This is a genomic window from Derxia gummosa DSM 723, assembly GCF_000482785.1.
GTDB lineage: Bacteria > Pseudomonadota > Gammaproteobacteria > Burkholderiales > Burkholderiaceae_E > Derxia > Derxia gummosa.
Map to the genome: position 1 here is coordinate 286282 of NZ_AXWS01000014.1, position 115343 is coordinate 401624.

At 68.4% G+C, this 115343-nt stretch carries 97 protein-coding genes and 1 pseudogene (2 of these 98 only partly in view); 34 read left to right on the plus strand and 64 right to left on the minus strand.

Features of this window, described 5'->3' with window-relative positions; translation table 11 throughout:
- Positions 1-11 carry the 3' end of a 2Fe-2S iron-sulfur cluster-binding protein gene (locus tag H566_RS0114680; protein ID WP_028312023.1) on the plus strand. The gene continues 1183 nt to the left of window position 1, outside the view, so the window shows 11 of its 1194 coding nt (coding positions 1184-1194); its start codon lies beyond the left edge, outside the window; its stop codon occupies positions 9-11.
- Between the two features lie 95 nt (positions 12-106).
- Here the strand turns inward: H566_RS0114680 and H566_RS0114685 are convergent, their stop codons facing one another.
- On the minus strand, positions 107-472 hold the full coding sequence (locus tag H566_RS0114685) for a hypothetical protein (RefSeq protein WP_028312024.1): 366 nt from the start codon (positions 470-472) through the stop codon (positions 107-109).
- 202 nt (positions 473-674) lie between these two features.
- Between H566_RS0114685 and ilvD the strand changes: the two genes are divergently transcribed.
- Together ilvD and H566_RS25390 are read left to right on the plus strand one after the other, a co-directional pair.
- The gene (gene ilvD, locus H566_RS0114690; RefSeq protein WP_028312025.1) at positions 675-2528 is read left to right on the plus strand and encodes a dihydroxy-acid dehydratase; all 1854 of its coding nucleotides are present in this window, start codon (positions 675-677) and stop codon (positions 2526-2528) included.
- A 206-nt stretch (positions 2529-2734) separates the two neighbouring features.
- Positions 2735-4966, plus strand: coding sequence for a putative bifunctional diguanylate cyclase/phosphodiesterase (locus H566_RS25390; protein WP_051378801.1), 2232 nt, complete (start codon positions 2735-2737; stop codon positions 4964-4966).
- A gap of 75 nt (positions 4967-5041) precedes the next feature.
- On the opposite strand, the gene H566_RS0114700 is transcribed toward H566_RS25390, so the two are convergent.
- Positions 5042-5905: a CPBP family intramembrane glutamic endopeptidase gene (locus tag H566_RS0114700; RefSeq protein WP_051378802.1), complete on the minus strand. Its 864-nt coding sequence runs from the start codon at positions 5903-5905 to the stop codon at positions 5042-5044.
- Between the two features lie 215 nt (positions 5906-6120).
- On the opposite strand from H566_RS0114700, the gene H566_RS0114705 reads away from it, so the two are divergent.
- Entirely contained in the window at positions 6121-6864 is a 744-nt protein-coding gene (locus H566_RS0114705) for a WecB/TagA/CpsF family glycosyltransferase (RefSeq protein ID WP_028312027.1), read from the plus strand.
- Positions 6865-6989: 125 nt separating this feature from the next.
- On the opposite strand, the gene H566_RS0114710 is transcribed toward H566_RS0114705, so the two are convergent.
- The 4 genes from H566_RS0114710 to H566_RS0114725 all read right to left on the minus strand — a co-directional run bounded on the left by H566_RS0114710 (position 6990) and on the right by H566_RS0114725 (position 10867).
- On the minus strand, positions 6990-7349 hold the full coding sequence (locus H566_RS0114710; protein WP_028312028.1) for a copper-binding protein: 360 nt from the start codon (positions 7347-7349) through the stop codon (positions 6990-6992).
- Positions 7350-7374: 25 nt separating this feature from the next.
- A complete protein-coding gene (locus tag H566_RS0114715) occupies positions 7375-8757 on the minus strand; it encodes a multicopper oxidase family protein (RefSeq protein WP_028312029.1) in 1383 nt (460 codons plus the stop codon).
- Positions 8747-10354 carry a TolC family protein gene (locus tag H566_RS25395; protein WP_051378803.1) on the minus strand — a complete coding sequence of 536 codons (1608 nt, stop codon included), beginning with the start codon at positions 10352-10354 and terminating at the stop codon, positions 8747-8749. Before H566_RS25395 ends, H566_RS0114715 begins: the two co-directional genes overlap by 11 nt.
- 63 nt (positions 10355-10417) lie before the next feature.
- A complete protein-coding gene (locus tag H566_RS0114725; RefSeq protein ID WP_028312030.1) occupies positions 10418-10867 on the minus strand; it encodes a hypothetical protein in 450 nt (149 codons plus the stop codon).
- Positions 10868-11048: 181 nt separating this feature from the next.
- On the opposite strand from H566_RS0114725, the gene egtD reads away from it, so the two are divergent.
- The 3 genes from egtD (at position 11049) to H566_RS0114740 (ending at position 16411) form a co-directional block, all read left to right on the plus strand.
- Positions 11049-12101, plus strand: a complete 1053-nt coding sequence (gene egtD / locus H566_RS0114730; RefSeq protein ID WP_245591366.1) for an L-histidine N(alpha)-methyltransferase — start codon at positions 11049-11051, stop codon at positions 12099-12101.
- Between the two features lie 22 nt (positions 12102-12123).
- Positions 12124-13503 (plus strand): ergothioneine biosynthesis protein EgtB, encoded by a 1380-nt coding sequence (gene egtB, locus H566_RS0114735; protein WP_084545135.1) that lies wholly within the window; start codon positions 12124-12126, stop codon positions 13501-13503.
- Positions 13504-14005: 502 nt separating this feature from the next.
- On the plus strand, positions 14006-16411 hold the full coding sequence (locus H566_RS0114740) for a hypothetical protein (RefSeq protein ID WP_028312033.1): 2406 nt from the start codon (positions 14006-14008) through the stop codon (positions 16409-16411).
- A gap of 442 nt (positions 16412-16853) precedes the next feature.
- Here H566_RS0114740 and H566_RS0114745 read toward each other — a convergent pair whose 3' ends face one another.
- The 12 genes from H566_RS0114745 to H566_RS25420 all read right to left on the minus strand — a co-directional run bounded on the left by H566_RS0114745 (position 16854) and on the right by H566_RS25420 (position 31934).
- Entirely contained in the window at positions 16854-18308 is a 1455-nt protein-coding gene (locus tag H566_RS0114745; RefSeq protein ID WP_028312034.1) for a lipopolysaccharide biosynthesis protein, read from the minus strand.
- 225 nt (positions 18309-18533) lie between these two features.
- Positions 18534-19550, minus strand: coding sequence for an NAD-dependent epimerase (locus H566_RS0114750; RefSeq protein ID WP_028312035.1), 1017 nt, complete (start codon positions 19548-19550; stop codon positions 18534-18536).
- Complete coding sequence (locus tag H566_RS25400) at positions 19547-20929, minus strand: UDP-glucose dehydrogenase family protein (protein ID WP_051378804.1); 1383 nt, start codon at positions 20927-20929, stop codon at positions 19547-19549. The genes H566_RS0114750 and H566_RS25400 overlap by 4 nt, the downstream gene beginning before the upstream one ends.
- Positions 20930-20991: 62 nt before the next feature.
- Positions 20992-22200, minus strand: a complete 1209-nt coding sequence (locus H566_RS0114760) for a glycosyltransferase family 4 protein (RefSeq protein WP_034411853.1) — start codon at positions 22198-22200, stop codon at positions 20992-20994.
- Positions 22201-22244: 44 nt separating this feature from the next.
- Complete coding sequence (locus H566_RS27585) at positions 22245-23141, minus strand: nitroreductase family protein (protein WP_051378805.1); 897 nt, start codon at positions 23139-23141, stop codon at positions 22245-22247.
- Between the two features lie 146 nt (positions 23142-23287).
- Positions 23288-24349 carry a polysaccharide pyruvyl transferase family protein gene (locus H566_RS0114770; RefSeq protein WP_028312037.1) on the minus strand — a complete coding sequence of 354 codons (1062 nt, stop codon included), beginning with the start codon at positions 24347-24349 and terminating at the stop codon, positions 23288-23290.
- Positions 24333-25514, minus strand: a complete 1182-nt coding sequence (locus tag H566_RS25410; protein ID WP_084545138.1) for a glycosyltransferase family 4 protein — start codon at positions 25512-25514, stop codon at positions 24333-24335. Before H566_RS25410 ends, H566_RS0114770 begins: the two co-directional genes overlap by 17 nt.
- On the minus strand, positions 25511-27130 hold the full coding sequence (locus H566_RS0114780; protein ID WP_034411855.1) for a hypothetical protein: 1620 nt from the start codon (positions 27128-27130) through the stop codon (positions 25511-25513). Before H566_RS0114780 ends, H566_RS25410 begins: the two co-directional genes overlap by 4 nt.
- Positions 27131-27226: 96 nt before the next feature.
- Entirely contained in the window at positions 27227-28174 is a 948-nt protein-coding gene (locus H566_RS0114785; protein WP_245591367.1) for a polysaccharide biosynthesis tyrosine autokinase, read from the minus strand.
- A gap of 30 nt (positions 28175-28204) precedes the next feature.
- Positions 28205-29632 (minus strand): chain length determinant protein EpsF, encoded by a 1428-nt coding sequence (gene epsF, locus H566_RS25415; protein ID WP_051378807.1) that lies wholly within the window; start codon positions 29630-29632, stop codon positions 28205-28207.
- A gap of 14 nt (positions 29633-29646) precedes the next feature.
- The gene (epsE, locus tag H566_RS0114795) at positions 29647-30471 is read right to left on the minus strand and encodes a polysaccharide export protein EpsE (protein WP_034411862.1); all 825 of its coding nucleotides are present in this window, start codon (positions 30469-30471) and stop codon (positions 29647-29649) included.
- Positions 30450-31934 (minus strand): sugar transferase, encoded by a 1485-nt coding sequence (locus H566_RS25420; RefSeq protein WP_425387957.1) that lies wholly within the window; start codon positions 31932-31934, stop codon positions 30450-30452. Before H566_RS25420 ends, epsE begins: the two co-directional genes overlap by 22 nt.
- Before the next feature lie 275 nt (positions 31935-32209).
- Here H566_RS25420 and H566_RS0114805 point away from each other — a divergent pair, with 275 nt between their 5' ends.
- Positions 32210-33538, plus strand: coding sequence for a hypothetical protein (locus tag H566_RS0114805; protein WP_156924448.1), 1329 nt, complete (start codon positions 32210-32212; stop codon positions 33536-33538).
- Positions 33539-33613: 75 nt separating this feature from the next.
- Here the strand turns inward: H566_RS0114805 and H566_RS0114810 are convergent, their stop codons facing one another.
- From H566_RS0114810 to H566_RS0114940, 27 genes are all read right to left on the minus strand, one after another.
- Positions 33614-34714, minus strand: a complete 1101-nt coding sequence (locus tag H566_RS0114810) for an SLC13 family permease (RefSeq protein WP_028312042.1) — start codon at positions 34712-34714, stop codon at positions 33614-33616.
- A gap of 32 nt (positions 34715-34746) precedes the next feature.
- Positions 34747-36789: a UvrD-helicase domain-containing protein gene (locus H566_RS0114815; protein WP_028312043.1), complete on the minus strand. Its 2043-nt coding sequence runs from the start codon at positions 36787-36789 to the stop codon at positions 34747-34749.
- A gap of 92 nt (positions 36790-36881) precedes the next feature.
- Positions 36882-37952 carry an alginate O-acetyltransferase AlgX-related protein gene (locus H566_RS0114820; protein ID WP_028312044.1) on the minus strand — a complete coding sequence of 357 codons (1071 nt, stop codon included), beginning with the start codon at positions 37950-37952 and terminating at the stop codon, positions 36882-36884.
- A 3-nt stretch (positions 37953-37955) separates the two neighbouring features.
- Entirely contained in the window at positions 37956-39554 is a 1599-nt protein-coding gene (locus H566_RS0114825) for an MBOAT family O-acyltransferase (protein WP_245591368.1), read from the minus strand.
- Between the two features lie 209 nt (positions 39555-39763).
- Positions 39764-42121 (minus strand): replication restart helicase PriA, encoded by a 2358-nt coding sequence (priA, locus tag H566_RS0114830; RefSeq protein ID WP_034411866.1) that lies wholly within the window; start codon positions 42119-42121, stop codon positions 39764-39766.
- Between the two features lie 709 nt (positions 42122-42830).
- The gene (hemE, locus tag H566_RS0114835) at positions 42831-43910 is read right to left on the minus strand and encodes a uroporphyrinogen decarboxylase (protein WP_028312047.1); all 1080 of its coding nucleotides are present in this window, start codon (positions 43908-43910) and stop codon (positions 42831-42833) included.
- A 71-nt stretch (positions 43911-43981) separates the two neighbouring features.
- Positions 43982-44656 (minus strand): opioid growth factor receptor-related protein, encoded by a 675-nt coding sequence (locus tag H566_RS25425; RefSeq protein WP_211238097.1) that lies wholly within the window; start codon positions 44654-44656, stop codon positions 43982-43984.
- A 25-nt stretch (positions 44657-44681) separates the two neighbouring features.
- Positions 44682-45104: a F0F1 ATP synthase subunit epsilon gene (locus H566_RS0114845; protein ID WP_028312048.1), complete on the minus strand. Its 423-nt coding sequence runs from the start codon at positions 45102-45104 to the stop codon at positions 44682-44684.
- Positions 45105-45130: 26 nt separating this feature from the next.
- The gene (gene atpD, locus H566_RS0114850) at positions 45131-46531 is read right to left on the minus strand and encodes a F0F1 ATP synthase subunit beta (protein ID WP_028312049.1); all 1401 of its coding nucleotides are present in this window, start codon (positions 46529-46531) and stop codon (positions 45131-45133) included.
- Positions 46532-46582: 51 nt separating this feature from the next.
- On the minus strand, positions 46583-47464 hold the full coding sequence (gene atpG, locus H566_RS0114855) for a F0F1 ATP synthase subunit gamma (protein WP_028312050.1): 882 nt from the start codon (positions 47462-47464) through the stop codon (positions 46583-46585).
- An 81-nt stretch (positions 47465-47545) separates the two neighbouring features.
- The gene (atpA, locus tag H566_RS0114860) at positions 47546-49093 is read right to left on the minus strand and encodes a F0F1 ATP synthase subunit alpha (protein ID WP_028312051.1); all 1548 of its coding nucleotides are present in this window, start codon (positions 49091-49093) and stop codon (positions 47546-47548) included.
- Positions 49094-49136: 43 nt separating this feature from the next.
- Positions 49137-49670 carry a F0F1 ATP synthase subunit delta gene (locus tag H566_RS0114865; protein ID WP_028312052.1) on the minus strand — a complete coding sequence of 178 codons (534 nt, stop codon included), beginning with the start codon at positions 49668-49670 and terminating at the stop codon, positions 49137-49139.
- A gap of 36 nt (positions 49671-49706) precedes the next feature.
- The gene (locus tag H566_RS0114870) at positions 49707-50177 is read right to left on the minus strand and encodes a F0F1 ATP synthase subunit B (RefSeq protein WP_028312053.1); all 471 of its coding nucleotides are present in this window, start codon (positions 50175-50177) and stop codon (positions 49707-49709) included.
- 118 nt (positions 50178-50295) lie between these two features.
- The gene (gene atpE / locus H566_RS0114875; RefSeq protein ID WP_028312054.1) at positions 50296-50538 is read right to left on the minus strand and encodes a F0F1 ATP synthase subunit C; all 243 of its coding nucleotides are present in this window, start codon (positions 50536-50538) and stop codon (positions 50296-50298) included.
- Between the two features lie 65 nt (positions 50539-50603).
- On the minus strand, positions 50604-51425 hold the full coding sequence (gene atpB / locus H566_RS0114880) for a F0F1 ATP synthase subunit A (protein ID WP_028312055.1): 822 nt from the start codon (positions 51423-51425) through the stop codon (positions 50604-50606).
- A 3-nt stretch (positions 51426-51428) separates the two neighbouring features.
- On the minus strand, positions 51429-51773 hold the full coding sequence (locus H566_RS0114885) for an ATP synthase subunit I (RefSeq protein WP_245591369.1): 345 nt from the start codon (positions 51771-51773) through the stop codon (positions 51429-51431).
- Between the two features lie 437 nt (positions 51774-52210).
- Complete coding sequence (locus H566_RS0114890) at positions 52211-53098, minus strand: ParB/RepB/Spo0J family partition protein (protein ID WP_028312057.1); 888 nt, start codon at positions 53096-53098, stop codon at positions 52211-52213.
- 20 nt (positions 53099-53118) lie between these two features.
- A complete protein-coding gene (locus H566_RS0114895; RefSeq protein ID WP_028312058.1) occupies positions 53119-53670 on the minus strand; it encodes an RBBP9/YdeN family alpha/beta hydrolase in 552 nt (183 codons plus the stop codon).
- Between the two features lie 17 nt (positions 53671-53687).
- Positions 53688-54458, minus strand: a complete 771-nt coding sequence (locus tag H566_RS0114900) for a ParA family protein (RefSeq protein ID WP_028312059.1) — start codon at positions 54456-54458, stop codon at positions 53688-53690.
- A gap of 75 nt (positions 54459-54533) precedes the next feature.
- Positions 54534-55286 (minus strand): 16S rRNA (guanine(527)-N(7))-methyltransferase RsmG, encoded by a 753-nt coding sequence (gene rsmG / locus H566_RS25430; RefSeq protein ID WP_051378842.1) that lies wholly within the window; start codon positions 55284-55286, stop codon positions 54534-54536.
- 65 nt (positions 55287-55351) lie between these two features.
- Positions 55352-57301, minus strand: a complete 1950-nt coding sequence (mnmG, locus tag H566_RS0114910) for a tRNA uridine-5-carboxymethylaminomethyl(34) synthesis enzyme MnmG (RefSeq protein ID WP_028312060.1) — start codon at positions 57299-57301, stop codon at positions 55352-55354.
- Between the two features lie 95 nt (positions 57302-57396).
- Positions 57397-58194: a hypothetical protein gene (locus H566_RS0114915; protein WP_028312061.1), complete on the minus strand. Its 798-nt coding sequence runs from the start codon at positions 58192-58194 to the stop codon at positions 57397-57399.
- A 262-nt stretch (positions 58195-58456) separates the two neighbouring features.
- Entirely contained in the window at positions 58457-59446 is a 990-nt protein-coding gene (locus H566_RS0114920; protein ID WP_034411870.1) for a branched-chain amino acid ABC transporter permease, read from the minus strand.
- Position 59447: 1 nt separating this feature from the next.
- On the minus strand, positions 59448-60335 hold the full coding sequence (locus H566_RS0114925) for a branched-chain amino acid ABC transporter permease (RefSeq protein ID WP_028312063.1): 888 nt from the start codon (positions 60333-60335) through the stop codon (positions 59448-59450).
- A 114-nt stretch (positions 60336-60449) separates the two neighbouring features.
- Complete coding sequence (locus H566_RS0114930) at positions 60450-61655, minus strand: ABC transporter substrate-binding protein (protein WP_028312064.1); 1206 nt, start codon at positions 61653-61655, stop codon at positions 60450-60452.
- A 29-nt stretch (positions 61656-61684) separates the two neighbouring features.
- Positions 61685-62440 carry an ABC transporter ATP-binding protein gene (locus H566_RS0114935; protein ID WP_051378810.1) on the minus strand — a complete coding sequence of 252 codons (756 nt, stop codon included), beginning with the start codon at positions 62438-62440 and terminating at the stop codon, positions 61685-61687.
- Positions 62440-63225 (minus strand): ABC transporter ATP-binding protein, encoded by a 786-nt coding sequence (locus tag H566_RS0114940; RefSeq protein ID WP_028312066.1) that lies wholly within the window; start codon positions 63223-63225, stop codon positions 62440-62442. Before H566_RS0114940 ends, H566_RS0114935 begins: the two co-directional genes overlap by 1 nt.
- Before the next feature lie 318 nt (positions 63226-63543).
- Between H566_RS0114940 and H566_RS25435 the strand changes: the two genes are divergently transcribed.
- Positions 63544-64332 (plus strand): IclR family transcriptional regulator, encoded by a 789-nt coding sequence (locus H566_RS25435; RefSeq protein ID WP_051378811.1) that lies wholly within the window; start codon positions 63544-63546, stop codon positions 64330-64332.
- Positions 64333-64432: 100 nt separating this feature from the next.
- Here H566_RS25435 and H566_RS0114950 read toward each other — a convergent pair whose 3' ends face one another.
- A complete protein-coding gene (locus H566_RS0114950) occupies positions 64433-66958 on the minus strand; it encodes a PAS domain S-box protein (RefSeq protein WP_028312067.1) in 2526 nt (841 codons plus the stop codon).
- 7 nt (positions 66959-66965) lie between these two features.
- The gene (locus H566_RS0114955) at positions 66966-68003 is read right to left on the minus strand and encodes a D-2-hydroxyacid dehydrogenase family protein (protein WP_028312068.1); all 1038 of its coding nucleotides are present in this window, start codon (positions 68001-68003) and stop codon (positions 66966-66968) included.
- Between the two features lie 342 nt (positions 68004-68345).
- Here H566_RS0114955 and H566_RS0114960 point away from each other — a divergent pair, with 342 nt between their 5' ends.
- On the plus strand, positions 68346-70211 hold the full coding sequence (locus tag H566_RS0114960; protein WP_028312069.1) for a phosphoenolpyruvate carboxykinase (GTP): 1866 nt from the start codon (positions 68346-68348) through the stop codon (positions 70209-70211).
- Between the two features lie 234 nt (positions 70212-70445).
- Positions 70446-71075: an MOSC domain-containing protein gene (locus tag H566_RS25440; RefSeq protein ID WP_034411872.1), complete on the plus strand. Its 630-nt coding sequence runs from the start codon at positions 70446-70448 to the stop codon at positions 71073-71075.
- A gap of 100 nt (positions 71076-71175) precedes the next feature.
- Here H566_RS25440 and H566_RS0114970 read toward each other — a convergent pair whose 3' ends face one another.
- Positions 71176-71811 carry a TetR/AcrR family transcriptional regulator gene (locus H566_RS0114970; RefSeq protein WP_034411874.1) on the minus strand — a complete coding sequence of 212 codons (636 nt, stop codon included), beginning with the start codon at positions 71809-71811 and terminating at the stop codon, positions 71176-71178.
- A gap of 124 nt (positions 71812-71935) precedes the next feature.
- On the opposite strand from H566_RS0114970, the gene H566_RS0114975 reads away from it, so the two are divergent.
- The 8 genes from H566_RS0114975 to H566_RS0115010 all read left to right on the plus strand — a co-directional run bounded on the left by H566_RS0114975 (position 71936) and on the right by H566_RS0115010 (position 79305).
- Complete coding sequence (locus tag H566_RS0114975; RefSeq protein WP_028312071.1) at positions 71936-73255, plus strand: NAD(P)/FAD-dependent oxidoreductase; 1320 nt, start codon at positions 71936-71938, stop codon at positions 73253-73255.
- Positions 73252-74028, plus strand: a complete 777-nt coding sequence (locus H566_RS0114980; RefSeq protein WP_028312072.1) for a DUF1365 domain-containing protein — start codon at positions 73252-73254, stop codon at positions 74026-74028. The genes H566_RS0114975 and H566_RS0114980 overlap by 4 nt, the downstream gene beginning before the upstream one ends.
- A complete protein-coding gene (locus H566_RS0114985; RefSeq protein WP_028312073.1) occupies positions 74025-75344 on the plus strand; it encodes an SAM-dependent methyltransferase in 1320 nt (439 codons plus the stop codon). The genes H566_RS0114980 and H566_RS0114985 overlap by 4 nt, the downstream gene beginning before the upstream one ends.
- Positions 75345-75512: 168 nt before the next feature.
- The gene (locus H566_RS0114990) at positions 75513-76022 is read left to right on the plus strand and encodes a chalcone isomerase family protein (RefSeq protein ID WP_051378812.1); all 510 of its coding nucleotides are present in this window, start codon (positions 75513-75515) and stop codon (positions 76020-76022) included.
- Between the two features lie 16 nt (positions 76023-76038).
- On the plus strand, positions 76039-77391 hold the full coding sequence (locus H566_RS0114995) for an MFS transporter (protein WP_028312075.1): 1353 nt from the start codon (positions 76039-76041) through the stop codon (positions 77389-77391).
- A 59-nt stretch (positions 77392-77450) separates the two neighbouring features.
- The gene (locus tag H566_RS0115000; protein ID WP_028312076.1) at positions 77451-78002 is read left to right on the plus strand and encodes a DUF3833 domain-containing protein; all 552 of its coding nucleotides are present in this window, start codon (positions 77451-77453) and stop codon (positions 78000-78002) included.
- A 4-nt stretch (positions 78003-78006) separates the two neighbouring features.
- On the plus strand, positions 78007-78783 hold the full coding sequence (locus H566_RS0115005) for an SDR family NAD(P)-dependent oxidoreductase (protein WP_028312077.1): 777 nt from the start codon (positions 78007-78009) through the stop codon (positions 78781-78783).
- A 3-nt stretch (positions 78784-78786) separates the two neighbouring features.
- A complete protein-coding gene (locus tag H566_RS0115010) occupies positions 78787-79305 on the plus strand; it encodes a nuclear transport factor 2 family protein (protein ID WP_084545139.1) in 519 nt (172 codons plus the stop codon).
- A gap of 66 nt (positions 79306-79371) precedes the next feature.
- On the opposite strand, the gene mnmE is transcribed toward H566_RS0115010, so the two are convergent.
- The 5 genes from mnmE to rpmH all read right to left on the minus strand — a co-directional run bounded on the left by mnmE (position 79372) and on the right by rpmH (position 83706).
- On the minus strand, positions 79372-80871 hold the full coding sequence (mnmE, locus tag H566_RS0115015; RefSeq protein WP_028312079.1) for a tRNA uridine-5-carboxymethylaminomethyl(34) synthesis GTPase MnmE: 1500 nt from the start codon (positions 80869-80871) through the stop codon (positions 79372-79374).
- Positions 80872-81020: 149 nt separating this feature from the next.
- Positions 81021-82685: a membrane protein insertase YidC gene (gene yidC / locus H566_RS0115020; protein ID WP_028312080.1), complete on the minus strand. Its 1665-nt coding sequence runs from the start codon at positions 82683-82685 to the stop codon at positions 81021-81023.
- Between the two features lie 102 nt (positions 82686-82787).
- The gene (gene yidD, locus H566_RS25445) at positions 82788-83048 is read right to left on the minus strand and encodes a membrane protein insertion efficiency factor YidD (RefSeq protein ID WP_211238106.1); all 261 of its coding nucleotides are present in this window, start codon (positions 83046-83048) and stop codon (positions 82788-82790) included.
- 28 nt (positions 83049-83076) lie between these two features.
- Positions 83077-83505: a ribonuclease P protein component gene (locus H566_RS27590; RefSeq protein WP_051378814.1), complete on the minus strand. Its 429-nt coding sequence runs from the start codon at positions 83503-83505 to the stop codon at positions 83077-83079.
- A gap of 66 nt (positions 83506-83571) precedes the next feature.
- On the minus strand, positions 83572-83706 hold the full coding sequence (gene rpmH, locus H566_RS0115035) for a 50S ribosomal protein L34 (protein WP_028312082.1): 135 nt from the start codon (positions 83704-83706) through the stop codon (positions 83572-83574).
- Between the two features lie 398 nt (positions 83707-84104).
- On the opposite strand from rpmH, the gene dnaA reads away from it, so the two are divergent.
- From dnaA to H566_RS29465, 5 genes are all read left to right on the plus strand, one after another.
- Positions 84105-85598 carry a chromosomal replication initiator protein DnaA gene (dnaA, locus tag H566_RS0115040; protein WP_028312083.1) on the plus strand — a complete coding sequence of 498 codons (1494 nt, stop codon included), beginning with the start codon at positions 84105-84107 and terminating at the stop codon, positions 85596-85598.
- Positions 85599-86132: 534 nt separating this feature from the next.
- On the plus strand, positions 86133-87236 hold the full coding sequence (gene dnaN, locus H566_RS0115045) for a DNA polymerase III subunit beta (protein WP_028312084.1): 1104 nt from the start codon (positions 86133-86135) through the stop codon (positions 87234-87236).
- Between the two features lie 80 nt (positions 87237-87316).
- Positions 87317-89848: a DNA topoisomerase (ATP-hydrolyzing) subunit B gene (gyrB, locus tag H566_RS0115050; protein ID WP_028312085.1), complete on the plus strand. Its 2532-nt coding sequence runs from the start codon at positions 87317-87319 to the stop codon at positions 89846-89848.
- 91 nt (positions 89849-89939) lie between these two features.
- The gene (locus H566_RS29115; RefSeq protein ID WP_156924449.1) at positions 89940-91220 is read left to right on the plus strand and encodes an AAA family ATPase; all 1281 of its coding nucleotides are present in this window, start codon (positions 89940-89942) and stop codon (positions 91218-91220) included.
- Between the two features lie 20 nt (positions 91221-91240).
- Complete coding sequence (locus H566_RS29465) at positions 91241-91381, plus strand: hypothetical protein (protein WP_169732539.1); 141 nt, start codon at positions 91241-91243, stop codon at positions 91379-91381.
- A gap of 19 nt (positions 91382-91400) precedes the next feature.
- Here the strand turns inward: H566_RS29465 and rtcR are convergent, their stop codons facing one another.
- Entirely contained in the window at positions 91401-93134 is a 1734-nt protein-coding gene (rtcR, locus tag H566_RS0115055; RefSeq protein WP_028312086.1) for an RNA repair transcriptional activator RtcR, read from the minus strand.
- Between the two features lie 285 nt (positions 93135-93419).
- On the opposite strand from rtcR, the gene H566_RS0115060 reads away from it, so the two are divergent.
- A complete protein-coding gene (locus H566_RS0115060) occupies positions 93420-94643 on the plus strand; it encodes an RtcB family protein (RefSeq protein ID WP_028312087.1) in 1224 nt (407 codons plus the stop codon).
- 4 nt (positions 94644-94647) lie between these two features.
- Positions 94648-95703 carry an RNA 3'-terminal phosphate cyclase gene (gene rtcA / locus H566_RS0115065; RefSeq protein WP_028312088.1) on the plus strand — a complete coding sequence of 352 codons (1056 nt, stop codon included), beginning with the start codon at positions 94648-94650 and terminating at the stop codon, positions 95701-95703.
- A gap of 477 nt (positions 95704-96180) precedes the next feature.
- On the opposite strand, the gene H566_RS25455 is transcribed toward rtcA, so the two are convergent.
- The gene (locus H566_RS25455) at positions 96181-96789 is read right to left on the minus strand and encodes a hypothetical protein (RefSeq protein WP_034411878.1); all 609 of its coding nucleotides are present in this window, start codon (positions 96787-96789) and stop codon (positions 96181-96183) included.
- A 38-nt stretch (positions 96790-96827) separates the two neighbouring features.
- Here H566_RS25455 and H566_RS0115075 point away from each other — a divergent pair, with 38 nt between their 5' ends.
- Positions 96828-97157, plus strand: a complete 330-nt coding sequence (locus H566_RS0115075; protein WP_034411879.1) for a hypothetical protein — start codon at positions 96828-96830, stop codon at positions 97155-97157.
- A gap of 168 nt (positions 97158-97325) precedes the next feature.
- Entirely contained in the window at positions 97326-97631 is a 306-nt protein-coding gene (locus tag H566_RS0115080) for a hypothetical protein (protein WP_028312090.1), read from the plus strand.
- A gap of 284 nt (positions 97632-97915) precedes the next feature.
- Here the strand turns inward: H566_RS0115080 and H566_RS25460 are convergent, their stop codons facing one another.
- Complete coding sequence (locus H566_RS25460) at positions 97916-98977, minus strand: alpha/beta hydrolase family protein (protein WP_245591371.1); 1062 nt, start codon at positions 98975-98977, stop codon at positions 97916-97918.
- A gap of 162 nt (positions 98978-99139) precedes the next feature.
- Here H566_RS25460 and H566_RS30120 point away from each other — a divergent pair, with 162 nt between their 5' ends.
- Positions 99140-99349 (plus strand): DUF2788 domain-containing protein, encoded by a 210-nt coding sequence (locus H566_RS30120; protein ID WP_028312091.1) that lies wholly within the window; start codon positions 99140-99142, stop codon positions 99347-99349.
- Between the two features lie 40 nt (positions 99350-99389).
- Positions 99390-102152, plus strand: a complete 2763-nt coding sequence (locus tag H566_RS27595) for an MASE1 domain-containing protein (RefSeq protein ID WP_051378816.1) — start codon at positions 99390-99392, stop codon at positions 102150-102152.
- An 81-nt stretch (positions 102153-102233) separates the two neighbouring features.
- Here the strand turns inward: H566_RS27595 and H566_RS25470 are convergent, their stop codons facing one another.
- The 4 genes and pseudogenes from H566_RS25470 to H566_RS30585 form a co-directional block, all read right to left on the minus strand.
- Positions 102234-103091 (minus strand): metallophosphoesterase family protein, encoded by an 858-nt coding sequence (locus H566_RS25470; RefSeq protein ID WP_051378817.1) that lies wholly within the window; start codon positions 103089-103091, stop codon positions 102234-102236.
- Positions 103088-104170 (minus strand): diacylglycerol/lipid kinase family protein, encoded by a 1083-nt coding sequence (locus H566_RS25475; RefSeq protein WP_084545141.1) that lies wholly within the window; start codon positions 104168-104170, stop codon positions 103088-103090. Before H566_RS25475 ends, H566_RS25470 begins: the two co-directional genes overlap by 4 nt.
- Positions 104163-104780, minus strand: a complete 618-nt coding sequence (locus tag H566_RS30125) for a hypothetical protein (protein WP_028312092.1) — start codon at positions 104778-104780, stop codon at positions 104163-104165. The genes H566_RS25475 and H566_RS30125 overlap by 8 nt, the downstream gene beginning before the upstream one ends.
- 301 nt (positions 104781-105081) lie before the next feature.
- Positions 105082-106266: pseudogene (locus tag H566_RS30585) on the minus strand (acyltransferase family protein); the annotation flags it as partial.
- Between H566_RS30585 and H566_RS0115115 the strand changes: the two are divergent.
- Both H566_RS0115115 and H566_RS25480 read left to right on the plus strand, forming a co-directional pair.
- Positions 106265-108007, plus strand: coding sequence for a hypothetical protein (locus H566_RS0115115; RefSeq protein WP_156924450.1), 1743 nt, complete (start codon positions 106265-106267; stop codon positions 108005-108007). The pseudogene H566_RS30585 and the gene H566_RS0115115 sit on opposite strands and share 2 nt — an antisense overlap.
- Before the next feature lie 111 nt (positions 108008-108118).
- Positions 108119-109987 carry a monovalent cation:proton antiporter-2 (CPA2) family protein gene (locus tag H566_RS25480; RefSeq protein WP_084545142.1) on the plus strand — a complete coding sequence of 623 codons (1869 nt, stop codon included), beginning with the start codon at positions 108119-108121 and terminating at the stop codon, positions 109985-109987.
- A 30-nt stretch (positions 109988-110017) separates the two neighbouring features.
- Here H566_RS25480 and H566_RS0115125 read toward each other — a convergent pair whose 3' ends face one another.
- Both H566_RS0115125 and nhaR read right to left on the minus strand, forming a co-directional pair.
- Positions 110018-110944, minus strand: a complete 927-nt coding sequence (locus tag H566_RS0115125) for a nucleoside recognition domain-containing protein (RefSeq protein ID WP_245591373.1) — start codon at positions 110942-110944, stop codon at positions 110018-110020.
- 88 nt (positions 110945-111032) lie between these two features.
- Complete coding sequence (nhaR, locus tag H566_RS0115130) at positions 111033-111935, minus strand: transcriptional activator NhaR (RefSeq protein ID WP_028312095.1); 903 nt, start codon at positions 111933-111935, stop codon at positions 111033-111035.
- A 152-nt stretch (positions 111936-112087) separates the two neighbouring features.
- On the opposite strand from nhaR, the gene H566_RS0115135 reads away from it, so the two are divergent.
- Positions 112088-112783 carry a Bax inhibitor-1/YccA family protein gene (locus tag H566_RS0115135; protein WP_028312096.1) on the plus strand — a complete coding sequence of 232 codons (696 nt, stop codon included), beginning with the start codon at positions 112088-112090 and terminating at the stop codon, positions 112781-112783.
- Positions 112784-112815: 32 nt separating this feature from the next.
- On the plus strand, positions 112816-113850 hold the full coding sequence (locus H566_RS25485) for a TerC family protein (RefSeq protein WP_051378818.1): 1035 nt from the start codon (positions 112816-112818) through the stop codon (positions 113848-113850).
- Positions 113851-114154: 304 nt separating this feature from the next.
- On the opposite strand, the gene H566_RS29710 is transcribed toward H566_RS25485, so the two are convergent.
- Both H566_RS29710 and H566_RS0115155 read right to left on the minus strand, forming a co-directional pair.
- Positions 114155-114673: an RcnB family protein gene (locus H566_RS29710; protein ID WP_211238098.1), complete on the minus strand. Its 519-nt coding sequence runs from the start codon at positions 114671-114673 to the stop codon at positions 114155-114157.
- Positions 114674-114739: 66 nt separating this feature from the next.
- Positions 114740-115343 carry the 3' portion of an NAD-dependent protein deacetylase gene (locus tag H566_RS0115155; RefSeq protein WP_245591381.1) on the minus strand. It continues 161 nt past the right edge of the window, so only the last 604 of its 765 coding nucleotides appear in the window; its start codon lies off the right edge, out of view; it ends in the stop codon at positions 114740-114742.

Here is a 115343-nt window from a genome sequence, read left to right on the forward strand (position 1 = left end):
AGGCGGCGTGAGGCAGGCGGCACGGCGGTCATGCGCCGAAGGCAGCGTGGAACCGGCAAGGCTGCCGAGTCGGCGGCCGGCAAGCCGCCACCGACGCGGCAGCGCCTCAGCCCGCGAAGGGCTTCATCTCGAACAGCTCCGGATGAATCTTCGGATACACGCGCAACCAGGTGAGCGTGGCCGGGCCGAGCAGGCGGATGGCTTCCCACACGACGGCGCTCTGCTCGTCGCCGTCGCCCGCGTCGAGCGCCGCGAGCACGCGCGCCCAGCCGGGCCAGTCGATCTTGGCGAGGGCGGTGCGCACCTCGGGCTCCAGGTTGCGCGCGGTCTCGGCCACGGTGCGGTAGTGCTTGCGGACCTCGGCGCGCGTGAGGCGCGAGCGGCGGAACTCGGCCTCCTCGACGTTCTCGACGAGGATGAGGGCGTTCATGCAGCTATCGCGCATGAGCGACAGCATGGCGGCGGTGATCATCTGAGGCTTCCGGTCGGGTTTTGCGGACGGGCCGAAGAATAGGCCCACGCCGCGTGGGGGCAAGCGCCGCATGCGGGCTGCGCGATACTCGCGGATTCCCCGCGCGCGATCCCGCGCGCGACCGGGCCGCCCGCCAGCCACCGCCGCGCCGCGCGCGGCGCCTGCCACGGCCGGCCCGCCCTGCTCTTACGGGACCCAGACCATGCCCCAATACCGCTCACGCACCTCGACCGCCGGCCGCAACATGGCCGGCGCCCGCGCGCTCTGGCGCGCCACCGGCATGAAGGATGACGACTTCAGCAAGCCGATCATCGCCATCGCCAACAGCTTCACGCAGTTCGTGCCGGGCCATGTCCACCTCAAGGACCTCGGCCAGCTCGTCGCGCGCGAGATCGAGGCGGCGGGCGGCGTGGCCAAGGAGTTCAACACCATCGCCGTCGATGACGGCATCGCGATGGGCCACAGCGGCATGCTGTATTCGCTGCCCTCGCGCGACCTGATCGCCGACTCGGTCGAGTACATGGTCAACGCGCACTGCGCCGACGCGCTCGTCTGCATCAGCAACTGCGACAAGATCACCCCCGGGATGCTGATGGCCGCGATGCGCCTCAACATCCCCGCCGTGTTCGTGTCGGGCGGCCCGATGGAAGCCGGCAAGGTGAAGTGGGAAGCCAAGATCATCCCCGTCGATCTGATCGACGCGATGATCAAGGCCGGCGACGACAAGGTAAGCGACGCCGAAGTGGCCGAGTACGAACGCTCGGCCTGCCCGACCTGCGGCTCGTGCTCGGGCATGTTCACCGCCAACTCGATGAACTGCCTGACCGAGGCGCTCGGCCTGTCGCTGCCCGGCAATGGCTCGATCGTCGCGACGCATGCCGACCGCAAGCAGCTCTTTCTCGAAGCCGGCCGCAAGGCGGTCGAGATCGCGCGCCGCTACTACGAGCAGGGCGACGAATCGGTGCTGCCGCGCTCCATCGCCACCTTCGCCGCCTTCGAGAACGCGATGAGCCTTGACGTTGCGATGGGCGGCTCGACCAACACCGTGCTGCACCTGCTCGCCGCCGCGCGCGAAGCCGGCGTGGACTTCACGATGAAGGACATCGACCGCCTCTCGCGCCGCGTGCCCTGTCTGAGCAAGGTGGCGCCGGCCAAGAACGACGTGCACATGGAAGACGTGCACCGCGCCGGCGGGATCATGGCCATCCTCGGCGAGCTGGACCGCGCGGGCCTCATCAACCGCGACGTGCCGACGATCCATTCGCCGACGCTCGGCGCGGCGATCGCGAAGTACGACGTGACGGTCACGGCCGACGAGGCGGTGAAGGACTTCTTCCGGGCCGCGCCCGGCGGCGTGCCGACCCAGGTCGCGTTCAGCCAGGACCGCCGCTATCCCTCGCTCGACACCGATCGCGCGAAGGGCGTCATCCGCAACAAGGAAAACGCCTTCAGCCAGGACGGCGGCCTCGCCGTGCTGTACGGCAACATCGCGCGCAACGGCTGCATCGTGAAGACGGCGGGCGTCGATGAATCCATCCTCAAGTTCACCGGCCGCGCGCGCGTGTTCGAGAGCCAGGACGACGCGGTCGAGGCCATCCTCGGCGACAAGATCGTCGCGGGCGACATCGTCGTCATCCGCTACGAAGGCCCCAAAGGTGGACCCGGAATGCAGGAAATGCTCTACCCGACGAGCTATCTGAAGTCGAAGGGTCTGGGCAAGGCCTGCGCGCTGCTGACCGACGGCCGCTTCTCGGGCGGCACGTCGGGTCTGTCGATCGGCCATGCCTCGCCCGAGGCGGCGATGGGCGGCGACATCGCGCTGGTGGAGAACGGCGACACCATCGTCATCGACATCCCGAACCGCACTATCCATCTCGACGTGGGCGAGTCGCTGATCGCGCAACGCCGCTCGGCCGAACTGGCGCGCGGCGACCGCGCCTTCAAGCCGCGCACCCGCGAACGTCATGTGAGCGCGGCGCTGCAAGCCTATGCAGCCCTCACCACCAGCGCCGACACCGGCGCGGTGCGCGACGTGACGCAGATCCTGCGCGGCTGATGCCACCGGGGCGCGGCCGGCGATCCGGCCCGCGCCCGATCCACGCGGACCGGCGCAATGCCGGGCCGAAGTCGAAGCCCGCCATCATCCGCAAGCCCCCGCCATCCGTCGGCGCCCCGGGCATGCCCGCATCAAGCTGACCTTGCATCGCGCCGTAACGCCTTTGTCCGCGTGCGTCCCGCGCGGCCGTCCGTCCGGTTCCCCCGATGCAAGGCAGTCACCAGCCCCTCCTCGTCCTGCTGTCACTGGTTGTCGCGACCGGCGCCTCGTACACGGCGCTGCTGCTCGCGGACCGGCTGGCGGGCGCGCGGCCGGCGCGGCGGCTGGCCTGGCTGGGCGCGGGCGCGCTGGCGCTCGGCACCGGCATCTGGTCGATGCATTTCATCGGCATGCTCGCCTTCGAGCTGCCGATCGCCGTCGGCTATGACCGCTGGCTCACATTCCTGTCCTGGCTGCTCGCGCTCAAGGCCTCGTTCATCGCGCTCTACCTGACGCTGCGCGATCCGCTGCCGCCGTGGCGCGGCACGCTCGGCGCGATCGTGATCGGCGGCGGCATCAGCGAGATGCATTACGAGGGCATGGCCGCGCTGCGCATGCTGCCGGCCATCGAGTACCGAGACGACCTGTTCGCCGCGTCGATCGGGATCGCCATCGCCACCTCGGGCGCGGCCATCGTGATCCTGCGCGCCTTGCAACGCCGGCATGCGGGCAGTCGTCTGGCGCCGGCCGCCGCCGCGCTGGTCATGGGCATCGCGATCACCGGCATGCACTACACGGCGATGGCGGCGGCCCGCTTCGCGCCCGGCACGGTGTGCGGCGCGCTGGCCGACGGCCTCGGGCCGGACAACCTCGTCGCCACGGTCACCGTCGGCGCGCTGGGTCTGCTCACGCTCGGCGCGCTGCTGGCCGAATTCGATCGCCAGTCGCATCACCGCCGCGCCGCGCATGCGCGCTCGATGGCGCGGGCCCAGGCCGAGATCCATCGCCTGAGCGCGCGTGACCCGCTCACCGGCCTGCCCAACCGGCGCCGGCTCGAACGGCGGCTGCGCCTCGCGAGCCTGCGCGCGCGCCGCGAGCAGGGCCGGCTCGCGCTGCTGCACCTCAATCTCGACGGCTTCCACGCGGTCAACGACGGCCTCGGCCATGCCGTCGGCGACGCGCTGCTGCGCGACGTCGCGGCCGACCTCGCGGCGCAATGCGGCGCGGGCCGGCGCGATTCCCGCGCCGACGCGCCCGGGCGTGAGCCGGTCCGGCCCGCTGGCGGTTGCGAGCTGGCCCGGCCGGACGGCGACGACTTCCTGCTGCTGTGGCGCGACCCGCCGGGCGCCGACGCCGTCATCGCGCTGGCCGGCGCCCTGCTCGGGGCGGTGCGCCGACCGCGCGTCGTGGCCGGCCATGAACTGCGCGTGACCGCGTCGATCGGCATCGCGCTGCAGCCCGACCACGCCGACGCCGACCACGAGCTTCGCGTGCGCGCCGATGCCGCGATGCAGGCCGCCAAGCGCGCCGGGCGCGACTGCCATGTGGTGTACGACGCCTCGCTCACGCCCGTCAGTGCCGACATGCTGCGGCTCCAGGGCGAGCTGCTGCGCGCCCTCGCCGCGAACGAGCTGGAGCTGTTCCTGCAACCCAAGATCGGCACGCGCGACGCCCGCGTCACCAGCGCCGAGGCGCTGCTGCGCTGGCGCCATCCGCGCCGCGGCCTGCTCGGGCCGGGCGACTTCCTGCCCGTGGCCGAATGCTTCGGCCTCGTCAACGCGATCGGCGACTGGGTGATCGAGGCCGGCTGCGCGCTCGCGTCGCGCCTGGCCGACCGCGGCCGCGTCATCAGCGTCGCCGTCAACCTGTCGGCCACGCAGTTCCGCCAGCCCGACCTCGCGCGGCGCATCGGCGAGGCGATGCGCCGCCACCGCATCGATGGCAGCGCGCTGGTCATCGAGATCACCGAAAGCTCGGCCATCGCCGATCCGGTCAGCTTCGTCGCGCGTCTCGGCGAACTGCGCGCGCTCGGCGTGGACGTGGCGCTCGACGACTTCGGCACCGGCTATTCGAGCCTGTCCTATCTGCGGCTGGTGCGCGCGCGCCAGCTCAAGCTCGACCGCGCCTTCGTGCAGGACATCGCCAGCTGCGACGAGAGCCGCCTCATCGTCGAGGCCATCCTGCGGCTGGCCGGCGCGATCGGCATGAAGACCGTGGCCGAGGGCATCGAGACCGAGGCCCAGGCGCGCGCGCTGACCGAACTCGGCTGCGACGAATTGCAGGGCTATCTGTACTCGGTGCCGCTGGCCGAGGCCGACTTCCTCGCCTGGCTCGACGCGCGCGAACACCTGCCCGACAGCCTCGCCGCGCCGCCCCGGCTGCGCTCGGCCGCCCGGCCCGAGGCCGACACGCTGCGCGCGCTCAACCGCCTGAGCACGCTCGACGCCGGCTCGCGCTGACCGGGCCGCCCAGGCAGCCGGCGCCACGATTGCCGCTGGCCGGTCCGTGGCCCGCGCGGGCGCCGCCCGCCACGTTCAGGCCCGCGCCGGATAGGTCAGCAGACCGAAGTGCAGCAGGTTGAGCAGCAGGTGCGCGAGCATCGCCGCCGCCAGTCCGCCGCGCTGCCAGGCCAGCCCGTAGCCCAGGCCGGCCAGCGCCGCGAGCACCACCAGCAGCGGCCCGCCCGCCGCATGGACCAGACCGAAGACCAGCGCCGCCAGCAGCAGCCCGCGCATCGGCCCGAGCCGCCGCGCCAGCGCCGCCTGCAGGCCGCCGCGAAACAGCGTCTCCTCGACGAACACCGTGCCGCCGATCTGCGCCACCAGCCAGGCCGGGCCGAAGGCCGGCCATTTCGGCGCCGCGCCGAGCGCGCCGGCCGCCACGCCCGCCCCAAGGCAGAGCGCCGCCGTCAGCGCGCCCCAGCCCAGCCCCGCCGCCAGCCAGCCGGGCCGCGCCGCCGCCGCGCGCAGCGGCGCCCAGCCCGCGAACAAGGTCAGCGCCAGCAACGGCGTGTCGAGGTTGAAGTGGAAGGAAAAGGGCAGCGCATCGGGCGTCAGCCGCGTCGGCGCGAGCACGCGCGCATTGTCGAAACCCGGCCAGCGATGCAGCAGCAGCACCGGTGCCATCAGGCCGAAGGCCAGCGGCGGCAGCCAGACGCGCCCGGCCGGCCCTGCGACCGCCAACCGGCGCCATCCGAACGTGATCAGCCCGGCGAGCGCGAGCGCCGCCAGCGCCGGCGCGCCCAGTCGGCCGTCGAGCGCCGCGACGCCGTAACCGGCGCCCGCCAGCCCCCAGCCGACCCGCCGCGCGCGCGGCCACAGAAGCGCCGGTACCGCCAGCGCGAGCAGCAGCGAGGGCAGCCAGAGGCGGGCCGGCAGGCCGGAAAAGGACATCTCCATGAAGCGATCCGGAAGATTCAACGGCAGCCGATCGGCGGGCGAACGGCGCTTTTTCGAGGGCAAGCGGCGGTTTGCGCCGTCGGTCGGGCGAGTCTGCGCCGCGTGGCTGAGGCTGCCCGAAAATCCGCGCAACAACGATGGCGCGACACCTCCCAATCGCGCCGCGCCAAGAAGTTCAGCAGCCCCACTCTCCACCGCCCCGACGGACGCCAGCGATGCCGACCCCCGCCGAGTTCCCGACCCGCCCGCTTGGCGGCTTCCGTATCCTCAACTGCCGGTCGGCCGAGCTGATCGGCCTGCTTACCGCACGCATGACGGCGGGCATCAAGACGGCGCTGGTGTTCGCGAACACCAACTTCGTCGTGCAATGCCAGGACCTGCGCGATGCGATGCAGGAGCCCGACGTGCTGATCGCCAACGACGGCATCGGCCTCGACCTTGCCTCGCTCGCCATCCACGGCGAGAAGTTCGTCGACAACCTCAACGGCACCGACCTGACGCCGGCCCTGCTCCAGAGCCTGCCCAAGCCGACGCGCGTGTATCTGTACGGCGCGGCGCCCGAGTCGGTGGCCGGCGCGGTGCGGCGCATCTCGGCGCTGCCCAACGTGGTGGTGTGCGGCTATGCCGACGGCTACGGCCGGCGCATCCCGCATGACCAGATCATCGACGACATCTCGCAATGCCAGCCCGACCTGCTGCTGGTGGCGCTCGGCAATCCGCGCCAGGAGCGCTGGATGATCGAGAACCGCGACCGGCTCGAGGTGCCGCTCACGATCGGCGTGGGCGCGCTGTTCGACTTCCTCTCGGGCAGCAAGGCACGCGCACCGGCCTTCGTGCAGAAGCTGCATCTCGAATGGGCCTTCCGGCTGATGCTGGAGCCGCGCCGTCTGCTCAAGCGATACACCTACGACATCGGCGTGTTCTTCGCGCTGTGCATGCGCATCGGCAAGCGCGTGTGAGGCCGGCGCGGCAGCGGGCGCGCGATTGCGGCGCGCCGCACCGCAGCTGCCCGTGTGCCCGGCACGTCGCCCACCGAAGCTGACCGGCCAGCGCGCCTGCGGCGTGCCGGCCGGTCCGGGCATGTTCAACGCTCGATCGCCGTCACCACCAGTTCGCTGTCGGCCATGGCAGCGGTGAAACGCAGCTTGTCGCCGGGTTTGAGGCCGTCGAGCAGCGCCGGCGGCTTCGCCTTGAACACCATCGTCATCGCGTCCATGTCGAGATTGGGGATGCGCTCGTGCCGGATCGTGACCGTGCCGGCCCGCGCATCCACCTTGCGCACCTCGCCGGCGACCCAGATCGGCTGAGCAGCCGCCTGACCGGCGGCCTGAGCCGTCGCGCCATGCGCAGCATGGTCATGCGCGGCCTGCTGGGCATGCAGCGGCGCGGCGACGAAGGCAAGCGCGGCCACGACGGGCAGCGCGCGGAAGAAGCTGGATTTCATGTTCGGGTTTCCTTTGCGGGAGAAGTCAGTGCTGATGGCCGCCGTGGCCGCTGCCGCCGGGCTTGACCGCGTCCAGCGTGGCGGGCATTGACGGCGCGGGTGCCTCGACGCTCGCGGGCAGCGGGCCGGTCCATTCGCGCGCCACGGTGCCGGGCGGGTGGCGATACCAGCCGGGATCGGCGTGGCTGCCGCGCGGGAGGTCGTCGCGCACCTTGAGCACGGTGAACATGCCGCCCATCTCGATCGGGCCGTAGGGGCCCTGGCCGGTCATCATCGGCAGGGTGTTGTCGGGCAGGGGCATGCTCATGCGCGGATCGCCCATCTCGGCCATGCCGGCGCCGCCCATGGGCATGTAGTCGGGCATGAGGCGGCGCAGCTTGCCGAGCATGTCGCGCTGATCGACGCCGACGGGCAGGTTCACGCCGTGGCCCATCGCATTCATCGTGTGATGCGACTTGTGGCAGTGGAAGGCCCAGTCGCCGGGCAAGTCGGCGTTGAACTCGATGGCGCGGATCGCGCCGACGGGCAGGTCGGTGGTGACCTCGGGCCAGCGCGCGCTTTTCGGCACCCAGCCGCCGTCGGTGCCGGCCACCTCGAACACCGCGCCGTGCAGATGCATCGGATGGTTGGTCATCGTGAGGTTGCCCATGCGGATGCGCAGCCGCTCACCGGTGCGCGCGACCAGCGGGTCGATGCCCGGGAAGACGCGCGAGTTCCAGGTCCAGAGGCTGAAATCGGTCATCGTCATGACGCGCGGCGTGGCGCTGCCGGGGTCGATGTCGTAGGCGGCGACGAGAAAGCACCAGTCGCGGTCAACCTTCATTTTCCGTGCATCTTTTGGATGGACGACGATGAAGCCCATCATGCCCATCGCCATCTGCACCATCTCGTCGGCATGCGGGTGGTACATGAAGCTGCCCGAGCGCGTCATCGTGAACTCGTACACGAAGGTCTTGCCGGGCGGGATCTGCGGCTGCGTGAGGCCGCCGACGCCGTCCATGCCGTTGGGCAGCAGCAGGCCGTGCCAGTGCACCGTGGTGTGCTCGGGCAGCTTGTTGGTGACGAAGATGCGCACGCGGTCGCCCTCGACGCATTCGATCGTCGGGCCGGGCGACTGACCGTTGTAGCCCCAGAGGTTGGCGACCATGCCGGGCGCGATCTCGCGCGCGACGGGTTCGGCGACGAGGTGGAATTCCTTCACGCCGTTGTTCATGCGGAAGGGCAGCGTCCAGCCGTTGAGCGTGACGACCGGGTTGTAGGGCCGGCCGGCCGAGGGTTCGAGCGGCGGCTGGGTGAGCGGCGAGGCTTGCGTGGGCGCCTCGGGCACGGCGGCCTGGGCGGCGCGGCTGACGGCGCCGGCGCCCAGCAGCGCGGCGGCGCCGAGGAAACTACGGCGGTCAGTGGGCATGGTCGTGCTCCGGAGCGGGTTGCGGGTGCGCGTGATCGTGGGCCGGCACGGGCGGTGGCGGGGCCTCGCCGGACGCGGATCGTGGGGCGGTGGCGACCGGGGGCGCGGCGGGCAGCGGCCGGCCGATCGCGGCTTGGAGGTCGGCCTCGGCGAGCCAGAAGTCACGCTCGGTTTCGATCGCGCCGGTGACGGCCTCGATCTGCTCGCGCGCATCGACGAGCAACGTGAACACGTCGACGAACATCGCGTTGTAGCGCAGCAGGTTCTCCTCGGCGATCTGCTGGCGCAGCGGGAGCAGTTCGTCGCGGTAGCGAGCGGCGAGCTGCCAGCCGGCGCGGTAGCGCGCATGCGCCTCGCGCACCTGGGAGCGCGCGTCGACCGCGAGTTGCGCCGTGCGTTGCAAGCGCTGCCAGTACAGCGCCTCGGCGCGCGAGCGGCGGGCGTCACCCTGGTCGAAAAGCGGCAGTTCGAGGCTGATTTCGTAGCCGTCGGCGCGCGGTTCGCCGGGCTTGCTGCGGTTGATGTAGCCGACCTCGGCGACGTTGATGAAGCGCGTCGCGCGGGCGAGGCCGAGGTCGCGCGCGGCGGCTTCGGCGTCGAGCCGCGCGGCCTGCACGTCAAGGCGGTTGTCGAGCGCGGTCTGCTCGGCATGGGGCAGGTCGAGCGCGGCGACGGGCAGCGGCGGCAGGCGGTCGGGCAGGCGGGGGAACGGCTCGGCGGCCTGCGGGCCGGCACCGGCGGCAAGCGCGGCGGTACCTGGCGCCTCGCCTCGCGCGGGCATGCCGGCGGGACGCACATCCTCCAGCCCAATCAGCCGCGCGAGCCGTTCGCGCGTGGCGGTGGCGGCGAGTTCGGCGCGTTGCAGGCGGGCGCGGGTGTCGGCGAGGAAGGCCTGCTCGCGCAGCAGCGAGAGCCTGGGCCAGTTGCCGGCGGCGACCATGCGCCGGCCCAGCTCGGCCGAGGCTTCGGCGGCTTCGACGGCCTGACGCGCGTAGACGAGCGCCTGGCGCGCGGCGACGGCCTCGATCCAGGCGCGCCGGGTGTCGAGCGCGAGCCGCACGGCGGCGTCGGCGGCGACGAGACGGGCGCGGTCGAAGCGACGCTGTTCGATGTCGCGGCGCAGGCCGCGCGTGAGCAGGCCGACGAGGTCGAACATGACGCTGCGGTCGATGTCGACGCCTTCGCTGTTGACGAGCCGGCTGAAGCCGAACTGCGGATTGCGCAGCCGGCTGGCCTGGGCGAGATCGGCATCGGCGACGAGTAGCTCGGCCAGATCGGCGCGCAGGCCGGGGTTGCGCGCGAGGGCGAGGGCGATGGCGGTGTCGACGTCGAGCGGCGAGTCGCCGATGACGGCGGCGGCAGGCATGGCGCCCGCTGCGGCGGCAGGCGCAACGGCGGCGGATGCCCGGAGGGCGGACGCGTCAGCCGGCACCGCGAGACTGGCGGGCGTGGCGCCGAGGTCATGGCCGGTGCGCAGGCGCACGTCGGCATCGAGGTCGTACAGGGCGGCGTCGGGGCGCGGGGCGGCGCAGCCTGCGAGGGCGCAGGCAACGACCACCACCGTCGCGCGCAGGCGCCGGGGCGGGATGGGGAACAAGGGGAATCCTCAGCGAGATCGGTCGGTGCCGCGGGAGCGAGGCCGGCGGCGCGTGGGGCGCGATCAGGCGATGAGGCGGGGCGGCTTGCGGGGCGTCGCAAGCCAGGGGTCGAGATAGGCGGCCGGCAGCCCCGGCGCGGCGGCGCGCGAGCGCGGCAGCGGCTGGGGCGTGACGAAGCCGGCGGGCAGCACGGCGGTCGCGCAGCAGGGCGCGTTGCCGCGCGCCGCGTCGGGCGCGGGCTTGCCGGACGCGGGGGTGTCGGGGGCGCCGCCGGCGGTGTCGGACGCGGCGGCGGGCTTGCCGTGGGCATGCGGGTGCGCCGTCGGCGCCGTCGCCTCGACCATGCCGACGTCACTTGCAAGCGCATGCAAGGCATGCGGCGCCAGCGTGACGCCGGACGCCGCCGCGGCGCGCCAGGCGACCGCGCAATGCCAGCCGGCCGCCGCCAGCACCGACTGGGCAGGCAGGGCGACGAGCAGCAACAGCAGCAGGCAGCGGCGCAGGAGGTTCATGCGCCCGAGTATAGGCGGGCAGAACCGTCCGCTGCGTCGCACCGGAAAATGCTTGTCCTGCGTCGGATTCCGTCCGAAGCGGCACGGCCGGTCGTCCTACAGGCAGGCGCCGCCGCGCCGCCTAGTCTGCGTCCGTGGCACTCCCGCGCCACTCCAAGCCCAACGAAGAGACGAGGCCCCGATGCAGCCGACCGCACTTTCCCAGCGCGATGCCCTGCCCGCCTTCCCACCCGCGCCGCCCGGCGCCGAGCCGCCCCGGCTGCGCTCGGTACGGTCGCCGTCGCGCCCCCGGCTCATGAGCCTCGCCACGCTCGATCCGGCCCGCCTGGCCGACGAACTCGACGCCGGCCTCAGCTCCCGGCCGGCCTGCGTCTCACCGAAATTTCTCTACGACGAACTTGGCTCGCGCCTGTTCGACGCCATCACCGCCCTGCCCGAGTACTACCCGACGCGTGTCGAGGGCCGCATCCTCGCCGCCCACCGCGACGAGATCTGCCGTGCCCTCGGCGCTGGCCGCAGCCTCATCGACCTCGGTGCCGGCGACTGCCGAAAGGCTGAGGCGCTGTTCGGCTGCCTCGCGCCGCGCCAGTACGTCGCGCTCGACATCTCGCTCGGCTATCTGGCCGGCGCGCTGCGCCGGCTCGCGCGTGACTGGCCTGCCATCGACGTGATCGGCCTTGGCGTCGACCTCGCCGCCGACTTCCGGCTGCCCGCCGACATCGCGCCCGAGCGCCGGCTGTTTTTCTATCCCGGCTCGTCGATCGGCAACTTCACGCCCGAGGCCGCCGTCACCCTGCTCGCCCGGCTGCGTGACCAGGCCGGCGACGACGGCCGGCTGCTGCTCGGCGCCGATCTCGTCAAGCCCGCGCCGCGCCTCGAAGCCGCCTACGACGATCCGCTCGGCGTCACCGCCGCCTTCAACCGCAACCTGCTGCTGCATGCCAACCGGCTGCTCGGCGCCGATTTCGACGCCAGCGACTGGCGCCATCTCGCGCGCTGGAATCCGCAGCAATCGCGCATCGACATGTACCTGGAAGCGCGCCGCGACCAGGAAGTGAGCTGGCGCGGCCGGTCGCACTTCTATCCGCTCGGCACCCGCATCCACACCGAGTCGAGCCACAAGTACCGGCCCGATGATCTCGATCGCCTGCTCGCCGCCGCCGGCTGGCATCTGGCCGATGCCTGGTTCGACGAAGCGCGCCAGTTCGCCGTGGTGCACGCACGCGCCGCCTGAGCGGCCTTCCTCACGTCGCCCGATGCCAGCCTGTCAGACGCCCGCCGATCCGTCCGCGCCGACGGGCACCCTCCACACCGACACCCGCCCGGCCGTGACCGGCGATCTCGCCGCCCGCCTGCGTGCCGTGCGCGCCGCCACGGTCGCGCTCGTGGCCGACCTCACGCCCGAGGACTGCGGCGCCCAATCCATGCCCGACGCCAGCCCGGCCAAGTGGCATCTCGCGCATACGACCTGGTTCTTCGAGACCTTCGTGCTCGACGGCCCGCGCCCGCCCTTCCACGCGCTGTTCAACTCCTACTATCAGGCGCTCGGCCGCCCCTTCGCGCGCGACCGGCGCGGCCTGCTCACGCGCCCCGCGCTGGCGGAAGTGCTCGACTGGCGCACCAGCGTCGATGCGCGCCTCGACCGCCTGCTCGCCGACGCCGCGGCGCCCGCCATCGCCTCGCCGGGCACCGCGCCACGCCACGCCGGCCCCGACGCAACGCTCCCCCGCCCGCCGGCCACCCCCGAGGTTGCCAACCGCCTCGCTCTGGTCGAACTCGGTCTACGCCACGAAGAGCAGCATCAGGAACTGATCGTCACCGACGTGAAGCACCTGCTGTTCCAGAACCCGCTGCTGCCAGCCTGGAAGCCCGCGCCGCCCTGGGCCGCGAACCGCTCCGCGCTGCCCGCCCGCCCGCCGCGCCGCTGGATCGCCCGCCCCGCCGGCCTCGCGCGCATCGGCCATGACGGCCACGGCTTCGCCTTCGACAACGAAGGCCCGAGCCATCGCGTCTTTCTCGAGGCGCACGAGCTTGCAAGCCATTGCACGACCGCTGGCGAGTTTCTCGCCTTCGTCGAGGCCGGCGGCTACGACGACCCGCGCTGGTGGCTCGCCGAAGGCTGGGATCTGGCGCGCCGTGCCGACTGGCGCCATCCGCTCTACTGGCTGCCGCCCGGCATGCAGACCGAGACCGGCTGCGCCAATTCCGTCGGCCGCCCCCATGCCGGCTGGCGCGAATTCACGCTGCACGGTGCCCGCCCGCTTGATCTCGACGCCCCGGTCTGCCACCTGTCCTATTACGAGGCCGATGCCTATGCGCGCTGGGCCGGCGCCCGCCTGCCGACCGAAGCCGAATGGGAAGCCGCTGCGCGCGCCGATCCGGCAGCCTTCGCCGATCTGGAGGGCGCGGTCTGGCAATGGACCGCCTCGGCCTATGCGCCCTATCCCGGCTATCAGCCCGCGGCCGGCGCGGTCGGCGAATACAACGGCAAGTTCATGGTCGGCCAGCAGGTGCTGCGCGGCGGATCCGTCGTCACCCCGCCGGGGCATGTCAATTCCAGCTATCGGAATTTCTTTCCAGCGAGCGCTCGCTGGCAATTCAGCGGACTGCGCCTCGCCCGAAACTCCGCCAATTGAAAGGAAGCGAGCATTTGCAATTCAAACGAAAACTTCGGAATTGCCGTTCATCCTCGATCACGCACCGCTCACCGGAAACAACCTATCCGGGTGAAGAAATACTCGAGACGCACTGACAAGGCCGCGTCTCTATAGGGTTAACCCTAGTTTGTGGCAAAAAATTATTTTGCGATACGGAAATACCCGTTTTTTTGCTGTTGTTTGGTTGCTGTTAATGATTGCTTTGCGCCGAGCCGACAGACGATTGCCATTGCACCCGAGTCGCGTTTCCGTGCCTTTTTATTAATCACGACAATAACTCCTAATCCCTTCTAATCCTGATTCCTAATTTCCGTGGGCTGATCAATTCAGGCCCCAATTCCCCGTCAATCGAGCTTCAACGTCCGCGCCGTATAACTGCGCCCTGTCGCGATTCGCTCCCGGCCGAATTCAAGGCCGCGCTGTTCACCAGATGGAACCGGGCAGTCGCAATTCCATCCCACAGGCAAAAGGACTCCCCCTCATGTTCGAGAACGCATTCCGGTTGACGGCGGTTGCAGCCGCCTCCCTGTGTCTCCTGGCCCTCAGCGCGTGCAGTGGCTCGGGCGGCGACACGTCGGTCAGCAGCTCCAATCTCAGCTCGGTCGCGAGCGCCCAGGCCGTGGGCCGCACCGTCGATCCCGCCATCAATGACGTCGAAGTGAGCGACGCGGGTCCGATGCTCGACCCGAAGGTGAAGGCCGCCTCGGCCGCCGCCACCACCGTCGACTCGACCTTCGCCGCCTACGGCGAACAGTGGTATCCGCTGCGCACGCAGAGCCTGGCCGTCGTGCCGGGCAGCGCGCTCGACTTTTCGACCGCCCTGGCCAACTACAACAGCAAGTCGATGTGCGCGGCCTGGATGCTGCCGACCGCGCCGATGCCCAGCACCGCCGCCAGCGCCAGCGCCACCGTCGATGAACTCCAGCGTCGCGGCTTCAACTTCGTGCGCCTGCATCTGGTCGAAGCCGGCCTCATGACGGTCAACGCGACCTCGAACGTGCAGATCGACGCCGACAAGCTCGATCGCCTGTGGCGCATGGTGGCCGAGCTGAGCAAGCGCAACATGGGCTACAGCATCGACATCATCTCGAGCGCCAACGGCTACATGGCCGGCGGCGGCACCGACAACGAATCGGCCACCTCGCAAGGCGACGCCAAGACGCTCATCAACACGAGCGATGCCTTCCGTACCAACTGGAAGACGGCGGTCAACAAGATCCTCGGCACGACCAACCCCTACCTGGGCAAGCCGATGATCAAGGACACGAACCTGAAGATGATCGTCGGCGTCAACGAGAACCCGATGGCCTTCATCGCCGGCTTCTCGGGCGTGTTCCCGTCCGCCTACAAGCCGCTGTGGAACAACTGGCTCAAGACCAAGTACGGCACCGACACTGCCTGGCGCACCGCGTGGGCCAAGGTGTCGATCGGCTCGACCGAGAGCCTGAGCAACGCCACCATCAACATGCCGTCCTACTCGTCGTCGAAGACGCAGCGCGAAGCCGACTTCGCAGCCTTCATCGCCGCGACCGAGAAGGCCACGACCACCTGGCAGATGAACTATCTGGCCAGCCTCGGCTACACCGGCACCTACAGCCAGTACAACGTGCGCAACAGCTGGATGGAAGCTGAATCGCGGATGCCTCTTAGCGCCATCAGCTTCAACACGTACAACGACCATCCGAGCGCCTACGGCATCGGCGGCTCGATCAAGCACACCAGCCTGTTCGACAGCATGTTCGGCTACATGACCAAGGCCGCGATGCTCAACCAGTACGGCAAGCCGCTGTACCTGACCGAGACCTCGGACGTGTACTGGAACAAGTACCGCCACGAAGCCGGCGCGGTGGTGGGCGCGATCGCCGCGCACCAGGACTGGCAGGGCCTGTGCTCGTTCGCCTACCTGACCGACGCGACCAGCTACGACACCAACGCCTACTACGAGCATCTGCGCTCGATGAAGAGCTTCATGGTCTGGGGCGACCCGATCAACGTCGCCAACGACCGCATCGCGACGATGCTGTTCCGCCGCGGCGACGTGTCGAAGGCGCGCTACAAGGTGGCCTACACCCTGCGCCCGGACGAGATGAACAACTACAAGTACGGCGCCACCTGGATGATGTCGTACAGCGGTCACTTCCTGAAGCGCGCCCTCGTCAACGGCGTCGAGCTGATCGATCCGAGCCTGACCGACGGCAACAAGAACTGGCTCGGCGCCGCGGCCGACAAGCCGGCCGAGATCCGCGAACCGCACCGCGTCGCCGATGACCTCACCCCGACCGTCCGCGCCGCCTACCAGGGCACGAGCGATCCGACCTGGTACGAGATGGCCGCGCGCATCCGCGAGACCGGCAAGATCGATTCGTCCAACAAGACCGATGCGCCGAACGGGATCATCCAGAGCGATACCAACCAGATCTACTACGACATCCCGAACCAGCTGATCGACATTGCGACGCCGCGTTCGGAAGTGATCGTGATGGGCGAGCGCAGCATCGCGAAGCAGGACTTCATGAACGTGAGCCGCTCGACGCCGCGCGTGACCATCGCCGCGATGTCGCTCGACGGTGCCGACCTGGTGAATTCGAAGCGCATCCTGCTGGTCCACCTGTCGAACGTGAAGGGCACGAACATGAAGTTCGCCGATTCGGCCGAGACGACCATCAGCGACTGGGGCACGTTCCCGATGCTGGTGCGCGGCGCCAAGTCGGACATCCAGCTCAAGCTGAGTCCGACCGCGGGCTGGAAGCTTTACGCACTCGACCTGTCGGGCAAGCGCATCGGCCAGATGTGGACCGGCAGCGTGAGCGGTCGCCTGGGCGTCTCGCTCGAAACCAACAACCAGTGGATCGGCCCGGTGTTCTATTACGAGCTGGTGCGCGAGTGATCCCGTGACGCGCCGGGGGCCTGGCCTCCGGCGCGTCGGCGCCGCGCGGCAGTTCAGGCAGCAAGGCGCATCCATCGGCCCCGCCCTCCCGGCGGGGCTTTTTCATGGGCGCGCGAAACGGGGTGGACCCCAGCGGGGATGGACACCGGCGCGGCAAAGGGCTGGCAGGGCTGGCACGGCCTGCCCGACCGCGACACGGGCCGGCGAGGCCCGACTGCCGCGTGCGGCTCCGCAGGCGATCACGAGTGCGCGGGCAAGCAGCGGCGCGGCAGACCATCCACGGCGAAGCGGGCTGCTTGCAAACGATTGCAGCGCTGCTTCCGTGATCGACTCCGGCAGTTGATCCGGCGATCGACCTGGCGGGTGGCGGGTAGCGGGCGGGCGGTCGCCGCTCGATCGGTCAGGTGCGCGGCAGACCGGCCCGACCGCGCACCGAAGCGGATCAGGCGGTCGTCGCCACGCCGCTGCGCAGGTCGCGCCACAGCGCGAGCAGCCGGCGCCGGAACATGCCGGCGCCCATGAGCAGGCCGACGCCGAAGGCGACACCGAGCGTCGGCAGCTGCCAGGCCGTCGGCAGGCCCAGTTCCGGACGCGCGAGCGGCAGCGCCACCAGCAAGCCGAGCAGGCTGCTGCCGAGTCCCGGCAGCGCCAGCACCAGCAGATCACCGCGCCGGGCCTTGAGGATGTAGGCAGCCGTCGGCAGCGAGACGAACACCGCCACCAGCCACGGCCGCAGCGCGAAGCCCACCGCCACGCCGATCACGCCCCAGTGCGCCCCCGTGAACAGCAGCACCAGGCCGGCCAGCGTGCCGAGCAGGCTGTTGCGCATCAGGCGATGGCCATCGCCCATGACCACCGGCGTCACGTACATGAAGTGCTGGAGGCCGAAGGGCGCGCCGGCGAGCGCGAGGATCGACAGGATCACCGCCGACTCGCCCCACTTCTCGCCGAACAGCAGCGGCACCAGCACCGGCGCCAGCAGCGCGAGCGCGAAGAAGACCGGGAAGGTGATGACGCAGCTCAGTTCGGTAAGCTGGTTGAACATGCGTCGCAGTCGCGCCGGATCATGCTTGACGCGCGAGAGGTAGGGCACCGAGATCTGCTGGAGCGAGCCGCCGATCAGGTCGTTGGCAACGATGAACAGCCGCTGCCCGATCGAATAGATCCCGAGCGCCGTCGGCCCCATGAGCTGGCCGACGATGATCGCGTCGGCGCGCACGTATGCAGCCTCCATCAGTCGCGCGAACACGATGCCGCGCGCGAAGACCAGCGGCTCGCGCAGCGACTCGCGATCGAAGCGCACGAAGGGGTTCCAGCGCGCGACCGCGAAGGTGACGGCCGCATCCAAAGCGGCCTCGACCAGGGTCTTGATCACCAGCGCCCAGCCGCCCCAGCCCGCCCAGGCCAGCGCCACGCCCACCGCGCCGCCGATGAACATCGTGAGCATCGAGCGCAGCGCGACGGCCTGGAAGTCGAGCCGGCGGCGCAGCATCGCCTCGGGCACCTTGGCCAGGATGCCGAGCGGCAGCACCAGCGACATGACCGCGACCATGCCGGCCGCGTCGTCCGTGCCCGGCAGCAGCGCGGCGCCGATCGGCCGCGCCAGCGCGAGGATGACCAGCCCGAGCAGCAGCGCCACGCCGAACTGGCCCCAGAACACCGCCGACTGCTGGCGCGGCGTGCTGTCGCGCGCCTGCACGAGGTAGTCGCTGACGCCGAGGTCGCAGACCATCTGCAGCACCATGAGCCAGGACGCGATGAGCGTGACCTCGCCGATCTGCTCGGGCGTGAGCAGGCGCGCAAGCACCGCGAACACCGCGAACGAGGTGACGCGGGTGCCCCAGGTACGCATGGCGGCCCAGAAGGCTCCGTTGAGCAGCGAGCGGGAGGCGGTCATGGTCAGGCCCGGCGGATGGCAGAGGACGTACCCCGGCGGTATCCACCCGGGCGCAATTGCCTTGAGCCTAGACTCAAACATCCGTGAAAAACGTCGCGCACCGTTTCGGCCGGACGGGCGGATGACTTCGGGTGCCTGCTTGCGGAGCGGCCTTCGCTGAGCGGTCGCCGGATCGCGCGGGGCGATGCTGCGCGCACCGCCCCGCCGCCCGGCCACGTGGATCGTTCAGACCGCGTAGTACCCGCGATACCAAGCGGCGAAGCGCTTCACGCCCTCGGCCAGGCTCACGCGCGGCTGCACGCCGGTCCAGGCTTCGAGCGCCGAGGTGTCGGCGAAGGTGGCTTCCACGTCGCCGGGCTGCATCGGCATGAGCTGGCGCACGGCCTTGCAGCCCAGCTCGGATTCGAGCGCGTCGATGAAGTCCATCAGCTCGACCGGCTCGCTACGGCCGATGTTGAAGATGCGGTACGGCGCCCAGGACGCGGCCGAGCTGGCCCGCGTGCGGTCATAGCCCGGATCGGGCTGGGGAATGCGGTCGAGCGCGCCGATCACGCCGGCCACGATGTCGTCGATGAAGGTGAAGTCGCGGCGCATCTTTCCGTGGTTGAACACCTTGATCGGTTCGCCCGCAAGGATGGCGCGCGCGAAGATGAACGGCGCCATGTCGGGCCGGCCCCAGGGGCCGTACACCGTGAAGAAGCGCAGCCCCGTGGTCGGCAGGCCGTACAGATGGCTGTAGGTGTGGGCCATCAGCTCGTTGGCCTTCTTGCTCGCGGCGTAGAGGCTGACCGGATGATCGACCGCGTCGGTCTCGACGAAGGGCATCTTGGCGTTGCCGCCATAGACGCTGGAGCTGCTCGCGTACACGAGGTGCTCGACGCCGTGGTGGCGACAGCCTTCGAGCGTGTTGACGAAGCCGAGCAGGTTGCTGCTCGCATAGGCGCCGGCGTTCTGGAGCGAGTAGCGCACGCCGGCCTGGGCCGCGAGATGCACGACGCGGTCGAAGCGCTCGGCGGCGAACAGCGTGCTGAGCGCCGCGCCGTTGGCGATGTCGAGCTTGCGGAAGCGGAAGCGCGCCGCGCCCGCCGAGGCGGCGATGGCGTCGAGCCGCGCCGTCTTGAGCGTCGGATCGTAGTAGTCGTTGAGGTTGTCGATGCCGACGACTTCATCGCCGCGCGCGAGCAGCGCCAGCGCGACCTGCATCCCGATGAAGCCGGCGGCGCCGGTGACCAGCACCTTCATGCGCCGGCTCCGGGCTGGCCGGCATCCGCGCCGGCATTGCCGCCCGCCTCGCCGGCCGGCGCGCGGCCGATGCCTTCGTAGTCGAAGCCGAAGGCGCGCACGAACTCCGGATCGAAGATGTTGCGGCCGTCGAGGATGACGGGCTGGCGCAGCTTCGCCTTTAGCTCGGTGAAGTCGGGGCTGCGGAATTCCATCCACTCGGTCACGACCAGCAGCGCGTCGGCGCCGTCGGCGGCGGCGAGCGGCGTGTCGGCATAGCTCAGGCCGGGCCGGTCGCCGAAGATGCGCTTCGCCTCGGTGATGGCCACCGGGTCGTAGGCGCAGACGGTCGCGCCGCGCGACAGCAGATCGTCGATGACGACGCGGCTGGTCGCCTCGCGCATGTCGTCGGTGTTGGGCTTGAAGGCCAAGCCCCAGAGCGCGAAGTGCTTGCCGGCGAGGTCGTCGCCGAAGCGGCGCAGCACCTTCTGGCCGAGCACGCGCTTCTGCGCGTCGTTGGCGCGCTCGACCGCGCCGAGCACTTCGAGCTGCTGGCCTTCGCCGGCGGCGGTATGGATCAGCGCCTTCACATCCTTGGGGAAGCACGAGCCGCCGTAACCGGCGCCCGCGTACAGGAAGTGCGTGCCGATGCGCGGATCGCTGCCGATGCCCAGGCGTACGCGCTCGATGTCGGCGCCCATGCGCTCGGCCAGCAGCGCAAGTTCGTTCATGAACGAGATGCGCGTGGCGAGCATGGCGTTGGCGGCGTACTTGGTGAGTTCTGCGCTGCGCACGTCCATCGTGATGAGGCGCTCGTGATTGCGCTGGAACGGCGCGTACAGCGCGCGCATGAGCAGGATGGCGCGCTCGTCGTCGGCGCCGATCACGATGCGGTCGGGCCGCATGAAGTCGTCCACCGCCGCGCCTTCCTTGAGGAACTCGGGGTTGGAGACGACCGCGAAATCGACCGGATTGCCACGCTTGCCCAGCTCCTCGGCCAGCACCGCGCGCACCTTGTCGGCGGTGCCGACGGGCACGGTGCTCTTGTCCACCACGACCTTGTAGTCGGTCATGAGTCGGCCGATGTTGCGCGCGGCCGCGAGCACGTATTGCAGGTCGGCCGAGCCGTCTTCGTCGGGCGGCGTGCCGACCGCGATGAATTGCAGCGTGCCGTGCGCGACCGAACGCGCGATGTCGCTCGTGAAGCGCAGCCGGCCGGCCTTGACGTTGCGCGCCACGACGGCGTCAAGGCCCGGTTCGTGGATGGGGATGCCGCCGCTTTCGAGAATGCGGATCTTGTTCTCGTCAACATCGAGGCAGAGGACGTCGTTGCCCATCTCGGCGAGGCAGGCGCCGGTCACGAGGCCGACGTAGCCGGTGCCGATCATCGAAACTTTCACGGTTCACTCCCGAACGGTTTGGATTGCGCGTGGCGGCGCGACGGCCAGGACGCTCTGCCCGGTCAGTCGCCCAGCGGCGCCACGGTGGGCGGCCCCGCAATCTCGGCCCGATCGGCCGGAACGCGATAGAGCCGCTGGATCTGCTGCAGGAAATGCGGTGCGACGCGGTCCCAGCGGTAACGCTCGCCGACCGCGATGCAGTGCGCGCGCATCGCGTCGAGCGCGGCGCGGTCGGCCGCGGCGCGGGTGATCGCTCTCGCGACACCGGCCGAAGAGTAGTCGCAATGGAAGCCGGTGCGGCCGTCTTCCACATAGTGCGTGAGCGTGCGGATGCGGTTGCAGATGACCGGCAACCCGAGCACGAGGTACTCGAAGAGCTTGGTCGGCGGGTTGAACTGGAAGTGCGCGTTGGGTTCGAGCAGGGTGACGCCCAGGTCGGCGCGCGCGTAGGCAGCATAGACCTCGGCAGTCGAGACAAGGCCATGCATTTCGAGCGCGCGCGGATAGCCGGCATTGCCGAACGCGGCGCGCAGTTCGACCTGGTCCACGTCGGGCACGCCCACGAGCAGCAATTTCACGTCGATGCCCTCGACCAGTGCCGCGAGCACGCCACCGACAATCTGGTCACGGCCACGCTCGCCGGTAAGCGTGCCGGCGTAGCAGACGGTGAGCGGCCCGGGGCGGCGCGCGGCGCGCAGGCCGAGCGCCATGTCCGACACGCTCACGCCCATGTCCACCACCGGCACGCGCTGAGCCGGCAGGCCACGCGCGACGAGGTCGTCGGCCATGAAGCGGCTGATCGGCATCACCACCCGCGCGCTGCGCGCGCCGAAGTAGGTCAGTCGCCGCAACGCCGCCGTGAACCAGCCCTTGGCCGTGCGCTTGCCGTGGCGCGTGAAGTAGTGCGACGGCATCTCGTTCCAGTAGATGGCGACGGGCCGGTCGCGCAGGCCGAGCGCCACCATTGACAGGTGCGAGGTGAACAGGAACACCGGCGCCTCGGGCAGCCGCGCGAGCTGCCGCGCCACACGCAGGCAGTAACGCACCAGGCTGAGCGAACTGCCGCCGGTCTCGGGCAGCACATGGACGCGGGCCGCATCCTTGAAGCCGAGGCGCCAGGCATGCGCCGGATTGCGCACCAGCAGATGCAGCTCGTAATGCTCGGCCAGCAGCTCGAGCCGCTGGCGGTAGATCGCGAGGCCAGGCTGGTAGTCGTAGAACCAGGTGACGACGTACAACACCGGATGGGGCGATGGCGTGGCGAGACTCATGCCGTCACCTCGGGCGCGCGACCGTGCCGGAGCCGGAGGCCGGCTCAGGCATGCACCTTGAGGAAGCTGTCGATGCCACGGCGGGCCGAGCGCGGCACGACCGCCTCCGCCTCGGGGTAGCCGACCGCCAGATACATGATGATCTTCTCGCTCTCGGGAATCTGGCCCCGGCGATGCGCCTCGCGGTCGGTGTCGGGTTCGACACACCAGTTGAGACAGCAGCTCGACAGGCCGCGCGCCTGGAGCGCGAGCAGCAGCGACATCGTGAACAGGCCGGCATCCACATAGGGCTCGTTGCGCTCCGAGCCGTCGAAGAAGGCGCGTGCCTCGACGCAGATGACGAGCAGCAGCGGGATCGTCTTGCCGAAGCCGCCGTTGCCGTTCTGGAGTTCGAGCATCGAGTCGATCTTCTCGCGCTGCTGGTAGGCGTGGACGATCCAAGGCTGGCGGTTGCAGGCGCTCGGGCTGAGCTGGGCCAGGGCCAGCGCCTCGCGCACGTCGGCGAGGTTGACCCGCCGGTCGGCATAGGCGCGCACGCTGCGGCGCGCATGGCAGAGGTCGGTCAGCGCAGGCAGCGCGTCGGGCTTCTGCCCGGTGAAGGGCATGGGCGTGGCGAGCGCGGTGGCCGGCTCATGACCCGAAAGCACGCGGTCGAGCGCCGGAAAGATGCGCGCGGCGGTTTCCTCCAGCTTGGGCGGCGTGCGCCTGATGCGCTCGCGGTAGCCGCGCAGTCCCTCCATCGCGCCCAGATAGACCGGATCGGTGAGCGGAAAGCCGGCTGCGCGCCAGCGTTCGACCAGCGCGATCGTGTCGAGCGCCGGCTGCTCGCCGAAGAAGCGCGGCTTGCCCGGCATGCACATGCCCTTTTCGAGCTTGTGATACTGGAAGATCAATTCGGAACTGAGCTGCCAGTAATTCGGCTCGGGCTGGTCCCAGCGCATATAGCGAAGGGTATTGCGGGCATCACTCACGTGAAACATGGCGCGGCGCACGAGTCGGCCCCGGCGACGCCATTTGCGCAATGCCATCGCGACTCCGGGCAGATGCCTCTGCACCTGGAGATGGACCGATTTGATGATTCCCTGGCTCATGTTTGTGAATTCAGCACCGTGGTCGGCGTCATTGTCGGGTCTATCGGGGAGGAGACAGCGGCTGGCGCAGCACCACGCCAGCGGGCACAACGGCATTCGCCGGTCCAGGCATCGAACAGGGCATGCACCTTGCCCGTCGAGTTGTCGCCGATCGAATTCGGAATGCCGAGCAGCACCGACAGCACATGGGCATGCAGGCGATCGGTCACGACCGATTCGCCGCGCGAAAGCAAGGCGATTCCGCGCCGCAGACGCGCGCGACTCAATTGCTCCCAGAGCCAGCCGAGCACGCGATGGTTGCCGTCGAAAGCTTCCAGAGATTTGCCACCAGACGATATAAGCCTCTGCCAGAACCTTTCCTGGAGCCCTTCCTCCAGCCAATCGACAACCGGCACTTCAGGCCCGACGGAAAGCGTCTGGCCGATCCGCTTTTCCTTGTCGGAGCGCAGCAGGGCAATCACCGGATGACGCGCCGGCTTGCGTTCGAGCGCGCCGATCATGAAAGCCAGATCGGGCACGAGGGAAGCGCTGACTCCGAAATGACGCTGAAACTGCTCGACCGAAGGCTGATCGCGCACGAGCAGATGCACATTCGGCCGGCGCGCCAGCACATCGCGGGTGCGGCGCGCCAATTCACCGTCGAGATCATCGAAATGCGTGCTGACGGGCAATTGGATGATCGTATTGTCGGGAAAGGACTCGAATACCTTGAGCCGGAACAGCTGATGATGCAGCCAGAGGCTGCCGAAATTGCCGCCGCCATTGAGCAGCAATGCCAGCCGATGTTTGCAGGCCAATCGGCGCAGGCGCTCGAAATCGGTGTTGTGGCAATCCGAGATGTAATGCACGCGCAATCCGAGGCGGCGCACCAGTTGCAACGCACCGAGCCAGATCAGCGAATCACCGACATTCGAATTGTTGGGATAGTCGATGAGCGCGACATCGCGCGTGCCGTCGAGCAGTTCGCTCACGCGGGCGAGCAGGCGCTCTTGCAGGCGACCGAGCAGCGCGATGTCCGCCGCACGGTCGGCCGGGGTGAATTCAGGAAAGTTCGCCATGCTTCGCCGCCGGACTGTCGGTCACTTCGGTGCCGACCTGGGTCGGCAGGCTGCCGGCCGCGCTGCTGACCGAGTTCTCGAATCGGGGCCGCACGCCAGCCCAGCGGTACTGGGTCGATTCGGCGAGGGCATTGCGGCTCATCTGCCGGAAGCCGGCGCGATTGCGCCAGAGCCGGGCGACGGCATCGGCGAGACCGTCGGCGCCGTACGGGAAGATGGCGCCCGAATGGCCTTCGCGCAGATAGTCGGTATGGGTGCGGATTTCGCTGGCGATGACCGGCAATCCGGCCGCGAGATATTCGAACAGCTTGGTCGGCGGATTGAATTGCCAGTGCGGGCGGTTTTCCCACAGGCAAAGGCCGGCATCGGCGCGATCGAGCCAGTCGGGTACTTCGCGGCCGAGAATGCGGCCCTCGACATGCACAACATCGGCAATGTCGAGTTCGGCCACGCGCTGGCGGCAATAGTCGAGCTGCTCGGGCGAGGCGCCGACGATCGTGAGATGGGCCGGAATGCCGTCGCGCTTGAGTCTGGCGAATGCATCGAGCATCACGTCGCGGCCACGCGCCGGTGCGACCGTACCGACGTAGATCACGCGCAATTGCGCGCCGATTTCGCGTTCGCGCGCATGCGAATAGAAGGTTTCATCGACGCCCATCCATTCGACGCGGGTGTGGGCCGGATCGACGCCATGCGCGATGAGGTCGTCGCGCAGGGTATGGCTGATCGGCAGCACCACGCTGGCGCGATCGGCGGCGCGATACCAGAGCTTGATGAGCAGCGTGTAAAGCTGGCGCTTGAGGCCGCGCTTGAGATCACGCGGCACGATTTGCAGCGGATGCTCGTTCCAGTAGAGCACGGTGCGATCGAGCGCCGCCGCGAGAAAGCCGAAATGCGAGCCGAGCAATACCGCCGCGAAATAATCGAGCCGGCGCACGCGCTGCCACAGGCGCCACTGATAGCGCAGCAGGCCGGGCAGATCAGCCTTTTCCTCGAGCAGGATCTGGTCGAATTCGACGCCGTCGAAATCGAGCGGATCAAGCGGCCGCCGGGTGAAAACCATCAGCCTATAGTTTTCACTCAGGGCACGCATCCGGTATTTGAAGTCGAGCATGCCCTGGCTCTCGTAGAACCAGGTCGCAACGACGCATAACGGACGACTCATTTGCGAATCGGAGCAACAACGGGGAAATGGGCATCGGCATGCGCGGCGACAACGCCGCGCATGCTCGTGGCGGCCTGCATCGAATAGCGGCGACGCACTTCAACATCCGGCAGGGTACGTGCCAGATGAATCACGTAGCCGATGCAGAAGTAATAGAGCCATTGCGTCGGCGGATGCAGATAAACGTAGTTCTGATAGAAATGGAACGGCAGGCCGATGAGCAGCACGGCGAATGCCACATGCACCTGGGCACGGGCTTCGGGAGGCAGGGCGGGATGCCGGCTGATCTTGAGGATCAGGAAGATCGTGGCGATCTGTAGCGCGAAGAAGGTACTCAGCCCGAGCAGCCCGAAGTCCCACAGCAGCGCGGCGGCAGTGGTCCAGTTGAGGTTGAGCGGGTAGTACTTGGCGGCGACCTCGCCCATCGCGAAGGTGGTCGAACTGCGGCTGGAGAACATGCCGTAGCCGAGCCAGCGCTTGGGCAGGTCGCCCGACACGTCCTCGTTCCACAGCGAGATGACGGCCGCGCGCGAGAGTTCGCCGGTGGTGACCGACACTTGGTTCGAGTCGAAGGCGTAGGTGAGCGACTTGACGATGTTCTCGTCCTGGCTCGCGCCGGTGAGCTCCTGGTTCTTCGACCAGTACATGACCTGGTAGGCCACGGTCACGAGCATCGCGAAGCCGCCGGCGATGAAGATCATGTAGACGAAGCGGATCGGCTTCTTGCGCAGTGCGTCCCAGTAGGTGGCGGTCAGGCCGATGGGCAGGAAGGCAATGACCGCCTTCACCTCGCCCGCGAAGATGCAGGCCAGCGCGATGACGCTCATCACGGCCACGATCAGGGGCCGGCGCAGCCCGACGCGCAGGTAGTTGAGGCCGAGATAGAAGGTGACGAGGCAGTACAGCACCAGTGTCGCGTTCGAGCCGCCGCCGAAGGGATCGCCGCCCATGGTGCCGACGATGGAGTCGAACTCCGAGGCGCCCTGCAGGCGCTGCGGCATGATGAAGATGCGCTGGAAGGCCACGAAGGGAACCTGCACGACGGCGGCCCAGAACAGCACCTTCCAGGCCCAGGCGATGAACTTCTCGCTCGTGAGGCCGAGCGCCATCACGTACATGAGCGGCCAGTAGCCGAAATAGGCCTTGACGCCCAGGAGGGTCTGGTCGATCGGGTTGTGGTTGGCCAGCGTCGAGACGATGACGGTGAGCGGGAAACCCAGCGCGATCGCGAGCACGAAGGTTGACGCGGTACGCAGGCTGCCACCGCCGCGCACCTGCACCACCTCATCGCCGGCACGCCGCCGGCTCAGCAGATCGATGGGGATACGCACCGCGAGCACCGCCGCAAGGCCGACCGCCATCCAGTAGGCGTTGTTGCCCAGCGGCGTGAAGTAGTGGAGCACGCCCGAGATGAACACGCTCACCAGCAGCAGCGCGCGCATGAGCAGTTCGATCGGCAGCGCGAAGGCAAACAGGCCGAGCACGGCCGCCAGCGCCATGAAGGCGATCTTGTAGCCGCCGATGGCCACCACCAGCGCGAAGGCCACGCCGAACAGCAGCGCGACTGAAGTGATGACGACAGTCGTCGCCTGGGTACCGGTTGCTTGAAGTTTCATCGTCGGGCCGTCCGTGGCGGGGCCTTGAGTGGTGGGGCGGGCAGGCCCGCCGGCGAGCGGTCGTCGCGGGCGGCCGGTCCCCGACGACTCCGGCGCTCAGAACTCGTTCAGCACCACGCCGACGATCTTGCAGCCGGTCTCGCGCAGGCTGGCGCTGAAATCGCGCAACTGCGAGGCGCCCGTGCGGTCCTTGCGCGTGACCACGATGGCGTGGCCGCAGCGGGCGGCGATCGCGCGCGCATCCGAACCGTAGGAGCCGGGCGGCGTGTCGAGCAGGACATAGGAGAACTTGCTGCTGAACTCGCGCAGCAGCAGCGAGAAGGCCGGACGCTCGATGAGTTCGAGCGGGTTCGGCGGCGTCACGCCCACGGGCAGTAGCGCGAGACTCGGGAAGCCCCGCACCTTGTGGATCACGTCGGCCTGGGTGCGACCCGACAGCACGCCGGCAAGGCCGATGCTCTTGGGGCTGGCGAACATCTCGTGCTGGCGCGGCTTGCGGAAGTCGGCATCGACGAGGATGGTGCGGCGGCCCAGCTGGGCGAAGGCGATCGCCAGGTTGCCGGCCACGTAGCTGCGGCCTTCGCCGCTGTTGGGGCTGACGATGGCGATCGGGATCTGCGTTTGCGCCGGATCGGAGAGCGGACCCGACAGCAGGTGCGAACGCACGCCGCGGATGGCTTCGGCGGCCGCCGTGAACGGCGCGGTCGCGCACACCAGCTCGGGCGCGAGGCCCGAGTCGGCGCTGCTGTCGTAGGGATAGTGGAACTGGCGCGCAAGCGCGAAGCGCACGAGATCGGCCGAGGCATAGCCCAGCTCGATCGCGGCCTCGCCGAAGCGGATGCCACGGTTGCGCTGGTGGGCCAGGATCTCGTTGATCTGGTCGGTACTGAGCGCGGCGACTTCCTTGAGGATCTCGCCAAGGGGGCGGTCGCGCAGTTCGGCATCGGCCGCGAGCGTCTGATCGACAGCGGCGTCGCGGGCGACGATGGTCTCGACGCCTTGCGGATGGATCTCGGCCGACGCGGGACGGGTATGCATGTTCATGACTCAGGAATCCTTCGAGCGGTTCACGCTTCAGCGGCCAAGCAGACCCTTGGGATTACCACCGCCCGGCAGGGCAACGGCAGGCGAGCCCTGCAACCGGGCGCTGGCCGGCGGCAGTACGCCGAGGATCGGCGCATCGACGAAATCGGCGGCGTCGTAGACGGTGCGCACTCGGCGGTCGGCCAGCTCGACGAGGATGGCCACGCACAGCGCGAGCAATGCGCCGCCCACCATCGAGACGAGGATGTTCAGGAAGACCTTGGGCTTGGACGCGATCGCCGGCACGGTGGCGGCGTTGAGTACGGTGGCATCGGTGACGCTGGCCTGGCTCTGGATGTTGCTTTCGGCGAAGCGCTGGAGCGCGAGGTCGAACACCTTCTGCGCGCTGTCGACTTCACGCGAGAGCACCGACAGATCGTCGCGCTGGCGACCGAATTCGAGCACCTTCTGGCGCTGGTTCTCGACGGCGCGACGCAGCTCGGCCTCGCGCTGTTCGCTGGCTTGGCTGGCGCTGCCCATGCTGCCCGACAGCGAGCGCAGTTCGCGGTCGAGGCTGGCCTGGGCGGTCTGGAGCTGGGCCGCGCGCTGCTGGTAGGACGGATGGTTCGGGCCGTAGGCCTTGGCGGCCTGATCGAGTTCGCTCTGGGCGCGGGCGACCTCGGAGCGCAGCTGCGTGATGATCCCCGAGGTGGCGATCTCGGGAATGGCGGAGCCTGCGCGGCCGCCCTGGAGCGCGCGGGCGCGGGCATCGGCCGAGGCGCCCTGGGCCTGCGACAGCTGCGACGACAGCTCGGCGAGACGGGCGCTCTCGATGTCCATGCGCGCGTCCGATACGGCGATCTTGTTCTCCTGCTGGTAGGCGGAGAGCTTGGCCTGGGCACGTTCGAGGTCGGAGCGCAGCGTCTTGAGCTGCTCGTTGAAGAACTCGGCGCTCTGACGCGCCGGCTGGGTGCGCATCTGCGTGGTGAAGCCGCGATAGGCGTCGGCGAAGCCGTTGGCGATGGCGGCGGCGGTCTCGGGGTTGGGCCAGGTCACGCTGATGGTGAGCAGCTGGCTGTCCTTGGCGGCGGCGACGTCGATGCGCTTGCCGAGCACCTCGGAGGCAAACTCCTCCGGCGAGCGCACATCGGTGGCCTCGGCCAGCTCACGCTTGATGAGCGGCTCTTCCAGCAGGTTGAGCTTGCGCACGACCTGGGTGGCGATGCGCTTGCTCTGGAGGATCTGCGCCTGCGTGGCCATGTAGGTGGCGGCGAGCTGGGGCGTCATCATCGCGATGGAGCCGCCGCTGTTGCCGAGCACGTCACCGCCCTTGGGATCGATGACGAAGTTGACCGAGGCCGTGTACTGCTTCGGCAGGATCAGCGACAGCACGGTGGTCACGCCGACCACGGTCGCGAACACGGCGACCGCGATGGTCCAGCGGGCGCGGACGACGGTGAGGAGTTGGAGGAAGTTCATGACCCGGGCTCTTCTTAGAAGACGCTTTCGCGCACGTAGATCACGTCATCGGGCTGGATGACGGTCGTCGGACCGACCTGCGGCACATCGGTCGTCCTGCCTTCGGCATCGCGGCGCGCGACACGCACGCCACGCTCCGTGCCGCGCAGCGAGATGCCGCCGCCAGCCGAGACCGCCTGCTGCACGGTCATGTTGCGTTCGAGGCGGTAGGCGCCCGGGCGATTCACTTCGCCGTAGATGTAGAACACGGGCGCGCGGCGCACGTACAGCACGTCGCCGGCCTGGAGCTTCACGTCCGGCGCCGGTGTCGCGCCGGCGGCGTAGCGGGCTTCGAGGTCGTAGCCGATGTTCTTGGTGACACCACCTTCGCTGCGGCTGAGGACCACCACGTCGGCGCCGGTGGCTGCCACGCCGCCCGCCATCGCGATCATGTCGGTCAGGCCATAGTCGAGATCGAGCGGAAAGCGGCCCGGACGATTCACATTTCCGAGCACCGACACGAGATGCGAGCGGTAGTCGGTGACATTCACGAGCACCTGCGGCGCCTTCACGAACTGGCCGTCCTGGAGCTTCTTGGCGATGAGTTGCTCGACCTGGCGGGGGGTGAGGTCGCGCACGCTGAACTCGCCGATGAGCGGAAAGTTGACCGTGTCGCTGCCGCTCACGCGGGTCTCGATCGACAGGTCGGCGTTCTGGAACACGACGATGCGCAGCAGGTCGCCGGCACCGAGCAGATAGCGCTCGTCACGCGTCTGGGCCTTGGCGGACACGGCGGTGCCGAAGGCGATGGCGAAGAAAAGCAGTCCGAGCAGCCTGCTCAGGAAGGCGCGGTTACGCATGTGGATTCGCATGGGAGGGAGAGAAGGGTTGGGTTGCGCGCGGACCGGCCCGGTCCGCAGCGGGACGCAAGGTTCAGTACGCGTTGGTTCGGTTGGTGAACACCGCGAGTGTCTTCCAGACGATGTACAGGTCGAGGCCGAGGGACCAGCGGCGCAGGTATTCGAGGTCGTATTCGATCCGCGCCTGCATCTTGTCGAGGGTCTCGGTCTCGCCGCGAAAGCCGTTCACCTGCGCCCAGCCGGTGATGCCCGGCTTGACCTTGTGGCGAATCATGTAGCCCTTGATGAGCTTGCGGTACTGCTCGTTGTGCGCGACCGCGTGCGGCCGGGGGCCGACGATGCTCATCGTGCCGATGAGCACATTGAAGAACTGCGGCAGTTCGTCGAGCGAGGTCTTGCGCAGGAAGCCTGCCGAACGGGGTGATGCGCTTGTCGTTGCGCTGGGCCTGCTTCACCTCGCCGCCGTTTTCCGTCACGGTCATGCTGCGGAACTTGAAGACCATGATCTCGCGCCCGTCCAGGCCGTAACGGCGCTGGCGGAAGATGATCGGACCCGGGCTGCTGAGCTTCACGCCCAGGGCCACGACCGCGAGGATGGGACTGATCATGAGGATGATCAGGCTGGCGAGAATGACGTCGCTGATGCGCTTGACGAGGCCGTTGATGCCCACGAATGGCGTCTCGCACACGGCCAGCACCGGCACGCCGTTGATGTCGTCGATGCGCGCCTGGATCAGGTCGAACATGAAGATGTCGGGCACGAAGTAGATCGAGGCCGTCGTGTCCTTCATCTCGTCGAGCAGTGCGAGCAGGCGCGGCTGGTGCGCCATCGGCAGTGCGATGAACACCGCCTCGACCGCGTTCTTCTTGACGTACTCGGCCACCGTATCGATGGAGCCGAGCAGCGGGCCCTCTTCGAGCGGAGGCTGGCGGTCGCCGGTGCGGTCATCGAAGAAGCCGACGAACTGGAAGCCGAGCGCGGGCTCCTCGCGCAGGTTGCGCGCGAGCTTGCGGCCGGCGTCGTTGGCCGCCACCACCACCGTCTTGCGGAAGCCGTCGATCGCGAGCAACTGCGGCGTGAGGCGCGGAATGATGCGGTGCGCCGCGTAAAGCGCCACCGGCGTGATCGCGAACCACACCGCGAGCATCAGCGGATCGAAATGCCAGATGAAGCGCGTGGCCCAGCCGAAGAACAGCATGAGGCCGAAAGTGAGGAACCAGCCCGCGCATACCGAGACCAGCAGTCCGCGCTTGATCTTGCGGATCGATACCTCGCCGGGAAAGGTGAGCGAGAACGCGATCATCGCGAGCACCAGTTCGGCGCCGCCGAAAGGATGCCCGGCGAGCAATGCCGCGACGAGCAAGCTCAGCACGACGATCGTGGGCTCGACCGACATCCGGACGAGGCCGATGAAGGACGCTCGACCGCGCGAGAACGCGACTTGTGGGGTCTGAAGGATCATGGGTGCGGGAGGGGTAGGAGTTGATCACCTTACCGGAAGGGCTTTTGGCCTACGGGCGAGGATGCACGACTAGTGCCATGCAGTTCAAACGTTCGGGGCCGATCGTTTCAAGTGCCGCGCCGGGAGGGGAACGACCATCAGCCCGCAAGCATCCACCGCGCGACGGCAGGCGTTCATTTCAACGCGTGGTTGGCGCGACAGGCGTGTAAATTCGGGCGCCGAAAAGCCGCCCATCCCTCCCTGCGAGCACTTACGGTCAAGGAAAGCAAAGCACGATGAAATCCCGTGGACAGCTGTTGAACACCTGCTTCGCGCCGCGCCGGCCGTCCCGCATCGCGCTTGCCATCGCGGCCACGGGTTCGCTGTGGTACTCGACCGCCGGCGCCCAGTTGCTGCCCTTCGACGCGACGCCCGAGCGCACCGGTTTCAGCTTTTCGACCGGCCTTTCCGTTTCCTCCGACAGCAACATCCTGCGCCTGCCCGACGGCGTGACGCCGCAGGACCGTTCCCCCACGCTCGGCACCCAGCGCAGCGACGTGACGATCGCGCCCTTCATCGACGGCAAGGCGCGGGTCCAGTTGAGCCGGCAGGTGTTCATCGCCGACGCCAACGTCCGCTACAACACCTTCCGCACCTACGACCGCTTCGACAGCACGCTGCGCAACGGCAGCCTCAGCTGGCTCTGGCAGCTCGGCAACGAGTTCGACGGCACCATGAACGCGGCACGCACCGAGACGCAGACCGCGATCGCCAACCAGTCGCAAGCGCTTTCATCGCTGGCGGCGGGTCTCAACAAGCTTTCGACCAACCGGCTCGAATTCACCGGCAACTACCGCCCGCGCCCCGACCGCCGGCTCACCTTCAATGCGTCGCGCAGCGAGTCGTCCAACTCGTCGAACTTCCTGCGCACGAGCGACAACCGCATCAGTACCGTCGGTCTCCAGGCCGGCTACCGCAATGGTCGCGACGATGATGTCTATCTGTACGGCTCGCTGACCGACGGTTACTACCCGAATCGGGTCATCGACTCCAGCCGGCCGATCGACAACAGCTATCGCCAGCGCGAAGGCGGCGTCGGCTTCATCTACCGGCCGGGCGGTTTCACCGACGTGCAGGGCCGCATCGGCTGGGCGCGCCGTCATCACGACCAAGTGCCTGAGCGCGATTTCTGGGGCCCGGTCGCCTCGCTCACGCTCCGCTACCAGCTCAGCGGCAAGTGGCGCGCCGAGTTCAGCGGCGCGCGCACCGCGAGCGGCACCGATGCCTACGACCGCGTGTACACGCTGGCCTCGTCGCTCGACGGGAAGCTCAGCTACAGCATCACGCCCAAGCTGACGGCGAGCATCGAACAGATGTGGCGGCGCGACGATTACCGCGGCGATCCGAACAGCATCGCGTCGCAGCTCTCGACGCGCCCGGCGCGCCTCGACAACTCGCTCGAAAGCACGCTGTCCTTCGACTGGCTGCCCTATGACCGCTGGAGCGTGGGCCTGCAGTTCCAGCGCGTCTCGCGCGATTCGAACCAGACCAATTCCGACGGCACGCCGCTGTACGACTACAAGGCGAACGTCGTGATGCTGACCACGCAGTACCGCTTCCGCTGACCGCTCCGGAGTCACCCGCGACTCCGGGCCGCCGGATTCGCGCGTGCGCTGGCTGCCGCCGGGTCGCGCCTCGCGTCAGCCCGGCGGCAGCCAGCGCACCAGCAGCGCGAGCAGCAGCAGGAAGGGCAGCGACCAGAGGTGGAACAGCAGCATCCGCCCTTCCCTGCCCGCGAGCCGCAGCGCGATCAGGTTGGCGAGCGAGCCGACCACGCAGCCGAAGCCGCCCACGCTCACCGCCACGGCGAGCGTGTGCCAGTCGTCCGACAGCCGGGCCAGCAGGATGGCTGCCGGCACGTTGCTGATGAGCTGTGACAGCCCGATGCCGATCCAGTACAGCCGCGCCGGCTGATCGACGCCCAGCCCCGCGACCGCCGCGCGCACCGGCGCCAGTCCGGCCAGCAGGCCCAGGTCGACGAACATCAGCGCGAACACCAGGATCAGCCCCCAGTCCATGCGCGCCAGCAGCCGGGGCCGCCACCACGCGAACAGCCCGAGCACCAGCGCGCAGGCCAGCGGCGCCCGATGCAGGTGCATGAGCACCAGGAAGGGCGCATACAGTGCAAGCGCGTGCAGCATCAGCGGTCGGTCGAGCGCCGGCTGCTCGGCGGGCGGCAGCAGCGTAAGCGCCCGGCCCCTGAAGCCGCACACCGCGAACGCCACCAGCAGGCCGCACGCAAGCGCCACCACCGGCAGCATCGCGAGCATGAAATCGCCGAAACCGACGCCGCTGCGATGCCAGAGGAACAGGTTCTGCGGATTGCCGATCGGCGTGAGCGCCGAACCTGCATTGACCGCGAGCGCCTCGAACACCACCAGCCGCGCGACCGGCAGTTGCGCCAGCCGCCCGAGCGACAGCGTGAACGGCAGCAGCACGAACAGCGCGACATCGTTGGTGAGCACCATCGACAGCAGCGCCGCCGCGATCACCAGCCCCACAGCCAGCGAACGCTCGCCGGGCACGCGCCGCACCAGCCGCATCCCTGCCAGATGCAACGCATGACTCTGCTCGACCGCCTTGGTCAGCACCAGCAGGCCGGCGAGCGCGGCCAGCGTGTCGAAGTCGATCAGCGCGGGCCAGCGCGCGAGCGGCAGTGTCGTGGCCCAGGCCAGCGGCGGCAGCGCGAGCAGCAGGACCAGCAGTACGCGATCGCCCAGCAGCGCGCGCAGCCAGCGCACGAACGGTCGTGCGGGTTGAAGCGGCGGCGCTGTCACTTGCCGAGCATCGCCTTGAGATTCGCAAACATGGCTCGCGAATCCGGCTTTTCCTCGGGCTTGCGCTGCTGCTGCGGCGCGTCCAGCCCCATCTCGTTGATGAAGCGGCTCGGCTCGCAGTTGATGGCCTGGCTCTGCTTGCCGCGACCGCGCTTGCGGCGCCGGCACAGGCTCACATGCAGCGAACGCTGGGCGCGCGTGATGCCCACGTACATGAGGCGGCGCTCTTCCTCGATGCGCGCGACGCCCTCGGCCTCGTCCTCGCCCGCATCATCGGGGCGGGTGTGCGGCAGCAGCCCTTCCTCCACGCCGACCAGGAAGACGTGCGGGTACTCCAGCCCCTTCGACGCATGCAGCGTCGAGAGCCGGACCGCGTCGGCCTCGGAATCCTTGTTGTCCATCATCGAGATGAGCGCGACCGTCTGCGCCACCTCGATGAGGGTGCGCGGCTTGTGGAACTCGTCTTCCGCCGCGCGCTTCTTTATCCACTCGACGAATTCCAGCACGTTGCTCCACTTGTTCTGCGCGGCGCGCTGGTCGTGCTGGTCGTAGAGCCAGGCTTCGTACTCGATGGCCTTGAGCAACTCCAGCACCAGCGCGCCGACGGCTTCCTCGCCGGTCTCGCGCTCGGCGCGGTAGGTCACGCGGTTGATGAATTCGCCGAAGTCGCGGATGTCGTCGAGCTTGCGGCCGAGCCGGTCGTGGGCGCCGGGCAGGAAGGCGGCCTCGAACATCGACACCTTGCGTTCGCCCGCATAGGCGCCGAGCGCTTCGAGCGTGGTCGGGCCGATTCCGCGCTTGGGCGTGGTGATGGCGCGGATGAAGGCCGGGTCGTCATCGCCGTTGGCCATGAGGCGCAGGTAGGACGTGAGGTCCTTGATTTCGGCGCGCTCGAAGAAGCTCTGGCCGCCCGAGAGCACGTACGGAATCTTCTCGTTGCGCAGCGCCTGCTCGATCACGCGCGCCTGGTGGTTGGAGCGGTAGAGCACGGCGTAGTCGCGGAAGGTCGCGCGGCGCTCGAACTTGTGGCCGATGAGGCGCAGCGCGATCTCCTTGGCCTCGTCCTCGTCGGTCTCGTACACCTTGAGGCTGATCGGGTCGCCGAGACCGTGATCGCTCCAGAGCTTCTTCTCGTACACCTTGGGGTTGTGCGAGATGACCGAGTTGGCCGCCGCGAGGATGCGCTGGCTGGAGCGGTAGTTCTGTTCCAGCTTGATGACCTTGAGCTGGGGCCAGTCCTTTTCGAGCTGGGTGATGTTCTCGATCGAGGCGCCGCGCCAGGCGTAGATGGACTGGTCGTCGTCACCCACGGCCGTGAAGGCACCCGCCGAGCCGGGCCGACGCGCAAGCAACTTCATCAGCGCGTACTGGCAGGCGTTGGTGTCCTGATACTCATCCACCAGCAGGTAGCGCAGCCGGCCCTGCCAGTGCACGAGCCGGTCGTGGTGCTCGGTGAAGAGGCGCACCGGCAGGCGGATGAGGTCGTCGAAATCGACGGCCTGGTAGGCGCGCAGCGTGGCGTCGTAGGAGCGGAAGGCACGCGCCGCGATGATTTCTTCCTCGCTGCGGGCGGCGTCGTTGGCGGCGTCAGGATCGACGAGGCCGTTCTTCCACAGCGAGATCTGGTTCTGCACCGCCTTGATCTGCTTCTTGTCGGTGGTGGCGAGGGCTTCCTGGAGGATGCCGTAGGCGTCGCTCGAATCAAGGATCGAGAAGCTCGGCTTGAGGCCGATGTGCTCGCCCTCGGCGCGCAGCAGCCGCACGCCCAGCGAGTGGAAGGTGCTCACCACCAGGCCGCGCGCCGACTTGCCTTCGGTCTTGAGCAGACCATCGGCCCGCTCCTTCATCTCGCTTGCGGCTTTGTTGGTGAAGGTGAGCGCGGCGATCTGGCGGGCTTCATAGCCGCTGCCGATCAGGTGGGCGATCTTGGCGGTGATGACGCGCGTCTTGCCCGAGCCCGCGCCCGCGAGCACGAGGCAGGGGCGGTCGATGGTATTGACGGCGTCTTGCTGGGGAGCGTTGAGCGGGAAGGAGGACATGGCGGCGCGCTTCTTGGACACCTGCGGCGGATTCGCCCCGGCGGGGCGGCGACAGGCCGGGCGAGTCTAGCAAGGCGACCCGGGCGCGCCGCTCAGTGCCAGATGCCCCGGTCGCGCAGTTCGCGCTCGATCTCGCGGGCGACGATGCGATGGCCTTCGGCATTCCAGTGCACGTCGCGCGGCCAATAGTCGAAGCGGCGTGGCGCGCTGGCGTATTCGGCGCGGAACACAGGCTCTAGATCGACCACGCCGAAGCCGGCCGCGCGCGCCGCCGCCGCGAACTCGGGCAGACAGGCGGTATCCGCCGCCGGCGACGGCTTGCCCGTCGGATAGAGCAGCGAACGCTGACCGTCGAACACCAGCACCACGCGCTCGGGCGGGAGGCCGGCCGCGCCGGGAAAGGTCTCGAGGAAATGCTCGTAGATCGGCCGGCATTCGGCCGAGGTCATCGGCGCATAGGCGCCCGTGACCGGCGCATCCGCGCCATCGCCCGGTCGGCCACCCTTGAAGACTGGCGTCTGGCCGAACTTGAGATTGCCGCGGAAGTAATTGAGCAGCGAGGAATGCATCGCCACCTGCTTGGTCACCGAGCGCCGCGAATCGGGCGGCAGGTATTGCGGCGGCAGCCAGTCATCGCCCTCGCGCCGGTAGTTGTAGAAACCGGTGACGGGCAGCATCGATTCGTAGATGTCGTTGCGCGAGATGAGCACCACCGCGCCCTGCGGCGAATAGCGGCGTTTCGCCTCGGCGGCCTGACCGGTGTAGGTGGGCAATTGGGCACCGCTGCTGCCGAGGTTGTAGATCTGGGTATTGTCGGCACGGCGAGCATTCAGCAGACCGTCGATGGTCTGGCTGTCCGGAATCATCATCGCCTGAATATAGCTGTCGCCGAGCAGGGCGATCATCGGCGCGCCGTCGGTGTATTCGAGCGTCGAATGGAAGCCGAGCTTGTTGATGGTCGGCCGGTTGGCCTCGCTCATGTCCCAGTCAGTCGAATAGGTGGTGGTATTCGGCTCCAGGCGCGGACCGCGCCATTCATTCGAAGCCAGCGCGCCCCAGGCGGCGCGATTGACCGGCATGGCCGACAGCACAATTTCGCCGCACAGCAGCGCGGCGGCAATGCCGACGCCGATCGCGATCGCATTCTTGATCAGGGAAGGCATGGCTCAGAAATTGAAGTAGATGAATTCCGAAACGCCGCGCGCGCTGGTGAGGAGCACGGCAAACACGCAGATGGGCACCGAAGCGCCCACCAGCGCCGCGGCGCGCCAGGACATCGCATCGCGCACGCCGGCAAAACGCTCGCTCACGTATTTCGAGATGGTGATGCTGTTGGGCAGGGCCACGGCGATGAAGCCGAGCAGCAGCGTGATGCCGATCTGGCGCAGGCCACCCACCGCAGGCGCGTCGACGCAGGCCTGGAGGTAGTCGCAGCGACCGTAGTCAGCCAGGCTGCCGAGGCCGTTGGCGCCGGCCATGCCCCTCACGATGCCGAGTGCGATCTCGACGCTGGTGGCGCGGAAGAACACCCAGGCGACGATCACCGCCGCCATCGTTACGAGCCAGGCCAGCACCGCGTAACCGCGCGTCGCGAACAGCGGCGCCAGCGGCTTGAGCACGCCGTCCTTGGCGGCCTTCCAGGCGTGGTTGACCATCAGGTAGGCGCCGTGCAGCGCGCCCCAGACCACGAAGGTCCAGGCAGCGCCGTGCCACAGGCCGCCCAGCACCATCGTGAGCACAAGATTGAAATAGCGCCGTGCCTTGCCGCGCCTGTTGCCGCCAAGAGCGATGTAGAGGTAGTCGCGCAGAAAGCTAGACAGCGAGATATGCCAGCGCCGCCAGAATTCGACGATATTCACCGACTTGTACGGCGAATTGAAATTGAACGGCAGCCGGACGCCGAACAGCAGCGAAATGCCAACCGCCATGTCGGAATAGCCCGAGAAATCGAAATAGAGCTGGAGCGAATAGGCAATGGCCCCCATCCACGACACGATGGCATTGGGCGCGGCATATTCGTGATCGAACAGCAGCGCCGCATAGGGCTGGATGCCGTCGGACAGCACCACTTTCTTGAGCAGGCCCATCGCCACCAGCGCGGCACCAGCGGCAATCACCTCGCCGCGTACCCTGTAGGTTTCGGGCGTGGCGAATTGCGGCATCATTTCACCGTGATGCAGGATCGGGCCGGCAATCAGATGCGGGAAATAGGTAACGAACAGCAGGTATTCAAGGAAATGGCAATTCTTCACCTTGCCAGCGGCGGCATCGACCAGGAACGCAATCTGGGTAAAGGTGAAGAATGAAATACCGATCGGCAGAAAGATGTGCGGCACCGGAATGCCGAGGCCGAAGACATCATTGACCGATTGCGCGAAGAAGCCGGCGTACTTGAATACCGACAGCAACGCCAGATCGCCGATCACGCCGAGTGCGACCCAGCCGCGCGCCGAATTGCCGGCCTGTGTCGCCGCTAGGATGCGCAGGCCGCAGAAGTAATTGAACAGGATCGAGCCGAGCAGCAGGATCAATGCGCTCGGCATCCAGTAGGCATAGAAGGCGAGCGAGGCTCCGACCAGCAGACTGTTGACCATCCAGGTACGCTTGAATCGCGCGAGGAATCGGAACAGCAGATAAACCGCCGGGAAGAACACAAAGGCAAATTCAGGCGAATTGAATAGCATTCGAATTGCGTGGTGAAAGCACACATACGAACGGCCAAATCCGAGGACCGGCGTTCGCCCCAATTGCGAAAATTCTTGCACAGGGATTTGCGACGACTCCTGTCACGGCATGAGCGGGCGGACAGCCGGCAGGCAGGAGGCGACATGCCGCCGGTCGGGCAAATCGCGCCGCAGCATGGGCAAGCGGCTCGACGACCGGCCAGCGCGCGAGCGAAGCCGGCGCCGACCTGACACGGTCGGCGGTCGGCGGTCGGCGGTCGGCGGTCGGCGGATCGTTTGTGGAATCGCGCTCAGATGTCGATCGGATCGACTTCGAGATGCCAGCGCACCGATGGCGTGCCGCTGCGCGATTGCCGGCCCACCAGACGCTCCCCTCCGAAGGCGGCGATCCAGCGCGGCAGGAAAGCCTGGAGCCGCGCGCGCGAACCGGCCTCGACCAGCAGCTGGGCGCGCTCGATGTTGGCGACGCGCACGATGCTCATCGGTACCGGGTCGAACACGCCGATGCTGTCATCGTCGCCGAGCATGGCGCGGGCGTGGTCGCGCGCGTCGGCGAGGAAGCCGACGGCATCGGCGAGGTTGCGGGCCTCGGCGCGCAGCACGGCGTGATGGCTGTAGGGCGGCAGGCCGGCGGCCTGACGCTCGGCGAGCTGCTCGTGCGCGAAGGCGGAGTAGTCGTGTGCGACGAGCGCCGCGTAGAGGGGATGCGCGGGCACGCCGGTCTGCACCAGCACGCGCGCGGCAGGCGCGTCCGGATCGGCACCGGCGCGGCCTGCTCGCCCGGCCACCTGCATGAGCTGCTGGAACAGGCGCTCGGGCGCACGGAAATCGTGGCTGTAGAGGGCAGCGTCGGCCCCGAGCGCCACCACCAGCGCGACGTTCTGGAAGTCGTGCCCCTTGGCGACCATCTGCGTGCCTACCAGCACGTCGGCCTCGCCCGCGTGCACCTGGTCGAACAGCGCCTCGGCACTGCCCTTGCGGCGGGTGGAATCGGCATCGATGCGCACGATGCGCGCCGTGGGCAGCAGTTCGGCCAGCGCTTCCTCCACTCGCTGGGTACCGCGACCGAAGGGGCGCACGTCCTGGTTGCCGCAGGTGGGGCAGGCGCGCGGCACGCGGTGTTCGAGACCGCAGAGGTGGCAGTGCAGGCGTCGGTCGGACTTGTGCCACACGAGATGCGCGCTGCAACGCGGGCAGCTCGCGCCCCAGCCGCAGGACGGACAGGACAGCACCGGCGCATAGCCGCGCCGGTTGAGGAAGACGAGGCTCTGGCGGCCAGCCGCCAGACATTCGACGAGGGCACGCTGGACCTCGGCGCCGAGGCCGGTCATGGCTTCGTCGAGCAGGCGGAAGGCGGGCGGCGAGCCGACGACTGGGAAGGCGGCGGGCTTGATGCCGGAGGCGGCGGGTGCGTCGTGAAGCGCGGGCGGAGTGTCGACATCGGCCGGCGCGAGGTGGGGGGCGGTCATGCCTGCGCCTGCGGCGACAACTGACGCGGCTTCGGCGGCGTCCGGCATTGCGCCCTCAAGGCGCGGCACCGCGACTCGCGCAGCCGGCGCGCCCGACACAGCACCCGAGGCGACGATGCGGATCTCCGGCAGCGCGGCACCGGCGCGCGCTCGACCGGGCAGGTCGAGCCGCCGGTAGCGTCCGTTCTCGACATTCGCCCAGGACTCGAAGGACGGCGTGGCCGAGCCGAGTACCACCGGCACGCCAAGCTGATGCGCGCGCCACACCGCGAGGTCACGGGCCGAGTAGCGCAGGCCGTCCTGCTGCTTGTAGGAAGCGTCGTGCTCCTCGTCGACCACGATCAGGCCGAGGCGCGGCATGGGCGTGAAGATCGCCAGTCGCGTGCCGAGCACGATGTCGGCGGCGCCGCTCGCGGCCGCGAGCCAGCCGCGCAGGCGCTCCAGCTCGGCTAGACCGCTGTGCAGCGCGACGATGCGCCGGCCCGGAAACGCCGCCTCGACACGCGCAAGCAGCTGGGGCGTGAGGTTGATCTCGGGCACGAGCAGCAGCGCCTGCCGGCCACGGTCGAGCGCCTGCCGCGCGCCCGACAGGTACACCTCGGTCTTGCCGCTGCCAGTGATGCCGTGCAGCAGCAGCGGCGCGCCAGACGTGTCCAGGCCAGCGCCGATCGCATCAACGGCGGCCTGCTGGTCGGCATTCAGTCGCGGTCCATCGACGAACTCCCCAATGTTGCAAGCGCTTGCAAGACTGCTCAGCTCCTGCCTTGGCCGGGCCCGTCCGCGTCTGGGCTCTCGCGGTGCGAGCAGGCGATCAAGGCGCGGATTGGACCAGCGTCCGTCATCATCCTGCCGGTACTGGGCGATCGCGCGCAGCGACTGTGGCAGCGCTTGCAAGGCCGCTTCGCCCTCGCCGCGCTGGTAGTAGCGAGCTGCGAAGCCGATGAGTACGAGCCAGTCCTCGGGCAATGGCGGGAGCGCGCCGATGACCGCCACGCAATCACGCAGTCGGGTTGGATCCACCGTCGGCGTCTCGGTGAGTTCGAACACGATGCCCGTGACCGTGCTCCGCCCGAAGGGCACGAGCACGAGCGATCCACGTGAAACATTCAAGCCGGGCGGCAGCCGATACTCGAAATGCTCGCGGCTCGGCAGGTCGAGGCCGACACGGATCACGGCCATGACGTCATCCTCCGGGATCGACCGCTCATCCTGTGGACAAGTCTGTGGAACCAAGGCATTGCGCAGAATCGAAGCAACCGAAAATCATGGGCTTGCATCACCGACTTCGCGTAAGTCGGCGAATAAACCCAAAGCAAAACAATGGGTTGCGAGTCAAGTCGGCTTACATGCGAGAGCGCCGGCACTGCGTCCGGCAAGATTGCCGCTTGTGCATAAGTCGAGCCTGCGAGCACGCGGACAAGCCCCGGAAAGCAAGCGATGACCAGATGATCTCGGTGGCCGATCTTCCTTGACAGACGCGGGAGTCCGGCTGCGCCGGCGGCGCCGGCATCGAGGAAAGACCGGCGCCGCGCCAATGCCTCGACAAGGCGCCCTGCCCTCCGTGCAAGACACGGAAACCGGCCGTCCTGATCACACACGCGGTAGGCCGACGAGCCTGTCGGCCTCCTTCGGACAGACGGGAGGCACCGCACTTCGAGCTCCGGCTCGAGTTCTGTGGATAACTTTGTGGAAACGGCCAGAGCAACTGACGAAATCGTCGTCAAATCAGGAGCTTGCGTCACCGCTGCCATTTCACACCTTTTGACTAGCCCAATTAAATCAACGACTTGCGTCAGATAATTGAAGCCTGCAAAAGCGCTGCCGTCATCCAGGTTCGGAGCTTTGGCAGTGTGAATAAGTCAAGCCCGGGATTTCGCATCAGACAAAATCAGGCTCGAGGCAAACGCATGCGCCGACCGTACTCGTGCACAGCATCGACCAGCACCGACACCGACTCCGGCGGCGTGAACTGTGAGATGCCATGGCCGAGGTTGAACACATGCCCAACGCCCGCATCGACTGGACCGAAGCTCTCCAGCACCTTGGCGACTTCGGCGCGGATCTGGGCTTCGCCGGCGAACAGCGCGTTCGGATCGAGGTTGCCCTGGAGGGCGCAACGCCCGCCGACACGAGCACGGGCCTGACCGAGATTGACGGTCCAGTCGAGCCCCACCGCATCGCAACCGATGGCGGCGATCTGTTCGAGCCAGAGGCCGCCCCCCTTGGTAAAGACGATCGACGGGATGCGCCGGTCGTCATGTTCCACGTGGAGCTTTTCGATCACTCGCTTCATGTAGGCAAGCGAAAAGCGCTGGTAGGCGCCATCGGCAAGCGTGCCGCCCCAGGTGTCGAAGATCATGACCGCCTGGGCACCTGCCTCGATCTGCGCATTGAGATAGGCCGCGACCGACTCGGCATTGACTTCAAGGATGCGATGCAGCAGATCGGGCCGCGAATACAGCATCGTCTTGATGGTGCGGAAATCGTCCGAACCGCCGCCCTCGACCATGTAGCAGGCCAGCGTGAACGGACTGCCCGAGAAGCCGATGAGCGGGACGGTCTTGTCGCCCCGCAACGCGAGCGCTCCGCGGATTTCCTCCACCGCGTCGAACACGTATTGCAGCTTCGCCATGTCGGGCACCTCCAGCGCCGCCACAGCCTTCTCGTCACGCAACGGATGCGCGAAACGCGGGCCTTCGCCTTCGGCGAAGGACAGACCCAGCCCCATCGCGTCGGGAACGGTGAGGATGTCGGAAAACAGGATCGCGGCATCGAGCGCATAGCGGTCGAGCGGCTGCATGGTGACTTCGCAGGCCATTGCCGGCGATTGGGCGAGCGCCATGAAGCTGCCCGCGCGCGCGCGCGTGGCGCGGTATTCCGGCAGATAGCGGCCGGCCTGGCGCATGAGCCAGACGGGCGTGGTGTCGGTCGGTTCGCGCAGCAGGGCCTTCAGGAAGCGGTCGTTCACGGCAGTCGGGTGCGCAAGGCGCGGTGAGGTGGTGGATCGGCGCAATTCGCCGGGGGGCGGATTGTGCCTGTTTACGGCAGCGATTTCGGCATCACCGCGCGTGCCCAGTAGTCATGCGCATGCGCGTCTATGTGCTTCGCGGCTTCGGGTGGCATTGCGAGCAGCGCGCGATGGAAGGCCTCAGCCAGCTTCGGATGCCCGACCCACATCAGCGAGGCGAGCATGCGCGAGATGCGCCGGTAGTTGTGATTGAACGGCGTCGCCCATTGCATCGAACGCCGCACGATGTCGGCGCCGGCAAGCAGCGACGGCGAGGGCAGTGTCGGATCGAGCCGGCCCGCGAGTGGCAACTCCGCCTGCCCGACGATGTCGCCATCGGGCTCGAAGCCGAAATAGCCGGTGATCATCACGAGGCCTTGCAGCATGGCACGCGTCAGTCCGGGACGTTCGCGCAGTTCGTGAATGTCGACCGGTGTGAGCGTCGGCGCTTCCAAGTTGAAGGCGCTTGGCTCGGGCAGCGGAAACAACCACTGCACGAAGTCATGCACATGCTCGATGCGATAGTCGTCATAGCCCAGGATGCGGCTGACGAGCCGTCCCTTGTGATCACCACCGGTGCCGGCGTGAAAGGCGATGAGCGCTGAATCCATCAGTCGAGTGTAGTGCCGCCCGAAGCCGGTCAAGACCAGAAACGACGACGGGCGACCGAGGTCGCCCGTGGGTTTTCGCCTGTGCCGCGCAGGCACTTGGCGGCATTGCTGCCGCCCGCGATCAGTGACGCTTGCTGCGCAGCTTCTGGATGGCCGCGAGTTGCGCCGCCATCACCGCGAACTCCGACTGCGCCTTCGCGAAGTCGATGTCGCTCGCCGCGTTGGCCATGGCTTCCTCGGCACGCTTCTTCGCTTCATTGGCCTTGGCTTCGTCGAGGTCATGACCGCGGATCGCCGTGTCGGCGAGAACGGTCACGACATTCGGCTGCACTTCGAGGATGCCGCCGGCAACGAAGACAAATTCCTCTTCGTTGCTGTCGGCACGCTCGATGCGCACTGCGCCCGGACGGATCCGGGTGATCAGCGGCGTGTGCTTCGGCAGGATGCCGAGCTCGCCCGACTCACCGGGCAGCGCGACGAACTTCGCCTCGCCCGAGAAGATCAGCTGCTCGGCCGACACCACGTCGACATGGATGGTGGACATGACCTAACCCCCTTTGCCGCCGACGCTTACGAGAGCGTCTTGGCCTTTTCGAAGGCTTCGTCGATCGAGCCGACCATGTAGAAGGCCTGTTCGGGCAGGTGATCGCACTCGCCGTTCACGATCATCTTGAAGCCGCGGATGGTTTCCTTCAGCGGGACGATCTTGCCGGGCGAGCCGGTGAACACTTCCGCCACGTTGAACGGCTGCGACAGGAAGCGCTGGATCTTCCGGGCGCGGGCCACGGCCTGCTTGTCTTCCGGCGACAGTTCGTCCATGCCCAGGATCGCGATGATGTCGCGCAGTTCCTTGTAGCGCTGGAGCGTGGTCTGAACGCCGCGGGCGACCGCGTAGTGCTCTTCGCCGACGATCTGCGGGTCGAGCTGGCGGCTGGTCGAGTCGAGCGGGTCGACGGCGGGGTAGATACCCAGCGCGGCGATGTCACGCGACAGAACGACGGTGGCGTCCAGGTGAAGGAAGGTCGTCGCGGGCGACGGGTCGGTCAGGTCATCCGCCGGAACGTAGACGGCCTGGATCGAGGTGATCGAGCCGGTCTTCGTCGAGGTGATGCGCTCCTGCAGGCGGCCCATTTCTTCGGCCAGCGTCGGCTGGTAGCCCACGGCGGACGGCATGCGGCCCAGCAGCGCCGACACTTCGGTACCGGCCAGCGTGTAGCGGTAGATGTTGTCGACGAAGAACAGGATGTCCTTGCCTTCGTCACGGAACTTCTCGGCCATCGTCAGGCCGGTCAGCGCCACGCGCAGACGGTTGCCCGGGGGTTCGTTCATCTGACCGAACACCATCGCGACCTTGTCGAGAACCTTCGACTCTTCCATCTCGTGATAGAAGTCGTTGCCCTCACGGGTACGCTCACCCACACCAGCGAACACCGAGTAGCCGCCGTACGACTTCGCGATGTTGTTGATGAGTTCCATCATGTTTACGGTCTTGCCGACGCCGGCGCCACCGAACAGACCGATCTTGCCGCCCTTGGCGAACGGGCAGATCAGGTCGATAACCTTGATACCGGTGGGCAGCAGCTCGACCGACGGCGACAGCTCGTCGAACTTCGGCGCCTTCTGGTGAATGGCGCGCAGCTCGTCGCCCTGGATCGGGCCGGCTTCATCGATGGGACGGCCGAGCACGTCCATGATGCGACCCAGCGTGCCCACGCCGACCGGCACCGTGATGCCGGCGCCCGTGGCGAGCACCTTCATGCCGCGCTGCAGGCCATCCGACGAGCCGAGCGCGATGGTGCGGACAACGCCGTCACCGAGTTGCTGTTGAACTTCGAAGGTCAGGCCTTGCTCGGCGAACTTGGAATCGTTCGCTTCGAGCTTCAGCGCTTCGTACACCTTCGGCATCGCATCACGCGGGAACTGGATGTCCACAACCGCGCCGATGCACTGGACGATCTGGCCCGCAGCCAACACAGCACTCATCGTCTTTCCTTTCCTTGGAATATTGAATCCGGTTCCCGATCAGCCGATCGCCGCAGCGCCGCCGACAATCTCGGAGAGTTCTTTGGTGATCGCGGCCTGACGCGCCTTGTTGTAGGTGAGCTGAAGCTCGCCGATCACGCTCTTCGCGTTGTCCGAGGCGGCCTTCATCGCGACCATCCGCGCCGACTGCTCGGAAGCCATGTTCTCGGCCACGGCCTGATACACCAGTGCTTCGAGGTAACGCACCAGCAGTTCATCGACGACCGACTTTGCGTCGGGTTCGTAGATGTAGTCCCAGCCATAGGCAGCCTTTTCGGCAGCGGTCTGGGCCAGCTTCTCGGGCGCGAGCGGCAGGAGCTGCTCGATCACCGGTTCCTGCTTCATCGTGTTGATGAAGCGGGTGTAGCAGAGGTACACCGCATCGACTTCACCCTTCTCGAAGGCATCAAGCTGGATCTTGACCGGTCCGATCAGCTTTTCGAGATGGGGCGTGTCGCCGAGCTGGGTGATCTGCGAGACCACCTTGCCGCCCGTGCGGTTCATGAAGCTCAGACCCTTGTTGCCGATGGCCGTGAGTTGCACCTTCGTGCCGGCGGCTTCGAGTTCGCGGATCTTCGCGAGCGTCACGCGCAGGACGTTGGTGTTCAGGCCGCCGCACAGACCCTTGTCGGTCGTCACGACGATCACGCCCGCATTGCGGACGCTGTCGCGGCTTTCGAGGAAGGGGTGCTTGTACTCGGGATTGGCCTCGCTCAGGTGTGCGGCGATGTTGCGCACCTTGTCCGCGTAGGGGCGGGCCGCACGCATGCGTTCCTGCGCCTTGCGCATCTTGGACGCGGCGACCATTTCCATCGCCTTGGTGATCTTGCGCGTGTTCTGGACGCTCTTGATCTTGGTACGGATTTCTTTGGAGCCCGCCATGTCGAATCCCCGGAAGTGGCTACTACGGAATCAGTCGTTTTGCCGGCCGCGCAGTGACGCGGCCGACGCGTCACGCGCTGATCAGTAGGCGCCGGTCTTCTTGAAATCCTTGACGGCCTCGTGCAGCGCCTTTTCGGCATCCGCGTCGAGGTTGTTCTTGGCTTCCATCGTCGAGACGAGCGAGGCGTACTTGCTCTTCACGAATTCCTTCAGCGCCTTTTCGGCGTCGAGGGCCTTCTTGACCTCGATGTCGTCGAAGTAGCCGTTGTTGACCGCGAACAGCGTCAGCGCCTGTTCCCAGACCTGCATCGGCTGGTACTGGGCCTGCTTCATCAGTTCGGTGACGATGCGGCCGCGTTCGAGCTGCTTGCGGGTCGCGTCATCGAGGTCCGACGCGAACTGGGCGAAGGCCGCGAGTTCACGGTACTGGGCGAGGGCCAGACGCACGCCGGCGCCCGTGTCCTTGCGCTTCATGATCTTGGTCTGGGCGGCGCCACCGACGCGCGACACCGAGATACCCGCGTTGATGGCGGGACGGATACCGGCGTTGAACAGGTCGGTTTCCAGGAAGATCTGGCCATCGGTGATCGAGATCACGTTCGTCGGAACGAAGGCCGAGACGTCACCGGCTTGCGTTTCGATGATCGGCAGCGCGGTCAGCGAACCGGTCTTGCCCTTGACTTCACCCTTGGTGAACTTCTCGACGTAGTCGGCGTTCACGCGGGCAGCGCGTTCGAGCAGGCGGCTGTGGAGATAAAACACGTCGCCGGGATAGGCTTCGCGGCCCGGCGGGCGGCGCAGCAGCAGCGAGACCTGACGATAGGCCCAGGCTTGCTTGGTCAGATCGTCATAGACGATGAGGGCGTCTTCACCGCGATCGCGGAAGTATTCGCCCATCGTGCAGCCCGAGTAGGCGGCCAGGTATTGCAGGGCGGCCGATTCCGACGCCGTGGCGGCCACGACGATCGTGTAGGCCAGCGCGCCGGTTTCTTCGAGCTTGCGCACCACGTTCGCGACGGTCGAGGCCTTCTGGCCGATCGCCACGTACACGCAGTAGATGCCCTTGCCCTTCTGGTTGATGATCGTGTCGACCGCGACGGCAGTCTTGCCGGTCTGGCGATCGCCGATGATCAGTTCGCGCTGGCCGCGGCCGACGGGAACCATCGAGTCGATGGCCTTGAGGCCGGTCTGCACCGGCTGATCGACCGACTGGCGGTCGATGACGCCAGGGGCAACCTTCTCGATGACGTCCGTCAGCTTGGTGTTGATCGCACCCTTGCCATCGATCGGCTGACCGAGCGGGTTCACGACGCGACCGAGCAGTTCCGGGCCGACCGGCACTTCGAGAATGCGGCCGGTGCACTTGACCGTGTCGCCTTCCTTGATGTGTTCGTACTCGCCCAGCACCACGGCGCCGACCGAGTCGCGCTCGAGGTTCAGCGCGAGGCCGAAGGTGCCGCCCGGGAATTCGAGCATTTCACCTTGCATGACGTCCGACAGGCCGTGCACGCGCACGATACCGTCGGTGACCGACACGACCGTGCCTTGGTTCTTGATTTCCGCCGAAGCGTCAAGGCCCTGGATCCGGCTCTTGATCAGTTCGCTGATTTCGGAAGGATTGAGTTGCATCGTCACTCTCCGTATTTGAATCCTGGGGCTGGCGCCGGCCGGGTCAGGCCGTCAGCGTGGTGCGCATCTGTTCGAGGCGCGTCTTCACACTGGAGTCGAGCACTTCATCGCCGACCGCGACACGCACGCCGCCGATCAGCGACGGATCGACCGTCACCTTGGCGCGCAGCTTGATCGCGAACTTGCGTTCGAGCGCGGCAACCAGTTCGGCAACCTGGGCGTCATCAAGCGCGAAGGCGCTGGTGATGTCGGCGTCGGCGATGCCTTCGTGGGCGTTCTTGAGAAAGGCGAACTGGCGCGCGATCTCGGGCAGCAGGGACAGCCGACCGTTCTCGATCAGCGTGCGCAGCAGACCCTGGACACCGGGCTTCAGCGAGCCACCGAGCACGCCGCTGAAGAGGTCGAACAGCTGGGTATCGGTCGTGTGCGGGTCACCGACGATCGCACCGACCTGGGGATCGGCCGCGATGAGCGCGAGCGAGCTCACGGTGTCGGCCCACTCTTGCAGGTTGTCCTGCTTCGCGACCTGGAACAGCGCCTCGGCATACGGCCGGGCGATCGTCGAGATTTCCGCCATGGATCGATCCTGAACGAACGGTTGGACGGAATCCCGTCAGAGCTGGGCCTTGAGTTGCGACAGCAGGTCGGCGTGGGCCTGAGCGTTGATCTCCTTGCGGAGGATCTGCTCGGCACCCGCGACGGCCAGCGCGGCAACCTGATCACGCAGCGCGTTCTTGGCGCGGACGGCTTCCTGCTCGATCTCGGCCTTGGCGGCAGCGACGATGCGGTCCTGTTCGGCCTTGGTCTGGGCCTTGGCCTGTTCGATCAGCGCCTGGGCGGTCTTCTCGGCCTGAGCCTTGATCTCGGCGGCCTGCTGGCGCGCATCGGCTTCGATCTTGGAACGAGCGGCCTGGGCGTCCTTGAGGCTTTCCTTGCCCTTGTCGGCAGCGGCAAGCCCATCGGCGATCTTGGCACGGCGTTCGTCGAGGGCCTTGATGAGAGGCGGCCAGACGAAAGTCATCGTGAACCAGGCCAGGGCGAAGAACACCAGGCACTGGATGATGAGGGTCGAATTCAGATTCACGGTATTCCTCGCGGCGTCAACGGCCCCGCGCTGACGGCGCGGCCGCAATCCAAACTGAAACAGTGGCTGGCGGACCTACTTGGAAGGCCCGCGAGCCTCTCGTTTTTCGCTTTTTGGATTAGCCAGCGAACGGGTTCGCGAAGGCGAACATCATGGCGATACCGACACCGATCAGGAACGCGGCGTCGATCAGACCGGCCAGCAGGAACATCTTGGTTTGCAGCGTGTTCATCAGCTCGGGCTGACGCGCGGCGGCTTCGAGGTACTTGCCACCCATGAGGGCGATACCGATACAGGCGCCGATGGCACCCAGACCGATGATCAGACCGCAAGCGAGAGCGACGAGAGCGACGTTGGTCATGATGACTCCTTGGTGGGGAAGTTGAGATTTGGGAAAACGAGATTGGAAAGCGGCCGATCGCGGAATCAGTGCCCTTCGTGTGCCTGACCGATGTAAACCAGCGTCAGCATCATGAAGATGAACCCCTGCAGCACCACGATCAGGATGTGGAAGATTGCCCAGATCAGGCCGGCAACGAAGTGCATGCCCCAGAGCGCAGGAATATTGGTCGCGCCCATCAGAGCGATCAGCATGAACACGAGCTCACCGGCATACATGTTCCCGAACAACCGCATGCCGAGCGAAACCGTCTTGGCGGCGTACTCGATCAGGTTGAGCAGGAAGTTGGCGGGAGCGAGCGCAATGCCGAAGGGGGCAGCGAAGAGTTCGTGGATGAAGCCGCCGGCGCCCTTGATCTTGATGCCGTAGTACAGCATCAGGATGAGGATGCCGAAAGAAAGGCCGATGGTGCCGTTCAGATCAGCCGAAGGGACGATGCGGTGGTAGTGCAGAGTGTGTTCGAGACCAAGCCATTCGATGACACGGCCCGGCAGGTCGACCGGCAGGAAGTCGAGGGAGTTCATCAGCACGACCCAGACGAACACGGTCAGGGCCAGCGGCGCGATGAAGCTGCGATCGCCATGGACGATCGACTTGGCTTGCTCGTCGACCATCTCGACGATCATCTCGACGAAGGTCTGGAAGCGGCCCGGCACGCCTGCGGTGGCCTTGTTGGCGGCCAGGAACAGCAGCGTGATGGTCACGAGACCGGTGACGACACTCCAGAAGATGGTGTCGAGGTTGAACACCGACATGTCGACGATGAAGCCTTGATGCTTCGACGACAGGTGAGTCAAGTGGTGGACGATGTACTCGGATGCTGTCGGAGCGTGCTGTTCGGCGGCCATTCGCTACTTCCTGATCAACAAGACGACAAAGACGCTTTGCAGCGCCGCGATCATGCCGGCGATGTAAGCCGGCCACGACAAATCCCGAACACCTTTCGCGACGGCGAACAGCAACAGGATCGTCAGTCCGACTTTCACGACTTCACCGATGAGGAAGCTGGCCGGATTGGCACCGCCAGGCCGACGAGTCGCGAGCATCAGCCGCAACGCGAAGAGCGCATTCGGCAAGACGCAAGCGAACCCCGCGAGCGCAGCCGAGACAAGCGCGCGCACGCCACCGACCGCTCCGGCGACCAGCGCGACCGCGATGGTCACGGCCAGTTGCGTCAGAACGATCTTCAGGGGCAATTCGTCGATTCCTTGCGGTGCCTGCACGCCGTCTGTGCGGCGCTATGGGCCCGCTTCCTGATCAGCCGCAAGTCGAATGCGGCCGCTTGTGGCGGGGGGCGCGTCCAACTGCTCGTGAAGGTCGGCACCTGAAGTCCTCGGGGAACTACTCCCGTAAAACCACTGATTGCCGTACGAAGAAGGGCGATTCAAGAAACCTGCGGATTTTACGTTTATCAACAAACGAGCGTCAAACAGGTGCGAAGCCTTTGTTGGCAATTGTGCATGGAGGCATCGTTGCGGTGCAGCATTCCCGATTCGGATCCGTCGTCAGGCGGATGAAAGAAGAATGAGTTCGATTTCGCACCGCTTCGACAGCCTGACCCGGATCCGGACGATCAACCCGAACAAACGGACGCAGTCGCTGACAAGCGCTTTTGTATGTGTTTGTGTGCGTGCTAGCGCGACAGCCGCTCGGCGCGCAGCGATTCGATGATGCCGTCGAGTTGCTCGTAACTCGCGAAGTCGATCACCAGCTTCCCCGCCCCGCGCTGACCGACCTTGATGCCGACCCGCGTGGCGAGCGCATCCGACAACTCTTCTTCGAGGCGCACCAGATCGCGGCTGCGTCCCTGCGATGCCGCGCGCGACTGAACGCCAGCGGGCTGCTGATGGCGCGACACGAGCTTTTCGGTGTCGCGCACGCTCAGGCGTCGGGCCGTCACTTCGTTGGCGAGCTGGATCTGCGTCGCCGCGTCGACCGCGAGCAAGGCGCGCGCATGACCCATCTCCATGTCACCGGCGAGCAGCATCTGCTGCACGGGACGCGCAAGATTGAGCAGCCGCAGCAGGTTGGAGGTAGCGCTGCGTGAACGGCCGATCGCGCGTGCCGCCTCCTCATGTGTGAGTCCAAACTCGCGGATGAGCCGCTCGACCCCCTGCGCCTCTTCGAGCGGGTTGAGGTCCTCGCGCTGGATATTCTCGATGAGCGCCATTGCAGCGGCGGCTTCGTCGGGAACGTCCTTGACGAGCACCGGCACCTTTTCAAGCCCGGCGAGCCTGGCCGCGCGGGCGCGACGTTCGCCGGCAATGATCTCGTAGCGCCCCTCAGCCAGCTTGCGCACGAGAATCGGCTGCATCAGGCCCTGCGCCTTGATGCTGTCGGCCAGTTCCACGAGCGCACCCTCATCCATGCGCGTGCGCGGCTGGTACTTGCCTGGCTGGAGCAAGTCGAGCGCAATCTCGCCCGGCTGGTATTTCGCGGGATCGTCGTGGTTGTCGCTCGCGCCGGGACCGAGCAGCGCTTCAAGGCCGCGGCCGAGTCCCTTGAGTTTCTTCGTCGCCATGTGCGTGGATGAGTGTTGGGTCAGTCGTCGCGGCCGGAGGCCCAGGCCGCGAACATGGCCCAGCCTTCGGGCCAGGCGCCGATGCCGCTGTCGGCATTGATGTGACCGAGATTGCCGACGCTCGTGAACTCGGCGCCCCAGTGCGTCGCGAGCATGCCCGCGCGCATGAAGCCGCAATACGGATCGTCGGTGGAAGCGACGACCAGAGCCCGGAAAGGCAGGGCCGCCAGCGCGATCGGAGCAAAGCCTCGCACAGGTCCGGGCGCACTCGGACGATCGACGTCAGGCGGCGCCACGAGAAACGCTCCGGCCACGCGCTGCGCGACCCGGACCGGACTGCGCGCCGCCCATTGCACCGCGAGTGCGCAGCCTAGACTGTGCGCGATCAGCAGGGCCGGCGTGTCGTCGGCGGCAAGCGCGGCGTCGAGGCTGGCGATCCAGTCGTCGAGACTGGGGGCATCCCAGTCGGTCTGCTCGACACGATCGGCACCGTGCTCGGCTTCCCAGGCGGTCTGCCAGTGTTCCGGACCGGAGCCCTGCCAGCCGGGCAAGGTGAGGAGGCGCAGCGGCATTGTCGGCGGCCCTGTGCTCAGAGCGTCTTGACGCGCTCGACCAGCTCGGCGCCGAAGGCGATGTAGGCCTGGGCACCCTTGCTGGAGCGGTCGAAGCACACGCCCGGCAGGCCGTAGCTCGGCGCCTCGGCGAGGCGCACGTTGCGGGGGATGATGGTGCTGAACACCTTGTCGCCGAAATGCTCGACCAGCTGCTCGCTCACGTTCTGCTGAAGCGTCATGCGCGGGTCGAACATCACGCGCAGCAAGCCGATGATCTTGAGCTGCGGATTGAGATTGCGATGCACGGCCTTGATCGAGTTGACGAGGTCGCTCAGGCCTTCGAGCGCGAAGTATTCGCACTGCATCGGCACGACCACGCCATCGGCGGCGCACAGGCCGTTGAGCGTGAGCAGCGACAGCGACGGCGGGCAGTCGATGAGGACGAAGTCGTAATCGCGCTGGACCGTGGCGAGCTGGGTCTTGAGCCGGGTTTCGCGGCTGTCGAGATTGACCAGCTCGACCTCGGCACCCGCGAGATCGCGGTTGGCCGGCAGCACGTCATAGCCGCCGGTCTCGCTGCGCACGCGCGCGGCCGGGATGTCGGCATCACCGATGAGAACCTGATAGACGGTCTGGCCGAGCGCGGCCTTGTCGATGCCCGATCCCATCGTGGCATTGCCCTGAGGATCGAGATCGACGAGGAGAACGCGCTGGTCGAGCGCCGCGAGGCCGGCCGCCAGATTGACGCTGGTGGTCGTCTTGCCGACGCCGCCTTTCTGGTTGGCGATGCAGAAGGTCTTGGCCATGAGGGGTATTGCTGGAAGAAACGTGGGCCGGAAGACGGCGGGGCGGAGGATAAGGCTCGGGGCGCGCAATGGTACTCAAGCGCCCTGCCCGCCGGCATGACCGCCGCCGGAAGGTCCGCCCGAACCGACGCCGGCACCGGCGCGCGCAAGCCAGAGCAGATGGCGTTCGGCGTCAAGCTCAGGCACCTGCAGTCGTTCGGTGGACAGATGCCGCACCGGCGCCGAGGCGAGCTCGGTCAGCTCGTCGCGCGGATCGATGCCTTTCATCGCAGCCCACACGCCATCGGCCGCGAGCAGACCGGCGGTGAGCGAGGTGAAATCCAGCAGCGACGCGAAAGCGCGCGAGACGACGATGCGGGCCGGCGCGAGATCCCGGCCGGGCACCAGGGTTTCGCAGCGCGAATGGTGCGCATGCAGGTTGCCGAGGCCGAGCGCACCCTTGACCTGGGTGACGAAGGCTGCCTTCTTGCCGACCGCATCGACGGTATGCACCGTGACGCGAGGCAGGCAGATGGCAAGCACCACGCCGGGCAGCCCGCCGCCCGAGCCGATGTCCGCCACGGTGTCGCCCTCGGCAAGACGAACGGCAAGCGGCGGCACGACGGCAAGGCAGTCGAACAGGTGCAGCACGAGCTGCTCGGCCGGATCGCGCACCGCCGTGAGGTTGTAGGCCGAATTCCAGCGCGACAGCAGCGCGAGATAGTCGAGCAGGCGGGCCGATTGTTCGGGCGAGAGCGCGAGACCCAGCGCCTCGGCGGCGGCATCCAGCCGCGCGGCAAAGCCGGGGCGCAGGCTGTCGAAATCCCGGCTGACCGGGCGTACCGGCATCAGCTTGGCCGGCGCTGCGGAAACAGGCTTGCGACCGCCCTGGCCGCGCATCGACGAGCCGCCCATCACGCCGCGCTTCGGCGCATCGCGCTCTTCTTGAGGTGGACAAGCAGCAACGAGATCGCCGCCGGCGTCACGCCCGAAATGCGCGACGCCTGACCGACCGTCTCGGGCTTGTGCCGCGCCAGCTTCTGGCGAATCTCGATCGATAGTCCCTGCACCGCCGAATAGTCCAGCTCGGCGGGCAGCCGCGTGTTCTCGTGGGAAGCATTGCGCGCGACTTCATCGGCCTGCCGCTCGATGTAGCCGGCGTACTTGATCGCGATCTCGACCTGCTCGCGCATCTGGCGCCGTGCCTCGGCTTCATGGCCATCAAGCTCGGTGTCGGACTGCATGCCGGGCGCGAAGTCCGGCGCATCAGCCTGTGCGACCGGCAGCGCCATGAGCGCGGCGTAGCTCACGTTCGGGCGCCGCAACAGATCGGCGAGACGGTATTCACGCTCGATCGGCGCACCGAGGATGTCGGCGATCTGCGGCGCCTCGGCCATGCGCGGGTTGACCCAGACGGACCGCAGCCGCTCGGTTTCACGTGAAACAGCGTCCCGCTTTCGATTGAAGGCATCCCAGCGCGCGTCATCGACGCAGCCGAGCTTGCGTCCGATCTCGGTAAGACGCATGTCGGCGTTGTCCTCGCGCAGGCTGAGCCGGAACTCCGCGCGCGACGTGAACATGCGATAAGGCTCGGTCACGCCACGCGTGATGAGGTCATCGACCATCACGCCGATGTAGGCCTCGCCACGACCGGGCGTCCAGGGCGCCCTCCCCTGCGCCTGGAGCGCGGCGTTCAGACCGGCGAGCAGCCCTTGTGCGGCCGCTTCTTCATAGCCCGTCGTGCCGTTGATCTGGCCGGCGAAGAACAGCCCACCGATCGCGCGCGTCTCGAAACTCGACTTCAGTTCGCGCGGGTCGAAGTAGTCATATTCGATCGCGTAGCCCGGACGCAGCAGATGCGCGTTCTCCAGCCCGCGAATCGAGCGGACCAGCGCCAGCTGCACATCGAAAGGCAGGCTCGTGCTGATGCCGTTGGGATAGAACTCGTGCGTCGTCAGCCCTTCCGGTTCCAGAAAGATCTGATGCGAACCCTTGTCGGCGAAGCGATGGATCTTGTCCTCGATGCTCGGGCAGTAGCGCGGCCCGACGCCCTCGATCACGCCCGTGTACATCGGCGAGCGGTCAAGACCGCCGCGGATGATGTCGTGCGTGCGTTCGTTGGTATGCGTGATCCAGCACGGCAACTGGCGCGGATGCTGACTGGCCGAGCCGAGAAAGCTGAACACCGGCACCGGGTCGAGATCGCCCGGCTGCTCAGTCATGACGCTGAAGTCGATGGAACGCCCGTCGATGCGCGGTGGCGTACCGGTCTTGAGCCGGCCTTGCGGCAGCTTCAGCTCCTTGAGCCGCGCCGACAGCGAGATGGCCGGTGGATCGCCCGCGCGCCCGCCCGAATAATTGTTGAGCCCGATGTGGATCTTGCCGTCGAGGAAGGTGCCCGCGGTCAGCACCAACGTACGGCCGCGAAAGCCGATACCCGCATCCGTGACCGCGCCCACCACGCGATCGCCCTCGACCATCAGATCGGCGGCCGCCTGCTGGAACAGCCAAAGATTCGGCTGGTTCTCCAGCCGATGCCGGATCGCCGCCTTGTAGAGGATGCGGTCGGCCTGGGCGCGTGTCGCGCGCACCGCCGGCCCCTTGCTGCTGTTGAGAATGCGGAACTGGATGCCGCCCTCGTCGGTGGCGGCGGCCATCGCGCCGCCCAGCGCATCCACCTCCTTCACCAGATGACCCTTGCCGATTCCGCCGATCGACGGATTGCAACTCATCTGCCCGAGCGTCTCGATGTTGTGCGTGAGAAGCAGCGTCGCGCAGCCCATGCGGGCGGCGACCAGCGCGGCTTCGGTGCCGGCGTGACCGCCACCGATCACGATCACGTCGAATTCCTTGGGATAGAGCATGGAGGTCACCTGCGGCAAAACGAAAGTATAGGCGGATCAGTCACTTAACCCGCCGGCGGCGCCGTTTCACGTGAAACAGGCCGGGCGGCCGCCCGTCAGAGATGCAGCAGCGCGACGAGCGCCGACACGGCGCCGAACAGCGCCGCCAGCGCCAGCAGGAAGAGCAGCACCCCGGTCGTGAGCCAGCTCCCACCCCGGACGCGCGGAGGAATGTGCCGCACCCGCGCCGGCTCCGTCGACCAGGCTGGGCGGGTACTGCGCATGCCGCGTCCGAGTGATCGCCCGAAACTCTCCTCCAGCTGCCGGATGCGTGCCTCGGCGACGCTGCGATCCTGCCGCTCGCGCTGGGCACGCCGGGCCGCGATGTCGGCACGAATCCGCGCCCGCGCGATCTGCTCCAGCTCGTCGGGCGGCACATGGCGCACAGGCTCCTGCGGCGCCTTCGCCTTGAACACCGACGATAGCGGCACAGCCTCGTCCCTGGTCGCTGCCGCATGGGGCGACGCAACCCAGACCGAATCGGCGAAGGCATGCATGCGCATGGAAGTGCTCAGTTCGTCGCCGCTCACCACCTGCGATACCGGATCAGCCTCGGACTGACGCAGGAAGTCCTGCATCGCCACGACCGGGATGGTCTCCAGCGGCTCGACTGCTTCCGCCTTGTCCGGATCAAGCAGCAGCTCGTACACCAGACCGAGCTCAAGCAGGCGCCGGATCGCGCGACGAACGCGATCCGGGGTGAGGCTCGGCAGCTTGAGGATGAGCCGCTCGACGCTGGTCGGCTCGCTGATGACGATCAGCACCAGCCGCTCACTTTGGGTGAGACGTCCTGACTTGCTGAGGATTTCCTTCGTGCCGTCGGCAGTGCGACCGAAGTGCTGGGCGTCGTCCACGAGCTGTGTGAAATGGTTCCCGAAACCCGCGCATCCTAGGCGCAGCCAGCCGATCCTGAAACCTTGATCACGGCTTGTCCGAGTAGCGGTGGGCGGGCTTTCACCACCGGCACGAACAAAGCCCGCTGCGTCCTGCCTTCACGCATGCGGCGCCCCTGCCCCGCCCTGCTGCCCAGCCCGGCGCAAACGATCCGGAGATCGGTCTGTTCCCGACAGCCGTCGCACTTACGTCCGGACGATGCCGCGTCCGTCCGGCGGCTGTTCAGTGCGCCTGCCGTCCACCGAGCGACGCCGCCAGCGCATCCGCCTCGCCGACGATGCCGCGCCGGAACGCCAGCACGCAGACCACGAAGATCAGCCCGGTCACGATCTGCACCGACTCGCCCAGCGAGTTGAACCATTCCATGCCCGTCAGCCCCGCCAGCGCCGTGCCCAGATCGCCAACCTTGTTTTCGAGCGACACGATCAGCACCGCGCCCAGGATCGGTCCCGCCAGCGTGCCCATGCCGCCCACCAGCGTCATGAGGATGACCGCGCCCGACGTCGTCCACAGAAGGTCGGTCAGCGTCGCGAAGCCCAGCACCGTCGTCTTGATCGCGCCCGCCAGCCCCGCGAGGCCAGCCGACAGCACGAAGGCCAGCAGCTTGAAGCGATCGACCTCGTAGCCGAGCGAGATGGCGCGCGGCTCGTTCTCACGGATCGCCTTGAGCACCTGCCCGAACGGCGAATGCACCACGCGATGGATGAAGAAGAACGCCGCCGCGAACAGCGCCGCGACCACGTAGTACAGCGCGATGTCGCTCGACAGGTCGATGCCAAGGAAGCTGCCGCGCGGCACCGATTGCAGCCCGTCCTCCCCACCCGTGAACGGCGCCTGCAGGAAGATGAAATAGACCATCTGCGCCAGCGCCAGCGTGATCATCGCGAAGTAGATGCCCTGGCGCCGGATCGCCACCAGGCCGAACACAAGGCCGAGCGCCGCGCCTGCCGCCATGCCGAACAGCAGACCGACCGGCGTCGGAAAACCCCAGACCTTCATCGCATGCCCGGCCGCATAGGCCGCCGCGCCGAAGAAGGCCGCATGCCCGAACGACAGCAGCCCGGTGAAGCCGATGAGCAGGTTGAACGCGCAGGCGAACAGCGCGAAGCACAGCGCCTTCATCACGAACACCGGATACACGCCGATGACGGGCACGAGCGCGATCGTCGCGAACAGCGTGAAGTAGCCGACGAACCTGGTTTGCGAGCCCATCTCAACGCTCCTTGCCGAACAGACCGGCCGGCCGCAGCAGCAGCACGATGGCCATGATCACGAACACGACCGTGTTGGCCGCCTCGGGATAGAAAACCTTGGTCAGCCCCTCGACGATGCCAAGCCCCAGCCCGGTGACGATCGACCCGAGGATCGACCCCATCCCGCCGATCACCACCACCGCGAACACCACGATGATCAGGTTGCTGCCCATCAGCGGCGACACCTGCAAGACCGGCGCCGCGAGCACGCCCGCGAAGGCCGCGAGCGCCACGCCGAAGCCGTAGGTGAGCGTGATCATCAGCGGCACGTTCACACCGAAGGCCTGCACCATGCGCGCGTTCTCGGTGCCGGCGCGCAGCGTCGCGCCGAGGCTCGTCTTTTCGATGATGGCCCAGGTCGCCATGCACACGACGATCGACGCCACCACCACCCAGGCCCGGTAGTTGGGCAGGAACATGAAGCCGAGATTGGTCGCGCCGCGCAGCGCGTCGGGCACCGGATAAGTCTGGCCCGACACGCCGTACACCGAGCGGAACACGCCTTCGAGGATGAGCGTGATGCCGAAGGTCAGCAGCAGACCGTACAGGTGGTCGAGCTTGTAGAGCCATTTGAGAAGCATCTTCTCGATCACCACGCCGAAGGCACCGACCACGAGCGGCGCCACCACCAGCATCACCCAGTAGTTCACCTCGAAGTAGCTCAGGCCCATCCAGGCCACGAAGGCGCCCATCATGTAGAGCGCGCCGTGGGCGAAGTTGATGACGTTGAGCATCCCGAAGATCACCGCCAGCCCGAGCGACAGGATCGCGTAGAACGAGCCGTTGACCAGCCCGAGCAGGAGCTGGCCGAGCAAGGCGGGAAGCGGGACGCCGAAGATCTCGGTCATGGCGTTCTCGATGCGTGAGTGATGCCGACGCGCCTGCCCGAAAGCCGGCGCGCGACGAAGACTTGAAAGGGAAAACCGCGCGGCACCGGACGGCGCCGCGCGCGGGTCAGCGGCTTACTTCCAGGCCGCGCACTTCGACTCGGCCTTGCTGTTGTAGGCCTTGTCGCCTGGCACCACCGCCACCTGCGTCAGGTAGTCCCAGGGCTCCTTCGATTCGGCCTGGGTCTTCACCTGGTACAGGAACATGTCGTGCACGACCTTGCCGTCGTCGCGCACCACGCCGTTCTTGACGTAGAAGTCGTTGATCGGCTGGGCCTTGAGCTGCTTGAGCACGGCGTCGGTGTCGTCGGTCTTGGCCGCCGCGACGGCCTTGAGGTAGTTGCTCGCCACCGAGTAGTCGGCCGCCTGCACCGACGACGGCATCTTCTTCATCTTCTCGAAGTAGCGGCGCGACCAGGTGCGGGCCTCGGGCGACTGGTTCCAGTACCAGCTGTCGGTCAGATACATGCCCTGGGTCGCCTTGAGGCCGAGCGCGTGGATGTCGGTGATGAACATCAGCAGACCGGCGAGCTTCATCGTGCCCGTGATGCCGAACTCGTTCGCCGCCTTGATCGCGTTGATCGTGTCGCCGCCCGCGTTCGCGAGGCCGAGGATCTGCGCCTTGCTCGACTGCGCCTGGAGCAGATAGGACGAGAAATCGCTCGCCGACAGCGGATGGCGCACCGCGCCGACCACCGTGCCGCCGTTGGCCTTCACCACGTCGCCCGTGTCCTTTTCGAGCGACTGGCCGAAGGCGTAGTCAGCCGTGAGGAAGAACCAGCTCTTGCCGCCCGCCTTCGTCACCGCCGAGCCCGTGCCGTAGCCAAGCGCGCGCGTGTCGTAGGCGTAGTGCAGCGTGCTGGCGGGCGCGCAATCCTCGTTGGTGATGCGGGTCGAGCCCGAGCCCACGACGATGAACAGCTTCTTCTTCTCGGCCGCCACCTTGCTGATCGCGAGCATCGCGGCGGAGTTGGTGCCGCCGATGATCATGTCGACGTTCTGGGTGTCGAACCACTCGCGCGCCTTGCTCGCGGCCACGTCGGCCTTGTTCTGGTTGTCAGCGCTGATGAACTCGATCTTCTTGCCGGCCACCATGCCACCCGCGTCGGCGATCGCCATCTTGATCGCCTCGGCGCCGCCGGGGCCGTCGAGGTCGGCATACAGGCCCGACATGTCGGTGATGAAGCCGATCTTCACCACATCACCGGACACCTGCGCCTGCGCGCCCTGCGCCAGTCCGAAGGCCGCAAGCGTGGCCAGCGCGACGTGCTTGAGTTTCATGCTGTCTCCTTGTCACATGAAAACGTGGTTCAGACCCCGAGCAGCTCATGCAATGTGGCCTGCTTCGAGGGCAGTTCGGCGGCCGCGAATTCCATCGCGATCGCACCGTGCTCCATCACGTAGAAGCGGTCCGCCAGCGGCGCCGCGAAACGGAAGTTCTGCTCGACCATCAGCACGGTGAAACCCTTGGACTTCAGCGTCGTGATGAGACGGCCGAGCGCCTGGACGATGACAGGGGCCAGCCCCTCGGAGATTTCGTCCAGCAGCAGCAGGTTGGCCCCGGTGCGCAGGATGCGGGCCACGGCGAGCATCTGCTGCTCGCCGCCCGACAGCCGCGTGCCCGGGCTTTTCGCGCGTTCCTTCAGGTTGGGGAACATCGCGTAGATCTCGTCGACGCTCATCGGCTTGCCCTCGACGGGCAGGCGCGGCGGGAGCATCAGGTTCTCTTCGGTGCTGAGCGAGGCGAAGATGCCGCGCTCCTCGGGGCAGAAGCCGACGCCGAGGCGCGCGATGCGATGCGTGGGCAGCGAGATGGTCTCGACGCCGCCCACCTTGATCGACCCCTTGCGCGCGCCGGTCAGGCCCATGATCGCGCGCATCGTCGTGGTGCGGCCCGCGCCGTTGCGACCGAGCAGCGCCACCACCTCACCCTGCCCCACCCGCATGTTCACGCCGTGCAGGATGTGACTCTCGCCATACCAGGCGTGCAGGTCGCGGATGTCGAGCACGAGCGGACCCGCGCCGGCGCCGTGACGGGCGGCCGGCTGTTCGACGACTGCATCCATCAGTGCGCTCCTTCGAGTTCCACTTCGGACGTGCCCATGTACACCTCGAGCACGGCGGGATCCTTGGACACGGTGGCGTAGTCGCCCTCGCAGAGCACCGCGCCGCGTGCCAGCACGGTGATGCGGTCGGCGATGCTCGAAATGACGTTCATGTTGTGCTCGACCATGAGGATGGTCCGGCCCGCGCTCACCTTCTTGATGAGCTGGGTGACGCGATCGACATCTTCATGGCCCATGCCCTGGGTCGGCTCGTCGAGCAGCATCAGCTCGGGCTCCATCGCGAGCGTGGTCGCGATCTCGAGCGCGCGCTTGCGGCCGTAGGGCAGGTTGACGGTGACCGTCTTTGCAAACGCTTGCAGATCGACCTGTTCGAGCAGTTCCATCGCGCGGGCATCGAGCGCCTTGAGGCTGCGTTCGCCCTGCCAGAAGCGGAACGACCAGCCCGTGTTGCGCTGAAGGCCGATGCGCACGTTCTCCAGCACCGTGAGGTGCGGAAACACCGCCGAGATCTGGAACGAGCGGATCACCCCGCGCCGCGCGATCTGCGCCGGCTTGAGGCTGGTGATGTCGTCACCGTTGAACAGGATCGTTCCCCGCGTGGGCGTGAGGAACTTGGTGAGCAGGTTGAAGCAGGTTGTCTTGCCGGCGCCGTTCGGGCCGATGAGTGCGTGGATGTCGCCGCGACGAACCTTGAGGCTCACGTCGTTGACGGCGATGAAACCGCGGAATTCCTTCGTCATGCCGCGGGTTTCGAGGATGCAGTCCTGGGGATGCCCGGTGGTCATCGCGCCTTCCTCCCTCTCAAGCGTCCCGACGGCGCGGGCCTTGTGGACACCGCGCCGTCGTTCCGTGCGGCAGCACCGCAATCGATGCCGCCGCCTGTCTCCCAACTGTCTCTTTGTGGCGGATTCCGCTCTGCTTTTTTCGCCGCACTCTTCGGTGCGACGCGGGGCGAATCATGCGTGAGCGTATGGGTGATGGCTCTGCGGACAAACACCAATGCCGATACAACCTATTGAACGCGGTTCAACCGGCTGGATAACTTGCCGCGCCGCGCAAGAGCCCCGACCGGCTGGCGCGCGCGGCAGGAAGGGAACCGGAAGATGTCCGTTCTTGTCCCGGCGATCGAACGCGCCGCCGCCATCCTCGATCTCGTTGCCGCCTCGCAGCACGGCCTCACGGTGGCCGAACTGGCCGAACGGCTGAACCTGCCGCGCAGCAGCACGCACAACCTGTGCGGCACGCTCGCGCACGTCGGGCAGCTGCATCGCGAGGCGGGCGGGCGCTACTGCATCGGTGCCGCGATCGCGCGCTACGCCGAGGCCTTCGTCGAGCAGACCGATCTGACGCGCGAATTCGGCCATGCGCTCGACCGACTGGCCGAGCCGGATGTCGCCTATCTGCTGGCGACGCTCGACCAGCGCGACACGGTCTATCTCGCCCACCGCAACGGCTCGCATCCGATCGGGCTCAACTTCCGCACCGGCATGCGGTTGCCGGCCGTGTTCACCGCGACCGGCAAGGCGGTGCTCTCGACCCTGCCGCCAGCGGAGGTGCGCGCGCTGATGCGCGGCCATTGGCCCAAGCCGCTCACGCGCAACAGCGTCGGCGGCGTCGATGCGCTCATGGCCCAGCTCGACGAGGTGCGCGAGCGCGGCTGGTCGGTCGATGCGGGCGAGGTGCGCGAAGGGCTGTTCTTCTACGGCGCGCCGGTGTGCGCGGCGGGCAGCGCGCGCGCGGTGGGCGCGGTGTCGGTCAGCCTGTTCGTGAGCGAGCCCGGCGCGGCGGTGCAGGAACGCGCATCGCGCGCGGTGCTGCGGCTGGCCGAGGAAATCAGCATGCGGCTCGGTGGCGGAGCCACCGGCACCGCCAAGCGGCCGACACGACGATAAGCCTCTTTTTGGCTACATCTTTCACGGCCTGGCCGGCACGCGCCGGCCGCCGGTCTCGCCGATCCTCCGCGCCCGGCGCACCGCCCTCGGCGCCGCCGGCTCAGCCGCCCGTTCGGCGCGCGATGGCCGGTGGGCTGAGCGCCAGCCGCGTCACCACCACCTCGCCGTCCTGGATGAGCTGCAACTGGCTGCCGCGCCTCGGCAGCAGCGACTTGAGCAGGCCCAGCCCACTGGTCGCGCGGCCGATGCGCGCAAGGTCGAAGCCCTCGGGCAACCGGCCCTCGTTGCGCAGCGTCACCACCACCTGCTCGCCGTCGGCCTCGAAGCTCGCCGCCACCGCCGCGAGCGGCCGCCGGTGCTTGACCGCGTTCGTGCCCAGCTCGTTGAGCACCAGCGCCAGCGGTACAGCCTCCTGCTCGGGCAGCACGATCTCGTCCAGCCCGCTGCCCGATTCGGTCACGGCCAGCCGCATGTCGTACAGCGAGCCGACGTTGTTGATGACGGCCTTGGCCATCGCCAGCAGCGGCAGGGCCTCGCGCGCGCGCATCTGCAGGCCGTGCACCTGCGAGATCGCCTGGATCTGGCCCACGACCTCGGTCAGCACATCGGCGATCTGCGGCCGGCTGCGCGCGGTCTGCTGGAGCAGGCCCGCCACGCCCTGGAGATTGTTCTTGATGCGGTGATGCACCTCGCGCACCAGCAGGTCGCGCTGCTCCTCCAGCGCGCGCATACGCGCCGCCTCGGTCTGGCGCTGCTCGGTCACGTCATCGACGATCGCGAAGTCCATGCGCCGGCCATCGGCGAGCTGGCGCCGACTCAGGCGCAGCTGGCCCATGCGCTCGCCCTTGCGCGGATGGAGGATGCGGAAGTCGATGCCGCCCTCGCCGTCGATCTCGTCGGCCGCGCTCACATGGGCGCGCACGCGCGCCACGTCGTCGTGATGCACCGGGCCGCCGGCCGAGAACGGCATGCGGCGCAGCTCGTCGATCGTGCCGCCGAAGATGTCGGCGTACTGGCGCTCGTTCACGTACAGCAGCTCGCCGGTCGCGGCATCGGCGATGTAGAACACGCTGCCGATGTTCTCGGCAAATAATCGGAAGCGCTCCTCCGATGCGCGCAACGCCAGCTCGGATTCGCGCTCGCGCGTCACGTCGACGATGGCGGCGATCGTGGCGCAGCCATCGTCGCGGCCGGTGTCGAGCCAACTGCCGTGCACCACGGCCCAGAACGGCGAGCCGTCGGCGCGGCGCAGCCGGCAGTCGAACTGGTAGGGCCCGCGCCGACCCTCCTCGCGCGAGAAGCGCTCGCGCAGCCGCGCGAACTCGGCCGCGTCGTCGAACAGCGCCTCGACCTCGGCGCCCTGCATCGCGCCCGCACCCTGCATGAAGAGGCGCTCGAAATGCGGGTTCGCGCGCACCACGCGACCGTTGGCCACATGCACGAGGCCGAGCACCGCGCTGTCGAACACCAGCGACAGCTCGCGCAGCGCGTTGCGCAGCGCCTTCTCGATCGCGCGCTGCTCGGTGATGTCCTGCAGGCACACCACCGCGCCGGCGCTGCGCCAGTGGGTGTTGCCGATCGGCGCGCCGTACACGCGGCACAGCAGCGGCTGGCCGTCCTTGCGTCGGAGCCGCGCCTCCAGCGTGAAGGCGCGGCCCGCGTCGAGCGCGCCGATGGCGGTGGCCGCGAGCGAGCGCACCTCGGCCTCGCTCTCGACCAGCCGGGTCCAGTCGATGAGACGCAGTTCGCCCTGGTCGTAGCCGAGCAACGTGCTCATGTGCTGGCTGATGCGCACCGGCTGCATGTCCTTGAAGAACACGATGCCGAGCGGCGCGCTCTCGACGATGGCGCGCGTCTCGGCAAACGAATGCAGCAGCGCCTGCTGCTGCTCCAGCTCGGCGCTGCGGTCGCGCGCCAGCGCAAACACCGTCGGCTCGCCGCCGAGGGCCGAGAAGGCGCAGAACACCTCCACCGGCAGCAGGCTGCCGTCACGGCGGCGCAGCCGGGTCTGGTAGTAGTGGCCGTGGGTCTCGACCAGGCGCGACCAGGTCGTCGAGAACGCCGCGCGCGGCGAATCGACATCGATGTCGAAGATGCTGCCGCCGATCAGCTCGGCGCGCGGCGAACCGAGCGCGGTCTGCGCCGTGGCATTGGCGTCGAGCACGCGCCCCTCGCGGTCATAGCGCAGCACCAGCAGGCCGGCCGATTCGAGCGCCTCGCGCAGCGCGTCGACATGCTGGCCGAGCACGCGCTCGGTGGTGGCGTCGGTCAGGTGCAGCAGCACGCCGACATGGCGGCCGGCGGCATCGCGCAGCACGCCGCGCCGCATGTCGAGCCAGCGCCTGCCCTGGGGGCCGTCATCCCACGCGAAGGCTTCGCGCGCGTCGTCGCGGCCGTCGTGGATGGGGCGCAGCGCGATGGCTTCGAGCCGCTCGGCCACCGGCCGCGGCAGCACCTCGATCGGGCGATGACCGAGCGCGCGCGGCGCCGGCACGCCGGTCAGCTCGACGATGGCCGGATTCCAGACCCGCAGCTTCAGTTCGGTATCGAGCACCGCGGTCGCGATCGGCGACGGACCGAAGGCCGTTGCCTGGGCTTCGAACATCGAGGCTGCATCGCCGTCCATGGTCACCTCAGCTGCGTTGCCGGGCCGTCAGTGCCTCGGGGTTGACCAGTTTGGGACGCACGCGGTCGATGTCGTTGGCGACATAGGCGAGCAGGTTGTCGAATGCCTCGCCGAAGTACTTCTCGTAGCTGTCGCGCTCGACATAGCCGATGTGCGGCGTGCAGATCGTGTTCTCGAGCCGCAGCAGCGGATGGCCCTGGAGGATGGGCTCGGACTCGAACACGTCGAGCGCCGCGAAGCCCGGCCGGCCGTTGTTGAGCGAGCGCAGCAGCGCATCGGGCTCGACCAGCTCGGCGCGGCTGGTGTTGACGAACAGCGCGGTCGGCTTCATGCGCTGGAGGTCGTCATGCGTGATGAGGCCGCGCGTCGCTTCGCTCAGGCGCAGATGCACGCTGAGCACATCGCTCTCGCCAAAGAACTGGTTGCGCGATTCCGCCGTCAGATAGCCATCGGCGCGCGCCGCCTCGCGCGACCGCTCGCTGCCCCACACCATCACTTTCATGCCGAAGGCGCGACCGTAGCCGGCCACCAGCCGGCCGATGCGTCCATAGCCCCAGATACCGAGCGTCGAGCCGCGCAGCACGCGGCCCAGGCCATGGTTGGGCGGCATCGTGGCGCCCTTGAGACCCGACTGCTGCCAGGCGCCGTGGATCAGCTTCATGACGTACTGCGGCAGCCGGCGCTGGGCCGCGAGCACCAGCGCCCAGGTGAGTTCGGCGGCGGCCACCGGATCGCCCGTGCCCTCGAACACGGCGATGCCGCGCGCGGTGCAGGCGTCGAGGTCGAGATGGCTGTCGTTGCCCCGGCCGACCCGCCCGGTCTGCGAGATCACGCGCAGGTTGGGCAGCTTGTCGAACACGGCGGCGTTGAGCCGGGTGCGCTCGCGGATCAGCACGAGCGCCTCGGCATCGCGCAGCCGCACGCTGAGCTGGCCCGCGCCCTTGACGGTGTTGGTGAAGATCTTCACGGCATGGCCGTCGAGCCGCTTGAAGCAGTCGAGGTGGCGGACCGCGTCCTGATAGTCGTCGAGTACAGCGATGTTCATGTCGGCAATGGTCCGCGAAGCCCGCGAAAAGCGAAAGCCGCGTGAGGATGACGGCACGATCGATATCCCACGATACGGTATTGCACATCGTGATATGCAGCCGACCGGACCAGCCGCCCCGCCCAGCCGCCCCCGGCAACGACCGCCGCGGCGTCGACCCACCCTGGTTTCCCCTGCGTAACAGGTGCTTGAGCTTTTCGGCCTTGGCGAGGACGGCTAGCGGTTATGTTCATCGGCTCGGAAAAACAAGAACGACCGCGCGCGAATGCATGCCGCCGGCCCGCGCCACAGAGCGCCGCCGGCTCCGGATTTCGTCAATGTGATGTGTGGGAGAGGCACTTCATGAACCAAGCAGAAATCGCCCGCCTGGGCGTCCCGGACTACGTCCGCAACCAGAAACTCGTCGCCTGGGTCCAGAGCATCGCCGCCCTGACCAAGCCCGACTCGATCTACTGGGCCGACGGCTCCGAAGAGGAATACGACCGCCTCTGCGCGCAGATGGTCGCCTCGGGCACGCTGCGCAAGCTCAGCGATGAAAAGCGCCCCAACAGCTACCTCGCCTGGTCCGACCCGAGCGACGTGGCCCGTGTCGAAGACCGCACCTTCATCTGCAGCGAGAAGCCCGAGGACGCCGGCCCCACCAACAACTGGACCGACCCGGCCGAGATGCGCGGCACCCTGAACGGCCTGTTTGACGGCTGCATGAAGGGCCGCACGCTGTACGTGATCCCGTTCTCGATGGGCCCGCTCGGTTCGCCCATCGCCCACATCGGCATCGAGCTTTCCGACTCGCCCTACGTGGTCGTGAACATGCGTTCGATGACCCGCATGGGCAAGGCTGTGTACGACGTGCTCGGCACTGACGGCGAGTTCGTGCCCTGCGTGCACACCGTGGGCAAGCCGCTGGCCGAGGGCGAGGCCGATGTGGCCTGGCCGTGCAACAGCACCAAGTACATCGTCCACTTTCCGGAAACGCGCGAGATCTGGTCGTTCGGCTCGGGCTACGGCGGCAACGCCCTGCTCGGCAAGAAGTGCTTCGCGCTGCGCATCGCCTCCAACATGGGCCGCCAGCAGGCCGAGAAGGACGGCACCGGCTGGCTCGCCGAGCACATGCTCATCCTCGGCGTGACGTCGCCCGAGGGCCGCAAGTACCACGTCGCGGCGGCCTTCCCGTCGGCCTGCGGCAAGACCAACTTCGCGATGCTGATCCCGCCCGCCGGCCTCGGCGGCTGGAAGGTCACGACCATCGGCGACGACATTGCCTGGATCAAGCCGGGCTCGGACGGCAAGCTGCGCGCCATCAACCCCGAAGCGGGCTACTTCGGCGTCGCCCCGGGCACGAACGAGAAGACCAACTTCAACTGCATGGCCTCGCTCAAGGCCAACGTGATCTTCACGAACGTCGCGCTCACCGATGACGGCGACGTGTGGTGGGAAGGCATGGGCCCGGCGCCCGCGCACGCGATCGACTGGCAGGGCAAGGACTGGTCGCCCGAGATTGCGAAGGAAACCGGCCGCAAGGCCGCGCACCCCAACGCGCGCTTCACCGTGCCGGCGGGCCAGAACCCCGTCATCGACGAGGCCTGGGACGATCCGGCCGGCGTGGCGATCGACGCCTTCATCTTCGGCGGCCGCCGCAGCACCACGGTGCCGCTCGTGACCGAGGCGCGCAGCTGGGACGAGGGCGTGTACATGGCCGCGACCATGGGCTCGGAAACCACCGCCGCCGCCGCCGGCCAGCAGGGCGTCGTGCGCCGCGATCCGTTCGCGATGCTGCCCTTCTGCGGCTATCACATGGCCGACTACTTCGCGCATTGGCTCAACCTCGGCGCGAAGATGGAAGACGGCGGCGCGACGCTGCCGAAGATCTTCTGCGTCAACTGGTTCCGCACCGACGAGAACGGCAAGTTCGTGTGGCCCGGCTTCGGCGACAACATGCGCGTGCTCAAGTGGATGATCGCGCGCATCGAGGGCAAGGCGGCGGAAGGCGTCGAGCACGTCTTCGGCGTCACGCCCCGTTACGAAGACCTCGACTGGACCGGCCTCGATTTCTCGAAGGAGGAGTTCGAAAAGGTGACGAGCATCGATACCGCCGGCTGGAAACAGGAGTTCGAGCTGCATACCGAGCTGTTCCAGAAGCTGCAGGACAAGCTGCCGGCGCGCCTGGCCGAGATCAAGAGCGATTTCGAGAAGCGTCTGGTGGCGTAAGCCATCGCGCGCCGGGCCGCCTGATGACGGACCGGCGCTGCCGGCGGGCCCCGGGCCCGGCCGCTGCTTCGGCAGCCGCGCTGATCGCGGCACCGGTCAACGCCCGCCTTGTGCGGGCGTTGCTGTTTCAAGCCTGTGCGTGTCGCCATCCGTCATGGCTTCCGGATCATGGGCAGACGCGAGCATCCGCAACTAGACTCCCCCACTCCTCACAACTCTTATCCCGCGCGAAAAATGCATCTTCTGTCCATCTGCACCGGCCTCGCAGCGCCGCTCGAAACGCCCAAGGGCAAGGTCATGTCCGCGTTCGTGAAGACGCCCGTCGCGGGCGGCCGCGCCCAGGTGCGCCCGCTCGGCATCGAGGGCGACGAGCAGGTCGATCTGTCGGTGCACGGCGGCCTCGGCAAGGCGGTTTACGTGTACCCGTCCGAGCACTACACGCTGTGGAACACGATGCGCCGCCAGGCGCTGCGCCCCGAGGGCCGCGTGATCCAGGAAGGCCACATTCCCTTTGCCGACATTCCCGACCTGCCCTGGGGCGCGGTGGGCGAGAACCTGACGATCGCCGGCCTGCTCGAGAACGAGATCTGGATCGGCGACCGCATGCGCTTCGGCGAGGTGGAACTGGTGGTGACCGAGCCGCGCCAGCCCTGCTACAAGTTCGCGGCGGCGATGGGCTTCAAACATGCACCCAAGATGATGGTTCAGGCCGGCTGCTGCGGCTGGTACTGCGAGGTGCGCCGTACCGGCGAGCTGGCCGTGGGCGAAAGCTTCGAGCTCATTGCCGGCGACCGCTACGTCACCATCACCGAGCAGTTCGCGCTCGCGACACGCAAGCAGCGCGCGGGCTTCGGGCTGGCCTGAATCCCCGCATGACGGCGCGCGCTAGCGTCCGGAAGCGCCGCGCAGGAGCCATCACCACCGCCCGCCGGCGCCGCCTTGTGTCCCGGCGCCGACAACCGCCTCAGCGCGCCGCCAGCCCGTCGAAGGTGCTGGCCGCCACCCAGTCCACGATCTGCGCATTCGTGTACTGCCCCGAATCGCGCAGCATCGCCACCACCGGATCGCAGGCGCGCGCGAACAGCGTGTACAGCACCAGTTCACCTGGCAGCGACGTGTTGAGCTGGCCCGCCGCCTCGGCCTCGGCGATCCAGATGCCGAGCTTGTTGCTCAGGCCGATCAGCCGGTCCATGTAGTCGTCATTGCCCTGAAGCGCCGCGCTCAGCGCCGAGTTGTGCGACGGCAGCACCGGCATCTCGCCCGCGAGCTGGGTTTCCATCGCCCAGCGGGCCACGGCGCGCAGCTGGTCGATCGGCCTAGCGGCGCCCCGCGGTCCGGCCTCGGCCGCCGCTGCACGCAAGCCATCGACGAAGCCGAGCGCGCGATCGAGCGCAGCCACCATCGCCGCCGCCGCCAGCTGCTCCTTCGAGGAGAACAGCTTGTACAGGCTCGCCTTGGCCAGCCCGGCCTCGGCCGCGACCTCGTCAACCGTCATCGCGTCATAGCCCTTGGTGGCCAGCAGGCGATTCACGACCGCGACGATGGCCTCCTCGCGCACGCGCTGCATCTGTTCCTTGATCGAGGGTCGGTTACTGGCCATGAAGCGATTCCGGTAGATCGGTGAAGGTGAAGATACCGCGAAGTTCAGGATAAATATCAATGAGTAAATTTATTGAACTCATCAGTTCAACCCCTGTCGAAGCCACAAAGCGAAAGGGGAAGTCATGCATCGTGTTGCCATCGTCGGGTCAGGCATCGCCGGCCTCTCGGCCGCCCTGCGGCTGACCGAACAACAGCCGGACTGGCACATCAGCCTGTTCGAGGCCGGGGGCCATTTCGGCGGCCATGCGAACACCGTCGACCTCACGCTCGCCGGCATCACCCACGGCGTGGACACCGGCTTCCTGGTCCACAACCGGCGCACCTATCCCCGGCTCATCCGGCTGTTCGAGCAGCTCGGCGTGGAGGTGGCCGAGTCGGACATGTCGTTCTCGGTGCAGGTTCCGCGCGCCGGCGGCGAACCCGGCCTGGAATGGAGCGGCAGCTCGCTGGCCAGCGTGTTCGCGCAGCGCCGCAACCTGCTGCGACCGCGCTTCTGGCGGATGCTGAGCGAGATCGTGCGCTTCAACCGGCTCGCGACGGCGCTCGCCCGGCAAGGCGCCGACGCCGGCCTCGCCATGCCGATCGGCGACTTCCTCGACCACCACGGCTTCGGCCCCGCCTTCCGCGACGACTATCTGCTGCCGATGATCGGCTGCATCTGGTCCTGCCCGACCGACCAGATGCTGCGCTTCCCGGTCGCCACGCTCATCCGCTTCTGCCACAACCACGGCCTCATCCAGATCACCGACCGGCCGCAGTGGTACACGGTGCGCGGCGGCTCGCGCGAGTACGTGCGCCGCGTGATCGAGCGCCTCGCCGACGCCCGCCTGCACACGCCGGTGGTGGGCCTGCAACGCGGGCTCGACAGCGTCACGCTGCACACGCCGACCGGTGCCGAGACCTTCGACGCCGTCGTGCTCGCCTGCCACGCCGACCAGGCCCTCGCCCTGCTCGGCCCCGACGCCACCCGCGCCGAGCGCGGCCTGCTCGGCGCCATCCGCTACCAGCCCAACAGCGCCGTGCTGCACACCGACGCGAGCGTACTGCCGCGCCGCGCCGCCGCCTGGGCCGCCTGGAACTACGAGCGCGCCGCCGATGATCGTCGCGAGGAGGCGCGCGTCTGCCTGCACTACCTCATCAACCGGCTCCAGCCCCTGCCGTGGACCGAGCCGGTGATCGTCTCGCTCAACCCGGCGCGGCCGATCGACCCGCAAAAGGTGCATCGGGAAATCAGCTATTCACATCCGGTGTTCGATCTGGCCGCGATCGAGGCCCAGCGCCGCATCGGGGAAATCCAGGGCCAGCGCCTGACCTGGTTCTGCGGCGCCTGGTGCGGCTACGGCTTCCACGAGGACGGCCTGCGCGCCGGCGAGGACAGCGCCGACGCCCTGCGCACCCATCTCGTCACACGGCCCGCGCGTCATCTCGAAAGCGTCGCATGAGCACGCCGGCCCGCGCGCTGATCGGCTTCGGCGAGGTCTGGCACCGCCGCCTGCGTCCGGTCGAGCACGCCTTCCGCTATCGCGGCTACTTCCTGCTGCTGCCGATGCGCGGCCTGCGCGACGCACCCGACCCGGTGCTGCGCCGCAACCGCGCCGGCGCCATCAGCTTCCACGACCGCGATCACGGCGACGGCGGCGCCGACGCGCTCGCCTGGTTCGACGCCCTGCTCGCGCGCGAAGGCATCACCGATGCCGACGGCGAGGTCTGGCTGCACACCTATCCGCGCGTGCTCGGCTACGCCTTCAAGCCGGTGAGCTTCTGGTTCGCGCAGCGCACCGACGGCTCGCTCGCCGCCGTGCTGGCCGAGGTCAACAACACCTTCGGCGAACGCCACTGCTATCTGCTCGCCGGGCCTCGGCTCGGCTGGGGCTCCGAACAGCGCACCGCCAAGATCTTTCACGTCTCGCCGTTCTGCCGCGTCGAGGGCGAATACCGCTTCCGCTTCGAGCGCACCGGCGACGCCGCCGGCCAGCCCGCACGCAGCCTCGCCCGCGTCGATCTGCACGACGCCACCGGCCCGCTGATCCAGACCAGCATCGGCGGCGCCTTGCAAGCGCTTTCAGCATCCGCGCTGCGGCGGGCCTTCTGGGGCACGCCTGCGATGACGCTCGGCGTCATCGCGCGCATCCACTGGCAGGCCTTGCAGTTGTGGCGCAAGCGCCTGCCCTTCTTCACCAAGCCAGCCGCGCCCGAGCGCCTCGTGAGCCGATGAACAGCACCACCGCGCCCAGCAACAGCCTCGACCTTCCGGCCGAGACCACCCGCCTGCCCGCCACCGCGCGCAATGCGCTGCGCCTGCTGCACCGGCTGCCGCACGGCCGGCTCGACCTGCACCTGCCCGACGGCGCCCAGCTCCAGCTGCCGTCCGCGCCGGGCGCCGACCCGCGCGCTCGGCGAGTCCGCCCGATCGCCCAGACCACGACGCCACCGCCCGCGTCCGACACCGCCCACGCCAGCCTGCGCGTGCACGACTGGCGGATGTTCGACGCCTGCCTGCGATCCGGCGACATCGGCCTCGCCGAGAGCTACCTCGACGGCGGCTGGGACACGCCCGATCTCGCCGGCCTGCTGCGCCTCGCCATCGCCAACCGCGACCACCTCGACCGCCTCGTGTACGGCTCGTGGTGGGGCCGGCTCTGGCACCGCCTGGTCGCCCTGCGCAACCGCAACACCCGCGCCGGCAGCAAGCGCAACATCCACGCTCACTACGACCTCGGCAACGACTTCTACCGGCTCTGGCTCGACCCCGGCATGAGCTACAGCTCGGCCTGGTTCGAGGGCCGCGATCCGGCCGGCATCGAGCTCGAAGCCGCGCAGCGCGCCAAGTTCGCCCGCGCGCTGCGCGAGGCCGGCGTCGCTCCCGGCAGCCGCGTGCTCGAGATCGGATGCGGCTGGGGCGGCCTGGCCGAACTGGCCGCGCGCGACTTCGGCGCCCACGTCACCGGCGTCACGCTGTCGCGCGAGCAGCTCGCCTGGGGCCGCGAACGCCTCGCGCGCGCCAGCCTCGCCGAGCACGCCGAACTGCGCTTCGAGGACTACCGCGACCTGCCCGCGCGCCATGCCGCCGAGCCCTTCGATGCCGTCGTCTCGATCGAGATGTTCGAGGCCGTCGGCCGCGAGTACTGGCGCGGCTACTTCGGCGCGCTCGCGGCCTGCCTGCGCCCCGGCGGCCGCGCCTGCATCCAGACCATCACGCTGCGCGACGATCTGTTCGCGCGCTACCTGCGCACCCCCGACTTCATCCAGCAGTACATCTTTCCGGGCGGCCAGCTGCCGAGCGTCGCGGCCTTCGAGGGCGAGGCGCGGCGCGCCGGCTTCAGCGTGGAAAACCGCCTCGCCTTCGGCCGCGACTACGCCGAGACGCTTCGGCGCTGGCGCGCGAGCTTCAACGCCGCCGCCGACCAGGTGCAAGCGCGCGGCTTCGACGCCCGCTTCCAGCGCCTGTGGAACTTCTACCTCGCCTACTGCGAGGCCGCCTTCGACACCGGCAACACCGATGTCGTGCAGTTCACGCTGCGCCGCGACTGAGGCTGGACCAGGTAGATGCAAACCTTTGCAAATCCGCCATCGCCGGGCGTCACGTCCCACGCCGGCATCCGCACAGGCACGCCCCGCCAAGCCTTCCGGCGCCCGCCCGCCCCCGCGCGCCGCGCCCTGCTCGCGGCGCTGTCCGCTCTCTACCTCCCGGCCCTTGCCATGAACGCCACCGCAGCTCCCGCCACCACCACCGATGCCGCTCCCGCCGAGATCCGCGCCGACCTGCCCGAGGCCCGGCTCGTCGGCAGCGGCACGCTGCGCTTCTTCGGTCTGACCGTGTACGACGCGCGCCTGTGGGCTCCGCCCGGCTTCGACCCGCTGCGCTACGACCGCGAGCCCTTCGCGCTCGAACTCGCCTACGCGCGCAGGCTCGAAGGCGGCGCCATCGCCGAACGCTCGGTCGCCGAGATGCGCCGCATCGGCCCCTTCGACGAGGAACGCGCGCGACGCTGGCTCGCCCTCATGCGCGACGCCTTCCCAGACGTGACCGCGAACGACCGTCTGCTCGGCCTGCACGACGGGCGCGGCGGCGTGCGCTTCTTCCACAACGGCCGCCCGACCGCGAGCCTCGACGACGCGGACTATGCGCGGCTGTTCTTCGGCATCTGGCTCGCGCCCGCCACCAGCGCGCCCACGTTGCGCGCCGCCCTCATCGGCGCCGCGCGCTGACCTCGGGCCACGACAGATGAGCGCCATCACGCCTCCGGCCACCGCGCGGGGCTGGTACGCCGCCGCGAGCTACGGCGCGCTCGGGCTGCCGCTGGCCTTCGTCGCGCTGCCGCTCTATCTGCAACTGCCGCATCACTACGCCACCGTGGCCGGCGTGCCGCTGGGCGCGCTCGGCGCGGTGCTGCTCGCGGCGCGCGCCGGCGATGCGCTGATCGACCCCTGGCTCGGTCGGCTGGCCGATCGCGGCTTCGCGCGCGGCGGCAGCGCGGCGTGGCGGCTTGCGGCGGCGGGCGCGCTGCTGCTCGCGCTGGTCTTTCCGCTGCTGTGGTGGCCACCTACCGGCAAGGCCGCACTGGCGTGGCTCGGCCTCGGCCTGATCGCCTGCATGCCGGCCGCCAGCCTCGTCGGGCTCGTGCACCAGGCCTGGGGCACGCGCCGGGGCGGCACGGCCGCCGAGCGCGCCACCATCGCCGCCAGCCGCGAAGGCTTCGCGCTCGCGGGCGTGCTGTGCGCAAGCGCGCTGCCGCTGCTCGGCGGTCCGATGGCGACCAGCGTGGCGCTCGCGCTCGGCCTGGCGCTGGGGCTCGCGGCGCTGACGCGCTCGCCGGCGCCTGTGGTCATGGGGGACACGGCGATGCCGGCGCCGAAACGGACGCCGGACCCCGGTCCCAACGCCACGGCCGGCGCGGCCGTGCCCATCATCACCGGCCTCGCGGCCGACGCGCCCCCCTCGCCCTGGGCCATCGCCGCCTTCCGCCGCCTGCTCGGCATCCACCTGCTCAACGGCACGGCCGCCGCCGTGCCCGCGACGCTGCTGCCCTTCTTCGTTGCCGATCGGCTGCAGCTGCCCGGCTCCCAGCCCTTCTTCCTGCTCGCCTACTTCTGCGCCGCCGCGCTCGGTCTGCCGCTGTGGCTGCGCCTCGTGCCGCACATCGGCCTCGCGCGCGCCTGGCGGCTCGGCATGGTCGCAAGCGTGCTCGCCTTCGCGGCCACCCTGATGCTCGGCAGCGGCGACGGCCGGGGCTTCACCGCCATCTGTCTCGCCAGCGGCCTCGCCCTCGGTGCCGACCTCGCGCTGCCGGCGGCCCTGCTCACCGGCGTGATCCGCGACGCCGGCCTCGGCCAGCGCGGCGAAGGCGCCTGCCTCGGGTGGTGGGCCTGCGCCAGCAAGCTCAACCTCGCGCTCGCCGCCGGCCTCGCCCTGCCCTTGCTCGACCTTGCCGGCTACCAGGCCGGCAGCCGCGCCCCCGCAGCATTGCAATCGCTTGCAATCGCCTACGGACTGCTGCCCTGCCTGCTCAAGCTCGCCGCCGCCGGCTGGCTGCTGCGCGCCGAACGACACCACCCGCGATGGAGCCAAAGCGCATGACCACGCCCGACCTTCACCCGCACGACGCCCCGCGCGCCACGCCCTCGTCCGCCGCCCCGATGCCCGACAGGCCCGCCGCGCCCGGCCGCCGCAGCCTGCTCGCCGCGCTCGGCGCCAGCCTGATCCTGCCAGGCTGCGCCGGCCCGCGCCCGCGCGACTACGCCGCCGAGAAACCCGCGCTCGACCTGCGCGACTACTTCAACGGCAGGCTCACCGCCCACGGCATGTTCAGCGACCGCTCGGGCCGCGTGGTCAAGCGCTTCACCGTCGCGCTCGACGGGCGCTGGACCGGCGACGACGGCGTGCTCGACGAACACTTCCGGTACAGCGACGGCAGCACCGAGCGCCGCACCTGGACGCTGCGCCACCTCGGCGACGGCCGCTACACCGGCCGCGCCGGCGACGTCGTGGGTGAAGCCAGCGGCGAAGGCGCCGGCAACGCCTTCCGCTGGCGCTACACCCTTGCCCTGCCCGTCGACGGCCGGGTCTGGCATGTGGACCTCGACGACTGGATGTTCCTCATCGACGACCGCACGCTGCTCAACCGCTCGGCCATGAGCAAGCTCGGCATCCACCTCGGCGACGTCACGCTCGCCTTCACGCGCGGATGACGCCATGCCGCTGAACCCCCGCCTCGCCGACTGGCACGGTCGCAGCGCCTGGATCGTCGGCGCCTCCTCCGGCATCGGCCGCGCGACCGCCGCCGCGCTGCATCGGGCCGGCGCGCGCGTGATCGTCTCGGCCCGCGACGCGGCCGCGCTGCAAGCGTTTGCAGACGAGCATCCCGGCAGCCTCGCGCTGCCGCTCGACGTCACCGATACCGCAGCCGCTCGCAGTGCGGCGCAGGCGGTCGAGCGCCACACCGGCGGCCCGGCCGACCTCGTGCTCGTCTGCGCCGGCCATTACCGTCCGCTGCGCGCCACCGCCTTCGACCTCACCGAGATGGAGCGCCACCTCGCGGTCAACTACCTTGGCGCGCTGCATGTGCTCGACGCCGCGCTGCCCGCGATGCTCGCGGCCGGACGCGGGCATGTCAGCCTGGTCGGCAGCGTCGCCGGCTATCGCGGGCTGCCGCAATCGCTCGCCTACGGCCCGACCAAGGCCGCGCTCAACAATCTGGCCGAATGCCTGCACCTCGACCTGAGCCCGCGCGGCATCGGCGTGTCGATCATCAACCCCGGCTTCGTCGAGACGCCGCTCACCGCGAGCAACGACTTCGCGATGCCCGCGCTCATCACGCCCGAGCAGGCCGCCGCGCACATGCTGCGCGGCTGGGCGCGCGGCGATTTCGAGATGAACTTCCCGCGCCGCTTCACGCGCTGGGTCGCGCTGCTGCGCCACCTGCCCGACGCCTGGTACTTCGCAACCGTGCGGCGCGTGACCGGAGGCTGAGCGATGAGCACCCTGCCCCCCTCCGCATCCGGCGCCGTGTCCGGGCACGCACCTGTCACGAAGGACGCCCGCGCGCGCGACGGCGCCAGCTTCATCCGCGACCCGCGCACCGCCGCGATCGTGGCCGCCTGGGAAGGTCTCACGCCCGCCACCGTGCCGGCGCTGCTCGCGCGCTATGCCGACGACGCACGCTTCCGCGACCCGTTCAATGATGTACGCGGCCATGCCGCCATCGCCCGCATCCTCGACCACATGTTCCGCAGCCTCGGCTCACCGCGCTTCATGGTGACGAGCGCCGTGACCGAAGGTGAAGATGCATTCCTGATCTGGGATTTCAGCTTCCATCGCACCGGCGGCAGGCCGATGTCGATCCACGGCGTGACGCATCTGCGGTTCGCGGCCGACGGCCGGGTCGCATTGCACCGCGACTACTGGGATGCGGCCGAGGAGCTGTACGCGAAGTTGCCGGTGATCGGGGCGGTGATGCGGTGGTTGCGGGGGAAGCTGGCAACGCCGGCATGACGTTCATGAGCGCCAGCCGGGCCATCGTGACGGACCGGCGACGACACTTGACGGCGTCCGGCCGGATCACTTTCCGATGCAAAAGGACGAGAAGATCTTTCCGAGCAAGTCATCGGCAGTCACTGCCCCCGTGATGCTCCCCAGCACCTCCTGCGCCAGCCTCAGCTCCTCGGCGAACAGGTCGAGATGCGCATCGGAGAGCAGCGCGCCGCCGTCGGCCACGCAATAGCCGTCATCGAGGCAGCCACCGGTCACGTTGGCCCGCGCCTGCTCCAGATGCCCGCGCGCGGCCCTGAGCGCCTCCAGGTGCCGCTCGCGCGCCGTGATCGTGCCTTCCTGCGCCTGCGGCACGCCGACAGCCTCCAGCACGCGCCGGCGCAACTCGTCGAGACCGGTGCCGGCCCGCGCACTGATGAACACGCCATCGGCCGCCGATGCCGCGCCGGCCAACCCGCCCGTGCAAGCGTCTGCAAGCTCGCCGCCCGCCTGCGCCAGATCGACCTTGTTGAACACCTTCAGCACCGGCACGCCCCGCGGAAACCGCGCCGCGATCGCCGCGTTCTCGGCCGCGTCCGCCGCCGGGTCGGCCGCTGCGAGGTCATGCACGTGCAGCACGAGGTCGGCGCGCGCGATCGCGTCCCAGCTGCGCTCGATGCCGATCGCTTCCACATGGTCGTCGGTCTCGCGCAGACCGGCGGTATCGACGATGACGAGCGGAATGCCGTCGATCGCCAGCGTCTGCTCGACGCGGTCGCGCGTCGTGCCCGCGACGGGCGTGACGATCGCCACCTCCGTGCCCGCCAACGCATTCAGCAGGCTCGACTTGCCCGCGTTGGGCACGCCCGCGAGCACCACGCGCAGACCGTCGCGCAGCAGCGCGCCATGCCGCGCGCGCGCCAGCAGCGCATCGAGCTGGCCCTCGATGCGCCCGAGCTGCCCGAGCGCATCCGAGGCCTGGAGGAAGTCGATCTCCTCCTCGGGAAAATCGAGCGTCGCCTCGACCAGCAGCCGCAGGCTGGTCAGCGCCTCGACCAGCGCATGGATGTCGGCCGAGAAGCGCCCGTCGAGCGAGGCCGCCGCGCCGCGCGCCGCCGCCACGGTCTGGGCCGCGATCAGGTCGGCCACGGCCTCGGCCTGGGCCAGGTCGAGCTTGTCGTTGAGGAAGGCGCGGCGCGTGAACTCGCCGGGCTCGGCCAGCCGCAGCGGCACGCCGGCCGCGCGCGCGATCTCGATGCAGCGCGCGACCAGCATCTGCAGCACGACCGGCCCGCCATGCGCCTGAAGCTCCAGCACATGCTCGCCCGTGTACGAATGCGGCGCCGCGAACAGCAGCGCGATGCCCCGGTCGATCGGCCGCCCCCGCGCATCGGGAAAGGCGCCGTAATGCGCATGGCGCGGCACGAGCGCACGGCCCGGCGGCAGCGCGACCACGCCGGGCACGAGCCAGTCGAGCGGCTGCATGCCGCCCCTGGTCGCGCGCCCGCCCGACACGCGCACCACGCCGATGCCGCCGCGGCCGGGCGCGGTCGCGATGGCGACGATCGGATCGTTGTCGTGAAGCGGCATTGGCAAGGCTCCTTCAATCGATGCTGCGCGGCACGCGTCATGCGGTCGCGCGGATGCCGGCGCCGCAAACGCAGACGGGCCACAGGCTTGCGCCTGCGGCCCGTCGGGACTGACTGCCGGTCAGCCGCGCATGAAACGCGGCGGCGGAATCAGGCGCGGCCGAAGACCGGCTTGCCCTCGATCATCCGCGTGATCTGCCATTGCTGGGCGATCGACAGGATGTTGTTGACGCACCAGTACAGCACGAGGCCGGCCGGGAAGAAGAACATCATGCCGCCGAAGACGAGCGGCATGAACATCATCATCTTGGCCTGCACGGGGTCCGGCGGCGTCGGGTTGAGGCGCTGCTGGATGAACATGGTGCCGACCATGATCGCGGGCAGGATGAACCACGGATCGCTCGCGGCCAGATCGTGGATCCAGCCGATCCACGGCGCGTTGCGCATCTCGACCGCGGCGCCGAGCGTCCAGTACAGCGCCATGAACACCGGGATCTGCACGAGGATGGGCAGACAGCCGCCGAGCGGGTTGATCTTCTCGGTGCGGTAGAGCTCCATCATCGCCATCTGCTGCTTCTGCTTGTCGTCGGCGTACTGCTCGCGCAGCTTCTGCAGACGCGGCGTGACGGCGCGCATCTTGGCCATCGACTTGTAGCTCGCGGCCGAGAGCGGATAGAACACCGCCTTCACGATCACCGTCAGCGCGATGATCGACCAGCCCCAGTTGCCGAGCATGCCGTGCAGCGTCGAGAGCAGCCAGAACAGCGGCTTGGCGATGAAGGTGAGCCAGCCGTAATCGACCACGAGGTCGAGGCCCTCCACTTTGAGCCGCTCGTTCAGCGCGCCGAGCGCCTTCTGGTCCTGGGGGCCGATGAACAGGTTGCTGTCGATGGCCTTGGTCGCGCCCGGCGCGATCGCGCCGAGCGGCTGCACGGTGGTGATCGCATACAGGTTGCTGTCGACCTTGCGAGTGCGGAACTCGCGTTCGGTGCCGGCCTGCGGAATCCAGGCGCTCACGAAGTAGTGCTGCACGATCCCGACCCAGCCGTTGTCGGCGGGCTTGGGCAGCTCGGCCTTGTTCTTCTCGATGTCGCTCCAGGCGATCTTCTTGTAGTGCGTCTCGGCGCTGTAGAGCGCGGGGCCGCTGTAGGTCGAGTAGAAGCGCGATTCGCCGGCGGGCTTGCCGTCGTCACGCGTGAGTTGCAGGTAGAGCGAGGGGCTGACGGGCTGCTCGCCGCCGTTGACGACTTCGTGGCGCACCGCGATGTCGTAGGCGCCGCGACGCAGCGTCCAGATCTCGCGCAGCTTGACGTTGCCCGAACTGGCCTCGAACACGACGTCGAGCTTGTCCTGGCCGGGCGCAAGCGTCGTCGGGCCTTCGACCCAGACGAAGGGCGTGCGGTGATTGGGCAGCTTGTCGCCGATCAGGCCGGTCTGCGCGAGGTACACGCGCTCGCCCGGACGGTTGTCGAGCAGAACGATGTTGCGACTTTCGTCCTGGCCGTCGCGCTGGCGCAGCAGTTCGGCGCGCACGAGCTGGGCGCCGGCGGTGTCGAACTGGAGCGCGAGCACGTCGGTCGAGACATCGACCTTGCGCGTCGCGATGACCGGAGCGGCCTCGCCCGAAGGCACGGCGCCGGCGGCAGCGGCGGATGCGGTCGGCACATCGGCGGGGGCGCTGCCCGCGGGCGCGGGCGCCGTGGCGGCCGGACCGCCGAACAGCGACGGCTGACCCGACTGCTTGAGCCAGGCTTCCCAGAGGAGCATGAGGGAGATCGAGAAGACCACCCAGAGGATCGTGCGGCGGATATCCATGAAGTCTCGGACGGGTCGCGCGGGCGGACTCCCGTCCTGCGCGCTTGGGCTTTCAAAACGCGCGGGGCGCGTGGGGAGCGCGGATTGTAGCGGCGAGAAACGTCAGCGCCGGGACCGGCGGGCTGCCGCGATCGGCCGGGCACGCCAGTCGTCGGGAACCGGGTCGTGGCCGCCGTCGCACCACGGATGGCAACGCAGGATGCGACGCGCGCCGAGATAGCTGCCAGCGAGCGCGCCGTGCCGCTCGATTGCCTCGGCCGTGTATTGCGAACAGCTCGGCACGAAGCGGCATTGCTGCCCGATCCACGGGCTGAGCCAGAAGCGGTAGCCGCGGATGAGCGCCAGCAGCAGTCGGCTCGGCACGCCGCGCGACGGCTTCATGGCAGGAGACTCAGCCGGCGACCGCCGCCGGCGCGGAGACACGGCAATGCCGGACCAGCAGCTGATCGACTTCCTCGCGCATGGCGCGCCGGAAGCTTGCGCGATCCGGCCCCTTGCGCGCCTTGACGCTGTCGGGCCCCAGCTCCCGCCGGGCACGGAAGACGTAATCGCCGGGCTTCAGGCCGCGATCGATCGCGGCGCGCAGGGCCTCGCGCACGATGCGGCGCGCGAGATTGCGATCGACCGCCCGCCGCACGGCCTTGCGGCCGATCACGCAGCCCAGCCGCCAGTCGGGCGGCACGGCAGTATCGGACTCGATGACGAGGCGATCGGACGCCGCCAGCACGAAGAGATCGAAATGGCTCGATCCGCCGGCACGGCGCCGCTTCATGACTGCCGAGAAGGCAGTCGGGCCGACGAGCGCGCAGACACGCTTCATCGCGCCACTTTCGGAAGGGAGCTACGCCGCGCGCACGACTGCGCACAGCGCGGATTCACGTCGAGATCAGACAGCCAGACGCTTGCGGCCCTTGGCGCGGCGCGCGGCGATGACGGCGCGGCCGCCCTTGGTGCGCTGGCGCACGAGGAAGCCGTGGGTACGCTTGCGACGAACGACCGAGGGTTGATAGGTGCGCTTCATGGCGAAACCTCGTTTAAATGGACTCTGGGGAACCCGGCATTCTTCTGGCAGTTTGTCTATCTGTCAACCATCGCTTGACAGACCGCTGATCCGCCAAAGTGCCGAGCAGCTCGCCCGGATGGGTGCAAACCTGTGGATAACCTGTGGCCCGACCGGTAGAATCTCGGGTCTTCACAGCGCCCGGCTTTCTGCGCGCAGCAGTCACCGACGGGGGGTAATCGCGAGGCAGTCCAGCGATTGCCAGAACGCCCCAGTCGAGCTGATCCGCCCGCACCCGCGCGCCACCACTCGAACACAAACCCCCTGAACCCGGCATGCGCCCGGCATGCCGCGCGCACGCGATACGTCTCCTGCACGACGCGCAGTCCGACCCGTCGCCCGCCCTCGAACACTCCTTTATGCAAGCCTTTTGGGATGAATGTCTGCGCCGGCTCGAAGAAGAGCTGCCGCCGCAGCAGTTCAAGACCTGGATCAAGCCGCTGAGCGTGCAGGCCCTCGACACCGACAACCGCCGGGTCGAGATCGCCGCGCCCAATCGCGTCAAGCTCGACTGGGCCCGCTCGCAGTTCGCGGGGCGGCTGTCGGAGCTGGCGAACGAGCTGCTCGCCGGACCGGCCGAGGTGCGGTTCGTGCTCGCGGGCGCGACGCCACGCGCGTCTTCCTCGGTGGCATCTGCCCCGGCCACGCAGCCCGCCCCGGCGGCAGTGGCCGCGCTGGCGAACCGCCCGGCCGCACCCGAGGTCGCGGCGCCCGTCGTCATCACCCGCCGCGCGGCCCCGGACGACGACCTGCCCGACCCCGACCTGCCCGACACCTCGCCCGGCAGCCTGCCCGCCCCGCCCGAGCATCACGACCTCAGCCCCGCGCACGAACGCTCGCGGCTGAACCCCGATCTCATCTTCGACAACCTCGTCACCGGCAAGGCCAACCAGCTCGCGCGCGCGGCGGCGGCCCAGGTGGCCGAGAACCCGGGCGTCTCCTACAACCCGCTGTTCCTATACGGCAGCACCGGCCTCGGCAAGACCCATCTGATCCACGCGATCGGCAATGCGGTGCTCGCCAACTCGCCGGGTGCGCGCGTGCGCTACGTGCACGCCAACCAGTACGCGAACGACGTGGTCAAGGCCTACCAGCGCAAGAGCTTCGACGAGTTCAAGGCCTACTACCAGTCGCTCGACATGCTGCTGATCGACGACATCCAGTTCCTGGCCAACAAGACGCGCACCCAGGAAGAGTTCTTCTACGCCTTTGAGGCGCTGGTCGCCGCGCGCAAGCAGATCATCATCACCAGCGACACCTACCCGAAGGAACTCACCAACATCGAGGACCGGCTCAAGTCGCGCTTCGAGTCGGGGCTGACGGTGGCGATCGAGCCGCCCGAGCTGGAGATGCGGGTCGCCATCCTGATCAAGAAGGCGGACCTCGAAGGTGTGGACATCTCCGAGGAAGTGGCCTTCTTCATCGCCAAGCATCTGCGCAGCAATGTGCGCGAGCTGGAAGGCGCGCTGCGCAAGGTGCTCGCCTACTCGTCCTTCCACGGCCGCCAGGTGACGGTGGAAGTGGCCAAGGAAGCGCTGCGCGACCTGCTCGCGGTGCGCAGCGGCCAGATCACGGTCGAGAACATCCAGAAGACGGTGGCCGACTACTACAAGATCAAGGTCGCCGACATGTACTCGAAGCGCCGGCCGACCAACATCGCCAAGCCGCGCCAGATCGCGATGTATCTCGCCAAGGAACTCACGCAGAAGTCGCTGCCCGAGATCGGCGAGCTGTTTGGCGGCCGCGACCACACCACCGTGCTGCACGCGGTGCGCAAGATCGCCAACGACCGCCAGAACGACACCGAGCTGAACCACGCGCTCCACGTGCTGGAGCAGACGCTCAAGAGCTGATCGCAAGAGAAATCTGTGGACAAGCACCGCAGCGATTGTGCGAAAGCGCGGTTTTCCCGCCCCGCCGACCGTAGCAAGCCATTTTGTCCACAGATCACGCGACCGAGTCCCGAGCGCTTGTGCCTGAACCCAAGTGGCTGATTGCAAAGCACAAGACGATGTTGTCCACAGAAAACCGGACCGATCATCATCAAGGTCAGTTAAATAAAAAGACTTCAGGAACAAAGCAGTGAAAGCGCCAGAACCGCACCGTCAGACCGGGTTGCAAGCCCTTGCAGGACAGGTCTGCAAGCCATGAAGTCGGTCCGGAAATCTGTGGAAAACCTCGGCGCCGTTTGTGACCAAGCCAGCCTCCATGCATCACCCCCCGGAAACCGTCCTGAACTGTCCACAGAGACGGCGACCGATCGCAGAAGGCTTGCGCCTGAAGCCAAGTCGTTGAACGGATGAAGGAAACGCGACTTATCCACAGAAATCGCGACCGATCATCATCACTTTCAGTAAGTCAAAAAGAAACTTCTTCAAGGAATAGACATGCAGCTCGTCCAGACCCAAAGGGACACCCTGTTGCGCCCCTTGCAGATCGTCAGCGGCATCGTCGAGCGTCGGCACACGCTCCCGATCCTCGCGAACATCCTGGTGCGCAAGCAGGGCGAAGAGGTTTCCTTCGTGGCGACCGACATCGAGATCCAGATCACCACGCGCGCGAGCATCGGCGCCGGCACGGACGACGCGGCCACGACGGTCGCGGCGCGCAAGCTGCTCGACATCCTTCGCGCGCTGCCGGGCGGTGACGTCAAGCTCACGCTGGCCGACAAGAAGCTCGGCATCGACAGCGGCAAGAGCCGCTTCAAGCTCCAGACGCTGCCGGCGGAAGACTTCCCGGTCGTCAACACGCCCGACAAGTTCATCGCCTCGTTCTCGATGCCCGAGAAGACGCTCAAGCGCCTGTTCGCGCAGGTGCATTTCGCGATGGCGCAGCAGGACATCCGCTACTACCTGAACGGCCTGCTGCTCGTGACGGGCGCGGGCCGCGTCTCGGCGGTCGCCACCGACGGCCACCGCCTCGCCTTCGCCACCAACGAGATCGAAGGCGAAGTGCCCAAGGCCGACGTGATCATTCCGCGCAAGACCATCCTCGAACTGCAACGCCTGCTCGGCGACAGCGAGGAGCCGGTGAAGATCGAGATCGCGCAGAACCAGATCCGCTTCACCTTCGGCGACATCGAGCTCATCTCCAAGCTGGTCGAGGGCAAGTTCCCCGACTACCAGCGCGTGATCCCGAGCGGCTACACCAAGAGCTTCTCCATCCGCCGCGAGGAGCTGCTGCATTCGCTGCAACGCGCGGCCATCCTCACGAGCGACAAGTTCAAGGGCGTGCGCCTCTCGCTCCAGGCCGGGACGCTCGCGATCAGCTCCACCAATGCCGAGCAGGAAGATGCATTGGAAGAGCTGGAAATCGAATGGGCGCACGAGCCGATCGATATCGGCTTCAACGTGAGCTACCTGCTCGACGTGCTCAACAACCTCAAGAACGAGAGCGTGCAGGTCGCGCTGGGCGATGCCAATTCGTCGGCCCTGCTCACCCTGCCCGAGGACGAGAGCTTCAAGTACGTCGTCATGCCGATGCGCATCTGAGCGCAATGCCATGAACGGGCCCGCGCCGAGCCCGCGATGCAATCGGCGGCACCGCAAGACCAAGTGATTGGGAAACCAGCATGACCGAAGCCCGACAACCCGAAGACCAGAACCCCGACAACAACAAGCCGGCTCCCACCGGCGGGGGCTACGGCGCCGAATCCATCCAGATCCTCGAAGGGCTGGAAGCCGTGCGCAAACGCCCCGGCATGTACATCGGCGACACCTCGGACGGCACCGGTCTGCACCATCTGGTGTTCGAGGTGGTGGACAACTCCATCGACGAGGCGCTCGCGGGCTACTGCGACGACATCGTCGTCACCATCCACACCGACAACTCCATCTCGGTCACCGACAACGGCCGCGGCATTCCCACGGGCGTGAAGTTCGACGACAAGCACGAGCCCAAGCGCTCGGCGGCCGAGATCGCGCTGACCGAACTGCATGCCGGCGGCAAGTTCAACCAGAACAGCTACAAGGTGTCGGGCGGCCTGCACGGCGTGGGCGTGAGCTGCGTGAACGCGCTCAGCAAGTGGCTGCGCCTGACGGTGCGCCGCGACGGCCAGGCGCACTACATGGAGTTCCGCCAGGGCGTGCCGCAGGACCGCGTGCTTGAAGATGTGGATGGTGTGCAGGTTTCGCCGCTCAAGGTGCTCGGGCCGACCGAGAAGCGCGGCACAGAAGTGCATTTCCTGCCTGACGAATCCATCTTTACCAACGTCGAGTTCCAGTACGAGATCCTCAGCAAGCGGCTGCGCGAGCTGTCCTTCCTCAACAACGGCGTGCGCATCCGCCTGGTGGATCAGCGCCAGAACAAGGAAGAGGACTTCGCGCTCGCCGGCGGCGTGAAGGGCTTCGTCGATTTCATCAACCGCGCCAAGACCGTGCTGCACCCCACGGTGTTCTACGCCCAGGGCGAGAAGCAGCTCGACAACGGCCTGAGCATCTCGGTCGAAGTGTCGATGCAGTGGAACGACAGCTACGCCGAGCAGGTGCTCTGCTTCACCAACAACATCCCGCAGCGCGACGGCGGCACCCACCTCACCGGCCTGCGCGCCGCGATGACCCGCGTCATCAACAAGTACATCGAGGAAAACGAGCTGGCCAAGAAGGCCAAGGTCGAGACCGGCGGTGACGACATGCGCGAAGGCCTCGCCTGCGTGCTGAGCGTGAAGGTGCCCGAGCCCAAGTTCAGCAGCCAGACCAAGGACAAGCTCGTGTCGAGCGAGGTGCGCGGCCCGGTGGAGGAAATCGTCGCCAAGGCGCTCGAAGACTTCCTGCTCGAAAAGCCCATCGACGCCAAGATCATCTGCAACAAGATCGTCGAGGCCGCGCGGGCGCGCGAGGCGGCGCGCAAGGCGCGCGACATGACGCGCCGCAAGGGCGTGCTCGACGGCGCCGGCCTGCCCGGCAAACTGGCCGACTGCCAGGAGAAGGACCCGGCCAAGTGCGAGCTGTACATCGTCGAGGGCGACTCGGCCGGCGGCTCGGCCAAGCAGGGCCGTGACCGCAAGTTCCAGGCGATCCTGCCGCTGCGCGGCAAGGTGCTGAACGTGGAGCGCGCGCGCTTCGACAAGCTGGTGAGCAGCGAGCAGATCGCCACGCTCATCACCGCGATGGGCACCGGCATCGGCACCGGCGGCGGCAGCGACGACTTCAACCCCGACAAGCTGCGCTACCACCGCATCATCATCATGACCGACGCGGACGTGGACGGCGCCCACATCCGCACCCTGCTGCTCACGCTGTTCTACCGCCAGATGACGCCGCTGGTGGAGCGCGGGCACATCTACATCGCCCAGCCGCCGCTCTACAAGGTCAAGCACGGCAAGGACGAGCGCTACGTGAAGGACGACGCCGAGTTCGACGCCCACATGCTGCGGCTCGCGCTCAATGACGCCCAGCTCACGCCGCGCGACGGCGCCGAGCCCATCAGCGGCGAGGCGCTGGCCGAACTGAGCCGCAAGCAGCTCGTGGCCCAGGCCGTCGTGCGCCGCCTCACCCGCCTCATCGACGAGAAGACGCTGCATGCGATCGCCGACGGCGTGAAGCTCGATCTCGACAGCCTGGAAGGCGCCGAGACCAGCGCCGCCGCGCTGCGCGCCGTGCTCGGCAACGGCACGGTGCATGTGTACGCCCAGCTCGACACCAAGACCGAGAAGCACCAGCTGCGCATCGAGCGCATCGTGCACGGCAACGTGCGCGTGAGCGTGATCGACGCCGACTTCGTGCACGGCGCCGACTACGCCGCGCTGGCCGACGCCGCCGAAACCTTCCAGCACCTGCTGGGCGACGGCGCCAAGGTGGCGCGCGGCAGCGGCGAGAAGCGCAAGGAAGCGCCCGTGCGCGACTTCCGCGAGGCGATGGCCTGGCTCATGACCGAAGCCCAGCGCGGCGTGCAGGTGCAGCGCTACAAGGGCCTGGGCGAGATGAACCCCGAGCAGCTGTGGGAAACGACGATGGACCCGACCGTGCGCCGCCTGCTGAAGGTGCAGATCTCGGACGCGATCACGGCGGACGAAATCTTCACGACGCTGATGGGGGATGAGGTGGAACCGCGCCGGGAGTTCATCGAGAGGAATGCGCTGGCGGCGGGGAATATTGACGTTTAAATTCTTGCGGGGCTCAGTTTAAAGACCGGTTCTAAGCCCCGCAATTTTAAAAAGTCCTAGTTTTTTAGTAATCAACAAACGTCTTGAGAAAATGCATTCAACTCTTGAAAAGATTAAAGGGCAATTAAATCAAATAATTACCCAGCTTCAGTCTTCCATTCCAAGTGACGAGCCATTTGGTAATGCGCACGGCAATTGGTCATTCCCAGGGTTGACCCGATCTGAGTTGATTGAAGAGGCGCAAGCTATCGCTGACCTGATTGAGGCTTATGGGGGTGATGACTTGCGTGATAATGCTGCAAGATTACAGGATTATTTACGCCGCCTGCAATTTTTGCAGCAAAACACTGTAGGGCAGATTTGGGGTAATGCAGCAGCAGCCGTTCCTGTGTATTTGTTTACTCTCCAAGGGCTTCGTAAAGCGCTGACAGCGGTGCTTGTAGATGATGAGCAAGTCAAAGCGGCTGTTAAGCTAAAAAAATTGGGTTCGCAGCTTCGTAGCTTAGAAGCGCGCTTAAATGGATTGGGGCCGCGCACTGAATCGCTTGAAACGATGGTGGGGCGTATTGAGTTGGCATATAACGCGGCCGACCAACTTCCCACTGACTTGGAGTCTTTGTCTGAAGCCCGGAAAAAAATTGCCGATCTCGCAAAAGACGCGGCGATAGATCAAGCTGATATTTTTCGGCTAAAAGAAAGGGCAGCTGAGATTGATAACGAACTTAATATGCGCGCTGATAAGGCGAAAGTTGTACTTGATCGGTGTGAGACAGCCTACTCAGCTGCTACTAGCGTAGGATTGGCTGCTGCTTTTAGTGAGCGATCGAGTGCCTTATCGAAGTCGATGTGGTTTTGGGTCATTGGACTCATGTTCGCTCTAGTTGCGGGTGGTTATTTCGGCTCTGGTCAATTGCATGCCTTGTCAGAGCTTCTCAAAATCCAAAATGTTTCAGGCTTAGTGCTTTTTCTAAATTTACTCCTCTCTCTATTGTCGATTGGTGCGCCTGTTTGGTTTGCGTGGCTGGCAACTAAGCAAATTGGCCAGCGATTTAGGCTTGCCGAGGACTATGCTTTCAAAGCATCAATCTCGCGAGCTTATGAAGGGTTTCGACGCGAAGCCGCAAGGTTTGATGGCGATATGGAGGCGCGGTTGCTGACATCTGCATTAACTCGTCTCGATGAACTTCCTTTGCGCTTGATTGAAGCTGATGCTCACGGTAGTCCCTTGCATGAGTTTGCGTCGTCTGAAATCGTTAAACAGGCGATAAGAGCCGTGCCAGGCTTCTCTGAGCAAGTGCAGGTGTTGGCGACAAGAGCGTTAGATGCTATTACACCCAGTAAGGCTCAAAATAAATTGCCTAATGGTGAATAATTTTTCGAATTGGCGATGAGATGGTTATCTTTATCGAGACGACGGAAATTGCGGTTGCCAACGTGCGCATGTTGGCTGTTCCGCTGAACTCAGCATTTTTTCGTCGTCAAAACTCCGGTGGATTTATCAACAGCTTGTGGATAAATCCACCGGAGTTCTGACGCGATTCCCGCCCCGCTCTCACCCCGCCACCCGCTCCCACCCCAGCCCGAACCTCCCGAGGTACTTCCTCAACCGGTCGGCGTCATTCACCACGCTGCGCCGCGCGCGGCTCGCGCCGAACAGCCGTCGCCCGGCCTCCGACAGCGTGCGCGAGTCGCGGCAGACGGCCACCACGGCCGCGAGCTGGGCGCGGTCGAACAGGTCGAGCGCGGCCAGCGCGTCGCCGCCGAGCAGCGCGGCGAGGTCGATGTCGCGCGCGAGGTCGAGGATGCCGGGCGTCGCGTCGTCGCCCGCCCGCGCCACGGCCGCGCCAGCGCGCGCGGCGGCTTCTCCGGCTTCCAACCCCGCTCCCGGCGCCCGAAGACCCGCCAGCGGCCCGGAAAACGCGCCGAAACCGCCCTCCTCCGCCCACAACCACCGCAGCCGCCCGATCTCCGCCTCCACCAGCGCCTCGGTGATGCGCCCGCCCTCGGCCAGCGTCGCGAGCCGGGTGACGCTCGCGCCCAGGTCGCGGAAGTTGCCGCGCCAGCCCGCCTCGGCCGATTGCGCGAAGCGCAGGTAGCGCGCCCGCGCCTCGGCGTTGAAGCGCACCGCGCGGCCCAGCTCCTGCGCCGCGAGCGCGAGCAGGTGCTCGACGTTCGGCTCGATGTCCTCGGGCCGCTCGGCCAGGCCGGGCAGCGCATAGGTCCACAGGTTGATGCGCGCGAACAGGTCGTCGCGGAAGCGCCCGGCCGCCACCTCGGCGCGCAGGTCGCGGTTGCTGCCCGCGACGAGCTGGAAATCGCTCGCCACCTCGGCATCGGCGCCGACCGGAAAGAAGCGCTTCTCCTCGATCGCCTTGAGCAGCATCGCCTGCTCGTCCAGCCCCAGCTCGCCGATCTCGTCGAGGAAGAGCAGCCCGCCGTGCGCCGTGCGCAGCAGGCCGGCGCGCTCGGTGATCGCGCCGGTGAAGGCGCCCTTGCGATGGCCGAACAGCGCCGAGGCCGCGCCGTCGCCGCGCAGCGTCGCGCAGTTCACCTCGACGAAGCTGCCTTCGAGCCGGTGCCGCGCCTTCTTCAGCTCATATAAGCGGCGTGCGAGATGCGACTTTCCCGCGCCCGTCGGCCCCACGAGCAGCACCGGCGCGCGCGAGCGCACGGCCACGCGCTCGATCTCCTCGATCAGTGCGTTGAAGCGCGCGTTGCGCGTGGCGATGCCGTTCTTGAGGAAGGCCAGCGCGTCGCTGCGCTCGCGGTGGAAGCGCGCGGCCAGCGCGTCGTAGCGCGACAGGTCGAGGTCGATGACGGTGAGGCTGCCCGCGTTGCCCGGCACCTGCTTGCGCGGCGGCGAGCTTTGCAGCAGCACGCCCGGAAAGAAGCGCGCCTCCACCAGCAGGAAGAGGCAGATCTGCGCGACATGGGTGCCGGTGGTGATGTGGGCCTGGTAGTCCTCGCGCGCGGTGTCGAAGGGATAGGCGCGCACCCAGTCGTAGAGGGCCGCGTACACCTCGCCGAAGTCCCAGGGGTCGCGCAGCGGGAAGTCGTGCAGCTTCACCTCGGTCTCGGGCGCGATGGTGGCGATGTCGGCGGCGACGCGGTCGCCGAGCCGACGCGCATTGGGCGGCATGAGCAGTTCGAGCCGGTCGATCACCACATGCTCGTGCTGCGCGAGGGCGACGGTGGGCCGCCATTTCTCCCAGCGGCCGGCACCGGGGCCGGCATTGTCGAGCTGGGTGCCGAGGAAGCCGATGACGACGAGGGGTTTGCGAGGCATGGCTAGCTTTGTGGATAAGTTGCGCGCCGATAATCTAGCCGAGCGGCGAGCCTCTGCGCAGCGCCTATCCACAGGCTGTGGACAATTCTGTTGACGGATCAGTCACTTGGCCTGCGCGGCGCGGTCGTGGCACGGCGGTTGCCATTGCCCCCGCCATCGCCGCCGCGCCAACCGCGTGACGGCGATGCCGGCGGGCGGCACCCTCGCCTTCCGGCCAGCGCCGGCGGCCCGATCCGGGCCGCCGCTCCCGTCACTCCGGCGGCAAGCACCGCAAGGACGAAGAAGATGCAAACGAACTACAACTATGAAGAGACGATGGTCGAGGGCGGCGTGCCGCTGCGTACCTGGACGCGCGGCGTGCCCGTGGACCCGAAGGCGGCCGAGCAGCTGAGCAATGCCGCGCGCCTGCCGGTCGTGTGGCCGCACGTCGCGGCGATGCCCGATGTGCATGTGGGGATCGGCGCCACGATCGGCTCGGTGATCCCGACGGTGAAGGCGATCATCCCGGCCGCCGTGGGCGTGGACATCGGCTGCGGGATGATGGCCTGCAAGACCACGCTGCGCGCCGAGGACCTGCCCGACAATCTCGCGCCGCTGCGCGCGGCGATCGAGCAGGCGGTGCCGCACGGCCGTACCGCCGGCGCGCGCGACAAGGGCGCGTGGAACACGCCGCCCGACGCGGTGGACGCGGCCTGGGCGCAGCTCGACGGCGAGTTCACCGAGATCACGCGCGACTACCCGAAGCTGAAGAACACCAACAACCGCAAGCACCTCGGGACGCTCGGGACCGGCAACCATTTCATCGAGGTCTGCCTGGATGAGGCGGGCGCGGTGTGGTTCATGCTGCACTCGGGCTCGCGCGGCGTGGGCAATGCGATCGGCACGATGTTCATCGAGCTGGCCAAGAAGGATGCCGAGCGCAACGACGTTCACCTGCCCGACCGCGACCTCGCCTACTTCGAGGAAGGCGCGAAGTACTTCGGCGATTACGTACGCGCGGTGAGCTGGGCGCAAGCGTTTGCAAGGCTCAACCGCGAGCTGATGATGCGGCAGGTGATCGAGGCCGCGCGTAAGGTCATCGGCAAGCCTTTCGAGAGCCATGTCGAGGCCGTGAACTGCCACCACAACTATGTGCAGCAGGAGACGCACTTCGGCCGCGAGGTGTACGTGACGCGCAAGGGCGCGATGAGCGCGAAGGCGGGCCAGCTCGGGATCATTCCGGGCAGCATGGGCGCGAAGAGCTTCATCGTGCGCGGCAAGGGCAATCCGCAGAGCTTCGAGAGCTGCTCGCACGGCGCGGGCCGCGTGCTGAGCCGCACCCAGGCGAAGAAGCGCTACACCGTGGCCGACCAGCTCGCCGCGACCGAGGGCGTGGAGTGCCGCAAGGACGCCGACGTGATCGACGAGATCCCGATGGCCTACAAGGACATCGACGCCGTCATGGCGGCCCAGTCCGATCTGGTGGACGTGGTGCACACGCTGCGCCAGGTCGTGTGCGTGAAGGGCTGACGCGATGATCGAGATCGACGGCTCCGAGGGCGAGGGCGGCGGGCAGATGCTGCGCAGCGCGCTCTCGCTGTCGATGTGCACCGGGCAGCCGGTGCGCGTCGTCAACATCCGCGCGAAGCGGTCGCGGCCGGGCCTGATGCGTCAGCACCTGGCCTGCGTGCTCGCGGCGCGCGACGTCTGCGATGCCGAGGTGACGGGCGCCGAGCCCGGCTCGCGCGAGGTGGGCTTCGTGCCGGGCGCGGTGCGCGGCGGCGAGTACCACTTTGCGATCGGCACGGCGGGCAGCTGCATGCTGCTGTTGCAGACCGTGCTGCCGCCGCTGCTGCTGGCGCGCGAGCCGAGCCGGCTGCTGCTCGCGGGCGGCACGCACAACCCGCTCGCGCCGCCCTTCCCCTTCATCGAGCGGGCCTTCCTGCCGCTGCTGGAGCGCATGGGCGCGCGGGTGGAGGCAAAGCTGCATCGGCATGGCTTCTTTCCGGCGGGCGGTGGGCAGGTCGAGGTCGAGGTGTGGCCGGCAGCGGCCGGCGCCGATGGCCGCCCCGCCCTGCTGCCCTTCGACCTGACCGAACGCGGCGAGCCGCGCGAGGCCTGGGGCGAGGCGCTGGTGGCGGCCGTGCCGCGCCATGTGGCCGAGCGCGAACTCGCGGTGCTGGCGACGGCCTTCGGCTGGCGCGAGGCGCAGTTGCGCATCCCGCCGCTGCGCGCCAACGAAGGGCCGGGCAATGCGGTGGTCGCGAGCTTTTCCTGTGGACAAGTCTGCGAGGTGTTCGCGGCCTTCGGCGAGAAGGCGGTGACGGCCGAGACGGTCGCGCGGCGCGTGGTGAACGAGGCGCGCGGCTGGCTGGAAAGCGGCGCGGCGGTCGGGCCGCATCTGGCCGATCAGCTGCTGCTGCCGCTCGCGCTCGCGGTTGTCCACAGCGGCCGGGCGACGCGATTCACCTGCAGCTCGGTGACGGAGCACCTGCGCAGCAACGCGGCTGTCATCGCGCGCTTCCTGCCGATCGATTGCCGCATCGAGGCTCAGGGCGCGGCGCAACTCGTGAGCCTGCTGCCGGGCTGATCCTGCGCTCGGAAAGGGCGCGCAAGGCCGTCTGCGGGCCGGTAGGCGGCCGTGGCGGGCGGGGAGTTGTCCACCGCCCGCGCACCGGCTTTTCCCCTTGGCAATCCACCGGCTTCGACTGTGGTTTTCCACGAGGGTATCCACCGGTCTTCCACGAGGCTGGACACCGCTTTTCCTCAAGGCTGGACTACTGGATATGCCACTGGATATCCGGCGGTTGTCCAGAAGCTTGTCCACAGGCGCTGGCGCGCGCTATTCACAAAGTTTTCCCCAGAGCGGACGCGCGGTGAAAAGGCTTGCAAGGCGATGGCGTGACCGTTCATCGCCGCGAGTTCCGGCGACAAATCCTGTGGATGGATTTCCGCCAGAAACTTTTCCACAGGATGTGGATAGGTTTGACGGCCTTGGGGCGCGCGCCGGAAGCGATGAACAGCCGGCTGGCGCGAGGTACGTGATCGGTCGGGTGCGGCCGGGTTTTCAGCCTTCGGCCGGCTTCGCGAGCGCGGCCTTCACCCGCTCGAAACGATCGGCGGCGGCGGTGATCTCGACGGCGCGGCGGCGCATGAGGTCGAGCATTTCGCCGAGCAGCGCCGACTCGTCGGCCTCGACCACCTGCTCGCCCACGAGCCAGCAGGCCAGCGCCGGCTCGTCGCGGCCGAGGGCGCGCGCGGTGTCGCGCTGCCAGTCGGTGCCGAACAGCAGCCGCGCCGAATCGCGGAACAGGTCGCGCGCCGTGGGCAGCTCGGCCGGTGCGACGCGCGGCGCGGGTGGCGTCACGGGCGCCTGCGGCTCGACCAGGCTGCGCGCGCGGGCGCGACGCAGGGCGGCGTCTTCTTCGAGCGTGGCCTCGGCCAGACGGGAAACCTCGGGCAATACCGAGCGGATCATTTCGGCGGCGGTGAGCGGCACCGTCCAATGCCGCTTTTCCGAAACCCAGCGCGCCTTCGGCACCCAGCGCAGGATGCGTTCGAGCGTGTCGGTGAATCCACATTTGATGAGAATTGCGTCATCCGTGATCTCGATCCACGGATTGGGCGGGAAAGGATTTGCCGCCAGCAGGGCGCGCGCTTCTTCGAGGCTTGGCATGATGTCGCCTGCACTTTCAACAATTGGGAGCGATCATCATGAGCACATCGCCCGCCGCAGGCAAACCCGACGCCGATGATTACCTCGAACTCTTCGGCCGATATGGCAAGGATTTCGGGCCGGTATATCTCGAAGCCGAAGACCAGACTTACCGATTGCTGTTCGAGCAGATCGTGCGATTGCTGATCGAGCCTTCGCCTTTCAATCTGAGCATGCCGCAGGAATTCCGCATCACGGCGCAACGCTGGCTCAATGGCGACGACGAAGTCCAGCGCCACATGCGCGAACCGCAGATGCGGCATTTCATGCTCAGCGATTTCTACGACTACGTTCATCTGCGCAAGACGATGGGGCACGCGCCCTGGTGACGGGGCTGCGACCGCGCCATGACGGGCGGAACGCCCTCGCCCGCCTTGCCGGCCACGCCCTGAGCCACGGCGCCGGCGATCCGCGTCGCCCGGCCCCGAAATTGCTGAAAGCCATACCGCGCGCAATTCCCTGTCGCGTTTGTCGGGTTTCATCCCGTGGAGAAGACCATGGCTTTCGACATTTCTAAGGAATGGGGCGATGCCGATGTGGCGGCATTGCTCGGCTCGGTGGAAGACGATCGTGACTGGCGGCTCGAAGTCGGCAAGGACGCAATCGTGTCATTGCACGACATGACCGTGCCGACCGGCACCGAATATGACGCGACGATGCATTGCTTCTTCGAGATGTGGTCGCAGGGGACTGATTGGGTCGGCCCCGGCGCGGCGTCCGACAAGAAACTCGTCGCCACCATCGCCAAGAAATTGCGCGAGAACTGGCCGAATCTCGTCGCGGGTCAGACGCTTTACGCCTGATTCACGCGCGCGGCCGTATCGGATTTGCTGGCGCGGAATCGAGCCTGAATGGCTCTGGCTGCCGGGCAATCGGCTTTCATTTCCGTCCGAACCGAATTGCGTGAATTGCCGCAATGCAATCGCATTGCCCGCGCAATTGGACCCGATTCGCGCGGTCGCGGCGCGGCCGGCCTGATCCGGGCCGCGTGCCGACCAGCCTTTCCCGCCCCTGGCGGACCGCGCGCGTCGCGCCGTTCACCGAACAAGGGGCGCCGCCGGCAGGGCTTGCGCCGTGTGGCCGTGCCCTAGCGCACCGCCGCCGTCGCGCGCACGGCGGTCGCGCGCGCGCCCACCCAGCGGCCGACCAGATTGAGCATCTCGGGCGCGAGCGTTTCCTCGATGAAGGCGTACTCCGACGGCAGGCCCTTGTCGGCGGTCTGGAACAGGTGGTTGAGGCCGGGCAGCTCGGCGATCGTGGTGTCGCGGTTCGATGCCAGCGCGCTGCGGATCGCGCCGAGGTTGAGCGGACTGGGCACCTGCAGGTCCTTGCTGCCGCCCAGCGCCAGCACCGGGCAGCGCACGCGCGCCAGCGTCGGCGCCGGGTCGTAGGCCAGGAAGTAGCGGAACCAGGCCGAATAGATGCTCGACGACTCGCGCCGCGCCTGTTCGGCCGGCATGCCGCCGGCAGCGAGCGTGCGCATCAGCTCGGCGCGCGCCTGGCGCAGGTCGGGCTGGCCGACGGCCGCGCGCTGTACCGCGCGCGCCACCGCCAATGCTTCCTCCACGCGGTCGGGGGGGGCGCCCGAGGCTTCCTTGATCGCCTTCACCTGGGCCAGCACGTCCTCGGCGCCGGGCACGCCCACGCCCGCGAGCAGCACGATGAACGCGATGCGCGGATCGTCGGCGGCCACCATCGGCGCGATCAGTCCGCCTTCGCTGTGGCCGATGAGGCCGACGCGGTCGGGATCGATCTCGGAGCGGGTGCGCAGCCAGGCGACGCCGGCCTCGACATCGGTGGCGAGATCGGCCGTGGTGGCTTCGCGCAGGCCGGGCTGCGAGCCGCCCACGCCGCGGTCATCCACGCGCAATACCGCGATGCCATGCCGGCTCAGGTGGTCCGCAAGCACGAGGAAGGGCTTGTGACCGTAATAGCTCTCGTCGCGGTCCTGCGGCCCGGAGCCGGAGATGAGGATGACCGCCGGAAACGGCCCCGCGCCCTGGGGCACGGTGAGCGTGCCCGCGAGCTGCAGATGGGAGCGCTCGTTGACGTACACCACGTCCTCGCTGCGGTAGGGATAGGGCGGCAGGGGCGTCTGGGCGCGCAGCGCGGCCGGCGGCTCGCCGCGCGGCACGCCGGTGCGAGGCAATTCCTGCGCCGGTGCTGCGCTGCACAAAAGCAGTGCGGCAAGCGATGTCGCATACGCGCAGAAAGCGGGCAGGGGTCGCATCAAGTGGCTCCGTCAAACTGGAATGACGCCAGGGCCGCCTGGGGCGGCCGGCGTAGCATCGAGACTTTTCCGGAGGTTCACGTGTTCGGTTTCACCGAAGAACAAATCGCCAATTTCGGCCTCACCTGGGGCGTCGGCGGCTTCATCCTTCTGATGCTCGCGATCATCGCCAACCTCGCGCGCGAGTCGAAGGCCGGCAAGTTCGGGACCATCATCCTGTTCGTCGTGCTGGCCTTCGGCATCCTCGGCTTCGTCGCAAAGAACGTGCTCCAGTGGGTGCTCCACATCTGACCGGCGACGATCGGTCGAATTTCGGAGGTGGTCTCGCCTGATGGAAAACCCTGATCCCGCCGCCTCCGGCCGGCCTCGGCTGCTGCTGCGCTGGCTGGTCGTGGCCACCGCCTACTACGCCACCGGGCGGCTCGGCCTCGCGGTGCCGTATGTCGGGACGCACATCACCCTGATCTGGCCGCCCACCGGCATCGCGCTCGCGGCGCTGCTGCTGTGGGGGCCGCGCATGTGGCCGGCCGTTTTCGCGGGGGCGCTGGCGGTCAACCTGGGCATCAGCGCGTCGGCCGCGCTGGCGGCGGGCATTGCCTGCGGCAATACCGCCGGGCCGGCGCTGGGCGCCTGGCTGCTGCGGCGCGGCGGTTTCGATCCGGCCTTCGAGCGGCGCGCCGACGTGCTGCGCTACGTGGCGCTGGGCGTGCTGCTGGCGATGCTGGTCAATGCGAGCAACGGCGTGATCCAGCTCTGGCTGCACGGCCTGCTGCCGGCATCGGCGCTGTCGCGCGCCTGGTTCTACTGGTGGTGTGGCGACGCGGTGGGCGCGCTGGTGTGCGGCGTGCCGCTGCTGGCGCTTTCGGCGCGGCCGCCGTGGCGCCGCATGCCGGGCGAGATGGTCGAGGGCACGATCGGGCTGCTGCTGCTCGGCTGGACCGGCTGGGCGCTCTTCATGAGCGACCTGCCCTGGCTGCGCGACCTGACGCTGCCGCTCGTGTTCCTGCCCTTCCTCGGGCTGATCTGGGTCGCGCTGCGCTCGGGCGTGGCGATTGCGGCGCTCGGCGGGCTGCTGCTGTCGGCCTTCGCGGCGGTGGGCACGGCGCTCGGGCGCGGGCCGTTCGCGGTGCCCGACACGCACCAGAGCCTGCTCATGCTGTGGACCTACATCGCCACGCTGGCGGTGGCCAAGCTGATGCTCGTGGCGCTCACCGCCGAACTGGCGGCGAGCGAGGCGCGGCTGCGCATGATCGGCAACGGCCTGCGCGACCTCGTGTTCCAGCACGACCGCGAGGGCCGCTACATGGTCGTGCTCGACACCTGCGAGCCGCTGCTCGGCTATCGCGCCGACGAGCTGCTCGGCCGTGTCCGCTACCAGTTCATGCATCCCGAGGACGCCGACCGCTGCCGCGCCGCCGTCGAGGCCATGATCGAGACCCGCCTGCCCAGCCCGCCGGTCGAATACCGCTACCGCCATGCCGACGGCCGCTGGATCTGGCTCCAGGGCCTCTCGACCCTCGTGACCGATGCCGCCGGCAGCGTGGTGGCGATCCAGGTCACGGCGCGCGACGTGTCGGCGCGCAAGGCCACCGAGGCCGCGCTCATGCGCAGCGAGGCGGTCAACCGCGGCGTGGTCGACGCGCTGCACGAGGGCGTGCTGGTGCTGCACGGCGATGGCGCCATCGTCTCGGCCAATCCGCGCGCGGCCGAGCTGCTCGGCTTCGATGCCGACGCGCCGCCGCCCGACATCGCCGAGCTGCTCAACCAGCGCGAGCTGCTGCATGCCGACGGCCGCCCGCGCGAATTCGCGCCCGGCACGCTCCAGGGCTTCGGGCGCTTTCCGGCCTTCAACCGGCGCGTGGTGGGGCTGCGCCTGCCCGGCGCGGCGCCGATCTGGCTCGACGTGAACGGCGAGCCGATCCCGCTCGCCGGCGAATCGGAATCGGGCTACGTGCTGTCCTTCGCCGACATCACCGGCCAGCGCGAGCACCAGCATGCGATCGAGCGCATGGCCTCGCGGCTCGCGCTCGCGTCGGCGGCGGCCGGGCTCGGGCTGTGGAGCGTCGATGCCGCGAGCGGCCGCGTCGAATGGGACGAGCGCGTGCGCGAGCAGCACGGTCTCGCCGCCGGCGCGCCGGTGCCCGACCTCGACGACTGGCTCGCGCGCTTCCAGCTCGAATCGGCGCCGCTCGCGCGCCGCCTGCTCGTCGAGCGCCGGCCGCCGCGCGAGCCGGTGGTGCTGCGCCTGCGCCTGCCCGACGGTGGCAGCGCCGAGATCGAGTTCAGCGCCCATGTCGAGCGCGATGCCGAGGGCGAGCCGGCGCGCGTGGTCGGGTTTTCGCGCGACGTCACCCAGCGCGAGCTGGCGACGCGGCTGCGCCACGAGCGCGACCTGGCCTACCGCGAGATGCGCACCCGCAACGAGTTCCTCGCCCGCATGAGCCACGAACTGCGCACGCCGCTCAACGCGGTGCTCGGCTTCGCCCAGCTCATCCCGGTGCAGGAAGGCGACGAGCTGACGCCGCGCGCGCGGCGCAATCTCGGCCACATCGTCGAGGCCGGCCATCACCAGCTCAGGCTCATCAACGACCTGCTGGAGCTGGCCCGCACCGCGCGCGAGGAATTCGCGGTCGAGAACACCGAACTCGCGCTCGCGCCGCTGATGCTGAGGCTGCGCCCGCTGGTCGAGGCCGCGTTGGCCGAGCGCAGCAACCGGCTCGTCATCGACTGCCCCGAGGCGCTGCGCCTGCGCGGCGACGAGCAGCGGCTGATGCAGGTGCTGCTCAACCTCGTGACCAATGCCGGCAAGTTCAGCCCGCACGGCAGCGCGGTCGAACTCAAGTGCGAGCAGGCCGACGGCAAGGTGAGCATCGCCGTGTGCGATCGCGGGCCGGGCATCCCGCCCGACGCGCTCGACCGCATCTTCGAGCCCTTCGTGGGCCGGGGCGCGGGCGCGCCGAGCGAGGGCGGCATGGGCCTCGGGCTGAGCCTGTCGCGCGCGCTGGCCACCGCGATGGGCGGCAGCCTCGTGGCCGCCAACCGGCCCGAGGGCGGTGCGCGGTTCACGCTCACGCTGCCGGCGGCCATGGGCTAAGCCTGGGCGAGGCGGGCGCGGCGCGGCTGCTCGTGTCGCTCGCCCGCGCCGCCCGGTCGACGCGTCTTCACGCCGACGCGCTCAGTCGCGCGTCAGTGCCAGCGCCGACGCATGCGCCTCGACCGGCGCGCTGTCGATCGCAAGTACATGGCGCTCGACGCGCCGGAAGCCGCCGGCCGCGTCGTCATGGTCGTGGCGCTCGGCGATGCACAGTCCGGCCGGCGCGTCCGCGCCGCCCCAGCGGAGCAGCCAGACCGAATTGGGCACGCCTTCGCGCACCCTGCGCGACACCGCCGTGCCTGCCTGGACCACCCACATCCGCCGTCCGGCGGTCTGGTGCGCCTCCTCGTGCGGCCGCAGATAGGGCAGATGGATATGGCCGCCGAGCAGCAGATCGGCGCCGGCGCGCGCCCAGGCCCGCGCCGCCGCGCGATGGCCGTGCAGCAGGTTGGCCTCGTCGCTGGCGCGGATGGCGAGCAGTGGCTGATGCGTCACCACCAGGCGCAGCTGGCCGGGTCGGGCCGCCGCTAGCCGCGCCGCCACGCGCTCGATCTGCGCGGCCGACACCTCGCCGTCCTTGTGCCGCGCGGCGCGCGTGGTGTTGACGCCGATGACGAGCAGCCGGGCATCGTCATGCACCGGCTCCAGGTCGGCACCAAAGGCCGCCGCGTAGCGCGAATACGGCGCGCGCCAGCGCGTCCACAGGTCGAGCAGCGGCAGGTCGTGGTTGCCCGGCAGCAGCACGCGCGCCGCGATGCCCAGGCCGTCGATGAAGGCGCGCGCCGCCGCGAACTGGCCGTGCCGCGCGCGTTGCGTGATGTCGCCGGCCAGCACCAGCAGATCGGGGCGCGTGGCCTGCGCGAGCGCGGTGAGCGCCGCCGCCACCGCGGGACGCTCGGTGCCGAAATGCGGATCGGAGATCAGCAGCACACGGCTCAAGCCGTCGCCTCCGAGTCGAGCGTCGCGTCGCGCACGCCGGCCAGGTGCGGCGGCACCACTAGGTGCAGCACCGCCGGCGCCACGCCAAAGAGGAGCGGCGGATGCAGCTTCACGATCTCGCCGTCAAGCGCGAGCTTCACGCCGCGCCGCGCCCGGCGCCGGCCCGCGTGCACGGTCATGCGCCGGAACGCGAAGCGCGTGACATCGTCGGATTCAGCCAGCCGACCGAGCGCGCCGTCGAGCAGCACCCGCATCAGCCCCGGCGGGCCGAGCGGCGGCAGCGCGAAGGCGGCCAGCTCGCCATCGACCACGGCCTCGGCTTCCGGCAGGCCGAGCCGGGCCAGTTGCAGCGGGTTGTTGCCGACGATGAGCGTCGAGGCCCGCAGCGTGAGTGCCGGTCGCGCCAGCGCTTCGCTCTCGATGCCGAGCGCATACGGCCGGTGCTCGCGCCAGAGCGACACCAGCGCCGCGAAGGCCGCCACCAGCCGGCTGCGGCCGAGCCGCTGCTTCCACATCTCGCGTTCCTCCAGCAGGCGCGGATAGAGCCCGATGCTCGCATTGACGAGGAATACGCGGCCATTCACGCAGCCGGCCTGCACCCGCCGCAGCGCCGGCCGTTCCTGCGCCAGCGTGTCGATGCCCTCGGCCAGATCGACCGGCACGCCCTGGCTGCGCGCGAAGTAGTTGAAGGTGCCGCGCGGCAGCACGCCGAAGGCCACGCCCTGGCCGAGCACCTGCTGGGCGACGGCGTTGATCGTTCCGTCGCCGCCGGCCGCGACGACCACGCCGCCGCTCGCGCGCGCGCGTCGCACCGCCTCGGCGGCGAGACCGGGCAGGCTGGCGCCGGCCTCGGCCAGCAGCAGCTGATGGCGTCGGCCCTCGCCCGGCGGACCGAGCCGCGCCGCGAGTGCCTCGGCGAGCGCGGCGCTGTCCTGCCGGCCCGAGCCGGCGTTGGCCACGATGAAGAGGGGCGGCGCGGTGGCCAGCGGCGGTGCGTCGGCGGGGCCGCCGGGGCGCGACAGGGGCGGCGATGTGCCAAGGGCGCCGTCGGCGCGGGACGGAATGGTCAGGTCAGGCATGCGACCCCGTCGATTGTCCCGGCGCGCGCACCGCGTCGAAGTCGGCCCACTCGCCGTTGCGCCAGTCGCCCTGGGCCTGCTCCACGTCGCGCGCGCCCACGGTACGCAGCAGGTCGGCCACCTGCTGGCGCGCGGCGCCGTCTTCCACATGGGCGGCGAGCAGCACGCCCGGCTCGCGCACGGCCGGGTCCTGTTCGGCGCCCGAGGGCTTTTCCGACGACGGGTGCCGGGGCTGCGTCGGCTGTGTCGGCTCGCGGGTGCGCAGCAGCGCCCCGCCAAGCGCGCCCGACAGCCCGCCGATGAGCGCCGCCACGATCACCAGGAGCGCGCCCGGAATCGTCGAGAGCGTCTCGCCGCTGGCAATGCCGACGCCCACGGCGGCGCCGATCGCCGCGCCCACCGCCACGCCCGCGATCGAGCCGCGTGGCGTGCGGTGCGAGGCCGCGTCCGACATGTGATCGCCGCCGATGGGCGTCCGCGCATGGCGGCCCGGCGGGTTGACGTAGTAGAGGCAGACATCCTCGTGCTTTAGGCCGCGACTCAGCAGCACGCCTTCGGCGCGCTGGGCGGCGGGATAGTCCGTGAAGCGACCGGCAATGATCGAGGCCATGAACTTCTCCTTCTCCTCGGGGCGGGATGGCGCCGCGCCGTCGGCCCGCAGGCGCGCCGGCAGGGCGTCTGGGCCGACGATGACGCCCGACCCTCGCGCATCGCCAACCGCGAAGCAATTCGAGGCAGTTCTTACAGGGTGACGCCGCGCCCGGCGCCGGCCCGGCGCCGGCCCGGCGCGCCGCGATCGCGTTGAAGTAGTCGCGCCCCGGCCGCTCGATGCGCGCCTGGGTCAGCCGCGCCAGCGCGATCAGCGCCGCGCCGTAGCCGGCCAGCACCGGCCAGAGTAGCCAGCTCCGCGCCGCACCCGCATGCGCGAGCACGAATTCCGCCGCCACCGCCAGCGGCGCATGCACGAGATACACCGAGTAGGACAACCGCCCGAGCGTCTGCGCCCAGGCCGCGCGCAGCCCGCGCGCGACCGGCCCGGCATCGGTCGCGAGCGCGACGACCAGCAGCGCGCACAACGGCACGAAGGCCAGGCTCGCAAGTGCCGCCGGCCAGCCCGTGGCCGAGCCTGCAAGCGCTTGCAATCCGAGCGCCAGCAGCGCCAGCGGCAGCTGCATCCGCGCGAGCCGGGCATCGCGGCGCGCATCCGGCCGGCGCGTCGCCAGCCAGGCCAGCCCGCCGAGGAAGAAGCCGGCCACGCAGCGCAGGAAGCCAAGGTCGCGGAAGGCGTTGAGGCACTGGCCGCCGGCCACGCAGCCCTCGCCGACGCGCAGTGTCACGAAGGCGCTCGCGGCCGTCAGCGCGATCAGCGCCGCCACCGGCGCCAGCCGGCGGCGCGGCACGCGCTCGCACACCAGCCCGAACAGCAGATAGACGTAGAACTCGGTGCCGATGCTCCAGCTCGGCCAGTCGATCACGCGCGCGTCGGTCAGCGACAGGAAGTGCGTGAGCGTGAGGTTGGCGAGCACGTCGCCGGCATCGGGCAGGTAGAAGCCCGGACGCGGCGCGCCGGGCGGTTCCAGCCCCGCGCCCGCGAGCGCCAGGCGCGCCGCATCCGCCATCGACAGCGCGAGGAAGGTCAGCGCGGTCGCGAACAGGTAGAGCGGCAGCAGCCGGCCCGCGCGCCTCAGCACGAAGGGCCCGAGCGCAGCCGGCCGGTCGAGCCGCTCGGCATAGGTGCGGAACAGGATGTAGCCGCTCAGCACGAAGAAGAGATCGACCATCAGATAGCCGGCCGCGAGCGGGCCGGAGCGCAGCAGATGCAGGTGGTAGAAGGCGACCAGCAAGGCCGCCACGCCGCGCAGTCCTTCGAGTGCGTGGATCAAGGCAGGGCTCCTTCGATGACAACTGCAAGCCACCCTAGGCAGTGGTGCCGGACGCGGTGTTGCAGGAGATTTCATCACCATGCGGACGGGCGCGGCGCCTTGCCTGCCGGGGTTTCCGGCGCATGTCGGATGGACTCTTGTAACCGCGCGCCATGTGCCGGAAACGGCTCCTAGACTGCCTCGCGTCGAGTGGCTGCGAGGAGACCGGGCCATGGGAATGACTGCGTGGTTTCATCCGGCCGCCGTCGCGCTGGCCGTGCTCGGGCTGGTGTCCTGCGGCGGTGGCGGCGGTGCCGCGCCCGACGCGGGCGGCGGCGTTGCAAGCGCTTTCACGGCAGCGGCCGATCGCGCCGCCGCGGCCGTCGCACCACCCTCGGTGCCGCCGCGCTACTACGTGCCCTTCCAGCTGAGCGACCCGGTGACCGGCGTGCGCAAGGCCGGCCTGTTCGACCCGCGCGATGGCAGCGTCATGCCGCTTGACCTCGACCTGAGCAACGACACGCCTTCGGCCTTCGACGCTGTCGTGCCGATGCCCGGCGGCGAGCGCGAAATGGCCGGCGCGACCCGGATCTTCATTGGCCAGTCGGCGCGCGACGGCCATCCGGCGGGCATCTATCGCATCCGGCTCGGCTTTGCCGAATCGCGCACGCCCGAGTTCCTGTTCGCGTCGTGCTGGCCCGGCGGCGCGAGCGCCGTCGTCACCACCAACGACGGCCACGGCGGCCTGCTCAACCACCGCTCGCCCGGCTCCTGCTTCGACCCGCTCACCACCTACGTGGACGACAGCCGCGTCCAGCAGCTGAGCGGCGTCATCGCCCGGCCGGTGCCGCTGTGGACCTCGGGCGACGCGGGCATCGACAAGGTCCATCTCTACCCCTACGACCAGACCGATACCGCGCCGGCGCTCATCACCGACGCCGACGGCGGCAACCGCATGCCGATCGCCAACATGCACGCGATCCCGCCTGGCGGCGGCATCTATCTCGAAGACCTCATCGGCCCGACCGACCCGCAGCGCCGCGTGCTCTACACCAGCGACAGCCGAAACCTGTACGCGACCACCTGGGACGACAACGGCGCCTACGAGACCACGCTTTCCACGCCCACCTCCGGCCGGGGCGCCTATCAGTCCAGCTCGCGCATGGTGGCCGACGCCGGCAGCGTCTGGCAGCTCGACGAACGCGCGCTGCTGCGCATGCGCGGCATCGATCCGCCGCTCGTGCACGCGCGGCTGCCGGCCGAGGTGCTGACCTGGGGTGTCTCCGGGGCTTGGGTCACGAGCAATCACGTGCTCGGCCTCGCGCTGGTGAACGAGGGCGACGGCCCCGCCGTGCCCGCGCTGTTCTCGGTCGGCAAGCGCTACGGCACGGTGCACCGGCTCGACACGCCAGGCGCGCCAATCGTGCCGGGCGGCGTGATCGGCGTGCGCGATGACCGCATCGTGGTCTGGTTCCGTGCGCGCTCCGATCTGCGCGCCGACCTCTCGGTCGTGGTGATGGAGGCCGACGGAGAATTTGCCCGCACCGTCGGCGAGAACGCCGAACCGCTCGGCGTGGTGACGCGGCCAGTGTGGCGGCCGGGTGACCCGCGCCGCGGCGGCGACAGCTTCGACCTCGCCCGGCCGCCCGGCGCCTTCCTGCCGCAGGCTGTGTCGGTGTTGTACTGCGTGCCGAATCCGGGCGGCAAGACCTGCGCCGTGGCCGGCGGCACGATCTGGGAGCACTGCCTCGACTGGCCGTGGAACTTCAGCCAGCGCCTCGGCCGCATCCCGCCCACGCCCGGCCTCGAATCCGATCTGTACGAGGTGCGGCTGCTGCACGGCCTGAGCAACGGCCGCTACCTGATCGGCGTGACCGGACCGGGCGGCAGCGTCGATCCGCTCAGCGGTGCCTACGCGATGTTCACGGCGCGCGCCTACACGGCCGGCTCGCTGCGGCAGATCAGCCTGCCGTGACGGGCAGGCGGGCGGGCTGGTTGACGGGTACGGCGCCAGCGCGGCGTCCGCGCGCGGGCATCCGTCGCCTGCGCGACGCCGCTGTCAGCGCATGGCCTTACCCTTGCGGCCATGTCCGCCGCCGCCCCCCCCTATCTCGTCCAGTCCGGAGTCTTCCTCGCCGCCGCCGTCGTGGCCGTGCCGCTGTTCAAGCGGCTCGGCTTCGGCGCCGTGCTCGGCTACCTGATCGCCGGCGTGTTTCTCGGTCCGTCGGGCTTCGCGCTTGTGCACGACCCCGAACGGGTACTCGACTTCGCCGAGTTCGGCGTGGTGCTGCTGCTGTTCCTCATCGGGCTCGAGCTGGAGCCGGCGCGGGCCTGGGCGATGCGCCGGCCGATCTTCGGGCTCGGCGGGTTGCAGGTGCTCGGCACGACGGCGCTCGCGCTCGGCGGCGCGATGCTGCTGGGCGTCGAGTGGCGCGAGGCGCTGATCATCGGCATGGGCGTGGCGATGTCGTCCACCGCGCTCGGACTGGCCTCGCTGGAGGAGCGCGGGCTCATGAGCACGCCGGGCGGCAATGCCTCCTTCGCGGTGCTGCTGTTCCAGGATCTGGCGGTGATTCCGGTGCTGCTGATCGCGGCGCTGGTGGCGCCGGGGCATCACGCCAAGCTGTCGGCGAGCGCGGTGCTGCCGGCGCTCGCGGCCATCGTCGCCATCGTCGCGATCGGCCGCACGCTGCTGCGGCCGGTGATGCGCGCGGTGGCGAAGACGGGGCTGCGCGAGCTGTTCGTGGCGCTGGCGCTGCTGATCGTGATCGGCGTGTCGCTGGCGATGCAGAAGGTCGGGCTGTCGATGGCGCTCGGCACCTTCCTCGCGGGGGTGCTGCTGGCCGACAGCGAGTACCGCCACGAACTGCAACTCGACATCGAACCATTCAAGGGCCTGCTGCTCGGGCTGTTCTTCATGGCCGTGGGCATGACGGTGGATCTGCGGCTGGTGGCGGCCAATCCGGGCACGGTGTTCGGGCTGGCGCTGCTCATCGTCGCGGCCAAGTTCGCGCTGCTCTACGGCCTGGCGCGCGCCACCGGCCAGGCGCCGCGCGACGCCGGGCTGTTTGCCGTGGCGCTGTCGCAGGTGGGCGAGTTCGCCTTCGTCATCTACGGCCTGGGTGAGGCGCAGAAGAACTTCTCGGCGCGCACCGCCGACACGCTCAACGCGGTGGTGGCCGTCACGATGCTGGTCACGCCGCTGCTGTTCGTGGCGACCGACCGCTTCCTGCGCCGCCGGCTGGCGCCGGGCAAGAACGAGGCGATCGACGAGCGCAAGCCGGTCATCGTCGCGGGCTTCGGGCGCTTCGGGCAGGTGCTGGTGCGGGTGCTGACGGCGCGCGGCATCGAGACGACCGTGATCGACCGCGACCCCGACCAGATCGAGCTGATGCGCGAATTCGGCTGGCGCTGCTACTACGGCGACGCGACGCGGCTCGACGTGCTGCGCCAGGCCGGCATCGACGAGGCGCGGCTGTTCGTGCTGGCGATCGACGAGCCGGCGCAGTCGATCAAGGTGGCGAAGCTGCTGCGCGAGCGCTGGCCGGCGCTGCCGATCGTGGCCCGCGCGCGCAGCCGGACCGAGGCCTATGCCTTCCGCGAGCTGGGCATCGTGTCCATCCGCGAGACCTTCCATTCGAGCCTGGAGGCGGCGGCCGAATCGCTCATGCACCTCGGCATGCCGCGCCACACGGCGCAGCAGGTGGTGCGCGAATTCGAGCGCTACGACCGCAAGATGCTGGAGCACAGCTTTGCCGTGCGCCACGACCGCAAGGCGCTGATGAGCCTCGCCGAGCAGGGCCGGCGCGATCTCGAGGAGCTGCTGTCGAACGAGAAGCTGCTGCGCGAGGTCGGCACGCTTGATGGGGTGACGGATGTGAGCGTGCGGGGGAGGGACGGTGTCGCGCGCAACGACACGCCGCGCGGCGACGCCGAGCCGCCTCGCGCGGCCTGAGCGGGCGCACCGGGAGGCTGTCTTCCGCCTTCAGGCGATCAGCGCATGCCCCGCCGTGCGCAGCGCGATCCCCACCGCCGCCCCCAGCGCCGCCGTGCGCCACACTGCCGACACCCGCCTGCCGGCCGACACCAGCACCGCGATGCCCGGCAGGTCGAAGGCGTGGATGAGCCATCCCGCGCTCGCGTTCACCACCTGAGCGCCCACCTGCCCGTTGCGATGCAGCTCGTCCATCACGCCGAGCATCGCGGTGCCGCCCGCGAGGTACTTGGTGAGCGTGGGCAGCACGATGACGGCGTCGATGCCGGCTCGTCCAAGCAGCGGCGCGAGCGCGGCGGTGAGCGCGTCGATCGCACCCGCGCTGCGCAGCAGAGCCACCATCACGAGCGAGAGCACGAGCATCGGAATGGCGCCGGTGGCGATGCGGAAGGCTTCGGCGCCGGCGCGGTTGATGGTGTCGAGCAGGCCCTTGGCGTCGTCGGCGACCGGATGCTTCAGCGTCTCGTCGAGCCGCGCCTCCTCGGCCGACAGCCGGCGTCCGAAGCCATGCCAGGTCACGGTCGCCGCCAGCAGCCCGCCCGCGAGCGACCACGCCAGCGTCGCGCCGAGATGCAGCCCGAGCGCCATCAGCGGAAAGCTCGCATTGGCCTGGGCCATCGCCAGCACCATCGCGAGCGTGGCGGCGAGATGCCGGTCGGACGCGCCGCGCTGCTCCATGAGCGTGAGCGTGGCGACCGGCGCCGCGAAGCTCACGAAGCTGATCTGGAGCGCGGCGAACACGCCGAGGCCGGTCAGCCCCACGGGCCGCAGCAGCGGCGCGAGCAGCGCGACGACGCGATCGAGCACGCCGCGCGCTTCGAGCACGCGCATGAGGCTCAGCATCACGACCATGAGCGGCAGCATCACGAACAGCGCGAATTCGACGCCCGCGCGGCCGGCCCGGAGGAGGGTGGTCATCAGTTCCATGCGCCAATTATTCCAAGCCGCGCGCCGCGCCCGGCCGCCCGGGGCCGAGGCGATCGCAAGCCATTGCACGCCGCCGCGCTCATTCGAGCGCCGCGCCTGCCCCCGCCCGGATGCGCTCGACCGCCGGATGCGTGATGCGTCGCTCGGCCGCGATCGCGTAGAACTGCTCGCGCACCGTGTCGCTGTCGCCCACGCGCTCCAGCCCGTGCTGCGCGGCGAGATCGGCGGCGACGATGGCCGCCGCCGGCATCAGCCCGAGCCCGCCGCGCGCGAAGGTCGCGAGCAGGGCGCTGTCCTCGAACTCGCCCGCGACGCGCGGCCGCAGGCCCTGACTCTCGAACCACTGGTCGAGCCTCGGCCGCAGCACGCTGTGCCGCGTCGGCAGCAGCACCGGCGCGCCATCGAGGCTGCGCGGAAAGCCCTCGCGGTACTTCGCCGCCAGCGCCGGCGTGCCGAACCACGCGATGCCCGACTCGCCGAGCGCATGGTTGTAAAGCTTGAGCGCCGCGTTCGCGGCCACCGGCCGGTCGGCCAGCACCACATCGAACTTGTGCAGCGCCAGATCGGCCAGCAGGTGCTCGAACTCGCCCTCGTGGCAGCTCAGCCGCACCGCCAGCCCGGCATCGAGCGCCGGTTGCAGCAGCCGGAAGGCGACGAGCTTGGGCAGCGAATCGGCAATGCCCACCGTCAGCCTCAGCCCGCCCGCCGCGCCCGCGTGCGCGAGCGCGAGCGCCTCCTCCATCTGCGCGCCGATCTGGAAGATGCGGTCGGCATGGTCGAGCGCGATGCGCCCCGCCTCGGTCAGCACCAGGCCGCGCCCTTCCTGCGTGAACAGCGCCTGGCCGAGGTCGGCCTCCAGCTGGCGCAGCTGGGCGCTGACGGTCTGCACCGCGAGATCGAGCCGCGCTGCCGCCTTCGAGATGCCGCCTTCCTTGGCGACGACCCAGAAGTAGTGCAGGTGGCGGTAATTGAAACCGGCCATTTCGAGATTTCCTGAGCTGTAACGCTTACAGCTTCGCAAAAACCTACATGAAAGTCAGTAGAAAGATGATTTTTCTGCTCGGGCTTTCAACCGAGACTCGCCGCTCCCCGCCGGTTTTCGTCCGGCACCGTCGTCCTCACGAGGAGCCAGTCATGGACACCCGCAACAGCAACGTCACCACCCTTGAAGCCCGCCCCTGGTACGGCGGCGAGGCGGTCACGCCCGAACGCGCCAACAAGACGCTGCGCCAGACCTATGCGCTGCTCGGCGCCAATCTCGCGTGGAGCGCAGCCATCGCCGGCACGGTCACGGCCATGGGCATTCCCGGCCCGGGCCTGATCCTCACGCTCATCGGCTTCTATGGCCTGCTGTTCGCGATCATGAAGTTCCGCAACAGCGGCGCCGGCGTGGGCCTGACCTTTGCGCTGACCGGCTTCATGGGCTGGACGCTCGGGCCGCTGCTGTCGCACACGCTCAAGATGCCCGGCGGCGCGGAAGTGATCGCGATGTCGCTCGGCGCGACGGCCATCATCTTCTTCGGCATGTCGGCCGTCGGCCTGACCACCAAGCGCGACCTGTCGTCGATGGGAAAGATGCTTTTCGCCGGCATGATTGTCGCGGTGCTCGCGAGCCTGGGCGCGATCTTCTTCAACATCCCCGCGCTGGCGCTCACCGTGTCGGCCGTGGTGGTGCTGCTGATGGCCGGGATGATCGTGTTCGAGACGAACAACATCGTGCGCGGTGGCGAGACCAACTACGTGATGGCGACTGTCAGCCTGTTCGTGTCGATCTTCAACCTGTTCAGCAGCCTGCTGCATCTGCTGGGCTTCGCGAACAGCAACGACTGATCCGCTTCGGCCACTGACCAGGAAAACAACTGATGGAAGCCTTTCTCGCAGCCAGCGTCATGGGCCATCCGGCCTGGCAATGGCTGATCTTCGCGGCCGTGGTGCTAGTGCTTCTGGTGCTCGACCTCGGCCTCTTCAACCGCAAGGACCATGTCATCGGCGTGCGCGAGAGCCTGAAGATGTCGGCGTTCTACGTCTTCATCTCGCTCGCCTTCGGTGGCTGGGTCTGGTGGCAGATGGGCAGCACCGCCGCCGTCGAGTACACGACCGGCTATCTGATCGAGAAGTCGCTGTCGATGGACAACGTCTTCGTGATCGCGATGCTGTTCAGCTACTTTGCGATCCCGCGCGAATACCAGCACCGCGTGCTGTTCTGGGGCGTGCTGGGCGCGATCGTCATGCGCGGCGTGATGATCGGCGCGGGCGCGGCGCTCATCGAGCGCTTCGGCTGGATCATGTGGTTCTTCGGCGCCTTCCTGCTGTTCACGGGCGTGAAGATGTGGTTCGGCGCCGAGCACGAGCCGGACATGGCGAACAACAAGCTCATCGGCTGGCTGCGCCGTCATCTGCGCGTGACGCCAAAGCTGCATGGCCATGACTTCTTTGCCCGTCTGCCCAAGGAGCCGGGCGGCAAGCCGGTGCTGTGGGTGACGCCGCTGTTCCTGGCGGTGGTGGTGATCGAGTTCGTCGACCTCGTGTTCGCGGTGGACAGCGTGCCGGCCATCTTCGCGATCACGCTCGATCCCTTCCTCGTGTACACGAGCAACATCTTCGCGATCCTGGGCCTGCGCTCGCTGTACTTTGCGCTCGCGGCGATGATCCACCGCTTCGACTATCTCAAGTACGCGCTGGCGCTTGTGCTGGTGTTCGTGGGCGGCAAGATCCTCGCGGCCGAGTTCATCGGCCACATCCCGGCGCTGCTGTCGCTCGGCATCACGCTGGCGATCCTGGCGGGCGGCGTGATCGTGTCGCTGGTCAAGACGCGTGATCAGGCTGGCGGTGAAGGCGCGGCCGAGCCGGCCGACGCTCGTCTTGGCGAGGGCGCGGCGCGGCCCACGCCGAACTGAAGGGACCCGGCTGCCGGCCGGTCAAGCCGGCGGTCTGGTGCCTTCCTGTAGGACAGCGCGCGCCCCATGTCGGCGCGCCGCCGTGAATGACGGCGGATGCTGCCGACAGCGCAAGCGGCCCGGGACCGACCCCGGGCCGCTTGTCGTTTGACGACCATGCTCCTGACGCCCGATCCGGGCGTCGTCCAATAAGGAGCATTTCATGATCGCCTTTCACGATCCGTTCTGGCCCGCCACGGCGGTGTTCGACTGGTGGGTGCGCTGCTACGTGGAAAGCGCGATCCGCATGGGCCTGTGAAACGGGTCAGTGGTTGAGCAGGATGTCGACGATGACGCCGGTGGCCACGGCAATCAGCAGCCACTCGCCGTCGATGTAGGCCCAGCGGTGGCCAGGCGGCGGCCGGCGCAGGCCGCGCGCGCGCCAGTCGTCGACATAGACGACGCGGACGTCGCGCGGCATGCGCTCACCCCGGCCCCAGCGGCCGTGCGGGCCGTCATGCCAGTAGTCGGGCGGCGCGGCATGGCGCTCGGGGCCGCGTCCGGGCGGTGGACCGCCGTGCCCGCCGTGCCCGCCGCGGTCGCCTCCGCCGGGGCCGCGATCACCGCCGCCACCGTGGCCGCGATCGCCGCCATGGCCATGATCAGCCAGGGCGGGGAGGGTGAATGAGAGCAGGGCGCCGGCCAGCAGGCGGCGGCGGAAATTCGGGCGTTCCATGTGCTTGTCCGGAGATTCGACCGGCCGAGTGTCGCAAGCCGACATTGCTTCGATGCGCCGAATCGCAAGCGAAATGACAGGCGGTTTTCCGCTTGCAACGGCTTGCAAACCGTGTCGGCATCGGTGCAACAGCACGACGCTCGCGCGGCCTCGTGCCGCGCCGCCGAGCGCCCGTCACTCGGCGGCGAGGCCCGCCAGCGCCTCGCCGCAGGGCAGCGCGAACTTGTCGGTCAGCAGCACGTCGGCGCGCGTGACGCCGAGGTTGACCATCAGCACCGGCTTGCCGGCCCTGGCCGCGTCGCGCGCGAAGCGGAAGCCCGAGAACACCATCAGCGACGAACCCGCCACCAGCAGCCCGTCGGACTCGTCGAGCGCGGCATAACTACGCTCGACGCGCTCGCGCGGCACGTTCTCGCCGTAGAACACGACATCGGGCTTGAGCACGCCGCCACAGCGCTCGCAGGCGGGCACGACAAAGCGCGAGAAGTCGTGACCGTCGAGGTCGGCGTCGCCGTCAGGCGCGATGCCCGCACTCAGGCCGAGCCATTGCGGATTGCCGGCGACGAGCCGGGCCTGGAGCGCGGCGCGTGGCGTGCGGTCGCGGCAGTCCATGCAGACGACGCCGTCGATGCGACCGTGCAGGTCGACGACGGCGCGGCTGCCGGCGGCGGCGTGCAGGCCGTCCACGTTCTGCGTGACGAGCAGGTTCACGCGGCCGGCCTGCTCCAGCCGCGCGAGCGCGCGGTGGGCGGCGTTGGGCTCGGCGCGGCGCATCAGC

What these genes read in the sequence shown, in the direction of transcription:
- H566_RS0114685 (WP_028312024.1), bottom strand. Translation starts at nt 472, where the DNA reads ATGATCACCGCCGCCATGCTGTCGCTCATGCGCGATAGCTGCATGAAC.
- ilvD (WP_028312025.1), top strand. Translation starts at nt 675, where the DNA reads ATGCCCCAATACCGCTCACGCACCTCGACCGCCGGCCGCAACATGGCC.
- H566_RS25390 (WP_051378801.1), top strand. Translation starts at nt 2,735, where the DNA reads ATGCAAGGCAGTCACCAGCCCCTCCTCGTCCTGCTGTCACTGGTTGTC.
- H566_RS0114700 (WP_051378802.1), bottom strand. Translation starts at nt 5,905, where the DNA reads ATGGAGATGTCCTTTTCCGGCCTGCCGGCCCGCCTCTGGCTGCCCTCG.
- H566_RS0114705 (WP_028312027.1), top strand. Translation starts at nt 6,121, where the DNA reads ATGCCGACCCCCGCCGAGTTCCCGACCCGCCCGCTTGGCGGCTTCCGT.
- H566_RS0114710 (WP_028312028.1), bottom strand. Translation starts at nt 7,349, where the DNA reads ATGAAATCCAGCTTCTTCCGCGCGCTGCCCGTCGTGGCCGCGCTTGCC.
- H566_RS0114715 (WP_028312029.1), bottom strand. Translation starts at nt 8,757, where the DNA reads ATGCCCACTGACCGCCGTAGTTTCCTCGGCGCCGCCGCGCTGCTGGGC.
- H566_RS0114725 (WP_028312030.1), bottom strand. Translation starts at nt 10,867, where the DNA reads ATGAACCTCCTGCGCCGCTGCCTGCTGCTGTTGCTGCTCGTCGCCCTG.
- egtD (WP_245591366.1), top strand. Translation starts at nt 11,049, where the DNA reads ATGCAGCCGACCGCACTTTCCCAGCGCGATGCCCTGCCCGCCTTCCCA.
- egtB (WP_084545135.1), top strand. Translation starts at nt 12,124, where the DNA reads ATGCCAGCCTGTCAGACGCCCGCCGATCCGTCCGCGCCGACGGGCACC.
- H566_RS0114740 (WP_028312033.1), top strand. Translation starts at nt 14,006, where the DNA reads ATGTTCGAGAACGCATTCCGGTTGACGGCGGTTGCAGCCGCCTCCCTG.
- H566_RS0114745 (WP_028312034.1), bottom strand. Translation starts at nt 18,308, where the DNA reads ATGACCGCCTCCCGCTCGCTGCTCAACGGAGCCTTCTGGGCCGCCATG.
- H566_RS0114750 (WP_028312035.1), bottom strand. Translation starts at nt 19,550, where the DNA reads ATGAAGGTGCTGGTCACCGGCGCCGCCGGCTTCATCGGGATGCAGGTC.
- H566_RS0114760 (WP_034411853.1), bottom strand. Translation starts at nt 22,200, where the DNA reads ATGAGTCTCGCCACGCCATCGCCCCATCCGGTGTTGTACGTCGTCACC.
- H566_RS27585 (WP_051378805.1), bottom strand. Translation starts at nt 23,141, where the DNA reads ATGCGCTGGGACCAGCCCGAGCCGAATTACTGGCAGCTCAGTTCCGAA.
- H566_RS0114770 (WP_028312037.1), bottom strand. Translation starts at nt 24,349, where the DNA reads ATGGCGAACTTTCCTGAATTCACCCCGGCCGACCGTGCGGCGGACATC.
- H566_RS25410 (WP_084545138.1), bottom strand. Translation starts at nt 25,514, where the DNA reads ATGAGTCGTCCGTTATGCGTCGTTGCGACCTGGTTCTACGAGAGCCAG.
- H566_RS0114780 (WP_034411855.1), bottom strand. Translation starts at nt 27,130, where the DNA reads ATGAAACTTCAAGCAACCGGTACCCAGGCGACGACTGTCGTCATCACT.
- H566_RS0114785 (WP_245591367.1), bottom strand. Translation starts at nt 28,174, where the DNA reads ATGAACATGCATACCCGTCCCGCGTCGGCCGAGATCCATCCGCAAGGC.
- epsF (WP_051378807.1), bottom strand. Translation starts at nt 29,632, where the DNA reads ATGAACTTCCTCCAACTCCTCACCGTCGTCCGCGCCCGCTGGACCATC.
- epsE (WP_034411862.1), bottom strand. Translation starts at nt 30,471, where the DNA reads ATGCGTAACCGCGCCTTCCTGAGCAGGCTGCTCGGACTGCTTTTCTTC.
- H566_RS25420 (WP_425387957.1), bottom strand. Translation starts at nt 31,934, where the DNA reads ATGATCCTTCAGACCCCACAAGTCGCGTTCTCGCGCGGTCGAGCGTCC.
- H566_RS0114805 (WP_156924448.1), top strand. Translation starts at nt 32,210, where the DNA reads ATGAAATCCCGTGGACAGCTGTTGAACACCTGCTTCGCGCCGCGCCGG.
- H566_RS0114815 (WP_028312043.1), bottom strand. Translation starts at nt 36,789, where the DNA reads ATGTCCTCCTTCCCGCTCAACGCTCCCCAGCAAGACGCCGTCAATACC.
- H566_RS0114820 (WP_028312044.1), bottom strand. Translation starts at nt 37,952, where the DNA reads ATGCCTTCCCTGATCAAGAATGCGATCGCGATCGGCGTCGGCATTGCC.
- priA (WP_034411866.1), bottom strand. Translation starts at nt 42,121, where the DNA reads ATGGCCGTGATCCGTGTCGGCCTCGACCTGCCGAGCCGCGAGCATTTC.
- H566_RS0114845 (WP_028312048.1), bottom strand. Translation starts at nt 45,104, where the DNA reads ATGTCCACCATCCATGTCGACGTGGTGTCGGCCGAGCAGCTGATCTTC.
- atpG (WP_028312050.1), bottom strand. Translation starts at nt 47,464, where the DNA reads ATGGCGGGCTCCAAAGAAATCCGTACCAAGATCAAGAGCGTCCAGAAC.
- atpA (WP_028312051.1), bottom strand. Translation starts at nt 49,093, where the DNA reads ATGCAACTCAATCCTTCCGAAATCAGCGAACTGATCAAGAGCCGGATC.
- H566_RS0114865 (WP_028312052.1), bottom strand. Translation starts at nt 49,670, where the DNA reads ATGGCGGAAATCTCGACGATCGCCCGGCCGTATGCCGAGGCGCTGTTC.
- atpE (WP_028312054.1), bottom strand. Translation starts at nt 50,538, where the DNA reads ATGACCAACGTCGCTCTCGTCGCTCTCGCTTGCGGTCTGATCATCGGT.
- atpB (WP_028312055.1), bottom strand. Translation starts at nt 51,425, where the DNA reads ATGGCCGCCGAACAGCACGCTCCGACAGCATCCGAGTACATCGTCCAC.
- H566_RS0114890 (WP_028312057.1), bottom strand. Translation starts at nt 53,098, where the DNA reads ATGGCGACGAAGAAACTCAAGGGACTCGGCCGCGGCCTTGAAGCGCTG.
- H566_RS0114895 (WP_028312058.1), bottom strand. Translation starts at nt 53,670, where the DNA reads ATGCCGCTGCGCCTCCTCACCTTGCCCGGCTGGCAGGGCTCCGGTCCG.
- H566_RS0114900 (WP_028312059.1), bottom strand. Translation starts at nt 54,458, where the DNA reads ATGGCCAAGACCTTCTGCATCGCCAACCAGAAAGGCGGCGTCGGCAAG.
- rsmG (WP_051378842.1), bottom strand. Translation starts at nt 55,286, where the DNA reads ATGCCGGTACGCCCGGTCAGCCGGGATTTCGACAGCCTGCGCCCCGGC.
- mnmG (WP_028312060.1), bottom strand. Translation starts at nt 57,301, where the DNA reads ATGCTCTATCCCAAGGAATTCGACGTGATCGTGATCGGTGGCGGTCAC.
- H566_RS0114920 (WP_034411870.1), bottom strand. Translation starts at nt 59,446, where the DNA reads ATGGGCTCGCAAACCAGGTTCGTCGGCTACTTCACGCTGTTCGCGACG.
- H566_RS0114925 (WP_028312063.1), bottom strand. Translation starts at nt 60,335, where the DNA reads ATGACCGAGATCTTCGGCGTCCCGCTTCCCGCCTTGCTCGGCCAGCTC.
- H566_RS0114930 (WP_028312064.1), bottom strand. Translation starts at nt 61,655, where the DNA reads ATGAAACTCAAGCACGTCGCGCTGGCCACGCTTGCGGCCTTCGGACTG.
- H566_RS0114935 (WP_051378810.1), bottom strand. Translation starts at nt 62,440, where the DNA reads ATGGATGCAGTCGTCGAACAGCCGGCCGCCCGTCACGGCGCCGGCGCG.
- H566_RS0114940 (WP_028312066.1), bottom strand. Translation starts at nt 63,225, where the DNA reads ATGACCACCGGGCATCCCCAGGACTGCATCCTCGAAACCCGCGGCATG.
- H566_RS25435 (WP_051378811.1), top strand. Translation starts at nt 63,544, where the DNA reads ATGTCCGTTCTTGTCCCGGCGATCGAACGCGCCGCCGCCATCCTCGAT.
- H566_RS0114950 (WP_028312067.1), bottom strand. Translation starts at nt 66,958, where the DNA reads ATGGACGGCGATGCAGCCTCGATGTTCGAAGCCCAGGCAACGGCCTTC.
- H566_RS0114955 (WP_028312068.1), bottom strand. Translation starts at nt 68,003, where the DNA reads ATGAACATCGCTGTACTCGACGACTATCAGGACGCGGTCCGCCACCTC.
- H566_RS0114960 (WP_028312069.1), top strand. Translation starts at nt 68,346, where the DNA reads ATGAACCAAGCAGAAATCGCCCGCCTGGGCGTCCCGGACTACGTCCGC.
- H566_RS25440 (WP_034411872.1), top strand. Translation starts at nt 70,446, where the DNA reads ATGCATCTTCTGTCCATCTGCACCGGCCTCGCAGCGCCGCTCGAAACG.
- H566_RS0114970 (WP_034411874.1), bottom strand. Translation starts at nt 71,811, where the DNA reads ATGGCCAGTAACCGACCCTCGATCAAGGAACAGATGCAGCGCGTGCGC.
- H566_RS0114975 (WP_028312071.1), top strand. Translation starts at nt 71,936, where the DNA reads ATGCATCGTGTTGCCATCGTCGGGTCAGGCATCGCCGGCCTCTCGGCC.
- H566_RS0114980 (WP_028312072.1), top strand. Translation starts at nt 73,252, where the DNA reads ATGAGCACGCCGGCCCGCGCGCTGATCGGCTTCGGCGAGGTCTGGCAC.
- H566_RS0114985 (WP_028312073.1), top strand. Translation starts at nt 74,025, where the DNA reads ATGAACAGCACCACCGCGCCCAGCAACAGCCTCGACCTTCCGGCCGAG.
- H566_RS0114990 (WP_051378812.1), top strand. Translation starts at nt 75,513, where the DNA reads ATGAACGCCACCGCAGCTCCCGCCACCACCACCGATGCCGCTCCCGCC.
- H566_RS0114995 (WP_028312075.1), top strand. Translation starts at nt 76,039, where the DNA reads ATGAGCGCCATCACGCCTCCGGCCACCGCGCGGGGCTGGTACGCCGCC.
- H566_RS0115000 (WP_028312076.1), top strand. Translation starts at nt 77,451, where the DNA reads ATGCCCGACAGGCCCGCCGCGCCCGGCCGCCGCAGCCTGCTCGCCGCG.
- H566_RS0115005 (WP_028312077.1), top strand. Translation starts at nt 78,007, where the DNA reads ATGCCGCTGAACCCCCGCCTCGCCGACTGGCACGGTCGCAGCGCCTGG.
- H566_RS0115010 (WP_084545139.1), top strand. Translation starts at nt 78,787, where the DNA reads ATGAGCACCCTGCCCCCCTCCGCATCCGGCGCCGTGTCCGGGCACGCA.
- mnmE (WP_028312079.1), bottom strand. Translation starts at nt 80,871, where the DNA reads ATGCCGCTTCACGACAACGATCCGATCGTCGCCATCGCGACCGCGCCC.
- yidC (WP_028312080.1), bottom strand. Translation starts at nt 82,685, where the DNA reads ATGGATATCCGCCGCACGATCCTCTGGGTGGTCTTCTCGATCTCCCTC.
- H566_RS27590 (WP_051378814.1), bottom strand. Translation starts at nt 83,505, where the DNA reads ATGAAGCGTGTCTGCGCGCTCGTCGGCCCGACTGCCTTCTCGGCAGTC.
- rpmH (WP_028312082.1), bottom strand. Translation starts at nt 83,706, where the DNA reads ATGAAGCGCACCTATCAACCCTCGGTCGTTCGTCGCAAGCGTACCCAC.
- dnaA (WP_028312083.1), top strand. Translation starts at nt 84,105, where the DNA reads ATGCAAGCCTTTTGGGATGAATGTCTGCGCCGGCTCGAAGAAGAGCTG.
- dnaN (WP_028312084.1), top strand. Translation starts at nt 86,133, where the DNA reads ATGCAGCTCGTCCAGACCCAAAGGGACACCCTGTTGCGCCCCTTGCAG.
- gyrB (WP_028312085.1), top strand. Translation starts at nt 87,317, where the DNA reads ATGACCGAAGCCCGACAACCCGAAGACCAGAACCCCGACAACAACAAG.
- H566_RS29115 (WP_156924449.1), top strand. Translation starts at nt 89,940, where the DNA reads ATGCATTCAACTCTTGAAAAGATTAAAGGGCAATTAAATCAAATAATT.
- H566_RS29465 (WP_169732539.1), top strand. Translation starts at nt 91,241, where the DNA reads ATGGTTATCTTTATCGAGACGACGGAAATTGCGGTTGCCAACGTGCGC.
- rtcR (WP_028312086.1), bottom strand. Translation starts at nt 93,134, where the DNA reads ATGCCTCGCAAACCCCTCGTCGTCATCGGCTTCCTCGGCACCCAGCTC.
- H566_RS0115060 (WP_028312087.1), top strand. Translation starts at nt 93,420, where the DNA reads ATGCAAACGAACTACAACTATGAAGAGACGATGGTCGAGGGCGGCGTG.
- rtcA (WP_028312088.1), top strand. Translation starts at nt 94,648, where the DNA reads ATGATCGAGATCGACGGCTCCGAGGGCGAGGGCGGCGGGCAGATGCTG.
- H566_RS25455 (WP_034411878.1), bottom strand. Translation starts at nt 96,789, where the DNA reads ATGCCAAGCCTCGAAGAAGCGCGCGCCCTGCTGGCGGCAAATCCTTTC.
- H566_RS0115075 (WP_034411879.1), top strand. Translation starts at nt 96,828, where the DNA reads ATGAGCACATCGCCCGCCGCAGGCAAACCCGACGCCGATGATTACCTC.
- H566_RS0115080 (WP_028312090.1), top strand. Translation starts at nt 97,326, where the DNA reads ATGGCTTTCGACATTTCTAAGGAATGGGGCGATGCCGATGTGGCGGCA.
- H566_RS27595 (WP_051378816.1), top strand. Translation starts at nt 99,390, where the DNA reads ATGGAAAACCCTGATCCCGCCGCCTCCGGCCGGCCTCGGCTGCTGCTG.
- H566_RS25475 (WP_084545141.1), bottom strand. Translation starts at nt 104,170, where the DNA reads ATGCCTGACCTGACCATTCCGTCCCGCGCCGACGGCGCCCTTGGCACA.
- H566_RS30125 (WP_028312092.1), bottom strand. Translation starts at nt 104,780, where the DNA reads ATGGCCTCGATCATTGCCGGTCGCTTCACGGACTATCCCGCCGCCCAG.
- H566_RS0115115 (WP_156924450.1), top strand. Translation starts at nt 106,265, where the DNA reads ATGGGAATGACTGCGTGGTTTCATCCGGCCGCCGTCGCGCTGGCCGTG.
- H566_RS25480 (WP_084545142.1), top strand. Translation starts at nt 108,119, where the DNA reads ATGTCCGCCGCCGCCCCCCCCTATCTCGTCCAGTCCGGAGTCTTCCTC.
- H566_RS0115125 (WP_245591373.1), bottom strand. Translation starts at nt 110,944, where the DNA reads ATGACCACCCTCCTCCGGGCCGGCCGCGCGGGCGTCGAATTCGCGCTG.
- nhaR (WP_028312095.1), bottom strand. Translation starts at nt 111,935, where the DNA reads ATGGCCGGTTTCAATTACCGCCACCTGCACTACTTCTGGGTCGTCGCC.
- H566_RS0115135 (WP_028312096.1), top strand. Translation starts at nt 112,088, where the DNA reads ATGGACACCCGCAACAGCAACGTCACCACCCTTGAAGCCCGCCCCTGG.
- H566_RS25485 (WP_051378818.1), top strand. Translation starts at nt 112,816, where the DNA reads ATGGAAGCCTTTCTCGCAGCCAGCGTCATGGGCCATCCGGCCTGGCAA.